Source organism: Nocardia sp. NPDC051911 (assembly GCF_040681035.1).
GTDB classification, from domain to species: domain Bacteria; phylum Actinomycetota; class Actinomycetes; order Mycobacteriales; family Mycobacteriaceae; genus Nocardia; species Nocardia sichangensis.
Map to the genome: position 1 here is coordinate 277544 of NZ_JBFAXY010000001.1, position 85669 is coordinate 363212.

An 85669-nucleotide genomic window follows, 5' to 3' on the forward strand; every position below is an offset into this window, starting at 1 on the left:
GCCGCGCACCTGCACGTCGGCCAGGTTGCGCTTGGCGGTCACGGCGGCGCGCACCGCCCGGTCGGCCGAGGGGAACACCGCCATGACCCCGTCGCCCATGCGCTTGACCACGTGGCCGCCCCGCTCGGCGATCGGCGGCTCGATGGCCTTGGCCACCTTGCGCAGCAGTTCCAGGGTGGCCTCGTCACCGGCCGACAGCGACCAGCGCGAGAAGGCCACCAGATCGGTGAACATGACAGTTACTTCTTGGCTACCTTTACCGCGTCCCATCCGCTCCAGGGCGGCCTGCCAGACCTGCAAGGCGCCGAAGCCGATCTCCCGCGCGGCGCTCGGTGCGTCGCCGACCAGTTTGTCCGCCGCGCGCGCGACCGCTCGCGCCCCGCCGGGCCCGGAAACCGACAGCGGGTCGCCGAAAGCGGGATCACCCGGCAGCTGCTGCCGCGCCTTGCGCAGCACGCCGATCAGGTCCGCCCGCTGATTCGCCGCGTTCACCAGCGCGGATATCTGGGCACGCCGTAACCCGCCGGAACGGCGGGGAGCATCGCCCGGATCGGACGGCTCCAACGGAATGACCACCTCGGGCGGTACCCCTCCCTCGGCCTCCGGCCCCGACCCCGGCTCGGCGCCGCCGGAAGGTGTTTCATGCACGCCCCGAGGGTATCTCAGCCGATCCGACGTCGGCAGGTTACCGATCATCACCATGTGCCACCTCCGCTGCGAACCTCAGCGAGCACACCGTCGGGCCCGGCATTGGATAACGAGCTGGTTGCCGCACCGAGGCTACTCGGGCGAGAAGGAGTCTCGGAACCGGCAAGGGGCATAGTTTCCTCGATGTTCACACGCACGATCGGCCCGGCGCGAGGGTTCGCACCGGGCCGATCAGGGCACCGTCCGCCGGGCAGTGACGGGCGGTGGGGGGAGCGCCGGACCTCCCGACAAGGTCGGCGCACCGTCAACCCGAGTGGCGAGGGAAGGCGACTCGGGTCGTCAAGGGAGCTCGTCTCAAGCGTCGCGCTGGTTCACCACGACCAGCGACGCGACGAAGACGATCGCGACGAAGACGGTGAAGTACAGCAGGCTGCCCCAGGGTCCCCAGTGCCAGTTGGCCGTGGACGGGGAGGCGCTCATGAAATGGTTCGCGTTCGCGAACGGCAGGAACGGGGTGACATTGCGTCCGAAGCTGCCGAACGCACCGAGCAATCCCTCGATGAGCAGCGGCCACAGCACGATCAGCGAGATCGCGGCGGCGGATTGCCGCACCAGCACGCCGACGCCGACCGCGAGGACGACGCACAGGAACGCGTAGATCGGGATGGAGTAGACCTCGCGCCAGTCGGCCGCGCTGGACAGCGTGAGCGCCGCACCCGCGTCCGGCCCGCTGATCGCTTTCGCCACCACGTAGGCGACGAACGCCAAGGCGATGGTCAGCAGCGCGCCGTACACGCTGACCAGCCCGGCCTTGGTCAGGATGACCTTGGCCCGGTGCGGCGTCGCCTGGAACGTCGTCCGGATGATGCCGAAGCGGTATTCGCTGGTCACGGTCAGGGTGGCCATGATCATCAGGACCATCACGCCGAAACCGCTGATCCCGGCCACCGCGGTGGAGACCGTCAGGTCGATCGCGCCTTCCGTGCCGTAGGACGCGCGCGCCACCGAGGCGAGCAAGGCGGCCATGCCCAGCGCGAGGGCGACGACGATCGCCGAGCACCACCAGGGCGACCTGGTCGAGGTGAGCTTGATTCGTTCCGCTGCCAGCACGCCCATCAGAGCGCACCTCCCATCACCTGATCGAAGCCTTCGCCGTGGTACTCCACCGCGCCGCCGGTCATCCGCATGAACGCCTCTTCCAGCGACGCGCGCTGCGGGGCCAGCTCGAACAGCGTGATGCTGTTCTCGCCCGCGAGCTTGCCCACCGCGTCACTGGAGACGCCCGCCACCATGAGCGCGGGGCCGTCGGCACTCGCGCCGTCCTCCCTGACGGTCATGCCGTTGGAGGTGAGCACGCTGCGCAGCTGGTCGAGCTGCGGGCTGCGCACCCGGACCGTCTGCTCCGAGGCGCGTTCGATGAACTCCTGGGTGGTGGAATCCGAGATCAGCTTGCCGCGCCCGATCACAACCAGGTGCTCGGCGGTCTGCGCCATCTCCGACAGCAGATGACTGGAGACCAGCACCGTGCGGCCCTCGGCGGCCAGCCGCTGCATGAAGCGGCGGATCCACAGGATGCCCTCCGGATCGAGGCCGTTCACCGGTTCGTCGAACAGCAGCACCTCCGGGTCGCCCAGCAGCGCGCCGGCCAGGCCGAGCCGCTGCGACATGCCGAGCGAGAAGCCGCCCGCCGACTTGCCCGCAACCTCGGACAGGCCGACCAGCCGCAGCACCTCCTCCACCCGGGACTTGGCGATGTCGTTGGAGGCGGCCATCCACTCCAGATGAGCCCGCGCCGACCGGTTCGGATGCACCCACTTGGCGTCCAGCAGCGCCCCGACGGTGCGCAGCGGATGGTCCAGCTCGTGGTACGGCCTGCCTTTGATCAAGGCGGTGCCCGCGGTGGGCTTGTCCAAGCCGAGGATCATGCGCATGGTGGTCGATTTACCCGCGCCGTTCGGTCCGAGGAACCCCGTTACCTGCCCGGGGCGAACGGTGAAGGTCAGATCCTGCACCGCTACGGTCTGCCCGTAGTGCTTGGTGAGGCCTTTCAGCTCGATCATGCCGCCCAGCATTCCGCAAATCGCGGGCGCGCGCGTCGGTAATTAGTGCCGAGTTGGATCATCCTCGAGGATGAGGACAGGAAACAGGATCCCTTAAGGGTCGAGGCCGAAGTCGCAACGGCCGAGTAGTTCGGCGGCGACGCGCAGCAGCGGAGCGATGTAACCGGGGATCGCACTCGGATCGCGCAGCGCCGCCGATGTTCGGAGCGGCAGGATCACAGGCGTTTACACCGCGAGGGCGAACACGGCGGCGAGCGCGGCGGCCGCGTCGAGCAGGGCGCGAGATCGAGCCGCGATGCTCGTGTCCCGGGCCGCCAGCGCCGCCTCGACATCATCGGATCGGTGGCCGCGCGGCAGGTCGGACATCAAGGTCTTCAGCGTGTCGACGCGGTATCCCGCTCTGCGGAGCTGATGGACGATCCGGGCATCCCGGACCTGGGTGGGAGAGTACTGCCGCGTGCGCTGCGTGGTCGCGCGATCCGGGACGACGAGTCCCTCCGCGTCCCAATGCCGCAGTGTCGACGGGCGCACGCCCAGCGCGGCGGCGAGTTCGGCAACGCTCATCGCATCGGAGGGGCGCACGTCGGCGATCGGCTCGGCGGAGATCACCTCCGCCGCCCGCTTGGCGAGTGCCAGATCGGTGCGTTCCCGGTCCAGCCGGGCATGTGCTGCGTCGAGCAGAGCCAGTACCTGAGGTACCGGTCCCTCGTGGACGGCGCGAACGATGCGCTTGGCTTCGACGGGGCCGACGCCCGCCGCCAGCGCTCGATAGGCGAGTGCGGAACGCACATGCACCTCGCCGTACCTGCGGTAGCCGGTCGCAGTGCGTATCGCCGTCGGCAGCACACCGTCGCGTTCGAGGTTGCGGATCTGCTGCACGGAGTACCCGACGCGCAGCGCCACATCGGCCGTGCGCATCGTGGAGTTGCGACTTGTCGCGCCATTTGCCATGCATCTCCTGCTCGAAGTCTCCACAAGCACCTTAATGAAACGCTGGAATACGTGACCATCGACGAGATCATCGGCTTCGTCTCCACCCTCGACGGAGTCCTCACCCTCAGCCCCGGCCCCGGCGACGGCTCACCGGAGATCAGCTGGGGCGATACCTTCTTCTACTACTCACCGGACGGGGTGATACCGAAGGCGACCCAGCCCTTCGCGACGATCGTGACGAAGAACTATCCCGGCGACGAAAGTTCGGACTTGGACCGCCCAGATGCGTTCCGCGTCAACATCGCCGCCGGAAAAGAAGCCTTCACCCACTGGACCGGCCACACTCCCCGCGAACGATCCACCCCCGACAATCCGAGCGCAACCGATACGGTGATCCCCCACCCGGTCTACGCATCCGCCGCCTGGCTGGCAGTCATCAACCCCGGCCCCCGGACCACCGCCCCCACCCGCACCCTCCTCCGCACCGCTTACGACCTCGCCCGCTCCCGCCACGAACGCCGCTGAGGCGCCGCGAGTGGCACATGGTTGCGGCGAAGTGCGAGAACATCTTCGACCATGTGCCACTCGCGGGAATCGCACCGCGCTGTTGACATGGAGCGCGCTCCAGCACCTAGCGTCGGGGCCGACGAATTCGAGTGCAGGAGGTAGCAGCATGAACGACATTTCGAGTCGGCGGCTCGGTGGGCTGACGGTTTCCGCGCAGGGCCTGGGGTGCATGGGTATGAGTCACGGCTACGGCGCTGCGGACGACGAGCAGTCGATCGCGACGCTGCACCATGCCCTCGACGTGGGGGTCACCTTGTTGGACACCGCCGACTTCTACGGCGCGGGGCACAACGAGGAGCTGATCGGACGGGCCGTCGCAGGGCGGCGAGACGAGGTGGTGCTCGCCACGAAATTCGGCTTCGCCAACCGCTTGGGCGAGCCCACTCATATCCGTGGCGACGCGGCCTACGTGCGACAGGCATGCGAGGCATCGCTGCGCAGGCTGGGCGTCGACCACATCGACCTCTACTACCTGCACCGGGTGGACCCGCAGGTGCCGATCGAGGAGACCGTCGGCGCGATGGCCGAGCTGGTACAGGCCGGGAAGGTCCGGCACCTCGGGCTGTCGGAGGCGGGCGCGGACACCATTCGCCGCGCACACGCGGTGCACCCGATCGCCGCGTTGCAGAGCGAGTGGTCATTGTGGACGCGTGATCTGGAGGCGGAGATTCTCCCGGTCTGCCGTGAACTCGGCATCGGCCTGGTCCCCTTCTCGCCGCTCGGGCGCGGATTCCTGACCGGACGGTACAACTCGGTGGAAGGCCTGGCGGACAACGACGTGCGGCGCAGCCAGCCTCGCTTCGCCGACGGCAACCTCGAACGGAACCTGGCGATCGTCGCCGAGCTGAACGAGCTGGCCGCGGCGAAAGGTGTCACCGCGGGCCAGCTCGCGTTGGCCTGGGTGCAGCACCGGGGCGAGGACGTGGTGCCGATTCCCGGCACCCGACGGCAGCGGTACCTGGAGGAGAACCTCGCAGCGCTGACCATCGAACTGTCCGTCGACGACATCGCCGCCATCGAGGCCGCCGCCCCGCCGGAGCAAGTGGCGGGCGACCGCTACGACGCGACGAACCTCACCTTCGTCAACGGCTGAGGCCCGAACCCAGCGCGCCCGGACTCGCCCCACCGAGTGATGGCAGGCACCTGCTCGACCCGCTTCCGTCAACGGCTGGATCCGGGGGCGACTGGGCCGCCATCGTTCGCCGACGGAGTGAGGGCCGAGCACGCGATTCCGAAAGCCGTCATCGACGTCCCGAGCCTCTGGACTCGAGCCCGACGCCTCACAGCCCCGGGGACGATGCCTGGGCCCAGAAGCGCTTCGGGATGCGCCCGGCCAAGCGCGCGGTGTATCCGGCGCGCACCGCGTCCGCCATCGCCGCGGCCATCAACTCGGGGCGCTTCGCCCTGGTGACGGCGGTGGCCAGCAACACCGCGGAGCAGCCGAGTTCCATGGCGAGGGCGGCGTCGCTCGCGGTGCCGATGCCCGCGTCGAGGATGACCGGCACCTTCGCGTCGGCGACGATCATCTCGATGTTGTGCGGGTTGCCGATGCCGAGGCCGGTGCCGATGGGCGCGCCCAGCGGCATCACCGCCACGCAACCCGTCTCCTCCAGACGGCGAGCCAGGACCGGGTCGTCGTTGGTGTAGGGCAACACGACGAAGCCGTCGTCGACGAGTTGTTCCGCGGCGGTGAGCAGTTCGACGGGGTCCGGCAGCAGGGTGCGCTCGTCGGCGACCACCTCGAGTTTCACCCAGTTGGTGTCAAGCGCCTCACGCGCCAGCTGCGCGGTGAGCACCGCCTCGGCCGCGGTGCGACAGCCCGCCGTGTTCGGCAGCGGCGCGATGTCCAGACGTTTCAGCAGGTCGAGCACACCAGTGCCGCCCGCGGCGTCGATGCGCCGCATGGCCACGGTGGTCAACTCGGTGCCGGAGGCGATCAGCGCTTCCTCCAGCACGGCGAGGTTCTCCGCGCCGCCGGTGCCCATGATCAGGCGGGAACCGAACTCCCGGTCCGCGATCCGCAGCGGGGCGTCGGCCCGCGCGGATGCCGTCGCAGCCTCAGCCACCTTGAACCGCCGTCAGCACCTCGATCTGCCAGCCGCGCCCGACCGGTTCGTCCCAGCGCGACTTGGGGAACACGGCTCCGTCCACCGCGAGCGCGACACCCCGGCACGGCAGTCCGAGGCGCTCCAGCAACTCGCGCACGGTGAGCGGCTCGGCGAACTCGTGCTCGTCGCCGTTCACCGTGACACCGATGGGGACGGATGACAGCGTCATCGAATTCCTCCTACAGTCGTCGAAAAGCGTTGCGGGTCGGCTACTTCCGCTTCGGGCAGCATTGCCCCGCCGAGCAGGCTCGCCACCGCGTCCACCGTGAGCGGCAGGGTCAGCATGCCGTTGCGGCCGTGCCCGGTGGCCGCGACGATGCGGTCGGTGAGCCGGCCGATCAGCGGCAGGTTGTCCGGGCTGCCCGGCCGGGAACCGGCGCTCGCTTCGGCGAGTTCGTATTCGCCGATGCCGGGGAAGACCGCCTCCGCGTCGGCGATCAGGTCGCGGACGCCGGCGACGGTGACCGCGGTGTCGAAACCCGCCTCGTACTGCGTGGCGCCGACGACGATTCCGTCGGCGCGCGGCACCAGGTAGACCGCGCGCCCGTGCACTCTGGCTCGGATCACCCGGCGCGGCGCGGGCGCGACGCCGGGCCGTTGCCGCAGGCGCAGGATCTCGCCCTTCACCGGGCGAACCGGCAGCTCCGGCCACAATGCCGCCGACGCGGCTCCCGCGGCGAGCACGACTTGGTCGTGCGGAAGTTCCGTCAGCGAGTCTACGGACTCGGCGCGAACCACGACGCCGGCCGCCTCGGCGGCTCGCCGCAGCGCGGCGACCAGCTTGCGGTTGTCGATCGCGGGTTCGGCGGGTGCGAGCAGCGCGGCGCGCACCGTCCTGGCCAGGCCGGGTTCCCGCTCACGCACTCCAGCGCGGTCCAGCAGGCGCAGCTCGTGCCCGCGTCCGCCGACCCAATCGGCCACGGTGCGCAGGTCGGCCGCGTCGGCCGCGTCCAGCGCGACGGTCATGGTCTCGTCCGCCACGAAAACCGAGACGCCGGTCGCGTCCGCCAGCCGGGCGGCGAATTCCGGCCAGCGGGCCAGCGACGCTGCGCCGAATTCGAGCACCCGATCCTCGCCGGGCCAGCCTTCCGACAGCGGTGCGAGCATGCCCCCGGCCACCCAGGAGGCCCCGGTGGCGACAGCCGGATCGAACAGGGTGGCCGACCAACCGGCCTCGGCGGCCCGCCAGGCCACGGCGAGCCCCACGGCGCCGCCACCGACGACGGCCAGAGTCCGCATCCGATCCACCTGCCTCCTGTTTCGCATCCCACGGTAGCGCGGCTACGGTCGAAGGCGTGCAACCCTCCCACCCCAATCGACCCGCCTCGCCGCGGGAGCGTCTGACGAACGCGCGGCTGTACCTGTGCACCGACGCTCGCCGGGAGAAGGGCGATCTGGCCAAGTTCGCCGAGGCCGCGTTCGCAGGCGGAGTCGACATCATCCAGCTCAGGGACAAAGGATCACCGGGCGAGGCCGAGTTCGGCCCGCTGGAGGCCAGGGCCGAGCTCGGCGCGCTGGCCGAACTGAAGGCCGCCGCGCGCAGGCACGGCGGGCTGGTCGCGGTGAACGACCGCGCCGACATCGCCCTCGCCGCCACCGCCGACGTGCTGCACCTCGGCCAAGGCGACCTGCCGCCCTGGTACGCGCGCCGAATCCTCGGGCCCGACGTGGTGATCGGACGATCCACGCACAATCGCGCGCAGGCCGGGCTCGCCGCGATCGATGAGCACATCGATTACTTCTGCACCGGCCCCATCTGGGCGACCCCGACCAAACCCGGCAGGCAGGCGGCGGGCCCCGAACTGGTTCGCTCCACCGCGGACGCCCATCCCACCCGGCCCTGGTTCGCGATCGGCGGGATCAACGCCGAGAACCTGGCGCAGGTGCTGGAAGCCGGGGCGAAGCGGGTCGTCGTGGTGCGCGCGATCACCGAGGCACGCGATCCGGAAGCCGCGGCGCGTGAGCTGAAAACGGCGCTACTGGCGAACGCGTGAGCGCCGCGGTCAGGAAAGCACCTGTCCGCGGGTGAACGAAAGCGCGGTCTCCACCGCCGTGTTCCCGTTCGACGCGGGCTCCGCGGCCTGCACGCCCGGCTCGTCGACGATCCTGGCGTAGTCGCCCGGACCGGCCGGATCCGAATGCAGCCAAACGAAACCGAGGTCGGCGAGGTCGAGCGTGCGCGGCAGGGCGGCGGCGACGGCTCGATCGTCGCCGAGTTCGGCGAGCAGCACCCGCGCCGGTGCGGCGCGCAGAGTGGGCCAGGACGCGGCGAAACCGGGATGCAGCGGGCGGGCGTCGACGTCGTCCTCGGGAACCCAGGCCAATTCGGTGCTCTCGCGGTTGCCGGTGGTCGGCAGCGTCATCACCGCGTCGGCGACGACCGTGGTGTAGGTCCAGCCGCTCAGGGCCGACGCTGTCACCCGCTCGCCGCGCACCCGGACGTCGGCCGGATCGATGCCCGCCTCTTCCCACGCCTCGCGGACCGCCGCGTGCACGGGCGTCTCGTGACTGTCCCGCGCGCCGCCGGGCAACGCCCAGGTCCCGCCTTGATGACTCCACGGCGCGCGGTGTTGCAGCAGCACCGCCGAACCGCCATCGGCCAGCGGAGCGCGCAGCAGCAGTCCGGCGGCGCCGAAGCGCCCCCAGTGCCGCAATCCGTCCGGGCCACGCGACCAACCGTCACCGTCACCACGCATGTCGTACCCATCCTCGTCCAGCCGCGGGCAGCGCCTCACCGCCGTCTCCTCCCAATCGGGGGTGTTTCACACGCCGCGGCGCCCGTACGACCACAATAAACTCCGCACCAACACGCACGGATCGATCGGATATCCGGTCCAGCCGTCGAGAAATCCGCGTACGCGGCCCAAACTGGGGAGGTGGACATGGCTAGCTCCGAGCCGACGACGGCCGAACTCCGGCCGTCGTCCGCGCCCGAGCCCGCCGGTCGGGACGATCCGGGCGGCCTGAGCGTCGCGGTGGTGCGCGAACGTCTCGACCTGACCAATCTGCGTTCGTTCGCCAATTCCTCACCGGGACGGCTGATCGCGCTCGGGCTGCTGCTCATCGGGTTGTGCCTGGCCGCGGGCTCGATGACCGCCGCGACGGTCGGTGACCGACAGCAGGGCCTGGATGTGTTGCTGCGCGACACCGAACCGGACGCGCATTCCGCGCTCCGGCTCTACACTTCGCTGTCGATCGCCGACGCAGCGGCGAGCACCGCCTTCATCTCCGGCGGGCTGGAGCCGCAGGCGGTGCGGGATCGCTACACGCAGGCACTGGGCGAAGCGTCGGCGGAATTGGTCACCCAATCCGACGCGGCGGCCGATCCGGATGCGCGGCTGCGCACCGGCATAGTCACCGGCCTGCCGGTGTACTCCGGTCTGGTGGAAACCGCACGGACGAACAATCGCAGCGGATATCCGGTCGGCGCCGCGTATTTGAGCGAGGCCTCCAACCAGATGCAGACGACGCTGCTACCTATGGCCGAGGAACTGCACAATCATCGCTCGGCGGCGGTGACCGCCGCGCAGCGCAACCACGTGCGCCCGCCGTGGTCCGCGATCGGCCTGCTGCTGCTCACCCTCGGCGTGCTGGTCTGGGTCCAGCGCGATCTGGCGCGACGCTGGCGGCGGGTGCTCAACCCGGGACTGGTGCTCGCGTCGGCGGCCATGCTGATCCTGCTCGCGTGGACGGTGATCGCGGGCTCGGTGTCGGCGGCGGCGATGATCAGCGCTCGCGACGACGGCGCGGTGCCCTCCTCCCGGTTGACCGAGAGCCGCATCCTGGTGCAGCAGGCCCGCGCCGCGGAGACCTTGAAATTGGTGCGCCGCGACGCGACCGGCGACTACGACCGCACCTACGACGCGGACATCGAACGGCTGGCCGATCTGATCGGCAAGTATCCCGGCTCCGCGCCCGCGGCGAACGAGATGCGCAATGCCGTGCCTGCCCTGGCGCGCTGGCGAGTGGCGCACCAGCGCATGAACGACGCGCTGGCGAAGGGCGATTTCAACAGCGCGGCCGTGGTGGCGACCGGACCCGGCTCGGCGGACGTCACCGTGCAGGTGGAGGCGCTGGACCGTTCGCTGGAGCAAGGCATCGCCGCCACCAGGGACACGCTGCGCGACAGGATCTCCCATGCGGCCCGCACCCTGGACTTCCTGGGCGCGGGCGCGATGGTGCTCGGCATACTGGCGGCAGGCTATGTCGGACTGGGCATCTGGCCCCGGCTTCGGGAGTACCGATGAGATCCGCGCGCGGCATTCTGGTGGCCGCCCTCGTCGTAGTGACGCTGGCGAGCGGCTGTGCGAGCGATTCCGGCGCGCCGGTGTCGGGCAAGACGCCGAAGTACACCGATCCCCCGTTGCCTGCCAAGGCCGTTCCGGTGCTCACCGATTCGCCGGTCCCGCCGTCGCCGGGCACGTCGCGGTGCGGAGACCCGACCGCGAGCCTGCGTCCGACCGGAGCGGGCGCTGCCGCGCGCGGCGCGGCGATCGACGCGATCCGGGCGCGCGGCAGGCTGCTCGTCGGATTGGACACCGGCAGCAATCTGTTCAGCTACCGTGACCCGATCTCCGGCGCCATCGTCGGTTTCGACGCCGACATCGCCAGGGAAGTGGCCCGCGATCTGCTCGGCAGCCCGGATCTGATCGAGTTCCGCAGCCTCGGCTCCGCCGAGCGGGAGACGGCGTTGCAGAACCGCACCGTCGACCTGGTCGCCAAGACCATGACGATCAACTGCGAGCGCCGCGAGAAGGTCACGTTCTCCACCGTCTATCTGCGCGCCAACCAGCGGGTGCTCGCGGTGAAGAACTCCGGGATCCGCAGCCTGGCCGATCTGGCGGGCCGGCGGGTGTGCATCGTCTCGGGCACCACGTCGCTGGAGCACATGCGCCGCGACCAGCCCGCCGCGACCATCCTCACCGTGCCGAGCTGGGCCGACTGTCTGGTCGTGCTGCAACAGCGCCAGGTCGACGCGGTGAGCACCGACGACGCCGTGCTCGCAGGCCTGGCCGCGCAGGACCCGTACACCGAGCTGGTCGGCGGCAGCATCAGCGAGGAGCCGTACGGCATCGGCATCACCAAGGGCAACGACGACCTTGTCCGCTTCGTCAACGGCACACTGGAACGCATCCGCAACGACGGCACCTGGGTCGGGCTTTACCAGAAATATCTCACCGTTCTCGGCCCCGTACCCGCTCCACCCGCCCCTACGTATCAGGACTGACGGGTCGATGAGCACACGGCAGGTCCCCGAGCCCGACCCGGACGAGAACGCCGCGGTAGGGCCCGGCCCGGCCGCTGTGTTCGAGGGTGGATCCAGCGCGGCCGGGCGGCAGCAGAACGCGGCGGTGGCGAAACCGTCGCGTGGAGACCACGCGGACCCGCGACAACTGGGGGCACACGCCACGGGAACGGGGCGGCGCGCGGGTGTGGGCGAGCCGGAAACGGTTGCGGCCGAAGAAATCGAGCACACCACGTATACGCCGATCGGTCGTGCGGCGACCTCGTTCGGCCCAGTCGCGTTGAACCGCGTCGAGGACATTGATCCCCCCGATGAGGCGCACACCCCACGGAACCCTGCCGTGCGCGACGCCGAGGAATCGGCCTCGTCCACCGACGACACACCGGACCGCACCGGTGCGGAGCGACATGGGCCGCCCACGCGGGACAACCCACCGGACACGGAACGCGAACCATCGCCCGCGGATGCGGAACAGTCGGCGGAAGAGGCGGATTCGGACGCGACCCGATTGCAGGTGAACCGCCCGGAAACGGCATCGAGCACGGCCGCGTGGCTACGCGACCCCGCCGAAAGGCAAGAGACACCGGAACCGGGCGGAACCCAGGGCACGGCGGCGTACGCGGCGACATCGGATCAGACGCGACGCACGGATTCCGAACCCGCGTCGGCTCCGCAGCGCACCTCCGGACGCAGCGTGCGCACCGCGCGCACCCGGCCTGCGGTGCGGCGGCTCGGCGCCGGGCTGGTGCCTATCCCGACGGTGACGCCCGCGGATCCCCGCGACGCCGTGCTCACCAACGCGGTCGTCTCCGAAGGCAGGCGATTCTGCTGGCGCTGCGGCAAACCGGTCGGCCGGGCGACGGCGACCCGGCCCGCGACCACGGCGGGCACCTGCGCGACCTGCGAGGCGCCCTTCGACTTCCGTCCTACGCTGTACCCGGGCGACATGGTGGCGGGACAGTACGAGATCCAGGGCTGCATCGCGCACGGCGGACTCGGCTGGATCTATCTGGCGATCGATCGCAATGTCAGCGACCGCTGGGTCGTGCTGAAGGGCCTGCTGCACGCCGGTGACGCCGAAGCGCAGGCGGTCGCCATGGCCGAACGCCAATTCCTCGCCGAGGTGGCGCACCCCAGCATCGTCAAGATCTACAACTTCGTCGAGCACACCGGCGCGGACGGCACACCCGTCGGCTACATCGTCATGGAGTACGTCGGCGGCCGGTCGCTGCGCGACATCCTCGACTCCTACGAACGCCCGAAGCGCATGCCGGTCACCGAGGCGATCGCCTACCTGCTCGAGATCCTGCCCGCGCTGGACTACCTGCACTCGACCGGCCTGACCTACAACGACCTCAAGCCCGACAACGTGATGGTCACCGACGACCAGGTCAAACTGATCGATCTCGGGGCCGTCGCCACCATCGAAGCGTACGGAAACCTTTACGGCACCAGAGGGTTCCAGGCGCCGGAGATCGCGCGTACGGGCCCGACCGTCGCCTCCGACGTCTACACCGTGGGGCGCACGCTGGCCGTGCTCACCTTGAACATGCCTTCGGAGCACGGACGGTACCTCGACGGCCTGCCCGACCCAGCCGACCAGCCGGTGCTGGCTCGCTACCAGTGTTTCCATCGTCTGCTGCTGTGCGCCACCGACCCGGACCCGCAACGCCGCCTTCCCTCCGCCCGTGCGATGTCCGCCCAGATGTCGGGCGTGCTGCGGGAGATCCTCGCGCTGGAGACCGAGACCGAACACCCGCAGTTGTCCACCGTCTTCACGCCGCCGCGGTCCAGTTTCGGCACCGAGGAATTGATCAGTCAAACCGACGCCTACACCGACGGCCGCCCCCGCAGCAGCCTGCTCGACGCCCCCGATGTGGTGGCGGCGTTGCCGATTCCGCTGCTGGATCCGGCCGACCCGGCCGCGCCCCTGCTCTCGGCAGCCGTGCATCCCGAGCCCGCCCACGCGCTGGAGGCGCTGCGGCACGCACGTGAGCGAGCCGAAGCCGATCCCGGCAACGCCCCGGAGACGCTCGAGCTGGAACTCACCCTCGCCGAGGCGCGCGTGCGGCTCGATCTGCGCGAATCCGCCACGGTGCTTGACTTGCTGGCGCGGCTGCCCGAACGGGAGTGGCGGGTGAGCTGGTTTCGGGGCATGGCCGAATTGCTCGACCGGGAGTACGAGCGCGCCTTCACCGACTTCGACGAGGTCTTCCGGGTGCTCCCCGGCGAACTCGCCCCCCAGCTGGCGCTCGCCGCAACGGCCGAACTCATACTCCAGCATTGGGATTCGCCGGACCCCGAACAGTGGCGCAGCTATGCCGAGCAGGCGTACGAGACCGTCTGGCGCACCGACCGCACCGTGGTGAGCGCCGCCTTCGGGCTGGCCAGGCAGCTGGCGGCGGACGAGCGGGTGGCCGAGGCCGTGCAGGCGCTGGACGCCGTGCCCGCCGCGTCACGGCATTTCACCACCGCGCGGATGACGGCGGTGCTGCTGATGCTCACCGCCGCGCCGATAGCCGATCTCGACGAGGCCACCCTGCACATCTCGGCGTCTCGGATGCTGAGCCTGCCCGCGGGCGAGAGTCGCGCGGTGCAGATGCGGGTGCTGGTGCTCGGCGCGGCCCTCGCGTGGCTCCAGGCGGGCAACACGCCGAAGCGTCCCGATGCCACACTGTTCGGCGCGCCGTTCACCGAACGCGAACTCCGCGCGGGCGCCGAGACGGGCCTGCGCTCGCTGGCTCGTGGAGCGCCCAACCGCAGGCATCGCTACGCGCTCGTCGACCTGGCCAACCTCATTCGCGCGAAGACCTGGATCTAGCCGTCGACCACGTGCCGCGCGGCGCGGGCGATGGCCAGTTCCTCGTTGGTCGGCACCACGAGCACCGCGACCGGTGCGCCGGGCGGGGAGATACGCCGCGCGGCACGGTTTTCCGCGGTGTTGGCCGCGGGATCCACCTCGATGCCGAACGCGCCGAGACCGGCCAGGGCGTCGGCCCGCACCTGTGGGCTGTTCTCGCCGACTCCTCCGGTGAAGGTGATCGCGTCGACGCCGCCCAGGTCGATCAGGTACGCGCCGAGGTAGCGCCGCAGCCGATGGATGTACACGTCGTAGGCCAGCCGCGCGGCCTCGTCCCCGCCGTCGATGAGACGGCGCAGTTCGCGGAAGTCGTTCACGCCGGACAGGCCCTTGATCCCGGAATCCCGGTTGAGCAGCGTGTCGATCGCATCGATGTCCAGGTGCGCCGACCGCGCCAGATGCGCCACGATGCCGGGATCGAGATCACCGGACCTGGTGCCCATCACCAGGCCTTCCAGCGGCGTGAGGCCCATGCTGGTATCGATCGGACGACCGCCACGGATGGCCGACGCCGACGCGCCGTTGCCGAGGTGGAAGACGATCTGGTTCAGCTCGGCGGGGTCACGCCCGAGGAAGTCGGCCGCGCAGCCGGACACGTATTCGTGCGAGGTGCCGTGGAAGCCGTACTTCCGAATGCCATGCGCGGCCGCTACTTTGGCGTCGATGGCGTAGGTCTTCGCGGCGGCGGGCAAGCCGTGGAAGAAAGCCGTGTCGAACACCGCGACCTGCGGCACGCCCGGCAACAGCGCCCGCGCGCTCTCGATCCCGGCGACGTTGGCCGGATTGTGCAGCGGCGCCAGCGCGGCTAGTTCGCTGATCGCGGCCACCACGTCGTCGTCGATCAGGGTGGGCCGGTAGAACACCTCGCCGCCGTGCACCACCCGGTGCCCGACCGCCCGCACGCCTTCGCGTACCAAGTCGTGGCCCGTCGCGGCGAACGTGTCGAAGATCAGTCGCAGCCCGGCGGCGTGGTCGGCGATCCGCTCGCGGCGCTCGGTGGTCGAGCCGTCGGCGCGATGCTCGATCCCACCTTCGTCCTCGCCGATCCGCTCGACCACGCCCGAGGCCGCGACCACGCCCGAATCCGGGTCCACCAGCTGGTATTTGATGGACGAGGAGCCGGAATTGATCACCAGCACCATGCCCTCGGCCGTCTTGCTCATCACGCCTCCCGTGTCCCGCAGTCGCGTCGCACTCGCTCGGCAACCACGATCACCACGCGCTTGTTCCGCGACGCGCCCGCGCCGCGACGGCGAACGCACCCATCAGCTGTCCTGCGCCTGGATGGCGGTGATCGCCACGGTGTTGACGATGTCGGCCACCAGCGCGCCGCGCGACAGGTCGTTGACCGGCTTGCGCAGACCTTGCAGCACCGGGCCGATCGCGATCGCGCCCGCGCTGCGCTGCACCGCCTTGTAGGTGTTGTTGCCGGTATTGAGGTCGGGAAACACGAACACCGTGGCGCGCCCGGCGACTTCCGAATCGGGCAGCTTGGCGTCGGCGACGGTCGGTTCGATCGCGGCGTCGTATTGGATCGGCCCCTCCACCGGCAACTTCGGTGCGCGCTCGCGCGCCAGCTTCGTCGCGACGCGCACCTTGTCCACGTCCGCCCCGCTACCGGATTCGCCGGTGGAGTACGACAGCATCGCGACCCGGGGCTCGATGCCGAAGCGGTCGGCGGTCGCCGCGGACGAGATCGCGATATCGGCCAGCTGCTCCGCGGTCGGATCCGGCACGACCGCGCAATCGCCGTACGCGAGCACCCGGTCGGCCAGGCACATCAGGAACACGCTGGAGACGGTGGAGACGCCTTCCACCGTTTTGATGATCTCCAGCGACGGGCGGATGGTGTGCGCCGTGGTGTGCGCCGCGCCGGAGACCATGCCGTCGGCGATCCCCTTGTACACCATCATGGTGCCGAAATACGAGATGTCGGCGACGGTTTCGCGGGCGCGCTCCAGCGTGATGCCCTTGTGTTTGCGCAGTTCGGCGTATTCGGCGGCGAACTCGTCCAGGTAGCCGGAGTTGCGTGGGTCGAGCACCTGCGCGGCGGAGATGTCCACCCCGAGTTCGGCGGCGCGGGCGCGCACCGCCGTCTCGTCGCCGAGGATGACCAGATCGGCGATCTTGCGCTGCAACACCCGTCCGGCCGCGCGCAGGATACGGTCGTCGTCGCCCTCCGGCAGCACGATGCGTTTGCGATCGGCTCGCGCGCGCTCGATGAGCTGGTATTCGAACATCTGCGGCGTGACCACCGGACTGTGCGGAACGTCGATGCGCCGCAACAGCTCCGCGGCGTCCACGTGTTCCTCCATCAGAGCCAGAGCGGTGTTCACCTTGCGTGGGTTGCCCGCGGACATGCGGCCCCGGCTGCGGTACGCGGCGCCCGCCGTGTCGTAGGTGCCGAGCTCGGTGGTGAGGATCGGCAACTTGGGTTTCAGGCCGGTCATGAGCCGCGCCACCGCGGGATGCGGCAGCAGGCCGCCGTTCATGATGATGCCCGACAGCGACGGAAAGCCCTCGGCCTCGTGCGCGTTCACGACGCTCAGCAGTACGTCGGACCGATCGCCCGGCGCGATCACCACCACGCCCTCGGTCAGCCGTTCCAGGATGTGCTCGGCGGTCATGCCGCCGACCATGACCTTCAGCGCCTCGCGGTGCAGCAATTCCGGGTCACCGCTGTACATCTCGCCGTCGATGGCGGCGCACAGCTCGGCCATGGTGGGGGCGATCAGCAAGGGGACCTCGGGCAGTGTCCAGGACGGGACGTCGAACCCGCCGAGCGCCGCGCTCACCTCGTCCAACCGCTGCGGGTCGCAGCGATTGGCGATGATGGCGACCAGCTGCGCGTGCTCGTGCGCCAGCTCCGACGCGCACAGTTCGGCCAGCTGCTTCACCTCGTCCGGAGTGCGCCCGGCGCCGCGGACCACCAGTAACACGGGTGCGCCCAGATTGACCGCGATCCTGGCGTTGAAGCGCAACTCGCTGGGGCTGGCCACGTCGGTGTAGTCGCTGCCGACCACCACCACCGCGTCGCACGCTTTGGCGACCTCGTGGAAGCGCAGCACGATCTCGCTGATCGCCGCGTCCGGATCGGCGTGCACCTGCTCGTAGGTGGTGCCGATCGCCTGCGCGTAGTCGATGTCCGCCGTGCTGTGCTCGAGCAGCAGTTCGAGGATGTAGTCGGGTTCGGTGGTCGAGCGTGTGATCGGCCGGAACACCCCGACCCGCGCGGTCGTCGCGCACAGCGTCTGCAGTACCCCGAGGGCCACCGTCGACTTACCGGTGTCGCCTTCGGGAGAGGCGATGTACACGGCGGATGGAGCGTTGTCGGCCATGTCCCAGAGCTTAGTGAACCAGCGGCAACCGGAACCCGCCGCGCGACGATCGTCACCCACCGGGGCCTGCTCGGCGAGGTTCGATACGTGCTGGCGCGAAGCCGCCGAAGCCGATATCCCGGGCCGCTATAGTCCGGGCATGGCTGAGCAATTTCCGGACCGGCAGTGGGGTTCGCGGACCAACCTATTCGCTCGCGCGGCAAGCAGATTCGCGGCCACCAAGCCCGGCTCCCGACTCGTCCGGGCCCTCACGCCACTGGACCGGGCGGTCCTGGAGCGCACCCATGCCAAGTACACCGTGCTCGGCCCGATGGGCGCGCCGGTCATCCTGCTGACGACGATCGGACGCAAGTCCGGCCAACCGCGCACCCAGCCGTTGCTGTACGTGCACGACGGCGACACGCTCTACGTGATCGGCAGCAACTTCGGCCAGGCGCACCACCCGGCCTGGACCGCGAACCTCCTGGCCCACCCCACCGCGACGGTGGCGATCGCGGGCGAACGCATCCGGGTAACCGCCACCCCCGTCGAGACTCCCGACAAAGACGCGATCTTCCAACGCTTCGTCGACATCACCGGCGCCTACGCCGCCTACCGCTCCCGCACCACCCGCGACCTGCGCATCTTCGCCCTCCGCCGGGCGTGACTTCGCGAGTGGCACACCAGTGCGGCATCGGCCGAGAAGACCTATCCGTGGTGTGCCACTCGTGGACGGTCAGGCCAGAGCGCGGAGGCGGGGGGCCAGGTCGCGCTGGAAGAGGTCGAGGAAGCGGCGCTGGTCGTGGCCGGGGGCGTGGAAGACCAGGTGGTTGAGGCCCGCGTCGATGTAGGGCTTGATCTGGGCGACAGCCTCGTCGGGGTCGCTGGCGACGATCCAGCGCTTGGCGATCTGCTCGATGGGCAGCGCGTCGGCGGCGGCCTCCATCTCGATCGGGTCGGTGATGCTGTGCTTCTGCTCCGGGGTGAGCGACAGCGGAGCCCAGAACCGGGTGTTCTCCCTGGCCAGTTCCGGATCGGTGTCGTAGGAGAGCTTGATCTCGATCATCCGATCGATGTCGTCGACGCTGCGGCCGGTCTTCGCCGCGCCCTCCGCGACGGCGGGCATCAACTTCTCGGTGTAGAGGTCCATCCCCTTGCCCGAGGTGCAGATGAAGCCATCGCCCGCGCGTCCGGCGTACCGCGCGACCAGGGGGCCGCCCGCGGCGACGTAGATCGGGACACCGCCCTTGGGCACGTCGTAGATGGAGGCGCCGACGGTCTTGTAGTACTCGCCGTCGAAGTCGACGCGGTCGCCGGTCCACAGGGCGCGCATCAGGTCGACCGCCTCGCGCAGGCGCGCGAAACGCTCCTTGAACTCCGGCCATTCGCCGGTGTAGCCGGTGGCGATCTCGTTGAGCGCCTCACCGGTGCCGACACCGAGCATCACGCGATCGGGGTACAGGCAACTCATGGTGGCGAATGCCTGCGCGATCACCGCTGGGTTGTAGCGGAACGTCGGGGTGAGCACCGACGTGCCGAGCTGGATGCGCTGGGTGCGCTCACCGACCGCGGCCAGCCAGGCCAGCGAGAAGGGCGCGTGTCCGCCCTTGTGCCGCCAGGGCTGGAAATGGTCGCTCACGGTGGCGCTGTCCAAGCCGTGTTGCTCGGCCAGCACCGCGATCTCGACGAGTTCACGGGGACCGAACTGCTCCGCCGATGCCTTGTATCCGAGCTTGAGTCCGCTCATCTGCACGCTCCTCGCGTTTCGTTTCGCCGCCATCGCGATCCGTCATCGACAGTAGTCAACGCTGCCGCCCTCCGCGCCGACGGCCCGACGCGGATGATCTTCACAGCGGAGAACACCGCGGCGGGGGCGAAATGTTTCTGCGGTGGCCGCCGCGGGGCGATAGCGGATAATGGCCCGCGTGAGCGCAGACGACGAGCCGATCCTGTCCTACTTGACCGATATGGACGGCGTGCTGGTGCACGAGGACCATCTGATTCCGGGCGCCGACAAGTTCCTCGCCGAACTGCGCGCCAACGAGACACCGTTCCTGGTGTTGACGAACAATTCGATCCGCACGCCGCGCGATCTGCAGGCGCGACTGCGGCACACCGGGCTCGACATCCCGGAAGAAGCGATCTGGACCTCCGCGCTGGCCACCGCCACCTTCCTGAACGAACAGCGCCCCAACGGCACCGCTTACGTGGTGGGCGAATCCGGCCTCACCACCGCACTGCACGAGATCGGCTACGTGCTGACCGACAGCGACCCGGACTACGTCGTCCTCGGCGAGACCCGCACGTACTCTTTCGAGGCCATCACCACCGCGATCCGGCTGGTCGAGCGAGGCGCCCGTTTCATCGCGACCAACCCCGACCCGACCGGCCCGTCCCGCGATGGCTCGCTGCCCGCGACCGGCTCGGTGGCCGCGCTGATCACGCGCGCCACCGGACGCGACCCGTACTACGTCGGCAAGCCGAACCCGCTGATGATGCGCTCCGCGCTGCGCCGCATCGGCGCACATTCTCAGTCGACGGTGATGATCGGCGACCGGATGGACACCGACGTGATCTCCGGCCTGGAAGCGGGCATGCGCACGATCCTGGTCACCTCGGGCATCTCCACCCGCGCGTCCTTCGAGGCCTACCCCTACCGCCCCACGATGGTGGTGGACTCCGTCGCCGACCTGATCGGGAAGACCGAGTCCCCGTTCGCCGACTGAGCGACACGTCCGGACCTGCGACGAACCACGCCGCCGCTGCCGCCTCCTCGGTCTCGGAAGCCCGCCGGGGACCAGGAACTCGGCGATCCGACAACAGCCGCTGCCCAGAGGCTCGGCGCGCGAAAAGCTTTCCGCGACCCGCACTTCCGCCTACGACGACGTACGCTGCGGTCGAACGCGATCGTCGTTGGTTGGCGCGGCTAGGCGCCGTCCGTGGTGATCGCGTCGATCGCGGCGGACAGCGTGGTGAGCACCTCGACGGTGCGCGCGAGCTGATCGCGGCCGAGTTCGTTTACGAGCCGTTCGGCCAGCACTTTGTGTTGCGGGTTGATGCGGTGCACCGCGGCCCGGCCCGCGTCGGTGACCGCGACGAGTTTCGCGCGCCGGTGGGCGGGATTGGGCTGGTATTCGGCGAGCCCTTTATCCACGAGCAGATCCGCGATGCGCTGGACGCTCTGGCGGGTGATGCCCATCTCGCGGGCGATGCCCGCGACGGGTAGCGGCGCACGCAGCACCGCACCGAGCACTTGCCACCAAGCGGCGGTCAGGCCCGCCGGTCGCGCCAGTTCCTCGGCCACGCCGAGGAACTGACCGTTCAAACGGAACGACGTGATCGCCGCCGCGGCGAACAATTCCTGTTCTGGGGTCATGCGTCGCCTCCCGATGCCGGCGATCCGGCCGGATCACCGACGATTCTCGCTCACGCGTGCTGCGCGTCGTATTCCGCCAGCACCGCCCATCCGGCCGGATCGGAGTGCGCGTACAACGCGTACCAGCCATCCAGCACATGCGGCTCGTACACGCAGAGCCTGCCGAGCACCTCGCGCGCGAACTCGAACGGCGCGCTCGCCCCGGCGGTGATGACGTCACCGTCGGTGACGGCCGGTTCGTCGACGTAGTGGTGCGCACCCGAATACCCGCTGTAGCGAAGGTATTCGGCGACGTTGCTGGTGTGCTCGCGAGTGTCGAGCAGACCCGCCTTGGCCAAGCCGAATGTCGCACCGCACATCGCGGCGACCGGAACACCGGCGTCCACGAACTCGCGTGCCTTGTGCGCGAACGGATCCAAGTGCGGCCCCTCCCAGGTGTCCGCGCCCGGCAGGATCAACATCGCGCTGTCCGCGGGGGTCAGCTCGGCGAGCACGACATCCGGCACGATGCGCATGCCGCCCATCGTCGTGATCGGCTCCACGGTCGGGCCGACCGTCTTCACCTGCCAGGTTCCCGGTTCCCGGTGCCAGCTCGGCTTGTTGATGTGCGCGGTCGCCGCGCCCACCTCCCAGTCGGCGAGTGTGTCGTAAACGGCCATGTGCACGGTCTTCATCATGACAGTATGCTGTCATATTTGACAGTATACTGTCAATGCGAACGATCGTCCGCACTGCCCGCGAACCGGCAACTACGCTGAACGCATGCGAATTTCGGTGGCGGCGGACGAGCGGGTCGGAGTGGCCGCGGAACTGGTCGACGAACTGGGCAAGCGCGGCCACCAACTCGTGTTGCACGGCGCGCTGTCCGACGAGGAACGCGACGACTGGGCCTGGGCCAGCGAAGCGGCCGCCCGCGATGTCGCCTCCGGCCACGCCGACCAAGCCGTCGTCTGCTGCTGGACCGGCACGGGCGCCTCGATCGCGGCCAACAAGGTCGCAGGTGTCCGCGCCGCACTCTGCGCGGACGCCTCGACCGCGGCGGGCGCCCGCACCTGGAACGACGCCAACGTCCTTGCCCTGAGCCTGCGTTCGACCTCGAGCGCCGAGCTACGGGAGATCCTCGACTCCTGGTTCACCACCGAACCGAGCTCGTCCCCGGACGACCGGGCCAACATCGCCCATCTCACCGACATCGAGCGCACCGCCGATGCCTGACGAAGCCTTCTCCGCGTAACGTGCGGCGTCGACAGCACGAAAGCGGACGCCCTCCCGCCCGCGATGGCGACGAAACCCGGCGATACGGTCGAGGCATGTCCGTGCAGAGCGCCGGTGGCACGTTCGGGAACTACTCGCTCGAACGCTTGCTGGGTAGTGGCGGCATGGGTGAGGTGTGGTTGGCACACGACCTTGAGGGCCGCGCCGTGGCGCTCAAGGTGCTGTCCGCGGCGTATACCGCGGATTCGCTCTATCGGCAGCGCTTCGAGCGGGAGGCGCGGCTGGGCGCTCGGGCGCGCGACCCGCACATCGTGCCCATCCACGCGTTCGGCGAGGTCGACGGCCATCTGTTCTTGGAGATGGCCTACATCGATGGCGTCGACTTGGGCACCCGGCTGCGATCGGGCGCGCTGCCGCCGGATCGGGCCGTCGACGTCATCGCCCAGGCCGCCGAGGCGCTGGACGCCGCGCACGCGGCCGGACTCGTGCACCGCGATGTGAAGCCGGGCAACATCCTTCTGCACACCAGCGGTTTCGTATATCTGATCGATTTCGGTATCGCCCGCGCCGCCGACGGCACCGCGCTCACCGCCACCGGGCTGGTGGTCGGCACGCTGGGGTACATGGCGCCGGAGCGATTCACCGGCACGGTCGATGCCAGGTCGGATGTCTATTCGCTGGCCTGCGTGCTCTACGAGACCCTCACCGGACAACCGCCCTACGGCGCGGGCGATCCGGCACAACAGATGCGGGCACATCTGATGGCCGAGCCGCCGCGCGCCTCGCGGGCGGCCCACGGCGTCCCGGCCGCACTCGACGACGTCATCGCCCGGGGAATGGCCAAAGAGCCGGACGCACGCTATGGCAGCGCGGGGGAACTCGCCGCGGCGGCGTCGGCCGCTCTGGGCCGGTCCACGGTTGGGCGACCAGCCCCGCCTCTCCCGGCACCGGCCGCCCGCCCGCAAACTCGCGTCATGACCGCCGCCACTGCGGCGCAGCCGACGCCCGAGGTACGTTCACCCGCTCCGACCGGCCAGCTCCATCGTCGGCGAAAGCGCCGATGGATACCCGTCGCCGCAGGGGCGGCGCTCGTCGCCGCGGCGGTGTTGTGGCTGCTGGTAGGCGGCATCGGGTCCGCGCCCGTCGCGGGTCCGACAACCCGCGAAACCGCTACGCCGACCGATACTCCGCTGCCCCAGACCGGCGGACAACCCGCGAATCCAGGTACTGCCGTGCGCGACGGAAACTTCGCTTTCACCGTGACCGATGTGGGCTCCGGCGGCGGTTCCCGAACCATCGTCACGCTGACGGTCACCAACGTGTCCGACCGCGACCAAGTCCTCGACGTCACCGGTCAACGGCTGGTCACCACCGCGGGCCGCTCCGTCGCACCCGACGCGGCGGCCACCGCCGGACTCAACCCGCCCGGCGACGACTTCGCACGCATCGCGCCCGGCCGCGCCGGCACGATCCGGCTGGCCTTCGACCTGCCGGGCAAGAACAAGAACGGCAAGAAGAACGACAAGAAAGACGACGTTCCGAGCCACTTGATCCTGCACGGTGCACCGTCTTCACCCGGCGTCACCATGCCGATGTGACCGATCCCTGCTCAGGCGAGGGCTTGGTCGAGATCCTGGAGCAGGTCTTCCACGTCCTCCAGGCCCACCGAGATGCGGACGACGCCGTCGGACAAACCGATGGTGGCCCGGCCTTCGGGACCCATGGCGCGGTGTGTCGTGGTCGCGGGGTGGGTGATCAGGGACTTGGCGTCACCGAGGTTGTTGGAGATGTCGACGATGCGCAACCGGTTCAGGACTTCGAACGCGCGCTTCTTCGCCTCGTTCTCGGGTGCGTTCAGCTCGAAGGTGACCACGGTGCCGCCGCCGCTCATCTGGCCCGTGGCCAGCGCGTACTGCGGATGCGAATCCAGGAACGGGTATCGCACCCAGCTGACGGCCGGGTTGCTCTCCAGGAAGCGGGCGATCCGCAGCGCGGACTCCGTCGAATGGCGCACCCGCAGCGGCATCGTCTCCAAGCCTTTGAGCAGCGTCCACGCGTTGAACGGGCTCAGCGCGGGGCCGGTGTGGCGCATCAGCGTCTTCACCGGGCCGTCGATGTAGTCCGTGGCGCCGAGGATGGCGCCGCCCAGCACGCGGCCTTGCCCATCGATGTGCTTGGTGCCGGAGTAGACCACCACGTCGGCGCCGAGTTCGAAGCCGCGTTGCAGCAGCGGAGTGGCGAACACGTTGTCCAGCACGACCTTCGCGCCTGCCGCGTGCGCCAGCTCGCTCACCCGCCGCACGTCGACCAACGTCTGCATCGGATTGGCGGGCGTCTCGAAGAAGACCGCCTGAGTGGGCACGGACAGCGCCTGTTCCCACTGGTCGAGATCCTCGCCGTCGACGAAGACGGTCTCAACGCCCCAGCGCGGCAGTATCTCGTTGCACACCACGAAGCACGAGCCGAACAGGCTGCGCGCGGCGACGAGCCGGTCGCCGGCGCCCAGCAGCGCGCCCAGCGCGGTGAACACCGCGGCCATGCCGCTCGCGGTCGCGAAGCACGCCTCGGCGCCGTCGAGCAGGCGCATCCGCTCCTCGAACATGGCCACCGTCGGGTTGCCGTAGCGGGAGTAGACGAAATGTTCGACCTCGCCGGTGAACGCGGCCTCGGCGGCCTCCGCGCTCTCGTAGACGAAGCCGGAGGTGAGGTAGAGCGCCTCGGCGGTCTCCTCGAAACCGGAGCGCCGCAGCCCGCCGCGCACGCCGAGCGTCGCGGGGCCGACGCTCTCGGGCAACGGCTTGTCGAACGCGCCGCCGGTGATCACGACTGCCGCCAGGGCAGTCCGAGGGCACGCCAGCCGGAGCCGCCGCGATGCCCGAATTCGTCGAGCGGGCCTTCGAAGCCCTCCAGCACGTTGTAGGAGGTGCGGTAGCCCGCCGAGGTGGCGGCGATCGCCGCGCCCACCGAACGCTGACCGGAGCGACAGAGGAAGACGACAGGAGCCTCGGGATCATGGCCGTCGAGGGCTTGCTTCAGCTGCTCGACGAACGTCTCGTTGCGCGCCCCCGTGGAATCGACCCACTCGATCAGCACGGTCGGCCGTTCGATCGGGCTCGTGTCGGGGACTCCGACGAATCTCCATTCCGCTTCCGTCCGCACGTCCACCAGGACGGCTTCCGGATTGTCCCGCAGCAACTCCCAAGCCTGCTGAGGGGTGATGTCACCGGCATAACTCATGTGCACCTCCTGCGAATCCGCACTTGCCGCGCCCGGGACCAGGGCGCCGCCAGGTCGTCACCCGGAGCACCCCACCGCGGAGGAGGGTTGCCGACCAGCAATGCCGGGGCTTGACACTGGTTCTCATGACCTTCGACTGAGATTGCACCGACCCGGGTCACCGTGTCAAACGGTGACGCACCCTGCGCGAACGCTCAGGTGCATACCAGCCACTTGTCGCCGGATCTGGCGAGAATCCAGGTCGTCGTCTTCTCCTGCCCGTCCACCTTCGTGGTGACGGTCGCCTTGCCCCGGTCGCCGTCCACCATGGGCGGGTCGATTTTCGTGATCTCGACGGGCTTTCCGGCGCCGTCCTGGCCCGCCAGCGGTGAGTGGGCGGCGTCGAAGCCCTGGCACGCGGTGCCGGGCGGCGGCACGGCGTCGCTGCGGTTGGCACCGTCGACGAAGTTTCGGACGGCCGCCGTGATGCGGTCGGCGTCTGTGACATTTTTCTCAGCGGGCGACAGCACACCGCCGAGCACGATCGCGATCAGCACGATCGCCGCGACCACCGCGGCGGCGACGAACGGGACCACCGAGCGTTTATCGGTCTGATCGACCCGGATGATCTCGTCCCCGCCCGCGGTCGGCTGCTGTTCGGTCATGGCTCGATGATCCCTGGTCGACGCCGGTATCGAGCGCTCGACCCCGGGCAAACACCGGCGCGGCGCCGACCAGGGGCGAGCGGCGGCGATAGACCGCGCGCGAGCGGGTAAGCGGCAATCGTGGCTGTCGATGGCATCCGTCGAGTTCACGCACCGACGCGGGGCGGCGTCGGCCATCCCGATAGAATCGCGGGACGGCGGCCTGCTGTCATAGCGAATCGGCAGCTCTACGCCGCGGCGAACGGAGCACCGTGCAGCCACGAGCCGGCGACGCCGGCGTCCGCACCGGACGGGTGCGACCGAGCCGGTGCGTCAACTTAGCCTAAGCTAAGCCCGACGTCATTAATTGTTTCGACCATAAAGGTGCGCGTAAAGAGATGACCGAACAGAGTGCAGTAGAGGATGGCGGTGTCCGCGAGCCCTCCGTGGTGACGCAGGCTTCCTCCTCCGGGCCTGACGCGCACACCGCGAAGACCCGCCCGCTCCGCATCGCGATCGTGGGCGCCGGACCGGCCGGGATCTACGCCGCCGACGCCTTGATGAAGTCCGATGCCGAGGTATCGATCGACCTCTACGAGCGCATGCCCGCGCCGTTCGGCCTGATCCGCTACGGCGTCGCGCCCGATCACCCCCGCATCAAGGGCATCATCACGGCCCTGCACAAGGTCCTCGACAAGCCGCAGGTGCGCCTGCTCGGCAACATCGACTACGGCACCGACATCACCCTCGACGACCTGCGGGCCTTCTACGACGCGGTGATCTTCTCCACCGGCGCCAACGCCGACCGCGCCCTGCCGATCCCCGGCATCGACCTCGACGGCTCCTACGGCGCCGCCGACTTCGTCTCCTGGTACGACGGCCACCCCGACGTCCCCCGCACCTGGCCGCTGGAGGCGGAGAAGGTCGCCGTCCTCGGCGTCGGCAACGTCGCCCTCGACGTCGCCCGCGTGCTGGCCAAGACCGGCGACGAACTGCTGCCGACCGAGATCCCGCCGAACGTCTACAAGGGCCTGGTGGCCAACAAGGCCGTCGAGGTGCACGTCTTCGGCCGCCGCGGTCCCGCGCAGGCCAAGTTCACCCCGCTGGAACTGCGCGAGCTCGACCATTCGCCCACGATCGAGGTCATCGTCGACCCCGAGGACATCGACTACGACGAAGGCTCCGAAGCCGCGCGCCGTCACTCCAAGCAGGTCGACATGGTCGCCAACACGCTCGAGCAGTGGGCCATCCGCGACGCGGGCGACCGGCCGCACAAGCTGTTCCTGCACTTCTTCGAATCCCCCGCCGAGATTCTCGGCGAGAACGGCAAGGTCGTCGGCCTGCGCACCGAGCGCACCGAGCTCGACGGCACCGGCAACGTCAAGGGCACCGGCGTGTTCAAGGACTGGGACGTGCAGGCGGTGTACCGCGCCGTCGGCTACCTGTCGCAGAACCTGACCAACCTGCCGTTCGACGACCAGGCCGGCACCGTGCCGAACGAAGCGGGCCGCGTGCTCATCGACGAGAACGCCGACGGCGCCGCGCGCTACCTGCCCGCCACATACGTCACCGGCTGGATCAAGCGCGGCCCGGTCGGCCTGATCGGCCACACCAAGGGCGACGCCAACGAGACCATCGCCTGCCTGCTGGACGACGCTCCCGGCTTCACCCCGGCCGAGCGGCCCGACCCCGAGGCCGTCATCGAGTTCCTCGAAGGCAAGGGCATCCCGTTCACCACCTGGGCCGGTTGGTACCGCCTCGACGCGCACGAACGCTCCCTCGGTGAGCCGGAGGGCCGCGAGCGCGTCAAGGTCGTCGAACGCGAGGACATGCTGCGCGCCAGCGAACCCCACAAGGTCTGATCACCCCGCAGTGACCCCCTCCGCCGCCATCGCGACACCCCTGCTGTGGCAGCGGAAAATCCGACCCTGAGGCATTCTGTACAAGTGTTCGATGCCCACCTGCACATTTTCGACCCGCGGTTTCCGCTGGCCGAGAACGAGGGCTACCTGCCCGACCCATTCACCATCGCCGATTACCGGAAGCGCATGGCGCGCTACGACGTCACCGGCGGCGCCGTGGTCAGCGGGTCGTTCCAGGGCACGGACCAGACCTACCTGAAGGCCGCCCTCGCCGAACTCGGCGAGGGCTGGGTCGGCGTCACCCGACTCGATCTCGACGCCTCCGACGAGGAGATCCTCGAACTGGACCGGATCGGTGTGCGCGCACTGCGTTTCAACCTCAAGCGCGCGGCCACCGACATCGCCGGAATGACGTTGCAGGCGCTGCGCGCGTACGAGCTGGCCGGCTGGCACGTCGAGGTCTACATCGACGGCACGATGCTGGCCTCGTTGCAACCGGTCATCTCCAAGCTGCCCGCGCTGTCGGTCGACCATCTGGGCATGTCCGCCGAAGGGCTGCCCTTCCTGCTGGACCTGGTCGACCGCGGAGCCAAGGTCAAGGCGACCGGTTTCGGCCGGGTCGCGATGAACGTCGCCGACACGCTGCGCCGCGTGCACGCGGTGAATCCGGAAGCCCTCATGTTCGGCACCGATCTGCCCGGTACCCGAGCCGGACGTCCGTTCCGGGACTCGGACGTGGATCTGCTCTGCGACGTGGTGGGCACCGACATGTACGCGGTGCTGGAGGACAACGCGCGCGCGTTCTATCGGCTCCCGGCCCGCGAGCGCGTCGTCCGCGAGGAGCCGGCCCCCACGCTGCCGCTGTACCGGCCCGAACCGCCGACCCTCCGGCTGCGCCGCGACGAACTCCCGGGAAGCCGCGCGGGCGACACGATCCCGTTCCCCGCCATCGATAGGTAGCGCTCAGACGGCGAACACACCGGCGAGCCACACACCGGTGGCAAGCAACGCGCCGAAGAGTTCGATCAGGATGGACAGTCCGACGCCCTTCAACGCGTGCACGGTCGCCTGCCACGCCTGCCGGTTGACGCGCAGCCGCTGGAGTTCCCAAAGATAAACGCCGAGAACGAAGCCCACGAACAGGCCGATCACCGGAATCACGAAGAAGCCGATGACGCCGAGTATCGCGCCGAGCAGGACCGCGCGGTTGGACACTCCCGCGTCCTTCATCCTGCGCCCCGGCCAGGTGTATTTGACGACGCCGGAGAGCACCAGCAGCACCGTGCTGATCGCGAAAACCGTCCAGGCCGTGGCGCCCCCGGTGAGAAAGGCCCAGACGGCGATGGCCGCGAAGATCAAGATGACGCCCGGCAGGATCGGCACGACGATGCCGACCAGACCGACCAGAATCGCGAGACCGGCGAGAAGGTTGTACCACCCCTGATCAGACAGCGCTTGCACACGTGCAGCCTAGGACCGGGCGACCGAACGGGCGACTCGTCGTCGAACCCGTCGTCCATCCGTCGTCCGGGTATGCCCCCGGCTCCGGCCCCGGCGTTATTGTCATACTGTCAATACAACCCTCCCGGCCGTGTTCGGGAGGACGCGCCGGACCGCCGGTGCGCTGGATCAACGACGAACCGAGGTAGGGCGTGAGCACTCCATCCACCGCCAAGCAGGGCCCGCTCGCGGGCATCAAGGTCATCGAGCTGGCCGGGATCGGTCCCGGTCCGCACGCCGCGCTGCTGCTCGCCGATCTGGGCGCCGACGTGGTGCGGGTGCAGCGTGCGGGCCAGCTGCCGGGCGGGTTCGACCGTCCGCAGCTGCGCGGCCGGACGATCGTCGAGGCCAACCTCAAGGACCCCGCCGACATCGAGAAGGTTCTCGGCCTCGTCGAGAAGGCGGACGTGCTGATCGAAGGCTTCCGCCCCGGCGTCACCGAGCGGCTCGGCATCGGCCCGGACGACGCGCTCGCCCGCAACCCGCGCCTGGTCTACGGACGGATGACCGGCTGGGGTCAGGAAGGCCCGCTGGCCGATCGCGCCGGACACGACATCAACTACATCTCCATCACCGGCGTGCTGCACGCCATCGGCCGCAAGGGCGAACGCCCGGTCCCGCCGCTGAACATGGTTGGCGATTTCGGCGGCGGCTCGATGTTCCTGGTGTTCGGCATCCTCGCCGCGCTGGTCGAGCGGCAGCAGTCCGGCAAGGGCCAGGTGATCGACGCGGCCATGGTCGATGGCGCCCTTGCCCTTTCGCACATGATCTGGGGCATGCGCGGCGCGGGCGCCTGGTCCGATGAGCGTGGCGTGAACCTGCTCGACACCGGAATGTCGTTCTACGACACCTACGAAACCTCCGACGGCAAGTACATGGCGGTCGGTGCGATCGAACCGCAGTTCTACGCCCAGTTGCTCGCCGGACTGGAGATCGAGGCGGACGGCCTGCCCTTCCAGCTCGACCCCGCCGGTCAGGAAACGCTGAAAAAGCTTTTCGCCGAGCGTTTCCGGACCAAGACCCGGGACGAATGGGCCGAGATCTTCGTCGGCACCGACGCGTGCGTCTCTCCCGTGCTGACATTCGACGAGGCGACGCGAAACGAGCACATCGCGGCCCGCGGCTCGCTGCTGGAGCTCGACGACATCACCCAGCACGCCCCCGCGCCGCGATTCTCCCGCACTCCGAACGGGATTCCGACCCCGCCGCCCACCACCGCCACCCCGATCGAGACGGTCTGGGCCGACTGAGCGCCGAGCGGGGTGGCATGGTGCCACTCCGCTTCGCGGCTGATAATTGAAACTTTTAACATACCAACCGGTTCGACAGTTCGGCACCGAGCCTGCCATACTGTCCGCGAGCAGGTGGCTTTCGAGAATCGCGAACCTCGTCCGGTCCGCTCCTTGACCGCTGCTCGAGCTGGAGGCCTCCGCGCCGTGCGAGCTTCTGCACACCGCCCGAGCACGACGAGGGCCAGCCCCGAGGGGTGGCCGGCCGATCGTGCTCGGCGGTGCTCGGAGGGGACATACCGCCTGCGGAGGCTCTCCCCAGCGACGAAATCGCCTCAGTAGCAGGTCAACGGCGTCAACGGGTCGGCGGCGCGTGGCGTGAGCGCCATATAGGCGGACGCGATGGCCTTGACCGCCAAACGCAATTCGGGTTCCTGGTGGGTGAACGGCAGCCGCAGGAACCGTTCGAACGCGCCTTGCACGCCGAATCGTGGCCCGGCGGCGAGTAATACGCCATGGTTGGGAGCCGTGGCCGCCAGCGCCGTGGAAACCGAGGTCGGCAGCTGTGCCCACACCGACATGCCGCCCGCGCCGACGGTGACGCGCCAGTCCGGCAGTTCCTCGGCGAGCGCGTCGAGCAGCGCGGCACGCTGCGAACGCAACTGGTCCCGGCGACGGTCGAGGATCACCTCCGCGTGCTCGAGCAGGTGCACGGTGGCCAACTGGTCCATGACGGGGGTGCCGAGGTCGACCGTGGAGCGGATGCCGAGCAGCTTGGTGATCAGCGCCTGGTTGGTCCGGATCCAGCCGACGCGCAGACCGCCCCAGAACGATTTCGAGGCCGACCCGATGGTCACGATCTCGGATCCTCTGGCGAAAGCGGCGACCGGCGGCGGCGGGTTGTCCGCACCGAGCCCGAGATCCGCCATGGACTCGTCGATCACGATGGTCATCCTGGTGTCCCTGGCGATGGCGGTCAGTTCGGCGCGGCCGTCGGCGTCGAGCAGCAGGCCGGTCGGGTTGTTGTAGTCCGGCACCAGATAGGCCAGGCTGGCCGCGGTCTGCCGCGCGGCACTGCGGACGCCGTCGAGATCCCAGCCGCCCGCCGGGTCCTCCGGGCGCAGCGGCACCGGCACCGGCCTGGCGCCGACGTCGCGGATCGCCTCGATGGCGTTCGGGTAGGTCGGGTGGTCGATGAGCACGCGGGCCGCGGGCGCGGTGAGCACGTTCAGCAGCAGGCGCAGGCCGTGCTGAGCGCCGAGGGTGACCAGGATCTGATCGGGCTCGGTCGGCAGCCCGCGCGCGGTGTAGCGGCGGGCGATCGCCTCACGGAGTGCCAGCACACCGACCGGGTCCATGCCGTGCGTGCCGAGGTAGGCGGGAATGCCCTCCAGGGCAGCCGAATACGCGTCCTGCATCTCCAGCGGGGCGGCCATGGCGGCATAGGTCATGTCGACGGTGGGCAGTTCGGGCGAGCCCATCATGGCCAGGATGCTCCGCGCCGGCTTGACGCCGTCGTGCTGCACGTCGCGGGGCAGGGCCACCGTGCTGCGCGAGCCCTGGCGGCTGATCAGGTAGCCGTGCTCGCGCAACAGCGCGTAGGTCGAGGTGATGGTGGTGCGACTGACCCCGAGGGTGCCGGCGAGATCCCGTTCGCTGGGCAAGGCGACACCCAGCGGCGCGCGCCCGTCGTGGATCAGCAGCCGGATTCCTTCGGCGAGCGCCAAGTAGGCCGGGCGGGTGGAGCGCCGCCCGGCCGAATCCGGATCGCCGTCGTGCGCGTGCCGCCAATGGCCCAGATCGCGAGCCAGGCTGCCCGCGCCGATCACTCTTGTCGCCATACGGTCCAGTATCGGCCGATTGGATATTTATTGGCAAGGCCAGTGGCGCGCACCCTGACGGACATGATGCTCGCCACCCTGCTCCTGACCGCCTTGCTCGGCTGCCTGATCTACCGATTCGCGCCGGAACGCGACACGCGCACCTTTCGCCTCGAACGCTTCCACCCCGCGACACCGATGTCGGACCAGCCCCTCTCGTACTACGACCACCAGCGCCGATACTCCGATCTCGCGGCGATCTACGGCCGTGGCGACGCACCGAATCAATGCCAGTTCCACTAAACTGGACTGCTAATTGCGAACTTGTCGGTCCCGCGATCCAGACTTGGCTCATGAGTGACGCCACTCGCCTCGCCGCCGATCCTCCGGCGAACGAAGCCACCGAGCCCGTGGCCTCCGGCCGTCCCACACCGTACGCGGTCGCGGCGACGCTGTTCGATACCGCGATCGGCTGCTGCGCGATCGCCTGGAGCAGCGCAGGGGTGATCCGATTCCAACTTCCGGAGGCGAGCCCCGCCGCCACCCGAGCGCGCATCACACGCGCTCGCGCGGGCGAGAAGCTTCACGAGCAGCCACCCACCGAAGCCATCGCCGAGGCGATCGCGGGCATCCGCGCGCACCTCTCGGGGGAACTCGACGACCTGCGTTGGATCGCCTTGGACACCAGTGGAATTCCGGAGTTCCACCGCGCCGTCTACACCGTCACACGCGCCATCGACCCAGGCCACACCCTCAGCTACGGCCAGGTCGCCCATCGCGTGGGCGCGCCAGGCGGCGCCCAGGCGGTCGGCCAGGCCCTGGGCCGTAACCCGATCCCGTTGATCATCCCGTGCCACCGTGTACTCGCCGCCGACCACGCCCTGCACGGCTTCTCCGCCCCCGGCGGCATCGACACCAAGCAGCGTCTACTGACCATCGAGCGCACACCGGGATTCGGCGAGCCCACCTTGTTCTGAGCTACCACGCCCGACCGGTGCGGCGCCCAGGTCCTGGTCTCGAAGTCATGGATACGCCAACGGACCGATGAATTCGCTCAGTTCGCATCGTCCTACGAGCGAGACATCGGCGACACCCGCCGATCCGGAACGAAAGTGAGCTGGCCATGGAGACTGTGACATCGACCGATGGCACCGTGATCGCGTTCGATCGGCAAGTCGGCGGCGACAACGGAGTCGTGATCTTGATCGGCGGCGCCTTCGGTTTCCGGAAATTCCCCAAGATGGTCGAGTTGGCCGCGGCACTCGCCGAGCAGCACCGATTGACGGTGATCAATTACGACCGACGCGGCCGCGGCGACAGCACGGATTCGCCCGGTGTCTACGACGTCGACCGCGAGATCGATGACATCGCCGCTTTGATCGAGGCCGCGGGCGGTACGGCGGCGTTGTTCGGGTGGTCCTCGGGCGCCGCGCTCGCGCTACGGGCCGCCGAGTCCGGCCGAGTGAAGGGCATCACGAAAGTCGTCGCGTTCGAGCCGCCATTCGTGGTCGACCGGGAAGGGTTCGTACCAGAGGCCGATCTGGAGGCGCGCCTGCACGAACTGATCGCCGCGGATTCTCGCGGGGACACCGTTCGGTTCTACATGACCAAAGCCATGGGACTCCCGCGTGTGATGGCCGCCGTCATGCGATTCACCCCCTTCTGGAAAGACTTGTGCTCCACCGCGCACGACTGGGCTGTGATGCGCGACTTCATGCGCGGCGAGCCGCTGCGGCCCGCGGACTGGTCCGGAGTCGGTGTTCCCACCCTGGTCATCGCCGGCGGCAAATCCGACGCGCTACTGCGGAAGGGAGCCCGCGCCATCGCCGCCGCACTTCCCGATGCCGTTTTCCGGGAGATTCCCCGGCTCAGCCACAATCCGAACATCGGGCTTCTCGCCCCCGTCGCGGGTTCGTTCCTTACCGGCGCCGAGCAGCCCGCCGGGTAGTACGCGGCGGCTCAGCGCAAGGGATGCGCGCGGAAGAATTCGCACGCGTCCCCGGTGATGTAGCCGTCCTCGCAGCCGAAGTACGTCTGGATGCAGGCGTTCGTCGAGCAGCCGAGTTCGATCAATTTCTGCCTGATCCGGGCGTTGCGCTCCTGCGTCGTCTCGGTCTTCGTCGCCACTGTCGCCGAGGGACGCGCGGAACTGGTGACCGGTTGCGGCTGTCCGTCCGAGCACCCGGCGGCCAAGACCAGACCCGCCGCCGTGGCAGCGATCACCGCGGCCGCTCGTAGCGTCATTTTCCGCTCCCGGACTCTCCGCGCATCAGCGCGCCCAGGGACTCGCGATCGGTGACGTCCATCTTGATGCAGGCCCGGTAGAGATGGCCTTCGACGGTGCGCACCGAGACGGTGAGCCGGTCGGCGATCTGCCGGTTGGACAGGCCCGCGGCGACGAGGTTGGCGATCTCCCGTTCCCGCGCGGTCAAGGGCAAGGGTTGTGCGGCCTGCCGCAGCGCGGGGGTGCTCGCTCCGCCGCAGGCGGCGGCGAGCCGGTTGGCGGTGGCGGCGGACTCCAGCAACTTGCGCCGATCCCCGGCTCGCTCGTGGGCCGAGGCGGCCTGCGCCGCGGCGTCGGCGGCCGACAACAGCGCGCCGATGCGCTCGAATTCGGCGGCGACCGAGTCCAGCCCGGGTCCGTCGTGGTCGGCGAGCGCCACCGCGTGCCGAGCCTGCGCCTGTACCAGCCGTCCTTCCACTCGCTCGGCCAGTTCCGCCAGTCGTCCGGAGACGGAATGGTCGCCGAAGCGGGCCGCGGTGTGCAGCGCCATGGCCTCGATGGCGTGCTGATGCGAGCGTGCGGCCGCGTCGGCGGCGCCCACCGCGATGCGGATGGCAGGCGTGACGGTTCCTTCGGCGGCGGCCAGCCAAGCGCGCGCCACTTCCAGCTGCGGTTCGTACACGGCACTGTGCCTGCCGCCCCGTGCGGTGGCGTGCGCGATCGACTCGGAGGCGTCGCCGGCCCGCCCGAGCGCCGAATACGCCTCCGCCAGACGGATTCGCGCGGGGAACATCCACGCGGCCGCGCCCTCCGCGGCCAATGCGGCCAGCGCCTGTTCCAGATTCTCGATGCCGTCCAGGAACCGGCCCTGCGCCACATCGACGGTCCCTTGCAGGATCTTCGACATGCCCCAGGCCAGATACTGGCCCGGCGAGGAGTAGCCGACGAATGCCCCGGCGCAGCGCCGCGCGGCCTCCAGATCGCCGGCGAAGGTCAGGGCGAGCACCTCGGCGTGCGTGGACATGAAGCGGTTGAGCCCGTCGATGTGCGCTTCCACCTCGTGCCCACGGGCCGCGTACTGCCTGGCCGCTTCCCCCTTGCCCATCAACGCCGACGCCAGGCCGCCGCCGAACGACGCCCACCACACCGCCCACGGCGGTGCGCCGTCGGCGGACATCACCGTCTCCGCCTCGGCGATCGCGTCGTCGACCCGGTTCTCGTTGACCAGACTCGCCGACGCCAGGCCGGTGAAGATGGCCGCGATCTTCGGATGCCGCACCTTCGCGCGCACCAGCTTCAGCACCTCGTCGGCGCGATCGGCATCGCCCATGGCCCACAACAGGTTCGCCACCCTGGTGCTGCCCCAGCGCGCCAGCTGCACCTCGTCGAGTTGGTCGGGGTCGAAGCTGGCGAGGGTGCGCTCGGCCTCGATCCGGTGCCCCTGCCACAGCAGGGCGCGCGCCAGCAGGTCGGCGGCCTCCACGCCGCCGCGCCGCTCCACCGCTGCGCGGGCGAAGCGCTCGCCCAGCGGCAGATTCGCCAATCCGATCGCGTCGGCCGCCGCCGCCTCGAACAATTCCAGATCCGCGGATTTATCACTGTCCAGCGCCAATTCGGCCAGGCGGATGCGGTCGGCGGCGGAGTTTATCCGGCGGTCCTTCAGCGACGAATACAACCTGCCGCGCAAACGCCGCGCCGAGGCGATGCCGAGCCTGCGGCGGATCACCTCACCGAACAGCGGGTGGTTGTAGCGCACGATCAGATCTTGGGAATTCTCCACCACCCGGATCACCCCGCGCGTTTCGGCGGCTTCCACCGCGTCCTCGCCCGCCAATTCGGCGAGGACGTCGAGATCGATCGGTTCGCAGAAAGTCAGCAGTTCCAGCACCCGCAGCACCGGCTCGGGCAACTGCTCGACGCGGTCCTCCAGCAGCGCGGCCAGCTCCGAGGTCACCGCCGCGCGCCCACGCAGTTGCCACACGCCGTTGACCTGACGCAGCGTGCCCGCCTCCAGCGCACCCTCCACCAAATGCCGCAGGAACAACGCGTTTCCGGCGGAGGACTCCCACATCAGATTGGCGGTGAACCCCTCGAGTTGCCCACCGAGCATCGATTCCACCAGTTCGACGCTCTGGCGCTGGGTGAACGGGCGCAGGTCGATGCGCGTCAGATGGCCGTCTTTCCACAACGAGGTGACCGCGTCCGGCACCGGGACTCCGCTGCGCACGGTGACGACGATGTGGGCGGCTTTGTCGATGGCCAGTTGCAGCAACAGCGTGGCGGAGAGCTGATCCAGCAGATGCGCGTCGTCGACCCCGATCACCGTGTCCCCGTCGGCGAGCAACGCCTCGCGCGCCGCCGACATGAACGTGACCGGATCGTGCGCCGTATAGACGCCGACCATATGTGCGAACACCCCCAGCGGAATGCTGCGCGCCGACTCGGTGCCCGCCACCCAGCGGACATTGCCGCCGATCGCGGAGGTGGCATGCCGGGCCAGGGTGGTCTTGCCCACCCCCGCGTCACCGGTCAGTACCACGCCGACGTGCCCCGGACCGGTCAGCGCCGCACGGATCGCCTCGAATTCGCTCTCGCGCTCGATCATCGGCCAGTTCCGAGCCATGCTCTAACTGTAGTTCTTCACCGATCATGATCGAAGCCGAGCGAGCACGATAGATGTGGCGAATTTCTGGTGATCTTGCCGAATTTCCGCTGGCCCACGCGGAATTCGAACAGGTTCTAGTCGAGTACGTCGTGCCGGACGATGGTCTGATCCCGGCCGGGACCCACGCCGATGCAAGAAATCCTGGCGCCGGACAGCTCCTCCAAACGCAACACGTACGCCTGGGCGTTGGCGGGCAGCTCCTCGAAGGTGCGCGCGCCGGAAATATCCTCCCACCAACCGGGCATTTGCTCGAAAATCGGCTTCGCGTGATGGAATTCGGTCTGCGTGGTCGGCATCTGCTCGACTCGCTCGCCGTCGATCTCATAGGCGACGCAGATCGGCACCGTCTCGAGACTGGATAGAACGTCCAGTTTGGTGAGGAAGTAGTCGGTGATGCCGTTGACCCGGGTGGCGTAGCGCGCGATCACCGCGTCGAACCAGCCGCAGCGGCGGGCGCGCCCGGTGGTGACACCGACCTCGCCGCCGGTCTTGGCCAGGTAGGCGCCGAACTCGTCGAACAGCTCGGTCGGGAACGGTCCGGAACCGACCCGGGTGGTGTAGGACTTCAGGATGCCGAGCACCGTGTTGATCTTGTTCGGTCCGATGCCCGCGCCGACCGCCGCGCCGCCCGAGGTCGGGTTCGACGACGTGACGTACGGGTAGGTGCCGTGGTCGACGTCGAGCAGGGTGCCCTGCGAACCCTCCAGCAGCACCGTCTCACCACGCTCGAGCGCGAGGTTCAGCTTCAGCCTGGTGTCGGCGATCCGGTGCTTGAAACTGTCCGCCTGGGTCAGCACCTCGTCCACCACCTGCTGCGGATCCAGCGCGCGGCGGTTGTAGATCTTGACAAGCACCTGGTTCTTGAACTCGAGCGCCGCCTCGACCTTCTGGGTGAGGATCTTCTCGTCCAGCACGTCCGCGACGCGCACGCCGACGCGCGCCACCTTGTCCTGGTAGCACGGCCCGATCCCGCGGCCGGTGGTGCCGATCTTCTTGTTGCCGAGGAAACGTTCGGTGACCTTATCGATGGCCACGTGGTACGGCATGATCAAGTGCGCGTCGGCCGAGAGCAGCAGCCCGGAGGTGTCGACGCCCCGCTGCTCCAGCCCCGCCAGCTCGTCCAGCAGCACGCCGGGATCCACGACGACACCATTGCCGATGACATTCGTCACGCCCGGGGTCAGGATGCCGGAGGGGATCAGGTGCAGGGCGAAGTTGTCGCCGTTGGGCAGCACCACGGTGTGACCCGCGTTGTTGCCGCCCTGGTACCGGACCACCCAGTTCACCCGACCACCGAGCAGATCGGTTGCTTTGCCCTTCCCCTCGTCGCCCCACTGGGCGCCGATCAGGACGATTGCCGGCATGGTCGTGTCTCCTACGGTTCGACAGGCAACACTGGTGTGTTGCAGCTACCTGCCGTACTGAGGCGGTGGCCGGAAGCACAGTCTAGCCGACCCGTCCCCGGCGGCATCGCAGCGCATCTCGTCGTAGGCTCGACAACCGTGTGGTCGCGGCCGGGCAGGGCTAAGGTTGCACGGCACGCCGAGCGGCAGCGCGGCGGGCACGGGCGAGCCGCGGCTCGGGTTCGCCCGCCAATGGCGAGGGGCCCGACGGTGTCGGCTCGAACCGAGGAGGGTGTACGGCAGCTTGAGTACCCATGTTCTCCGCTGCGACGGCGCCCCCGTACCTATCGCGCTCGCGGCGCTGCCGACCACCCAGACGGCCGCCATCCCCGATCCCGCCGTGATCGACGAGTTGCTTCCCGTGCTGGCCGCCGACAGCCTGCCGCGCCTGATCGTGCTGGGTGAGGACGCCGCGCTGGCCGCGGTGCTCACCCATCTGATGCGCACCGAGCGCCTGCACGTGGAGATCGGGTACGTGCCGGTCGAGAAGACCTACGCCGCACGCGCCTACCAGACCGGCACCGGCAACGCCGCCGCCAAGCGCGCCATCGGAGGCAGCGCCGTCGAGACGCCACTGGTTCGCGACGACACCGGCAAGGTGCTCGCGGGCCGGGCGGTGATCACCGGCATCGGCGGCGAGCGGCTCGAGGGTGAGGCTTATGTCGACGACACCCTGCTGTTCTCCGGTGACGTGACGGCCATGCTCGTCTCGCCGTGCCTCGAACCGCCCGGGGTGCGGGCGGCCGTGCGGCGAAGGTTCCGCAAACGGCGCTGGGTCGAGGGGCGAGCGGCGCAGCTCGGCACGCCAGGCGCCATCGTGACCAGGGACGGCGTCCGCACCGATCGCCCGGTGCCGCGCTCGAGTTTCTACCGCCATCACGAACCCTGGCTGCTGGTGCGATGAGTTTCCCGACCAACCGCAGAGCGCGTGCGGTCCGGCCGAGCCCGGTGTTCCTGCTCGTGGTGGTCGTGACCGCGGTCGGCGGCGCGCTGGCCTGGGACGCCCCGCTGGACTCCACCAGAGCCAAGGCCGGTGTGTTCGTCCTCGTGGTCTTCGGTTGGGTGGTCTCGCTGTGCCTGCACGAGTTCGCGCACGCGTACTCGGCGTGGCGCGCGGGTGATCGCGAAGTGGAATTGCGCGGCTATCTGACGCTCAACCCACTGAAGTACAGCCATCCGCTGCTGTCGATCGTGTTGCCGATGGTGTTCATCGCGCTCGGCGGGATCGGCTTGCCCGGCGGCGCGGTCTACGTGCACACGCACAATGTCGCGCCGCGCACGCAGCGGATCATCAGCGGCGCGGGGCCCGCCGTGAACGCGTTGTGCGCGGTGTTGCTGCTGGCGACCGTCCGGATCTGGGGCAGCTCGGCCACTCATCCCGCGTTCTGGTTCGGCGTCAGTTTCCTTGCCTTCCTGCAGATCACGGCGACTCTGCTGAATCTGATCCCGCTGCCGGGACTGGACGGCTACGGCATCGTCGAGCCGTCACTGAGCTACCAGACCCGGCGCTCGCTCGACCAGTTCAAGCCGTTCGGCATGTTGATCCTGTTCGCGCTGCTGTTCACGCCCGCGATCAATCAGGTGTTCTTCGACGCGGTGTACGCGCTGTTCGAACTGTCCGGTGTTCCGTCGAATTGGTCGCGCTACGGCGGCTACCTGACTCGGTTCTGGACCTGATCTCCGGCGACTCGCCGTACACGTGGGCGCGGGACCGCCCGGTCGGGTTGCCGGGCGGCCCCGCTTCTTCGCCGCTTCCGATCCGCCCCCCTTCCGGCTGCCACACCCCTTGGCCGGAAGGTCCTTTCGTCCACGTGCGAAGTGGTCGACCGCGATACCCCGCGACTCGCGGTCACATCGCAAAACTACGGCGGGATGACGCGCGGAACCCGAGTAGCGGACTACCCGAAGATCGAACTTCGGGCGCGCCGCACCGGAATCGGACCACGGTGGCAGGCAAGAATGTCCGAATACCGCTGAGTAGTAGGGCTTCAGACCTCGGGCCGCACGTAGGGGTTCTTGACCGTCGGCGGCAGCAGGGCAATCGCCGAGATACGTTGCACGCCGCACACCTGCATCAGGTCTACCAGCGTCGAACGTACCTGCGCGAAGACGACGTGCGCCGAAAGGCCCGCGCCAGTTACCAGTTCCGGGCGCGCGCCCTTCGCGACCGAGCGCAGTACGCGGGCCGCCTCGGCGCGGTCGGGTTGGTCGCCGGGGTCGGCCAGCATCATCCGGCGCACCACGTCGACGGCCTGGCCCAGGCGCTCCACCTCGTCGATCAAACCGGGGTGGAGGATTTCGTCGTCGCGCACCAGAGTCAGCGAGCGCCGCAACAGGACTCGGGTGTTGCGGATGGCGTTGTCCAGCGGATCCGCCGTGGCTCTGATGCGTTCGAGCCGGGGACGGGAGTTCCAGTACAACGGCGAGATCCGGCTGATCTCGCGGCCGCCTTCCAGGGTGGCGCGCAAGGAGTCGATCTGCGGCTGAGTGGCGCGCATCGCGGTGAGCGCGCGGTGCACCTTCTCCGGATCCTGTTCGAGCAGTCCGTCGGCGCATTCGGTGATCGATCTGCCCATCACGGCGAGGATGTCCCCGGCGAGCGTCCGCGCCCTGCGCACTGGATGCAGGGGGATCGCGGCGACCACCACCACGCCGACCAGTCCGCCGACCAAGGCGTCGATCATGCGGGAGAGACCGCCGCCCGCCGAGGGCGGCAGCAACGTGGCGACCAGCACGGCGGAGCCCGCCGCCTGCACGGTGATGACCGGACCGCCGTCCAGGAACACCGCCGCGGCCATGGCAACCGCGACCACCAGCGCGATCTGCCATATGCCGGTGCCCGCGTGGGAGATGAACAGATCGCCGATGCCGATGCCGACCGCGACCCCGACCACCAGTTCCACCGAGCGACGCAGCCGCGCGCCGAAGGAGATGCCCATCGACACCACGGCGGCCGTCGGCGCGAAGAACGGCAGCGCGTGGCCGATGACGTGATGCGCGAGGAACCAGGCCAGCGCGGCGCCGACCGAACACTGGATGATCGGCAGCGCCGACCGGCGCAGCCGCGCCCACGAGGTGCGTAGCCTCGCCATGCCGCTCGCGCGGGCCACGCCGAACCGGGACATCGGGTCGAACGCACCCGTCACCCGGCCGCTACCTACCATCGAATCGCTACGCGGTGCTCCGATCACTACGACTCAGTCGAGGCCCAGCTCCGCGGCCGCCTGAGGGTCGCAGTCTTCCAGCAAGTCGAGGCAGCGAGCGTACTCGTCGGTCTCGCCGATCACCTTGGCGGCGCGGGCCAGCGCGCCGACGCTGCGCAGGAAGCCGCGATTGGGTTCGTGGCTCCACGGCACGGGACCGAAGCCCTTCCAGCCGTTGCGGCGCAGTAGATCGAGGCCGCGGTGGTAGCCGGTGCGGGCGAACGCGTACGCGGCCACGATGTCGTGGTTGACCGCCTCGTCCTGGGCTTCGCCACGAGACAGCGCCGCCTCGGCGAGGTGCGCCCAGGCGATCGAGGCGGCCGGGTGCTCGGCCGCCACCCGCACCGGATCGGCGCCGTCGAGGAGCGCGTCCTCGGCGTCGGAGAGTTCTGGTAGCAATACCGGTTGCGGTCCGAGCAGGTCACCGAACGAGGTCATGCGGTTCATTGTGCACCGCAGGACGGTTTGCTCGACAGGCGACCGCCTCGCCTCCTCGTCACGGCGTAGGCCGAACACGGAGGCCAGGTGACGGGCCGGCATTCGTTCGGCTCGACGTGGGCTGATGCCGGACCTCGCCGGGCCGCGCCCATTAGGCTGGCCGTCGAGTTCAAACAGTTCCGCTTAGCGAGGGGTGTGCGTGTCCGACCCGAACGACGAGAAGAGCACGGCGCGAGACAGCGCCGGACCGGCCGACGCCGCCGGGGCCGACGCACGCCCCGAGGCCGCCACCGAACGTATCCCCGCCTCGGGCAAAAGCGGTTCCGCTTCGTCGGCTGCCCCCACCGAGCGCATCGCCAAGGCGCAGCGACCGGGTGCGACGCCGTCCGGCGGCGCCGCAGCAGCCGCCTCGGATGCTGCCGCGGCGAGATCGAAGGCCGGCGCGGGCGCCAGTAGTCCAGCCCCTGGCGGCCAACCGAAACAGGCTCCCGGTGGCGGTCCGGTCCCCGGGAAGGACGCGAACACGGCCAAGGCGGGCACGAAACCGGCCAACGGTCCAGCGAGCGGTACGAACTCACCGGCTACGAATCCATCGGCTTCCAATGCGAGCGGCTCCGCACCCGCGGGTCCCGCGCCACAGGTTTCGACGCAGTCCGGAGCGTCCGGCGGTCCGAAGACCCCCGGCAACCAGGCGAATGCCACCAACCGGCCCGCAGCCGCGAGCCCCCGAGCGGCCGGGACCCCGGCTGGGTCCAACGCGACCAGTGGGACCAGCGCCGAAAGCACACCTGCCGCCGGTCCCTCGAGCGCGGCGAAGGCCGCTGGGGCGGCGTCAGCAGGCGGTACCGGTAAGCCGAACCCTCCTGCTTCTGCCGCGCCGTCCCCGGCGGGGCAACCAGCCGCGAAACCACCTGCGGGGCAAGTCGCAGCCAGCCGTAACACACCGCCGCCCTCCGGCCCGGCCGCATCGAACGCACCCGGCGCCAAAGGCACAGCCCCTTCCGGTCCAGCGAACACCCCGGCAGGGAAACTCGGCGGCGCAGCAGCACCCAATGGCCCGGCCGCATCGAACCCGCCCGGCACCAAAGGCACAGCGCCTTCTGGACCGGCGAACACCCCAGGGAAACTCGGCAGCACACCAACGCCGTCCGCCCCGGCCGCATCGAACACGCCCAGCACCAAAGGCACAGCTCCATCTGGACCGGCGAACACCCCAGGGAAACTCGGCAGCACACCAACGCCCTCCGCCCCGGCCGCATCGAACACGCCCAGCACCAGAGACACAGCTCGTCCCGGACCGGCGAACAGCCCGGCAGGGAAGGTGGGCGGCGCACTGGCACCCTCCGGGCCAGGCACATCCAGCTCACGCCCAGCATCGGGCACCGATGCGGAAACGGCCGCGCCCGAGCGCGAGTCCGCGCCGGAGACCGGCGGTAGCGCCTCGAAGCCTGGTTCCGCTCCGGACCAGTCGCGCACCGTGGTGATCAAACGGGATCAGCTTCCGTCCGGTGCGGCCCCCGCGAGTGGGTCCGCTTCGAAAGACGCACCGGCGCAGCCGGATCGACCAGCGACGGACAAGGCACCCGACTCGGGCGCGAAGGCAGGACCGGCGGCCGCCTCGAAGAACGCGGCGACGGCCGAGACGACCCCGGGTACGCCGCCCGAGACCGCCGGTGCCTCTACTCCGCCCGGTGGCAAGCCTGAGGCCGAGACCGCCGCGATCCCGGGGGGCGGCGAATCCGCGACCGTCGTGATACGCAAGCCGTCGGCCGGACCGGCTCCCGCGCCGGAGCGGACCGGCGAATCCACCCCGGCCGAGGCGCAGAACCCGCCCGGTTCGGATGACGTGACGATGGCGATGCCGGTGGTCGGCCTGGACGACGCGAAGACCGTCGCGTTGCCCATCCAGCGCCCCGGCGACGGCGGCAGGCCGGGCACCGATCGCGTGGTCACTCCACCGGCGGGTCCGGTACCGGTCACCAAGCCGCCGAGCACGCCGCGTCCGGCTCCCGGTCCCAAACAGCCCGGCCCGCACGGCCCTGCCGCGCCGCCGCAGCACGGACCCGGCGTCGAGGACACCCGCCCGTCGCCGCAGCGTCCCGGCGGCAGACCGCGACAGGTGGCGACCGCGCCGTCCCCCGCGGACGTCCAGCAGACCGTGCCCGCGCAGTCGATGGGGGGTCCGCGTGCGCCGCAGACCCGGCCCGTCGCGCCGCCGCAACGGATCCCCCCTGCTTCGCAGGCCGCCGGTGCGACCGCCACCGGTCCCACTCGGCCCGATCGACGGCTGATCGTGCTCGGAGCGGCGGCCGTGGCGGTGATCGCGCTCATCGCGGTGATCGTGTCGCTGGTCACGATGTCCGGCGACGACTCCCCCGAGGCTCAGGTGCGCAGCGCCATCACCAGCTACACCGACGCGCTGAAGAGCGGCGATCTGGACGCGCTCCGCTCCACCACCTGCGGTCCGCTGCACGACTTCTATCAGGGCATTCCGAGCGACCAGTTCGCCGGCGTGCACAAGTTGTCGATGGAACGCAAGAACATCCCGGTGGTGGACAGCATCGACGCCATCCGCATCACCGACGCCACCGCCATCGCCCAGGCCACGGTGTACACCGAGGCCGACCCGGCGAAGCGGTCCGCACGCACCTTCGACCTGCAGCGCACCGACGACGGATGGAAGGTCTGCGATCCGCCCTCCAGCAGCCAGTAACCACCTGGCGGCGTGATAGCCGCCACGCATCGATGCCGGTCACACACGTCACACTCACCTGGTCAATGGTCCGGTCCGGCAGTAGCATGGCCGGGATCATGAGCAGGGAGCAGACGATGGCGCGGCCGGATATCGATGTCGTCCCGGTGACGCCGATCGGACAGCGATTCCGGGTGCGTGACCACTACGAGGTCGGCCGGGAGAAGGTCCGGGAATTCGCCCGCGCGGTACAGAACCACCACGCGGCGCACCAGCACGAAGCCGACGCACGCGCGCTCGGGTATCCCGGGCTCATCGCGCCGCCGACCTTCGCCTCGGTGATCGGGATGACCGGGACCAGGGCGCTGCTCGACACGGTGCTCACCGAGTACGACCTCTCCCAGTTCCTGCAGACCGATCAGGTCTTCGAGATCTACCGGCCGATCCTGGCCGGCGACCGGATGCGCAGCGAGATCGTCATCGAATCGATCCGCCAGTTCGGCGACAACGACTTCATCTTGGTGCGCTTCACGCTGAGCAACCAGCACGGCGAGGTCGCCATCGTCGGGTCGACCACGATCGTCGCGCGCCGCGGAGCCGAGGTCGACGACACGCTCGACGACATCGTCGAGAACGTCATGATGCACGGGCGCCCGGTCGAATCCCGGAGTACCGACCCCGCGCACAACGATGTGCTGGTGTCGCTCGGCGTCAGCCCGTTGGTGGAGCCGGTCGAGCACGAGTCCACGCCCGTGCACACGCTGCCCGCCTTCGACGAGCTCGCTCCTGGCGATCAGCTACCGGACCGTGCGTTCCAGCTGACCCGCGGCGACCTGGCGAACTACGCGGGCGTGTCCGGCGACGCCAATCCGATCCACTTCAGCGACCACGCCGCACAGCTGGCCGGGCTGCCGACGGTGGTCGCGCACGGCATGCTGACCATGGGCTTGGCGGGTGACTATCTCACCTCGTGGCTGGGCGATCCCACCGCGATCCAGAAGTTCAGCGTGCGCTTCTCCGGCTTCGTTCCGGTCGCCGCCGACGCGGCGGGCACGGTGGAGTTCACCGGCCGGATCAAGTCGCTGGACGCCGCCGCGCGCACCGCGACCATCCTGCTCGGCGGCTCGTCCGAGGGTCGCAAGCTGTTCGGTCGCGCGCTGGCCGAGGTCCGGCTCCGCTGACCCGAGCGGCTCACTCGCCGACGACCGAGTGCATCAGGTACACGTTGTAGTCACTCCAGGTCGACATGGTGAAGTACAGATCCGTACCCGAAGACCACGGGTGGATGAAGCCTCCGTACAGCTCCGGATAGCTCAGCGCCGACACCGTCGGCGTGCTCTCCGACCACACGCCCTGCGGTGTGTCCGCCTCGCGTACGACCAGCGCCGCCTTCGTCGTGTCCAGATAGCTCATCTGCCAGACCTCGCGGGCGGCGTCGTAGCGGACCGACAGTTCACCGACAGGACCGTCCACGATCGGCGTGGCCGAGCCGAAGCCACCGACGGGGGTCCAGGCGCCATCCCGCCAATACTGGTAGGCGGTGGTGTTGAGCAGCTGGTCCTCGGGCACTCGAGCCAGGCCCACCGCGCCCAGGCGGGTGTTGGGCGTGCCGAACATGTAGACGTAACCCCCGTGCGGCACCATCGCGCTCACCTGGAAATTCGCCAGCCCGAAGATGTTGTCCCAGCGCGCGTGCGGGTCCTTCGTCCAGGTCTGGCCGTGATCGTCGGAGTAGGCGATGCCGCCGTAGTTGGTGAAGAAGGTGCCGGGCAGGCTGTTCCAGGTCCGAATGGACATGTAGCTCAGATACTGTCGCTCGCCCAGCGCGAAACCCGAGGTGGGAATGGTGGTGACCTCGACATTGTCGAGTTTGCGGCTGGAGAGCACCTCGGCCGCGTGGCAGCGGTCGTCGGTCACCATGCGGTCGAAGGTCACCCCGTCGGCGAGATCCCGGTCGGTGCTGAAGGCGAGGACGTTGCTGCGCCAATCCAGCCCCATGCCACCCGGCGGATGGAAGCCGCGCCCGACGGTGTCGCCGAACGCGGTCGCGATCTCGCCCGGTGCGCTCTCCCACATGATGCCGAGGTCGGTGCCGTCCACCTGCCAGCGTTTGTCGGTGCGGTTCACCGAGTTCGCGCCGGTCAGCTTCGCCACCTCGCGAGCTGGGCCGAGCCGCGGCGCGGGGCGAGCCGGTGACTGCGCCGCGGGCTCGATCGGCGGCCGCACCGGCGCGGGTGGTGGGGGCACCTGACCGGGGTCCGGGCCGGGGCCGGGGATCGCGAAGTGGAACGGTTTGGGATTGAGCAGGATTTCGGGGATCCCGAGCTGTCCGGCGAGACTCGGTGGCGCGCCGGGCAGATCGGTGAGATCCGGGCACGGATTCGCGCAGGGATCCGGCGGGAGCTCCATCCGCGTTCGCTTCGGCGCGGATTCCGGCAGCTGTGGCGGGAGCACGGTGATCACCGGATAGGGAATCGGCACCTCCAGCGTTTTCGGCACCAAAGGCTCGTGGGTCGCCACCGGGTCGGTCGCGCACGGACCCACTCCCGCGAGAGGGCTCGCCGCTTCGGGCGCGGCGGCGGCAGGCCCGTCGGCGTAGACGAGCATTCCCGCGCCGACCACGATCGCACCGACCGCGGCGAGCATTCGCATCGCCATAGCAAACCCCTCGAAATCCATTGCGGACACGAATCTTGCGAAGACGAACCAGCGGAACGACCCTACCCCGTTCGCCTTTCGAAGGCTGTCAGAACGACACGCCCAATAAATAGGACGAAATTGCTTCATTTGCAAGGTGAAACGCCCCGGATTTGCTAGCGTCCATTTCGCGACGACTCCAGTCGGGGAGAGTGGCCGCACGGAGCAGACTCCGCGCCATAGTTCGAAACCTTTGCCGCCGTGCATGTTCCATCATGCCCGGCCTTGACCAAGAACGGATCACATGAAGAACCCACTCCTGCGCGCCGTGCTCGGCATCGGCTCCGCCGGTGTGCTCGCCACCGCCGTTGTCACCCTCGGCTCGCCCGTCGCGGCGGCAGATCCACTCACCGACCTGCTCTGCGGTTCCGGATCCGCACAGTTCTGCCCACCGCAGGCGGCACCGCCGCAAACTCCGCCGCAGCCGAGCAATCCGCCGGCCCCGAGCAATCCGCCGGCCCCGAACAATCCACCGGCCCCGAACAATCCGCCGCCGAACAACCTGCCACCGCAAGCGCCCCCGGGTCCCTACTACAAGAACTGCACGGAGGTCCGCAACGCCGGTAAGGCCCCGCTGCGGCGTGGACAGCCGGGTTACGCCCCCCACCTGGACCGGGACAACGACGGAATCGCTTGCGAGTGAGGCGCGCCGGACGATCCGGGAGCAGGATGGAGACGTGACCAAGTCAGTTCTCCGCGTCGCACCCGTGATCGGGGCGGCGCTGCTGGCGGCCGGAGCGTGCGCGCTCGTGCCGTCGGCGGCGTCCGCCGTCCCGCCCCCGGCCGTCGCGATCGCCGGACCGCACGACGACCATCCGATCCCGCACAACCGATCCGGGCCGAAGGGGGACAGCGAGCGACCCGAAGAACCCGCCGAGCGGTCGCCGAAGATCTACACCGACTGCGACCAGGTGCGCGCCGAGGGCGCCGGGCCGCTGTACCGTGGGCAGCCCGGCTTCAACGCCCAGCTGGACCGGGACGGCGACGGGATCGCCTGCGACTAGTGCAGCGCCTGGAAGGTCAGGATCGTCGCGCCGATCCGGATCAGGTCGCCGTCGGCGAGCAGCACGCCGCTGTCGATCGCGTCGTCGTTGACGTAGACGCCGTTGGCCGAATGCAGATCCTTGATGAGCAGACCGGAGCGACTCGGCATGATGTGCGCGTGATAGCGGCTGGCCCGCGGGTCCTCCAGCACCAAGTCGTTGTCGGTCATCCGCCCGATACGCAGGCCGCCCTGCGCGATCGCCACCACGCGACCGTCCGGCATCCGCAGCTGACCGCTGCGCACCGCACGCGGCACCTCGGTGACCGTCTCGGTCATCGCCGCGGCCAGGCGCTCGACCTGCCGGAGTTCGACCGTGCTCAGCGGCTCCTGCCGCAGCACGCGCTGCTCCAGGTCGATCAGCGCCGGCCCCGGGTCGATGCCGAGCTCGTCGGCGAGCACGCCGCGCACCTTCCGGCACGCCTCCAGCGCGTCCGCCTGCCGTCCGGACAGATACAGCGCGGTGATCAACTGGCCCCACAGCGGTTCACGCAACGGGTGCTCGTTGGTCATCGCCACCAGCTCGCCGATCACCGAGGACGCTCGCCCGCAAGCGATCTCGGCGTCGATCCGGGCCGCCGCGGCCAGTAACCGCTCCTCGTCCATGGCGGTGGCGAACCCGTCGGCGAACTGCAATCCGGCCAGATCGGCCAGCGCCCGGCCGCTCCACTCGCGCAGCGCGGAGCCGAACAGCTGCGCCGCCCCGGCGTGATCACCCGCCTCGGCGGCACGGGCGCCCGCCTCCCGCGCCGCTTCGAAACGTCCCAGATCGCACGCGGTCTCGTCGATCTCCAACCGATAGCCCGACGACTCGGTGCGCAGCACCGTCGCCGGGTCCACCCCGGAATTACGCAGCGCCTTGCGGATGTTGGAGACGAAGACCTGCAGGCTGGCGGCATAGGCGTCGGGCGGTTCCTCGTTCCACACCAGATCGGCGAGCGCGGCCGACGACACCGCGCGCCGCCGATTCACCGTGAGCGCGGCGAGCAGAGCTCGCGGTTTGGGCCCGCCGACGGCCACCGGTTCACCACCGACGAGCAGCCGCACGGGCCCGAGCACGCGCACATCCAAACTCATGTGCACCAAGCCCCTGACGGGTGTATCAGGGTCAGGCGCTGATCGAGCGTCCGGCCGAGTGCAGGTCGTTGCACGCCTCCACCACACGCGCCGACATCGACGCCTCGGCCTTCTTCAGGTAGCTGCGCGGGTCGTAGGCCTTCTTGTTGCCCACTTCGCCGTCGATCTTCAGCACCCCGTCGTAGTTGGCGAACATGTGCCCGGCGACCGGCCGGGTGAACGCGTACTGGGTGTCGGTGTCGACGTTCATCTTCACCACGCCGAAGCGCAGCGAGTCCTCGATCTCGGACTTCAGCGAGCCCGAACCGCCGTGGAAGACGAAGTCGAACGGCTGCGCGTCGGCGCCGAGGCCGAGCTTGGCCGCCGCGACGCGCTGGCCCTCGGCGAGCACCTCGGGCTTGAGCACCACGTTGCCCGGCTTGTACACGCCGTGCACGTTGCCGAAGGTGGCCGCGAGCAGGTACTTGCCGTTCTCGCCCGCGCCGAGGGCGTCGATGGTCTTCTGGAAGTCCTCCGGCGAGGTGTAGAGCTTCTCGTTGATCTCGGCCTCGACGCCGTCCTCCTCACCGCCGACGACACCGATCTCGACCTCGAGAATGATGTTCGCGGCGTGGGTGGCCTTCAACAGCTCCTTGGCGATCTCGAGGTTCTCGTCGATCGGAATCGCGGAACCGTCCCACATGTGCGACTGGAACAGCGGGTTCTGGCCGGCGTTGACCCGCTCCTGGGAGATCGCCAGCAGTGGACGGACGAAAGTGTCCAGTTTGTCCTTCGGGCAGTGGTCGGTGTGCAGCGCGATGGTCACGTCGTACCTGGCCGCGACCACGTGCGCGAACTCGGCCAGCGCCACCGCGCCCGTGACCATGTCCTTCACACCCTGGCCGGAGCCGAATTCCGCGCCGCCGGTGGAGAACTGGATGATGCCGTCGCTGCCCGCGTCCGCGAAACCCTTGATGGCCGCGTTGATCGTCTCCGACGACGTGCAGTTGATGGCCGGGAATGCGAAGGAATTGGCTTTGGCCCGACCGAGCATCTCGGCGTAGACCTCCGGAGTCGCGATGGGCACTGTAAGACCTCCGTGTTGTGCGGCAAAGACCTATTTTGTCAGCCTTCACCCTAAGGCAGCGGTGTTTCGCCTGGTATGCAGGGAGGGAGTGCGCAGTTGACCCGCCGGTAATTTTGCGCACAGCACGAGCTTTTTCAGGTGGAGCCGGTACTGTGGGGCCGGTAATTTGCGCTGGCAGCTTCCGACGCGGTGGCAAGCGATGCAGGCCAGCCGTATCGGGACAGGAGGCCACGTGATTCTGCAGGCAGCGACAGAATCGGTGACGAGTAACCTCGCGTTGACCGAGTTGCTCGATCCGATGCACCTGCTCACGGAGACGTGGCTGAAGGACGCGGTGCTGCCGGCCATCCTGGTCATCGTCTTCATCGAGACCGGCTTGCTGTTCCCGATCCTGCCCGGCGACTCGCTGCTGTTCACCGGCGGCCTGCTCGCCGCGCAGCCGAATCCGCCGGTGTCGATCTGGGTGCTGGTGCCCGCCGTCGTCCTGGTCGCGTTCGCGGGAGACCAGTGCGCGTATTGGATCGGCCGGGCGATCGGGCCCGCGCTGTTCCACAAAGAGGACACCCGTTTCTTCAAGAAGCACTACGTGACGCAAACGCACGAGTTCTTCGAAAAGCACGGGCCGAAGACGATCATCCTGGCCCGCTTCGTGCCGATCGTGCGCACCTTCATGCCGGTGCTGGCAGGTGTCTCCAAGATGGACTACCGCAAGTTCGTCGCGTTCGACATCGTCGGCGCGCTGCTGTGGGGCGGCGGTGTCACGGTGCTCGGCTACTTCCTGGGCAACGTCGCGTTCATCCGGGACCACGTCGAGGCGATCTTCTTGCTCATCGTGTTCGTGTCGATCCTGCCCGGCATCAGCGCGGTGGCGAAGAAGCTGCTCGGCCGCAATGCGCAGGCGCAAGAGCAGGCCGAGGCGAAGCTGCCCGCCTCGACCAGCGAGTCCACCCGCTGAAGCCGGTGACGACGGAATCGTCGCCCCTAGCCGTGGGCAGTTTCGATCCGCTACTGTCGGCGGGCCCCGCGCTCGTCTGGACGGTGGTGCTGACCTTCGTTTTCCTCGAGTGCGCGGTGATCCTCGGGCTGTTCTTGCCCGGTGACTCGATGCTGATCACCGCGGGCATCGTGATGGCGTCGCACGCCTCGGGTGAAACGCACGTCTGGGCGCTGTCGGTGGGCGCGATGGTCGCGGCCATCGCGGGCAATCAGGTCGGCTACGTCATCGGGCACCGCACCGGACGACACCTGGTGGCCAGGAAGAACGGCAGATACATCAACGTCCGCAACCTGCAACGCGTCGCGGAGCTGCTGCATCGGCACGGCTTCGTCGCGGTGCTGATCGCCCGGTGGATCCCGTGGGTGCGCACCCTGTGCCCCTCGGTAGCAGGCGCCGCGCGGATGGACCACCGCAAGTTCACAGTCGCCAGCACGATCGGTGCGATCGTCTGGGCGCCGGTGCTGTTGCTCATCGGGTACTACGCGGGCAGCTTCCTGCAGCGCGTGCAATGGCTGATGCCGATCGTGATCGGCACGCTGGTGGTGGGCCTGATCATCGGGACGGCGCTCGGCGTGCGGCACTACCGGCAGGAGATGTCGCAACCCGCCGAGGACTTCGCGCTGGAAACGGCTCCGAGCGCCGTGCTGGAGCCCGAGGGCTGATACTCGGTCACAGCCCAGCGGCGCTGACCTGGTAGGCCGCCTCCATGAGCAGCCAGCCGGACAACTGCACCGACATGTCGCGTCCCGGCACTTTCGACGAGGTGACCGAGCCGCCGGAGGTGAGGTAACCAGCTCCCGCGCTGCCGCCGGGCAGTCGCGCGGGCTTGCTCCAGTCGTGCCCGAACAGTGGCTCGCCCTCGACTTGCAGCCGGTTCGCCCACGCCGCCTCGGCGGACGCGGTGACGATAGCGGCGGCCGCGCGGCGGTCGGCGATTTGCTGGGCGTCCTCGCCCGGCAGCATCACCGCGACCAGCGCCAGGTATCGGGCCAGGATGCCGTTGAACAGGCCGCCGTCGCCGCCGCCACCACCGTCGACCACACCGTCGGTGGTCATGTGTTCCTCGACGGCCGCGAGCAGCCGGTGCACGCGTTCGGTATGCCTGGGTTCGCCGGTCTGCACGGCGAGCTCGGTCTCCAGGCCGAGCGCCACACCCTGGCAGTAGCTGAACACGGGACGCTCGATCTCGCCGGAGGGTAGGTGAATGCCATCCAGGATCAACCCGGTCTCCGGATCGCGCAGGGTCGCGTCCAGCCAGTCGGACATCTCCTGAGCGCGTTGGACGCGCCCGAGGCGCAACAGCGCGATCGCGGCAGGACCGTTCGCGGGCGCGTTGAAGTAGTCCGAGCCGATGCGCCAGGGCAGGCCGCCGCCGACCTGCGGCTGCCAGCCGTCGTACAGCTGCTTCTCCAGCGCGACCAGCGCACTGCGCACGTCGGTGCCCTGGGTGCGCTCGGCGCGTTCCAGCGCGATGGCGAGCCAGGCCATGTCGTCGTAGTAACGGTTGGTCCAGCCGGTGATGTTGCGGATGCGGTGTGAGCGCGCCAGCGCGGCGATTCGCCTGCGGCGCAGCGGAGTCGGCGCCCGATTCGCGGCGTCGGTCGCGCACTCGATCAGATGCGCCTGCCACCAGTAGTGCCACGCGCCGAAGATTCGCTCCCGCTTGGTCGCCGGCCAGCCGACCACACCGAGTTCGGTGCCAGGGAGCGCCCACAGCGCGCGCAGATGCCGGGAGATGATCGACGATTCGGCCATATCGGCCCGCTCGGACCACAGCGTCGCCGGCGCGACGGCCTCCCGGCCCGCCGGTGCCCGGCCGGTCGGCGGACGCGGTGCCGCGGAGCCCGTCTCGGCGTGCTCCACGCTCGGCACCTCGATATCGTCGCTCCGCGAGGTCATGGGTCAATGGTGCCAGGCCAGAACGCATTTATGCGCCCGATTTGTTACGAAAGCGATGTGGAATCGTGCCGGTGGGCTTCCGGGGGCGAAGATCGCCAGCTCAGACGATCGTGCGCGGGTCCGGCGCTCACCATGCGGTCGCCGGATCGGCGTGTTGCCGGATCCAGGCGTGCATGGCGATCCCGGCGGCCACGCCCGCGTTGATGCTGCGGGTCGAGCCGAACTGCGCGATCGACACCGTCATCACGGCGGCCTGCTTGGCATGGTCGGTGACACCGGGGCCTTCCTGGCCGAACAGCAGCAGGCACGCGCGCGGCAGCGTGACCGTCTCCAGCGGCACCGAACCCGGCACGTTGTCGACGGCGACCACGGTCAGGCCCGCGCGCTCGCTGAACGCCAGCAGTTCGCCGATGTCGGCGTGGTGGCGGATGTGCTGGTAGCGATCGGTCACCATGGCGCCCCGGCGATTCCAGCGCCGACGCCCGACGATGTGCACGGCCGCGGCGGCGAAGGCGTTCGCCGTGCGGACCACCGTGCCGATGTTCGCGTCGTGCCCGAAATTCTCGATCGCGACGTGGAACGGGTGCCTACGCCGGTCGATATCGGCCACGATGGCCTCGCGGCTCCAGTAGCGGTAGGCGTCGACCACGTTGCGGCGGTCGCCACCGGCCAGCAGTTCGGGATCGAGGCGCGGATCATCCGGCGGCGGCTCGGCGTGCTCGCTCGCCCACGGACCGACGCCGTTGGGGTGCTCGCCCCACTCGGTCGGGCCGGGTAGATCCTGCTCCGCCGCGTCCGGCGCTGGGTGACTCACCTTCATGATGCTAATTCCGGGCACCGCGCCCGCGACGCGTGGCTCAGTAGCCAGACGAGCTTCCCGCGAACACGCCGACCAGGGCGAGCACCAACATCAACAGCAGGAACAGCAGGCTCACGCACAGCAGCCCGGTCGCGATGATGCCGCAGATGTATCCCGCGTTGACATTCCCCCGGCCACCGATGGTTCCACCGGACGCGTCGATCTCGTTGAGCGCCCGCTTGCCCATCACCCACGCGAAAGGTCCGATGAACTGACACAGCACGAGACTCAGGATGCCCAGGATCAAGATCGTGGTGGATTGCGGGTGGTCCGGTGCTCCGTAGGCCCCATAGGCTGGATAGCCGTACGGCGGCGGCTGCGGCGGGTAGCTCATCAGCAGGATCGTAGTAGGTGTGGCTGCCTACACCACTTTTTCGGCGGTCGGCTCCATCGACCCCCGGAATCGCCGCGACCACCATGGATTCCATGACCGAGACACACACCGAACCGACCCTCGTGGTCGACGCGCCGGCCAGTGCGCCGGAACCGGAAGAGCATGTCCTTCGATCGGTCCTGCTCGCACCCGTGCGCGCCCGGTTCTGGAAGGAACTCGTCTACGTTCTCACCGTTTTCGTGCTTGGCTGCCTGGCCGTCGCCTACCTGTTCCTCGGCTTCGGCGGCGGGCTGTATCTCGCGATCACCGTCATCGGCCTGCCGGTGCTGGCAGGCGTGCTGCTCGGCGGACGGCTGTGGGGCCGGATCTACCGCGCCCTGGCCAAAGATCTGCTCGGCATCGTCGTCGCGCCGCCCCCGCCGTTCGCACCCGCGTCCGGCCTGATCGGATTCTTCCGCAGCGCCTTCACCGATCGGGCGGCATGGCGAGCGGCATTGTTCCTGCTCGCGCAGGCGGTGCTCGGCGTCGCGGTGGGTTACCTGGTGCTCGTCGGGGTGGCGATGACCATGTTCACCGCGCTCTCCCCGATCCCATGGGCACTGATCCGCCCGACGAATGTCGACGAGAACGGTGTCGAGCACCAGTCGATGGTCCAGTTCGGCGGTCTCTACCTCGACAGCTGGCCGAAAGTGCTGGCGTTCGCACTGGTGGGAGCGCTCGGCTGCCTGGCGCTGCCCTGGCTGCTGCGCGGCGTCTGCTGGTTGCACGGGCTGTTGACGATCGCGCTGCTCGGCGCGACGACCCGCGATCGCCGAGTGACCGAGTTGCAGGAGAGCAGGCGCACCGCCGTCGAGGACTCCGCGGCCACGCTGCGCAGACTGGAACGCGACCTGCACGACGGTACTCAGGCCAGACTGGTCACCATCGCGATGGCGCTGGGCCGTGCGGAGGATCGGCTGGCCGCGGGCGGCGATCCCAGCGACCTCATCGCCGAGGCGCGCGCGGGTTCCAAGGAGGCGCTGACCGAACTGCGCGAACTGGTGCGCGGAATCCACCCGCCCGCATTGGAATTGGGGCTCGGACCGGCGCTGGAGACGCTGGCAGCGCGCTGCTCGGTGCCGGTGCGGCTGCGGGTGCATCTGCCCGAACGGCCCACTCCGGCCATCGAAGCGATCGCGTATTTCTCGGTGGCCGAATTGCTGACGAACGTGGTGCGGCACGCGCGGGCCACCAGCGCGTGGGTCTCGGCGCTGCCAGGTGACGGGCGGACGATCGCGGTAACAGTGCGGGACAACGGTATCGGCGGCGTGATGACGCCCGTCGACGGCGCGCTCGGCGCGGGCAGCGGGTTGTCCGGCCTCGTGGCGCGGGCCCGCACCGTGGACGGGACGCTGACCGTGCACAGCCCGGCCGGTGGGCCGACGGTGGTGACGATTCTGCTGCCGCTGGCGGGGTCACGATGAGTGACGGACTACGCCTCGTGATCGCCGAGGACAGCGCCATCCTGCGCGACGGGCTCGCCGGGCTGCTGACCGAACGCGGCCACGAGGTGGTCGCCATGGTCGGCGACGCGACCACTCTCGCCGACGTGGTCGGCACACATAACCCCGATGTCGTCGTGGTGGACGTGCGGATGCCGCCCAGCTACACCGACGAGGGGCTTCTGGCCGCCATCGAATTGCGCCGCAAATACCCGATGACCGGCGTACTGGTGTTCTCCCAGTGGGTCGAGACCCGCTATGCCACGGAATTGCTGGCCGGTGGCGCGAGCGGCGTGGGCTACCTGCTCAAGGACCGGGTCGCCGACGTCCGTGACTTCGTGGACGCGCTGCACCGCGTGGCCACCGGAGGGACCGCGCTCGACCCGGAGGTGGTGAGTCAATTGATGGGCGCCTCACGTCAGCAGGATGCGCTGGCCCGCCTCACCCCGCGCGAACGCGAGGTGCTCGAGCTGATGGCCCAAGGCCTGTCCAACAGCGCCATCGCCGCCGCCCTGACCGTCACCGAGCGGGCGGTGGAAAAGCACATCGGCAATATCTTCCTCAAGCTCGACCTACCGCCCTCCGACACTCACCACCGCCGCGTCCTGGCGGTATTGCGACTCAAGGGCTGACGACGCTGTGGTTTGTCGGCACGTTATGCCAGACTGGCCCCAACGCGGTATCCGTGCGGGGAGGGGAGGAAGCGATGACCGTCGACGTGAACTGGCCTGATCATCTGCTGACCCTGGAGGACTGGATTGCGCTGCCGGAGGACAGCAGCCGAAATTACGAGCTTGTCGAGGGGGTTCTGGTCGTGTCACCGAGGCCGGTCTTGCGCCATCAATTCGCGGTCTGGCAACTCGCGGCGCAAATCCACCCTCAACTACCGAAAGAGCTTGCTGCGGTAGGCGAGGCGGAGTTGGTAGTCGATCCGGTGCAACCCCCTACGGTGCGCGTGCCGGACGTCTTGGTCATCCGCCGCAAAGCGCTCACGGACGATCTCGCACGCGTTCATCCCGAGGATGTGAAACTCGCCGTCGAAATACTGTCGGCCGGTTCCCGGCGAACCGATCGTGTCACCAAGTTCTTCGAGTACGCCGACGTCGGCATCGAGCACTATTGGCTCATCGACCTCGACGAGCCGGCCAGCCTCAGCGCCTACCGACTGATCGACAGCGACTACGAACTCGTCGCCGAGCGATCGGGCTCGGTAACAGTCGAGCTGGCCGGAACTCCGGTCACGATCGACCTTATCGCCCTGTCCAGCGATTATCCGGGCGAATAGCGCCGCACCGCCGAAGGCGCCGGGCCTATCCTGGAGGTCTGGCACTCGGGGTGGAGGCTGGTATGGATCACGAGCGGATACTGCGCACGGTGCTCGGGGTGACCGCCGGGTATCTGATCCTGCTGGCGCTGTGGTTGGGGTGGGTGGTGCATCGGACGCCGCCGGGGACGGTGCCGTATCAGATCGTGGCGTTGGTCGGGTTGTTCGGTTCGTGCGTCGGCATCGGGATGATGCTCGCCGGACGGCCGTCCAAGGCGGATCGCCGCTTGTGGCGGCACGGGCTGGAAGGCTGGGCGACCGTCGAGGGCGTGCACCCACTCGAGCGCACCGACCATTACACGGAGCTCACCGAGCTGGATCTGGAACTGACCGTACCGGGCTCCGAGAGTTACCGCGGCACTGTGGTTTTCGACGCCACCCCGGCCGACAAACCCCGGCTCGCGGTCGGCGAGATCCTCTCCATCCGCGTCGACCCGGCGAACCGGGATCGCATCATTCTGGTGCTGTGAGCACCGGCTTCACGTGCGCTTTCGGATCGGCGAGCAGGTACTGCGCGGCCGCATAGGTCGCCAGGATCACGCCTTCGGCCACCCGCCGGGTCCGCTCGCCGCGCGCGAACAACCGCCGCAGCACGATCAGCCCGTCCGAGACGGTGAACAGCAGCGCTCCGACGCCGAGGCGGCTGCGCGGATCGGTACCGGGAATGTTCACTCCCGCAACGTTTTTCGTGGCGGGCGCCAGCGCAGGGTCCGACGCGAGCACGGCCGCGGTACCCAAGGTGACGCCGTACGCGGTCAGCGGCGCGGCCACCGAAGGGGCCTTCTTCCGCAGCAACCCGGCCGCACCCAGCCAGGCGGCCACCCGGGGTACGGCCACCCCGACGGCGGGCCTGCCACCCATCCGCCACCACAGCGTGGAGTATCCGGCCTGCATCACCGCGAACGACGAGGCGCCCGCGATCAGCCTGCGATCGTCGTCCGGATCGATGAGCAGGATGTCGCCGACCGTGGCCGCGCCCAGCGACCCGATCAGCACCGTGCGCTCGGTGGACGGCAGCTCTCGGCCTTCGGTGGCCACGTCCGCCGCGAGCAGCGGCATCAGCAGCGGCTTCGCGATCCACTGCGCCTTCTCCCGCCCGGTGACGGCGCCGAAGACGGTGAGCGCCGCCGCCGCGAGATATCCGGCTCGGAACGGCCGCATGGTCAGAAGCTCGGCTCGGTGGGCGCGGGCGGCAGCGTGACGACTTGTCCCGCGTAACTCAGCCCCGCGCCGAAGCCGAGCAGCAACGCCGTCTGCCCGCCCTTGGCCTTGCCGGTGACCAGCATTTCCTCGATCGCGAGCGGAATGGACGCGGCGGAGGTGTTTCCGGTGTTCTCGATGTCGTTGGCCATCGGGATCTCGTCGGCCAGCCCGAGATTCTTCTTCATCAGCTCGTTGATCCGGGCATTGGCCTGATGCGGGACGAAGACCTCGATGTCCTCCTTGGCCACGCCGGAGACCTCGAGCGCGGTGGACAGCGCGCGCGGCAGGGTGACCGCGGCCCAGCGGAAGACGCGGGGGCCCTCCATCCGCAGCGACATCCGGCCGACCGGATCCACCGCCGGGTCGAGCCCCTGCATGGCCTGAGCGCGCTGCATGTACTCGAGGAAATCGATGTCCTGCATGATCGCTGCGGCGTTCTCGCCGTCGCTGCCCCACACGGTCGGCGAGATGCCGTTCTCGTCGCTCGGGCCGACCACGACCGCGCCCGCGCCGTCACCGAAGATCATCGCGGTGCCGCGGTCGGTGGGGTCGAGTCCGACGGTCATCGTCTCGGCGCCGATGAGCAGGACGTACTCGGCGGAACCGGATCGGATCATGTCGGCGGCCACGCCGAGGCCGTATCCGAAGCCGCCGCAGCCGGAGGTCAGGTCGAAAGCGGGGACGCCGTTCATGCCGATGTCATAGGCCACCTGCGGCGCGCCGTGCGGGGTGAGGGTCAGCCAGCTGGAGGTGGCCAGGATCACGGCGCCGATCTTCGACCGGTCGACGCCGCTGTTGACGATCGCGCGCTCGCCCGCCGCCGCCGCGATCGACCGGAGCGTCTCGTCACCGCTGATCCAGCGCCGGTTGCGGACGCCGGTGCGCTCGAAGATCCACTCGTCGGTGGAATCCAGGACCTCGCAGACCTCCGCGTTGCTGACCAGGCGTTCGGGTCGGTAAGCGCCGATTCCGAGCATCGCGACGTTCTCGCGGCTCCTGTTGACTGCAATGCTCACCACTGGAGACTCACACGACCCTTCACCTTCGAAGACTTACACCTCGTCCAGGCTATCCCAGGGCGAGATCCTTCAAGCCGAGGATCGACCGGTACTCCAGACCTTCCGCGGCAATCACCTGGTCGGCGCCGGTTTCCCGGTCGACGACGGTGGCGACGCCGACCACGGTAGCGCCCGCAGCGCGCAACGCGCGCACCGCGGTCAGGGGCGAATTGCCGGTCGTCGTGGTGTCCTCCACGACCAGCACCCGCTTGCCCACGACATCGGGGCCTTCGATCTGGCGCTGCATGCCGTGCGACTTCGCGGCCTTGCGCACCACGAAGGCGTCGATCGGGCGGCCGGGCGCGTGCAGCACGGCCAGCGCCACCGGGTCCGCGCCCATGGTCAGGCCGCCGACGGCGTCGAAGTCCCAGTCCGCGACGAGTTCGCGCAGCAGCTTGCCGATCAGCGGGCCCGCGCCGTGGTGCAGCGTCGCGCGGCGCAGGTCGACGTAGTAGTCGGCCTCTTTGCCCGAGGACAGGGTCACCCGGCCGTGCACGACGGCGAGCTCGCGTACCAGCGCGGCCAGCCGGTCCCTGTCGTTGGTAATCACGTCGATCATGTCAAGTCCTTCCGCGTGCGTTGAACAGCCCGCGATTGAGCCGGGCCCCCAGGGTTCGCGGGATCATTCCGGCGACGGTGGTGAGCGCTTTGTACTGCACACCGGGCACGCTGAGCACCCGGCCCTTCTCCAGATCACGCAGTGAGCCGGCGACTACCTGGTCGACGCTCAGCCACAACGCTTTCGGCAGCGAGGACATCTCGATGCCTGCTCGCTGGTGGAATTCCGTGCGGACGAATCCCGGGCACAGGGCTTGGACCCGGACTCCGGTCCCGGCCAATCCGCCTGCCAACCCTTCCGTGAAGGATACGACGTATGCCTTGGACGCCGAGTACGTCGACCCTCGTCCGGGAATCAGGCCTGCCACGCTGGCCACGTTGACGACGCAGCCGTTGGCCGCCGCGATCATCGGCGGCAGCGCGGCCCTGGTGAGCCGCACCACGGAGGTGACGTTGACGTCCAGTTGCGCCTGCAACTGCTCGGGCGGCAATGTCCAGAACTCCCCTGACCGCGCGAAACCGGCGTTGTTCACCAGGAATTCGACGCCGTCGGCCAGCCGCGCCGCGACCCGCTCGCGATCCTCGGCCCCGGCCAGGTCGGCGACGAGCAGCTCCGAGCGGGTACCGAAGCGGTGTTCCATCTCGGTCGCGAGGGCGGTGAGGCGCTGCTCGTCCCTGGCGGCCAGCACCAAGTCGTAGCCGAGGGAGGCCAGCCGGGTCGCGTAACCGCGGCCGATACCCGAGGTCGGTCCGGTGATCAAAGCCACCGGGCGGGTGGCGCCGGGCAGCCGGGGATGCTCGGTCATGACGGCGCGATCGATGGCAGTCGCTCGGGTCCGACCGCGGTGGGCGCGCGGCCGGTCACTTCGGCACGGGTCCCTGGTAGGGGCGGAAGCCGGGATGGAACGGTCCACCGGGCGGGTCGGCGGGCCGCTGCCGCGACTCGGAGTCGGCCCGGCCCTCGGCGCGCTCGTCGCGTTCCTCATGTGACCGAGGCCCGTCGTCCTCGCGCACGCGGGCGCGGGTGTTCGGCACGACGGCCAGCGACGGGCGGCGCGCCGGTTCCGACCCTCGCTCCTCGGCTCGCTCGCCGGCGTGGGAGTCGTCATCGGACCGCTCGTCGCCTTCGGCCTCCGGGCGCGCACGGTCGCCCGCGTCGTCCTCGGGGCCCCGGACGTTCTCGCCCCGCTGACGCTCGCGAGGCCGGGAGCGGCCCGGCTCGGGTCCGCCGTCGTCGAAGTGCGGCTCGCTGACCGGTGGCAGCACGTGCAGCAGGCCGGACAGGCGCAGCACCGCGTCGATCGCGCCTTCCCAGTCCTTCGGGGTGGTGCCGACCAGCAGCATGCCCAGCGTCCAGTTGCCCTCGCTCCAGAGCATCTGTACGGAGTCCGGAAGATTCTCGATGAACGCGACCATGCGCTGATCGACCGCGTGCCTGGCGATTTCGGGATTGGTCGCGAACACCACGCGATCACCGATGGCGCCGAGCAGTTCCAGATCGTGGTCCTTGGGCGGCGCGGCCGTCTTCAGCCGCATGTCCACGTCGATGTCCGAACCGATCTGGCGGCGGACCGCGACCAGCGTCGCGGAGTCCTCCAAGTCGAACAGCACGAACTTCTCGCCCTTGCGGATGCCGGAGACCACGTCGACCGCGGAGAGATAGCCCAGTTTGGTCAGCGCGCCCCGCCGCCACGTGGACGGCAGCGCGGGTTCCACGGACACATAGGTATAGCCCTGCGACTTCGCCCACACCTGTCGCGCGTGACCGGTCCGCTGACGCTGGAGCCGATCGAAATACAGCAGCACGATCGCACCCACGAGCGCGATCGCCGCCAACCCGAACCACATTGCCGTCATCGACGCCTAGCCTAATGGTCCCGGCCGGACATGGTCCGTCATTACCCCCGGCGCTTCGCGCGGGCCGCGCCCGGCGCGGCTCATCGTCCGCCGCCGGGCAGCGAGGTACCGATGATGACCTTCGCCTGGATCGATCCGTCCGCGGCCTTGTCGCCCTGGATCAGCACCAGCTCACCGGTGGCGAGATCGGATACTTTCGTGCCCGACAAGGCGATCACCTGCGTCTTGGCGTCCGTGCGCACCGTGATGGTGTTGCCCATCACCGAACTCACCGTCAGGGTGCCCCCGTCGTTCGCGGTGATGGTGCCCATGGTCGCGCCGAGCCCGTCGGCATCGCCGAGGCCGGGCACGCTGGGCAACCCGCTCGGTGGGGTCGGCTGGGCGTTCCTGGTTCCCGGCGCCGGTCTCGTGGTGACGCGCGTCGTCGGTGCCGCCGCGGTGTCGGCCGAGCCGGAATCGCTTGCGCCCAGCAGCACGCCCGAGACCACCCCGATCGCACCGATGAGCAACACGACGCCGATGCCGAGGGCGATCCACAGACCGGTGTTGCGGCGCGGCGGCTGCGGTGGTGGTCCCTGCGGCACTCCCCCGGCAGGCGGCATCGCGCCGCCGGGCGGCCCCGCCGCACCCGGAGCGGTGTCCGGATAGGCGGCCCACTGGGAGTCGTAGGACGGGAACGCGCGCGTCGCGTTCGTCGGGGGTGGGCCCCAGGATCCGTACTGCTCCGTCGGGGGATATTCCGACGGAGCGCCGGCGCCGTACGCGTCGGGATACGCCGTGGTGTGCGCCGGGCCCCCGTAGCCGGACTTGCCCGGCGGACCCAGGTGCTCGGTCGGTGCATCCTCCGGCCGCTGTCCCCAGGGATCGTTCGGGTTGGTCATGGCTTCCAGGGTAAGCGGCCCCGCACGCGCGGGGCCGCTTGCTCACTCATCACCTTCCGACGATCAGACCGTCCCCGTCGGGGCTGACGGCCACCTTGACGCTGTCGCCGTCGGTGACCTCGCCCGCCAGCAACTCCTTGGCGAGGGAGTCGCCGATGGCCTGCTGGATCAGCCTGCGCAACGGACGAGCGCCATAGGAGGGGTCGTAACCGCGCACGGCGAGCCAGAACCGAGCCGAATCGCTGACCTCCAGCTTCAGCCTGCGTTGCGCCAGGCGCTTCTGCAGCTGATCGAGCTGTATGTCGACGATCTGCTCCAACTGCTCCTCGTCGAGCGCGTGGAACATGACCACGTCGTCGAGGCGGTTGAGGAACTCCGGCTTGAAGGCCGAACGCACCGCGTTCATGACGAACTCCTGGTCACCACCCGCACCGAGGTTCGAGGTGAGGATGAGGATGGTGTTGCGGAAGTCCACCGTGCGGCCTTGGCCGTCGGTGAGCCTGCCCTCGTCGAGTACCTGGAGCAGGATGTCGAACACGTCCGGGTGTGCCTTCTCGATCTCGTCGAACAGCACCACCGTGTAGGGCCTGCGCCGCACCGCCTCGGTGAGCTGACCGCCCTGGTCGTAACCGACGTAGCCGGGCGGGGCGCCGACCAGCCGGGCCACCGAGTGCTTCTCGCTGTACTCGCTCATGTCGATGCGGACCATGGCGCGCTCGTCGTCGAACAGGAAGTCCGCCAACGCTTTCGCCAGCTCCGTCTTGCCGACGCCGGTCGGGCCGACGAACATGAACGAGCCGGTGGGGCGATTCGGATCGGCGACACCCGCGCGCGCCCGGCGCACCGCGTCGGACACCGCCTGCACCGCCTCGGTCTGACCGACCACGCGGCGACCCAGCTCCTCCTCCATGCGCAGCAGCTTCTGGGTCTCGCCTTCCAGCATCCGGCCCACCGGAATGCCGGTCCACGAGGACACCACCTCGGCGATGTCGTCCGGGCCGACTTCTTCCTTGAGCATCACCTCGCCGTCGCCCGCGGTGGCCGAGGACTGCTCGGCCTGAGCGAGCTGCTTCTCCAGCGCGGGGATCCGGCCGTAGCGCAGTTCGGCCGCCTTGCCCAGATCACCGTCGCGCTCGGCGCGTTCGGATTCGCCGCGCAGCGCTTCCAGTTGCTCCTTGAGCGTGCGCACCTGGTCGATCGCGCTCTTCTCGTTCTGCCAACGGGTGGTCAGCTGATTGAGCTTCTCCCGGTCGTCGGCGAGTTCGGCGCGCAGCTTCTCCAGCCGCTGCTTGGAGGCCTCGTCGGTCTCCTTGGCGAGGGCGACCTCCTCGATCTCCAGGCGGCGCACCGCGCGCTCCACCTCGTCGATCTCCACCGGGCGGGAGTCGATCTCCATGCGCAACCGCGAGGCCGACTCGTCTACCAGGTCGATCGCCTTGTCCGGCAGGAACCGGGAGGTGATGTAGCGGTCCGACAGCGTTGCCGCGGCGACCAGCGCGGAGTCGGTGATGCGCACACCGTGGTGCACCTCGTAGCGATCCTTGATGCCGCGCAGGATGCCGATGGTGTCCTCCACCGACGGCTCGCCGACCAGCACCTGCTGGAAGCGCCGCTCCAGGGCGGCGTCCTTCTCGATGTGCTGGCGGTATTCCTCCAGCGTGGTCGCGCCGACCAGGCGCAGCTCGCCGCGGGCCAGCATCGGCTTGATCATGTTGCCCGCGTCCATCGCCGATTCACCGGTGGCGCCCGCGCCGACGATGGTGTGCAGCTCGTCGATGAACGTGATGATCTGGCCCGCGCTGTTCTTGATGTCCTCGAGCACGGCCTTGAGCCGCTCCTCGAACTCGCCGCGGTACTTCGCGCCCGCGACCATCGCGCCGAGGTCGAGCGCCACGACGGACTTGCCGCGCAGCGACTCCGGGACGTCGCCCGCCACGATGCGCTGGGCGAGCCCCTCGACGATGGCCGTCTTGCCGACACCCGGCTCGCCGATCAGCACCGGGTTGTTCTTGGTGCGACGGCTCAAAACCTGCACCACCCGGCGGATCTCGGTGTCCCGGCCGATGACCGGGTCGAGTTTGCCGTTGCGGGCGGCGTCGGTGAGGTCGGTGGAGTACTTCTCCAGCGCCTGGTAGCTGCCCTCCGGATCGGGGCTGGTCACCCGGGCGCTGCCACGCACCGCGGTGAACGCCGCACGCAGCGCGTCGGCGGTGGCGCCGTACTTGGTGAGCAGCATCGTCACGTCGGAGTCGCCTTGGGCGAGACCGACCATCACGTGCTCGGTGGAGACGTATTCGTCACCGAGTTCGGTGGCCAGGCGCTGCGCCGCGGTGATCGCGGCGAGCGCCTCGCGGCCCAGCTGCGGTGTGGTGGTGGCGCCGGTCGCCTGCGGCAGCCGGTCCACGATGGCCTGTGCCTCGTTGCGCACGACCGCCGGATCCGTTCCGACGGCCTTCAGCAAGGGCGCGGCGATGCCGTCGGTCTGGTCCAGCAACGCCACCAGCAAGTGCGCCGGACGAATCTCCGGGTTGCCCGCGGCGGAGGCCGCCTGCAGGGCGGCGGTCAGTGCGGCCTGGGTCTTGGTGGTGGGATTGAACGAGTCCACGAGTCACCTTCCTACTAGTCGAGTCGATTCGTACGGCGCCGAGCGTGTTCGCCCGGCCGAAGCCGTCGCTTCGTCCCGCTCCGCCTTCGGCTCGGCGCCGTTCCTACCCGTCCAACGTCCGAAAGGTTGAGTCTGTTCCGCTCAAGTTTCGAATTCTTCGCCACGCCGCTCCGATGCCGCCGGATCGTGTCGAACGCTACGCCCCGGCATCGGCGAAAGCGACGCCCCGCGACACCGCCGATGCGATGATTCCGCACGTCGGCGACCTTCGGATGCCTACGATGACCTCGGCCGTCAGTTGTTGCAGCACTCTTCACCCCGACTCGAGGAGCGAATGGATGCGCGCGATCGTGGTACGGAAGTTCGGAGCGACGCCGGAACTGGCCGAGATGCCGATGCCCGAGCCGGGCCCCGGATCCGTACGGGTCCAACTCCAGGCGGCCGGGGTGAATCCCTTCGACCGAAAGGTGGCCTCCGGCCTCCTGGAAGGCAAACTGCCGCACGACTTTCCGCTGATCCTCGGAGTCGACGGGGCGGGCACGGTCGCCACGATCGGCGCGGGCGTCAGCCGGTTCGCCATCGGCGACCGGGTGGTCGGCAAGTTCCTCACACCGCCGGTGGGCCACGGCAGTTTCGCCGAGTACGCGGTGCTCCCTGAGGGCGGCACGCTGGTGCCGATCCCGCCGGGCGTGACCACCGTCGCCGCCGCCGCGCTGCCGACGGCCGGGGTGACCGCGCAGGACCTCGTGGACGCCACCCACATCCACCCGGGCCAGACCGTGCTGATCGTGGGCGCGACCGGCGGCGTCGGCTCCTTCTTGGTGCAGCTGGCCAATATCGCCGGCGCGCACGTCATCGCCACGGCACGCGGCGACTCCGCCGATCAGATGACCCGCTTGGGCGCGGCCGAGACGGTGGACTACACCGCGGGACCGGTGCGCGACCAGGTCGCCGCCGCGCATCCGGACGGCATCGACGTGCTGTTCGATCTGGTGAGCCCGCCCGAGGCGCTGGCGGAGCTGACCACGCTGGTCCGCGACGGCGGCACCGTCTACTCCACCACCTTCGCGGCCGACGAGGACGCGCTGCGCGCACGGTCGCTGAAAGGGGGCAACATCGAATCCAAGGGGAAAGCGCCGGAGCTGGCCCGGCTGATCCAGCGCGTCGCCGCCGGTGACGTGGTCGTGCCGATCGACGCGACCGTCCCGCTCGCGGAGGGACCGGCGGTCATCGGAGCGCCCGGCGCACGCGGCAAGACCGTGCTCGCCATCTGAGCGACACCGGCCCGCCACGCCGGGGTCGGGCGTCCCGCGAGACCACCAGGAGGTGTGTGACGAGCACTCGACCGCCCCAATTCGGTCTGTTCCTGATCCCGGAGGCCGACGACTTCCGCAGGCTCGCCGAGCTGAGCGTGTACGCCGACGTGTCCGGGCTCGACCTGATCGGGATCCAGGACCATCCCTACCAGCGCCGTTTCCTGGACACCTGGACGCTGATCACCGCTCTCGTCGCGCGCACCGAGCGGATCACCTTCTTCCCCGACGTGGCGAACCTGCCGCTGCGCAACCCCGCGTTGCTCGCGAAGGCGGTGGCCTCGCTCGACATCATCAGCGACGGCCGGATCCAGCTCGGTCTCGGCGCCGGCGCGTTCTGGGACGCCGTCGCCGGGATGGGCGGACCGCGCCGAACCGGCGGCGAGGCGGTACGCGCCCTGGCCGAGGCGATCGCGGTGATCCGCGCCTTGTGGAGCGACGAGCGTTCGGTCCGGGTGCCCGGCGCCTTCTACTCCCTGGCGGGCGCGCATCCAGGCCCCCGGCCGCGGCACGAGCCCGGCATCTGGCTCGGTGCGCGCGGGCCGCGCATGCTCGAGCTCACCGGACGCGCCGCCGACGGCTGGGTGCCGTCCGCCGCGTGGGCGCCGCCGGAGTTCCTCGCCGAAGCGGGCGAGCGGATCGATGCCGCCGCCGCGGCGGCGGGCCGGGATCCGCTGACGGTGCGGCGGGTGCTGAACGTATCGGGCACCATCACCGCGGACGGGGCTGATCGCGGCTTCCTGGAGGGCCCGCCCCAGCGCTGGGTCGACGACCTGCTCGCCCTGCACCGTGACCAGCGGATCGACGGTTTCGTCTTCTGGCCGACCGAGGGGGAACCGGTCGAGCAGATCCGTCGTTATACCGAGCAGGTCGTGCCTGCGGTGCGTACCGGCGCCGGAACCTGACCGGCCGGAAACGGCATCCTCCGGTCCCGCATCGACGCGGAAATCCGGCCCGGCCCGCCCACGACGGCGGTACCCGACGGGTCAGCGGCATCCGCCGTTTGCCCACCGATTACCGTTTGCCCGGGTCGCACGGCACCAACGGGCGCAGCCGGACGTAGTCCGTCTCCAGCACGGGCGTGGCCGCAGCGAAGGCGAAGGTTCGCTTTATACCCACACGACCACGGCATTTTCGGGGATACTTGTCGGCGGGAGACCGCCGGTAACGGGTATGTCCCCGGGCAGAACTGAGGGAAAGGAAGCTCCACGTCGTGGATGCGCGTTCGGCTGCGCTGGTCCGCGCCAATTTTCGTTCGGTGATCGAGTCGCCGAATGGACCCGAGCGGTTGGTCAGTGCGTTCTACGGACATTTGTTCGCCGAGAACCCACGGTTGCGCGAATTGTTCCCACCCGCCATGGAGATGCAGGCCAAACGGATCGCCACGGCCATCCAGTACGTCCTCGATCACCTGGAGGACTGGGACCGCGCGCAGAAGTTCCTGGAGCAACTCGCTCGCGACCATCGCAAGTACGGCGTGGAGGCCGCGCACTACGACATAGCGGGCCGTGCGCTGCTGGCGGCGTTCCGCGTCTACAACGGCGCGGCGTGGAATCGGAGCCTGGAGGAGGGCTGGCGCGACATCACCATCCTGATCTCCGCGTCCATGGCCATCGGCGCCAACTCCGACAAGTCGCAGCCGGTGTGGGAGGCCACCGTGGTCGGCCATCGCCGCGTGCTGGAGGACCTGGCCATCGTGCGCCTGCAGTCCGATGGGCCGGTGCCCTACCAGGCCGGGCAGTACGTGCCGGTCACCATTCCGCAGCGGCCCAAGATGTGGCGCTATTTCTCTCCCGCCATCCCGTCCAACCCGTACGGCGAGATCGAGTTCCACGTGCGCAAGATCCGCGGCGGCTGGGTGAGCCCCGCGATCGTCAACGAGACCAGGGTCGGCGACCGATGGCGGATCGCGGGCCCGCTCGGCGGACTGCACGTCGACCGGGACAGCGGCCGCGACGTGCTCATGATCGGCGCGGGCACCGGCATCGCCCCGCTGCGCGCCCAGCTGATCGAAATGGGCCAGCGCGGCATCAACCCGCGAGTGCACTTCTTCATCGGCGGCCGCTATCCCTGCGACCTGTACGACGTGGAGAACATGTGGCAGCTCTCGCAGAGCAACCCGTGGCTGACCATCGTTCCGGTGTGCGAGCAGAAGACCAACCCGTGGTGGTACCCGCATCCGCCGCAGGACGCACCGTACGGCATGCACCGGCGCCTGATCGGTAACCTTGGCGCCGTGGTCGCGAGCTTCGGCGCGTGGGAAGACCGGCAGATCCAGATCGCCGGCTCGGCCCGGATGATCGCGGACACCCGGCGCGCGCTCATCGCGGTCGGCACGCCGGAGCAGAACATCAGCTGCGACCCTGTGTAAGAAGGAGGCCCCGTTGGGGGATCCGAGCATGCTCGGCAATGGTCATCAGGCGCCGGAGTGGACTTCGACCGTGGTCGGCCATCATCGCCTGCGACACGATCTCGCGGTGATCCGCCTGATCGGAGAGTTCGTGCCGTTCGCCGCCGGACAGTCGGTCGAAGTCCGGGTGCCGCAGCATCCCGGCGTGCGCCGCAGGCTGTCCCCCGCGCTGCCGCCGTCCCTGGACGGCAAACTGGAGTTCCACGTGCGCACGGTGCCCGGCGGCTGGTGCAGCGCCGCGATCGTCGCCGACACCCAGCCGGGCGACGAGTGGCGGATCGGCGCTCCGGCAGGCGGGTTCTGGGTCGACCCCGACGGCGACGAGGTGGTGATGATCGCGGGCGGTACGGGATTGGCGCCCATGCGCGCTCAGATCCTCGAGCTGGCGCGCAAGCCGTCGCCGCCGCCCACCTACCTCTTCGTCGGGGGGCGTTCCCCCCGCGACCTGTACGCCTCGGACATGCTCTACCTGCTGGCCGCCGAATTGCCTTGGCTCACGGTGATTCCGGTGGTGGAGAACCCGGAGGATCCGAGCTGGGTCGACGACTGGTACGAGCAGTCCCGCGTCGACATCGGCTTCGCACCCGACGACCTGCTCTACGGCACCCTCGCCGAAGTCCTCGGCTCCCACGGCGCTTTCCTCGAACACCAAGTACTCGTCTGCGGCTCCCCGGCCATGGTCCAAACCACGGTCGACCGCCTCCTCGAAACCGGAACTCCGCCGGAGCGAATCCAGTTCGAGGGGCTCTGACCGATCAGCAGATCGATCAGCAGCCGTAGTATTGCCACCATCGGATATCCCGAGGCTGCAACAACGGCGAGCCCCTGGGAGCGCGGTCGTCACCTGACGCCCGGCGCACCGCAACCACGTCTTTCGAGCGAAGCGAGACCGAGCATCCGCCGTTCGCGCCGAAGGCGCGGCCGAACAACACAGCCCGCGAACACCCGGCGCCGCAGGCGCCGGACTAATACAACGGGTCGTGGCGGATGTTCTTCGCCAGGGTTCCGGCTGCCATGAGTCGGAACTTGGTGGTCTGCACCATCGAGGGTGAGCCGACGATCTGCACGTCGCGGTCGGACCATGCGCCGAAACTGGCGACGACCTTGCCGATCTGGCCGGTGACGCGGGGTTCCAGGCCCGGCCAGGTGGTGCGCGGCTCCTCCGGTTCCGGGTACCACCAGGGGTTTTCGTCGTGCTCGCTCACCGGCGTGACCGTGAGCCAGCGGTTGGCCATCGCCAGCTTGCTCAGGGTCTCCAGGTCGTAGAGGTCGCAGGGGTGGTGGCCGCCGACGAACAGATGCACCTTCGGATTGGTCCGCCGCATCGCCATCGACATCAGCTGCGCGCGCAGCGGCGCGATTCCGGTGCCGCAGCCGACCATCAGCATCTTGCGTTTGGCGTTGCGCGGAACGCCGAGGCCGCCGAGTGGCGAGCCGAGCAGCCATTGGTCGCCGACGACAGTCTGGCCGACGATGGCCGAGCTGACCCAGCCGCCGAGCACGCTGCGGACGTGGAACTCGATCTCACCGTTGGCATTCGCCGGCACGGCGGGCGAGAGATAGCGCCACATGCGCGGCCGCGACGGAACCTGCACGCTCAAGTACTGGCCCGCGGCATAGCGCATCGGCTGATCCAGTTGCAGCCGGACGACGACCAGGTTGCGCAGCACCTCGCGGCGCTCGATCACCGTGCCGGTCCACACCGACGGCGTGGTCTCCTTCTCCGCCGCGCCGATCATGGTGTCGGAGATGATCTGCAGGCCCTCGTCCCAGGCGCGGTCCACCTCGTCGGTCCACATCTCGGTGCCCGCGAACACTTTCACGGCGTTCTTCAGCGCGGTGGCGACGGCGGCGTAGTGCGCGGGCTGCACGCCGTACTTGCGGTGGTCCCTGCCGAGCTGGGCCAGGAAGGGCAGCAGCTTGTCGGGCTCCTCCAACCGGTCCAGTGCATAGGAGATCGCCTTGACCAGCCGGTCGCGCTGGGAGTCCATCGCGGCGGGAAAGAAATCGCGGACGTGCGGGTAGTCGGTGAACAAGATCGCGTAGAACGATCTCGCCAGTTTCTCCGGCCCCCCATCCTCCGCAGCAACCGCCTTGAACGTAGTTCTGATCAAAGCGACAGTGCGTGAATCCATTGGTCTCACAACCCCATTTCGCACTCGTTCACGAACCATGCCGGCGAGTGAGGTGCTGCGGGGCCACTCGACAGCAGCCGATGGCAAGGAGTGTAGGCGAGGTTTGCCAGCAACGGAATCTTTCGAAGGAACATACCGCGCTCAATTTCGTCGAAACGAGGATGCCCAGGGCGACACGCCAGAGAAACCGACTGTAAGACCGGGGATTCGGCACAAAATCAGTCGTGTGCATACCGAATTGGTAAGGCTCTCTTGTGGAATTACGTCCCGATTGGTCTGTTCTAGCGACTTCAGGGCAACATGGCGTCCATCCGAGGTGGATCGAATCGGGTAGGCCGAACCGGTTACGTAAACTGATCTATGGTGAAAATGTCCAGTTGATTCGACAACGAAATAGATGATGCCGCACCACTTCCGCCGAACATGTTCTGGTTTATCTTCAGCAAATCTTTGTGACAATGCCCGCGCACGACGACGGCCCCGGCGCCGGATCGCGATGTGCGACCGAGGCCGGGGCCGTCGTCGTGCCGGTTATCGTCTGCGCTGACCGTCCTCACGACGATGCCGCGGCTGCCAGACGACCAGCGCGGTACTGCGCTGCTGCGGAGCGAGATCCGGACGGTACGCCGCCCGCGTCCGCTCCAGCTCGGCCGACAGTTCCGCGACCTGCTGGCGCAGTTCCTCCACCTGATTGGTCAGTTCGATGATGCGCTTGATGCCCGCCAGGTTGACGCCCTCGTCCTGGGACAGCCGCTGCACCTCGCGCAGCAGCTCCACGTCCCGGGCCGAGTAGCGCCGACCACCGCCCGAAGTACGTTGCGGCGTGACCAGTCCCAGACGGTCATACGTGCGCAGCGTCTGCGCGTGCATGCCGGCCAGCTGGGCCGCGACCGAGATCATGAAGAACTCGGCCCGCGACCCGCCGGACGCGTTCTTCGGTTCGGAGGACATCACGCACCTGCCCATCCCGCACGTGGGTCGAAGCCGCCGGCCCGTTCCGCCTCCTGGTAGCGCTTCAGCGCCTCGACGGCGTCGTTGTCCAGCTTCTGCGGAATCGCGACCTTCACCGTCACCAGTAGGTCGCCCGCGCCGCCGCCGCGCTTGGGCACGCCACGGCCGCGCACCCGCAAGGTGCGGCCGTCGGCGGTACCCGGAGGCACCTTGACGCCGACCCGGCCGTCCAGAGTGGGCACCGAAACCGTTGTACCGAGGACCAATTCACTGTAACTGACCGGCAGAACCAGGGTCAGGTCGTCGCCGTTGCGGCCGAAGACCTTGTCCTGGCTGACGTGGACGGTGACATACAGGTCGCCCGAGGGCGCCCCGCGCAGCCCCGCCTCGCCCTGACCGGCCAGCCGGATCCGTTGACCGTCACCGACTCCGGGAGGAATCCGCACCGTGATGGTGCGCGTGCGGTTCTGGATGCCGCTGCCCTGGCAGTCGAGGCACGGGTCGTCGATGATCGACCCGCTGCCCCGGCACTCGTCGCACGGCTCGCTGAAGCCGAACGCGCCCTGGTTGCGGCTGACGATGCCGGTCCCGTTGCAGATCGGGCAGACTCGCGGACTCGTGCCCGGTTTGGCGCCGCTGCCGTGACACGTCGTGCACGGCGAGGGGCTGGTCATCCGCAGCGGGACCGTGACGCCCTGGGCCGCTTCCCGGAAACCGAGCGTCGTCTCGGTCTCCACGTCGGCCCCGCGCCTGGGGCGGCTCGACGACCGCGTGCCGCCCCGGTTGAACAGACCGCCGAGCAGGTCGCCGAGGCCACCGTCGGCGGCACCGGCGGCGCCGCCGAAGATGTCCCCGAGGTTGAACTCCTGCGAGAAGCCGCCACCGGTACCGCCGCCGAAGCCACCGCGACCGTAGCCGCCACCCGCGAAGAGCTTGCGGGTGTCGTCGTACTCCTTGCGCTTGGCCGGATCCGACAGCACGGCGTGCGCCTCGCTGACGGCCTTGAACCGCTCCTCGGCTTTGGTGTCACCGGGGTTGGCGTCCGGATGCAAGTCCCTGGCGAGCTTGCGATAGGCCTTCTTGATCTCGTCCTGCGAGGCGCCGGAGGAAATACCCAGCTCCTTGTAGAAGTCCTTTTCGATCCACTCCCGTTGGCTCACCGAGCATCTCCTCCTCTCGCGTCCTTATTGATCGTTCGCGCCGGCATCAACATCCGATGCCTCTTCAGTAGGTTGAACAGCGTTTTCCGTCAGATCGGCTACGCCGTCGGTTACCCCGACGAGCGCGTGCCGAAGCACCCTATCGCCGAAGCGATAGCCTTTGCGCATCACAATGCCGATCACCGGGTCGTGGCCGGAGCCCTCGTGCTGTACGGCCTCGTGCAGGGTCGGGTCGAAAGGCTCACCCTCCGAACCGAACTCCTCTAGACCCTGCTTGAGCAGCGCGGCCGACAACTTGTCGGCCACCGACCGCAGCGGACCCGATTCCAGGTCGCCGTGCGCCCGCGCGCGGTCGAGATCGTCGAGCACACCGAGCAACTCGGTGACCACCGACGCCTTGGCGTTGTCGATGACGGCCTTGCGGTCGCGCTCGACCCGGCGCCGGTAGTTGGCGTACTCGGCGGTCAGCCGCTGCAGGTCGGCGGTGCGCTCGGCGAGCTCGCCGCTGATGGTGTCGGCGAGGGCGTCGTCGTTGTCGATGTCCACGCCCTCGTCCACCTGCGGGGCCTGCGCGGCCGCGGCGCCGTTGTCCGCGGCCTGCTGCCTGACGTCACCGGTCTCCGGATCGATCTTCCGGTTGTCGACGAAGGTGATCGGCTCCTTCTCGAAGTTGTCCTCGGTCACTTCTTCTCCGTGTCGACCGGCTCGTCCACGACCTCGGCGTCCACGACCTGGTCATCCGACGCGGCGCTGGTCGCGCCGTCGCCCTGTGCGGCGGCGTCCGCGGCGGAGGCCTCGTAGATGGCCTGGCCGAGCGCCTGCGACTCGGTGGCCAGCTTCTCGACGGCCGCCTTGACCGCGGCGATGTCGGTGCCCTTCAGAGCCTCGTTCGCCTCGGCGATGGCCGCCTCGACCTTGGTCTTGACGTCCGCGGGGACCTTGTCCTCGTTCTCCTTGATGAACTTCTCGGTCTGGTGGACCAGCGACTCGGCCTGGTTGCGGGTCTCCGCCTCCTCGCGACGCGCCTTGTCCTCGGCCGCGTGGGCCTCGGCGTCCTTGACCATCCGATCGATCTCCTCCTTGGACAAGCCGGAGCCGTCCTGGATCTTGATCGTGTTCTCCTTGCCGGTGCCCTTGTCCTTCGCGGTGACGTGCACGATGCCGTTGGCGTCGATGTCGAAGGTGACCTCGATCTGCGGCACGCCGCGCGGGGCGGGCGGGATGCCGGTCAGCTCGAAGGAGCCGAGCAGCTTGTTGTGCGAGGCGATCTCGCGCTCACCCTGGAACACCTGGATCTGCACCGACGGCTGGTTGTCGTCGGCCGTGGTGAAGGTCTCCGAGCGCTTGGTCGGGATGGTGGTGTTGCGCTCGATGAGCTTGGTCATCACGCCGCCCTTGGTCTCGATGCCCAGCGACAGCGGGGTCACGTCGAGCAGCAGGACGTCCTTGACCTCACCCTTGAGCACACCGGCCTGCAGGGCGGCGCCGACGGCGACGACCTCGTCCGGGTTCACGCCCTTGTTGGGCTCCTTGCCACCGGTCAGCTCGCGCACCAGGTCGGTGACGGCCGGCATACGGGTGGAACCGCCGACGAGCACCACGTGGTCGATGTCGGACACCTTGATGCCCGCGTCCTTGATCACGGACTGGAACGGCGCGCGGGTGCGGTCGAGCAGGTCCGAGGTGATCTTCTGGAACTCGGCGCGAGTCAGCTGCTCGTCGAGGAACAGCGGGTTCTTCTCCGCGTCGACGGTGATGTAGGGCAGGTTGATCGAGGTGCTCTGCGAGGAGCTCAGCTCGATCTTGGCCTTCTCGGCGGCCTCACGCAGCCGCTGCATGGCCATCTTGTCCTTGGTGAGGTCGATGCCCGAGCTGGCCTTGAACTTGTCGACCAGCCACTGCACGACCCGCTCGTCCCAGTCGTCACCACCGAGGTGGTTGTCGCCGGAGGTGGCGCGGACCTCGACGACGCCCTCGCCGATTTCCAGCAGCGAGACGTCGAAGGTGCCGCCACCGAGGTCGAAGACCAGGATGGTCTGTTCCTTGTCGCCCTTGTCCAGGCCGTAGGCGAGCGCCGCGGCGGTGGGCTCGTTGACGATGCGCAGGACGTTCAGGCCCGCGATCTGGCCTGCTTCCTTCGTGGCCTGCCGCTGGGCGTCCTCGAAGTAGGCGGGCACGGTGATGACCGCGTCGGTGATCTCCTCACCGAGGTAGGACTCCGCGTCGCGCTTGAGCTTCATCAGCACGCGCGCGCTGATCTCCTGCGGCGTGTACTTCTTGTCGTCGATGTCCACCGACCAGTCGGTGCCGATGTGCCGCTTGACGGAGCGAATGGTGCGGTCGACGTTGGTGACGGCCTGGTTCTTCGCCGGCTGGCCGACCAGTACCTCGCCGTTCTTCGCGAACGCGACGATCGACGGGGTGGTGCGCGATCCTTCCGAGTTGGCGACGACGACCGGTTCACCGCCTTCGAGAACGGCGACGACCGAGTTCGTGGTCCCGAGGTCGATTCCGACCGCACGAGCCATAGTGGTTCCTCCTAATTGACGTACCGATATGTGTAGGTGCCGGGCGAAACCGCCCTCGGCGTCCGCTGCGGGACGCCGCGAGACCTCGCCCCTAGCACCTCACGGAGCACGGCCCCAGCAACACTGAGCGTGGTCGGCTCAATCCTGCCTCGCAGGAGTCTCGGAGTCAACCGAAACTTGAGTCGTACACACTCAATCTTGTCGACAGGCTCAACGGGCGACTCGCGCGTTTAATTCCCGGACAGCGACGCACATGCGTGACCTGCCACACACTTCCGGCGCGGCGAGGAAGCCATGGAGGGCAGGAATCAGCGGGAGAGTCCGGGATGAATGCCCGGTTCCAGCCCGTTCGTCGCCGCGAGCCGCTGCAACAGCCGCAACAAGGTGGCGCGGTCGGCCGCCTCGAATTCGCGCAGCAGGTCGGACTCGAGTCCGTCGACGACACGTTGAGCCCGGGCCAGCAGATCATGCGCGGCGGGCAGCAGGTAGACGGCGTGCGCCCGGCGGTCGGCCGGATGCTTGCGGCGCTCGACCAGGCCGCGCTTCTCCAGCTCGTCGACCAACCCGACCATCACGTTGCGATGGATGCCCAGCGTCTCGCACAGCTGCTGCTGCGACTGGCCGTCGTGCTCGCGCAGCACGCGCAACGTGCCGAAATGCCTGGGACCGATGCCGAGCGGGGCCAACCCGTCACTGAAGCGGTACGCGGTGTGGAACCCGAGCTGCCCGAGCAGAAAGGCGACGTGGTCGGACAGCGGCGTCGGATCGGCTTCGGGCACGCCCCGATCATAGCATTAACGCACCTTTCATGATTGCCATATTGATTGATAATCACTCGAGGTGCATAGTTTGGGGAGTCGGTACTTCCCTCCCATCCGAAAGAGGCCCTCATGGAACCCGACCTCACTACTCGTCCCCCTACCGATTCCCGCCGCTGGATCGCGTTCGCGGTCGTGCTCGCCGCGGGATTCATGGACTTGCTCGACGTCACGATCGTCAATGTCGCCGTGCCGAGCATCCAGGCCGATCTGCACGCCGCGTACTCGCAGATCGAATGGATCGTCGCGGCCTACGTGCTCGCCTTCGCCGCCGTGCTGATCACCGGCGGCAGGCTCGGCGACATCTTCGGCCGCAAACGGATCTTCCTGATCGGCATGGCCGGCTTCACGCTCGCCTCGGCGGCCTGCGGCCTGAGCACCGATCCGGCCATGTTGATCGCCGCACGCTTCGTGCAGGGCGCGATGGCCGGGCTCATGGTGCCGCAGATCCTGGCGATCATCCGCGTCACCTTCGCCGACCACGAGCGCGGGCGGGCCATCGCGCTCTACAGCGGCGTCGGCGGGTCCGCCTCCGCGGTCGGTCTCTCGCTCGGCGGCCTGCTGGTGCAGTGGGACCTGTTCGACCTGGTGTGGCGGCCGATCTTCCTGGTCAACGTCCCGGTGGGCATTCTCGCGCTCGGCGCGGCCGCGGCGGTGATGAAGGAGTCCCGCTCGCCCGCCGCGCCGCGCCTGGACGTGGTCGGCATGATCCTGGCCATCGGCGCGGTGCTCCTGCTCGTCTACCCGCTGGCCGAGGGGCGCAGACTCGACTGGCCCGCTTGGACATTCGTCATGATGGCCGCCTCCGCCGCGACCTTCGCGGTGTTCGTCGCGTATGAGCGGTACCGGGCGCGGACGGTCGGCTCACCCCTGGTCGACTTGACGCTGTTCCGGTCCCGGCCGTTCGCGATCGGGCTGGGCAGCTGGCTGCTTTTCTGGATCGGACTCGGCGGGTTCTTCCTGGTGTGGACGCTGTTCATGCAGGCGGGACTGGGCTGGACGCCGATGCGAGCCGGGCTGACCGCCGTGTTCTTCGCGGTCGGCGCGGGGATCGGCGCCGGAGTCTCGGTGAGCGTGCTCGCGCCGCGGTTCGGCAGGCGGGTGCTGATCGTCGGCGGCCTGGTCAACGCCGCGGGCTTCGGCCTCTACGGCTGGCTGGCCACGCACTACGGCGCGGAGATCGCCTCGTGGCAGATGGTCTTCCCGCTGATCGTCACCGGTGCCGGATTCGGCATGGTGGTCGCGCCGACCATCGACTTACTGCTCGGCCAGGTGCCCGCGCGGGAAGCGGGCTCGGCGTCCGGTCTGCTCAATACCGGGCAGCAACTCGGCACGGCTCTGGGCGTCGCGCTCGTGGGCGTGGTGTTCTTCACCCAGCTCGACCACGATTCGGCACGCGGGGTCGACACGGTCGCGCCGGAGGTTCGCGCCGAACTCGCCGCGGTAGGCGTGCCCGAGCAGGCGCGGGACGAGATCCTCGCGAACTTCCGCGCCTGCGTGCTGGATCGATCCGCGCAGGTCGATCCGACCGTGGTGCCGGACAGCTGCCGGGCCGGCGCGGAGCGGGGCTCCAGCGGCGTCGGTCAGGTGCTCACGACGGCGGGCATGCGGGCGAACGCGGTGAACTTCGCGAATACTTTCGAGCGCACCCTCTGGTACGGCATCGGCGTCCTGGCGCTGGTCTGCCTGGGCTTCCTCGCGCTGCCGCGCAGTGCCAGACTCGAACACCACGAGATCGATATCGATGCGACGGACCCGCAACCGGTAGGGGTGTGAGCGAGATGGACCTTCTGATCATCGGCCGCAGCGGGAACACCGTGGACGCCGCCGTCGAGCGGGTTCGGGCCGCCGGGTTCTCCGCGCGCGGTGTCACCACCGACGACGAGGCGCTCGCGGCACTCGACACCGGAGAGTTCGCCCATCTGCTGATCGGCGGCGGGGTGGGGAAGAGGTCGCGGCCCGCGCTGAAGGAGGTTGCCGGACGGCACGGTGTCGCCGTGCACGAAGCTCGTCGCCATGGCCGCGACGTCGCCGACTACCTCGAGCAGGAGGTGTACCCGCGGCTGCGCGGCGCTTGACGAAAGCCGCAACCGAAAGCGCCTCGGCCCGTTGAGTCTACGGCCGAGGCAGCCACAGGGGGCGCCCTGCCGCAGTAGTGTGGCGGCGGGGCGCCCCGGCCGAGGCGCCCACCGTGCGCCGTCGATCCGAGGAGTCGTCATGAGGGCCGCCGTCGTCACCGCCGCCGAATTCGAGGTCACGGAACTGCCCACGCCCCGGCCCGGTGCGGGTCAACTGCTGATCGACGTGTCACGCTGCGGTATCTGCGGCTCGGACCTGCATGCCCGCACCCACGCCGACGAACTGGCCGACCTGGCCGTGGCCACGGGCTACGAGCACTTCATGCGTTCGGATCAGAGCGTGGTGCTCGGCCACGAATTCAGCGGCACGGTGGTCGATTACGGGCCGGACTGCCGGAAGAGGTGGAAGACGGGAACGCCGGTGGTATCGCTGCCGATCGTCCGGCACGGCAGGCAACCCCACTTGGTGGGACTGTCGACGGCGGCGCCCGGCGGCTACGCCGAACAGGTGGTGGTCCAGGAATCGATGACCATGCCGGTGCCCAACGGCTTGTCCGCCGAACACGCCGCGTTGACCGAGCCCATGGCCGTGGCCTGGCACGCCGTGCGCCGGGGCCGGGTGGGCAAGGGACAGACCGCGTTCGTCATCGGCTGTGGGCCGATCGGGCTCGCGGTGATCAGCATGCTGAAAGCCGCGGGCGTGCGCACCGTGGTGGCCAGCGACTTCTCGCCGCGCCGACGAGAACTGGCGACGGCGTGCGGCGCCGACGTCGTGGTCGATCCGGCGACCGAATCGCCCTGGACGGCCGCCCCGAAGAAGGGGCGGATCAACGGCGTCACCGACATCCTCGGACTCGGATTCGACGCCATGGATCGCCTGCGGCGGGTACCGAACCTGCCGTGGTGGTATGTCTTCCGGCTGGCTCACACGTTGAACGCGGGACCGGCCGGTCCGGTCATCTTCGAATGTGTCGGCGTACCGGGAATCATCGACCAGATCCTCACGGCCGCGCCGCCCCTCTCGCGTGTGGTGGTGGTCGGGGTCTGTATGGAGACCGACCGCTTCCATCCCGCCATGGCGATCAACAAGGAGATCGAACTGCGGTTCGTCCTCGGCTACGACCCCGGCGAGTTCCGCGACACCTTGCACATGCTCGCCGAGGGAAAGGTCGACCCGAGCCCCTTGATCACCGGGACCGTCGGTCTGGACGGCGTCGCGGACGCCTTCACCGCCCTCGGCAACCCGGAGCGGCACGCGAAGATCCTGATCGACCCGCGCGGTGCGGGCACCGCGCTGATCTGAGCGCGCTCGGTCAGGGCGCGGCGGCGAGAACCTCGTCGGCGATCTTCTCGTCCAGTGTCACCCGCACCAGGGCCGCGGCGAGATCCGCGGTGTGGTGGTCCGGCGCAAGGCGGGCCAGCCGGTCGGGATCTTCCGGCAACTGGACGCGCTTGGCGCCGCGCAGGGCTCGCTCGTCGAAATGGGGCTGGACCCAGGGCCAGGTGTCCTGGACCTCGCGTAGGAAGATGTCGGCGCCGGTGGGGCCGATGCCGTCGAACTCCTGGAGCAGTTCGGCCGCGCGCCGCGGGTCGTTGTCCGCCTTCTTCGCCAGCTCGCGCAGATCACCGTGGTAGCGGTCGAGCACGCGCGTGGCGTTGTGGCCCAGCCTCGTCGCGGTGCTCTCGTCGTAGCGGCGATAGTTTCCCCGCCCCAGCGCGTCGACCAGCTCCTGCCAGTCGGCGTCCGCCACCCGGTGCGGCGTCCGATAGCCGCTGCCGATCAGCTCCCGGGTGGCCCCGATCGCGATCTCGGCGGAGATGCGGGCACTGAGCAGCTGGGAAAGCATGAGCAGCTGGAACAGTGCGGCCGGTTTGTCGTCGAGCGTGATACCCGCTTCCTCGGCATATCCCGTGCCCGCACGGACGAGCAATTCGTGTACGACGTCCTCTTGGCTCATCGTTACCTCCTCTCGCTACCAGGGCGCATACCCGGGCCCACGTCGACTACACCGCCCTACATGGCGTGGATACGACGTCCCCGCAGGTCACCGCGCCGCCGGGGCGATCATTCCGGCAGCACGCTCAGGGTGCCCTCCGCGCTGCGAGCGGCGGTCAGGCAGGCCGTGGCGGTGAACTGGTCGGCGAGCGGGTGACGTGCCCGCGCGCGCCATTTCCGGACCGCGGCCATCGCTTGGGCCCGCTGTGCGGGGAGCGGTGCGTCGATCGGGAGGCCGAGGCGCAGATGGGGTGCGATCCCGGAGCCGCCGATGAGGCGGTGCAGTTCGGCGAGATCGTCCGCGGGCAGCGCCAGCTCGTCGGTGCGCAGGCGGCCGAGCAGGCGCAGCTCGGCGAAACCGTGCACATCCGCGAGCAGGGTGCGCACCCTGGGCAGCAGGCGATCGGCCGGGGTGCCTCGATAGGCGGTCAGCACCCGGGCCAGCGCGGTCAGCGCGGAATGCGCTTTGAGCTGATCGGCGCGCTGACCGAACTGCACGTCGAGCACCGAGCGCAGTTCGTCCACGCCGCTGCGGCTGGTCAATTCGGCGGCCAGCGTGGCCGAATCGCGCACGCCGAGCCGGATCAGCGTGACCGCCATCCGGATGCCGAACAACCCGAACCGCTCGGCCAGCTGCGCGCGCAGTTCCGGCGGCACCGGAAGCGGCACGTCGGCGCGCGCGAAACGGTCCGCCGAGAGCAACGCGGCGCTCAGTTCGTCGACCGGGACCCGCGCCAGCGCCTCGAAAGCCGCGAACTCCTGCTGACGCAGCGTCGCCGCGGCGAACGCGAGCAGGCCGGCGACCGGGATCACCGCCTGGCACAGACCCGTCCGTTCCAATTCCCCGGCGAAACGCGTGGCGACGTCACGCGCCGAGTGCAGCGCATCGATCCGGCCCGCCCCGATCTCGTCGGCCCGCGAGACCACGCCGACGACGCCGAGCGGGCCGGGCGCCCCCGGTCCACCGTTGGCCACGGCGGTTCCGGCGCCCACGCGCTCGAGAAACTGCACGTCTGTCGCGTCCAGCCGGCGCAGCAGGTAGACCACCGCGTCGGCGCCCGGGATGGCGACGCTCTGCTCGGACCGCTCGTCGTCCGCGCCGGGCGTCAGCAGACGCGCGGTGCGCCGCGACACCTCGCGCGACAGCGACGACGTGCCGGGGGTGTCGATGATGGTGGTGTGCGCGAGCGTCGCGGCGGGCCACTCGACTTCGAGATGATCGACCTCGCGCGGAGCCGGGGCGTTCCAGTTGAGCCGCTCCAGGTCGAAGGTCAGCCCGTGCGTCCCGCTGCCACGGCGGACCACGACATGCGCGCGGGCCCCGTCGGGGGCGTACGCCGTCACGCTGGGTGTGGAGCCGTACCGATACCAGGTGACGACCCTGGTGCACTCGGTCGCGTCGGTCGGGGCGATGTCCTGTCCGACAAGCGAATTCAGCAGTGTGGACTTGCCCGCCTTGATCGAACCGGCGAGCGCCACCCGCAGCGGCTGATCCAATCGGCGGGCGCAGTCGGCCAGCAGGGCACGAGGCCGCGGCTCGCCCGCGAGCGCCGCTTGCGCCGCCCCGACCAGCCGATGCGCCTCGGCGACGATTCCCGGCACCGGGCCACCATCACGTCTCACGGGGTTACCGTACCGGCGGGTCCCATCGGTAGTGCGTTCTGCATGGCATCGGCGTATCGGCGCAGTTCGGCGACCACGCGCAGCTGCTGTTCCAGTTGCGCACCGCGTTCGGCGCGGCGGGTGGCGACCATGGACGCCGCTTCCTGCGCGGCCCGCAGCGACTCATCGATCGAGCGCAGGCTGCGTTCGGCGACGCCGGCGTAGTGGTCGCGCAACGCGCGGTGGATCCGGTGCAGTCGATCCTTCGACTCCTTGCCCGCCTGGAACGCCACATCGTCGACGAACCGGCGCACCGCCGCCTTCGCCTCGTTGCGCCGCTTGGCCAGCCTGGCCTGCTTGTCGTCCCGGAAAGCCTTGCCGCCCACGATCAAACCGGCGCCGATCGAGATCGGGTTGAGCATGGCGAGCCCGGCGAAGGTGGTGGCCAGCCCGACCATGAGCACGCCGCCGTAGGAGCCGCGCATGCCGACGAGCAGTTTGCTGCCGAGACCGATGTCGGGTTCCAGATCGGCGAGCGTGCCGGTGATGGCACGGCCGGTGTCGGCGCCTGCGCCGGGGCGCACGTCCGGCAGGTCGACGGCGCCGAGTTCGGAGAAGTGCTCGGCGACGCGCTCGGCGAGTTGAATCGCTCGCGCGTGGGTCCACAGCAGATTGTCGCCGAGCGCGGTATCGACGGTGCCGGTGAGGTGTTCGGCGATACGGTCCCAGTGCCTGCCCGGATCGTGCTCGTCGATCCATTCCTCGGTGCTGCGCGCGAGATTGCGCAGACGGTCGCGCAGGTCGTGGTCGACGTCTCCGGCGAGGTCGGTGATGCCGTCGGCGAGCGTCTGCTGCCAGGCGGCGGTCCTGCGGTGCAGTTCCTCCGCCGCGGAACGGGCGGATTGCAGCTCGCGCACCGCCGCCGCGCCCTGGGCGGGATCGCGGACCGCGACCAGCTCGCTGCCCAGAGCCAGCGCGAGATGCTCTGCCGCGGAGCGGATGTCGCGGGCCACGGCGGTGCGGGTGGCGAGCTGATCGCGCGCAACCACCTGGTCGCGCAGGAAGGTGTACAGCACGCCGAAGCCGGATTCGACGCCCAGCTGCGCGTCCTGCAACCGCATCGCGTGACTGCGCAGCAGTGACGACACCGGGATCATCGGCACGTCGAGGCCGGCCCGCGCGAGATGGCCCAGATCGGCCTCGTGCACCTGGCGCCAGTGCGGGTACAGGTCGGTCTTGGTGAGCAGCAGCGCCACCGTCGGGCACAGTTCCCGCACCTGCCGCAGGAACGCCAGCTCGGGCTCGGTCAGTTCGGTCGACGCGTCCGACAGCACCAGGACCGCGTCCGCGGCGGGCACCAGTCCGAGCACGCCCGCCGCGTGAGCGTTGCCGTGCCCGCCGACGCCGGGAGTATCGATCAGCACGATGCCATCGGCCAACAACGCGTTGGGGATCTGGACCTCGAGCCGCACGATCCGACGTCCCTGCGCGAGCGGGGCGCGCTGATCGATCGCACCGATCTCGGCGATCGGCACCGTCACCCTGGTCTCCGCGCCGCTGGAGTCGCCGTGCGCCGCGAGGACCAGCTCCGCGCGCGGCTCCGGACCGTGCGCGAGCAGCATCGGCACCGCGGTTGTGGCGTCGTCGCCCACCGGGCAGATGTCCAGGTTCAGCAGCGCGTTGACGAAACGGCTCTTGCCCTGGTCCAGCTGCCCGGCGACGACGATGCGCCGCCGCGGGTCGCGGACCCGGTCGGCCGCCACTTCGAGGCGGCCGACCAGATCGTTGCGGCCCGCGGCACGGGCCGCCGCGATGGTTTCACCGAGTACCGACAGCAGCGGTACCGCCGGTGGAGTGGCGTTCGGCGCGGGTGTCCCCATCGCGGTATGGACCTCTTTCCGTATTACCGGGCAACTGTCAGTGCAGGAATGTATCGCCACCCAGCTCGGCGCCCGCCGAACCGCTCAACTCCGTGCCCGCATGGGTGTCGCCGAACAGGCCTGCGTCGGCATGGCCGCCCGCGGTGCTGTCCAAGCCCGAACCGAAGGCGCTCGACACATCCAGCGAGGACCAGGTGTGCGCGGTCGAGCCGACGCTGCCGCCGAGACCCGCACCCGTGTCAACGGCACCGTGCGCCGCGCCGCCGGCGGAGCCCGCCAGTCCGGCGCCCGCGTCCGCCGCGCCGCTCACGGTCGAGTGCGCCGCACCGCTGAGGCCGCCCGTCGCGTCAAGACCCGTGGAGAGACCGGAAGCCGCGTGCGAACCGGCGCCGATGCCGCTGTCCAGACTCGAACCGAGATGCGCTCCCGCGCTGGACGCGCCTTCCAGACCACTCGACAGACCCGCACCCGCGCTGCCCGCAGCGCCGAGACCGGTCGACAAGCCGGTCTCCAAGCCCGAACCAGCCGCACCCTCGATCCCCGTGGAGAGACCGGAAGCCGCGTGCGAACCGGCGCCGATGCCGCTGTCCAGACTCGAACCGAGATGCGCTCCCGCGCTGGACGCGCCTTCCAGA

Annotated in this window: 81 protein-coding genes, 1 pseudogene and 1 riboswitch (1 of these 83 only partly in view); of the genes and pseudogenes, 35 read left to right on the top strand and 47 right to left on the bottom strand. The window is 69.2% G+C overall.

The window, feature by feature from the left end; genetic code table 11:
- The 5 genes from AB0L97_RS01530 to AB0L97_RS01550 all read right to left on the bottom strand — a co-directional run.
- Positions 1-504, bottom strand: partial view of an adenylate/guanylate cyclase domain-containing protein gene (locus AB0L97_RS01530; RefSeq protein ID WP_355072121.1) — the 5' portion only. The gene continues 273 nt to the left of window position 1, outside the view; 504 of the gene's 777 nt are visible here — the first part of the coding sequence; its start codon is at positions 502-504; its stop codon lies off the left edge, out of view.
- Between the two features lie 498 nt (positions 505-1002).
- A complete protein-coding gene (locus AB0L97_RS01535; protein ID WP_364424615.1) occupies positions 1003-1764 on the bottom strand; it encodes an ABC transporter permease in 762 nt (253 codons plus the stop codon).
- Positions 1764-2708, bottom strand: a complete 945-nt coding sequence (locus AB0L97_RS01540; protein WP_364424617.1) for an ATP-binding cassette domain-containing protein — start codon at positions 2706-2708, stop codon at positions 1764-1766. The genes AB0L97_RS01535 and AB0L97_RS01540 overlap by 1 nt, the downstream gene beginning before the upstream one ends.
- A gap of 93 nt (positions 2709-2801) precedes the next feature.
- The gene (locus tag AB0L97_RS01545) at positions 2802-2927 is read right to left on the bottom strand and encodes a hypothetical protein (protein WP_364424619.1); all 126 of its coding nucleotides are present in this window, start codon (positions 2925-2927) and stop codon (positions 2802-2804) included.
- Positions 2928-2933: 6 nt separating this feature from the next.
- Complete coding sequence (locus AB0L97_RS01550; RefSeq protein WP_364424864.1) at positions 2934-3626, bottom strand: MerR family transcriptional regulator; 693 nt, start codon at positions 3624-3626, stop codon at positions 2934-2936.
- A gap of 84 nt (positions 3627-3710) precedes the next feature.
- Between AB0L97_RS01550 and AB0L97_RS01555 the strand changes: the two genes are divergently transcribed.
- Together AB0L97_RS01555 and AB0L97_RS01560 are read left to right on the top strand one after the other, a co-directional pair.
- A complete protein-coding gene (locus AB0L97_RS01555; RefSeq protein ID WP_364424621.1) occupies positions 3711-4166 on the top strand; it encodes a DUF6194 family protein in 456 nt (151 codons plus the stop codon).
- A gap of 148 nt (positions 4167-4314) precedes the next feature.
- Positions 4315-5301 carry an aldo/keto reductase gene (locus AB0L97_RS01560; RefSeq protein WP_364424623.1) on the top strand — a complete coding sequence of 329 codons (987 nt, stop codon included), beginning with the start codon at positions 4315-4317 and terminating at the stop codon, positions 5299-5301.
- A gap of 187 nt (positions 5302-5488) precedes the next feature.
- On the opposite strand, the gene AB0L97_RS01565 is transcribed toward AB0L97_RS01560, so the two are convergent.
- Genes AB0L97_RS01565 through thiO form a run of 3 tightly spaced genes read right to left on the bottom strand, consistent with a single transcriptional unit; the run spans position 5489 to position 7555 of the window.
- Entirely contained in the window at positions 5489-6274 is a 786-nt protein-coding gene (locus AB0L97_RS01565) for a thiazole synthase (RefSeq protein ID WP_355071586.1), read from the bottom strand.
- Complete coding sequence (gene thiS, locus AB0L97_RS01570; RefSeq protein WP_355071584.1) at positions 6267-6485, bottom strand: sulfur carrier protein ThiS; 219 nt, start codon at positions 6483-6485, stop codon at positions 6267-6269. Before thiS ends, AB0L97_RS01565 begins: the two co-directional genes overlap by 8 nt.
- Positions 6482-7555, bottom strand: coding sequence for a glycine oxidase ThiO (gene thiO / locus AB0L97_RS01575; protein ID WP_355071582.1), 1074 nt, complete (start codon positions 7553-7555; stop codon positions 6482-6484). The genes thiS and thiO overlap by 4 nt, the downstream gene beginning before the upstream one ends.
- Positions 7556-7611: 56 nt before the next feature.
- Here thiO and thiE point away from each other — a divergent pair, with 56 nt between their 5' ends.
- Complete coding sequence (thiE, locus tag AB0L97_RS01580) at positions 7612-8310, top strand: thiamine phosphate synthase (RefSeq protein ID WP_355071580.1); 699 nt, start codon at positions 7612-7614, stop codon at positions 8308-8310.
- Positions 8311-8319: 9 nt separating this feature from the next.
- On the opposite strand, the gene AB0L97_RS01585 is transcribed toward thiE, so the two are convergent.
- Positions 8320-9012 (bottom strand): NUDIX hydrolase, encoded by a 693-nt coding sequence (locus AB0L97_RS01585; RefSeq protein ID WP_356963475.1) that lies wholly within the window; start codon positions 9010-9012, stop codon positions 8320-8322.
- A 186-nt stretch (positions 9013-9198) separates the two neighbouring features.
- Here AB0L97_RS01585 and AB0L97_RS01590 point away from each other — a divergent pair, with 186 nt between their 5' ends.
- Genes AB0L97_RS01590 through AB0L97_RS01600 form a run of 3 tightly spaced genes read left to right on the top strand, consistent with a single transcriptional unit; the run spans position 9199 to position 14382 of the window.
- Entirely contained in the window at positions 9199-10563 is a 1365-nt protein-coding gene (locus AB0L97_RS01590; protein ID WP_355071578.1) for a hypothetical protein, read from the top strand.
- Positions 10560-11543, top strand: a complete 984-nt coding sequence (locus tag AB0L97_RS01595; RefSeq protein WP_364424625.1) for a glutamate ABC transporter substrate-binding protein — start codon at positions 10560-10562, stop codon at positions 11541-11543. The genes AB0L97_RS01590 and AB0L97_RS01595 overlap by 4 nt, the downstream gene beginning before the upstream one ends.
- Positions 11544-11550: 7 nt before the next feature.
- Positions 11551-14382: a tetratricopeptide repeat protein gene (locus AB0L97_RS01600; RefSeq protein WP_364424627.1), complete on the top strand. Its 2832-nt coding sequence runs from the start codon at positions 11551-11553 to the stop codon at positions 14380-14382.
- On the opposite strand, the gene AB0L97_RS01605 is transcribed toward AB0L97_RS01600, so the two are convergent.
- Complete coding sequence (locus tag AB0L97_RS01605; protein WP_356962812.1) at positions 14379-15584, bottom strand: acetate kinase; 1206 nt, start codon at positions 15582-15584, stop codon at positions 14379-14381. The genes AB0L97_RS01600 and AB0L97_RS01605 overlap by 4 nt on opposite strands.
- Before the next feature lie 102 nt (positions 15585-15686).
- Positions 15687-17759, bottom strand: a complete 2073-nt coding sequence (pta, locus tag AB0L97_RS01610) for a phosphate acetyltransferase (protein ID WP_364424630.1) — start codon at positions 17757-17759, stop codon at positions 15687-15689.
- A 139-nt stretch (positions 17760-17898) separates the two neighbouring features.
- Between pta and AB0L97_RS01615 the strand changes: the two genes are divergently transcribed.
- Positions 17899-18405 (top strand): nitroreductase/quinone reductase family protein, encoded by a 507-nt coding sequence (locus AB0L97_RS01615; protein WP_364424632.1) that lies wholly within the window; start codon positions 17899-17901, stop codon positions 18403-18405.
- A gap of 69 nt (positions 18406-18474) precedes the next feature.
- Here the strand turns inward: AB0L97_RS01615 and fgd are convergent, their stop codons facing one another.
- The gene (gene fgd / locus AB0L97_RS01620; RefSeq protein WP_355071568.1) at positions 18475-19485 is read right to left on the bottom strand and encodes a glucose-6-phosphate dehydrogenase (coenzyme-F420); all 1011 of its coding nucleotides are present in this window, start codon (positions 19483-19485) and stop codon (positions 18475-18477) included.
- Between the two features lie 169 nt (positions 19486-19654).
- Here fgd and AB0L97_RS01625 point away from each other — a divergent pair, with 169 nt between their 5' ends.
- Positions 19655-20464 carry an HAD-IIA family hydrolase gene (locus AB0L97_RS01625; RefSeq protein ID WP_364424635.1) on the top strand — a complete coding sequence of 270 codons (810 nt, stop codon included), beginning with the start codon at positions 19655-19657 and terminating at the stop codon, positions 20462-20464.
- A gap of 200 nt (positions 20465-20664) precedes the next feature.
- Here AB0L97_RS01625 and AB0L97_RS01630 read toward each other — a convergent pair whose 3' ends face one another.
- Both AB0L97_RS01630 and AB0L97_RS01635 read right to left on the bottom strand, forming a co-directional pair.
- Positions 20665-21114, bottom strand: coding sequence for a helix-turn-helix domain-containing protein (locus AB0L97_RS01630; protein ID WP_364424637.1), 450 nt, complete (start codon positions 21112-21114; stop codon positions 20665-20667).
- A 50-nt stretch (positions 21115-21164) separates the two neighbouring features.
- A complete protein-coding gene (locus AB0L97_RS01635) occupies positions 21165-21788 on the bottom strand; it encodes a type 1 glutamine amidotransferase family protein (RefSeq protein WP_364424865.1) in 624 nt (207 codons plus the stop codon).
- 88 nt (positions 21789-21876) lie between these two features.
- On the opposite strand from AB0L97_RS01635, the gene AB0L97_RS01640 reads away from it, so the two are divergent.
- Positions 21877-22329 carry an RpiB/LacA/LacB family sugar-phosphate isomerase gene (locus AB0L97_RS01640; RefSeq protein WP_355071565.1) on the top strand — a complete coding sequence of 151 codons (453 nt, stop codon included), beginning with the start codon at positions 21877-21879 and terminating at the stop codon, positions 22327-22329.
- Between the two features lie 95 nt (positions 22330-22424).
- Complete coding sequence (locus AB0L97_RS01645) at positions 22425-23927, top strand: serine/threonine-protein kinase (RefSeq protein ID WP_364424640.1); 1503 nt, start codon at positions 22425-22427, stop codon at positions 23925-23927.
- An 11-nt stretch (positions 23928-23938) separates the two neighbouring features.
- Here AB0L97_RS01645 and AB0L97_RS01650 read toward each other — a convergent pair whose 3' ends face one another.
- The 3 genes from AB0L97_RS01650 to AB0L97_RS01660 form a co-directional block, all read right to left on the bottom strand.
- The gene (locus tag AB0L97_RS01650; protein WP_355071562.1) at positions 23939-25153 is read right to left on the bottom strand and encodes an O-succinylhomoserine sulfhydrylase; all 1215 of its coding nucleotides are present in this window, start codon (positions 25151-25153) and stop codon (positions 23939-23941) included.
- Positions 25150-25566: a rhodanese-like domain-containing protein gene (locus tag AB0L97_RS01655; protein ID WP_355071560.1), complete on the bottom strand. Its 417-nt coding sequence runs from the start codon at positions 25564-25566 to the stop codon at positions 25150-25152. Before AB0L97_RS01655 ends, AB0L97_RS01650 begins: the two co-directional genes overlap by 4 nt.
- A gap of 14 nt (positions 25567-25580) precedes the next feature.
- Positions 25581-25697: riboswitch (SAM riboswitch) on the bottom strand.
- A gap of 63 nt (positions 25698-25760) precedes the next feature.
- Positions 25761-26210 (bottom strand): hypothetical protein, encoded by a 450-nt coding sequence (locus AB0L97_RS01660; protein WP_364424643.1) that lies wholly within the window; start codon positions 26208-26210, stop codon positions 25761-25763.
- Positions 26211-26587: 377 nt separating this feature from the next.
- Here AB0L97_RS01660 and AB0L97_RS01665 point away from each other — a divergent pair, with 377 nt between their 5' ends.
- A complete protein-coding gene (locus tag AB0L97_RS01665) occupies positions 26588-28051 on the top strand; it encodes an FAD-dependent oxidoreductase (RefSeq protein WP_364424645.1) in 1464 nt (487 codons plus the stop codon).
- Positions 28052-28135: 84 nt separating this feature from the next.
- Positions 28136-29011 (top strand): amidohydrolase family protein, encoded by an 876-nt coding sequence (locus AB0L97_RS01670; RefSeq protein ID WP_364424647.1) that lies wholly within the window; start codon positions 28136-28138, stop codon positions 29009-29011.
- A gap of 3 nt (positions 29012-29014) precedes the next feature.
- Here the strand turns inward: AB0L97_RS01670 and AB0L97_RS01675 are convergent, their stop codons facing one another.
- Positions 29015-29512, bottom strand: coding sequence for a DUF456 domain-containing protein (locus tag AB0L97_RS01675; RefSeq protein ID WP_355071554.1), 498 nt, complete (start codon positions 29510-29512; stop codon positions 29015-29017).
- Between the two features lie 191 nt (positions 29513-29703).
- Here AB0L97_RS01675 and AB0L97_RS01680 point away from each other — a divergent pair, with 191 nt between their 5' ends.
- Positions 29704-30801: a CaiB/BaiF CoA-transferase family protein gene (locus AB0L97_RS01680; protein ID WP_355071553.1), complete on the top strand. Its 1098-nt coding sequence runs from the start codon at positions 29704-29706 to the stop codon at positions 30799-30801.
- Positions 30802-31115: 314 nt separating this feature from the next.
- Here AB0L97_RS01680 and AB0L97_RS01685 read toward each other — a convergent pair whose 3' ends face one another.
- Positions 31116-32621 (bottom strand): PLP-dependent aminotransferase family protein, encoded by a 1506-nt coding sequence (locus tag AB0L97_RS01685; RefSeq protein WP_355071551.1) that lies wholly within the window; start codon positions 32619-32621, stop codon positions 31116-31118.
- A gap of 63 nt (positions 32622-32684) precedes the next feature.
- On the opposite strand from AB0L97_RS01685, the gene AB0L97_RS01690 reads away from it, so the two are divergent.
- From AB0L97_RS01690 to AB0L97_RS01700, 3 genes are all read left to right on the top strand, one after another.
- Positions 32685-32903 carry a hypothetical protein gene (locus tag AB0L97_RS01690; protein WP_364424651.1) on the top strand — a complete coding sequence of 73 codons (219 nt, stop codon included), beginning with the start codon at positions 32685-32687 and terminating at the stop codon, positions 32901-32903.
- Positions 32904-32953: 50 nt separating this feature from the next.
- Positions 32954-33577, top strand: coding sequence for a methylated-DNA--[protein]-cysteine S-methyltransferase (locus AB0L97_RS01695; RefSeq protein WP_355071548.1), 624 nt, complete (start codon positions 32954-32956; stop codon positions 33575-33577).
- A gap of 146 nt (positions 33578-33723) precedes the next feature.
- On the top strand, positions 33724-34548 hold the full coding sequence (locus AB0L97_RS01700; RefSeq protein WP_364424653.1) for an alpha/beta hydrolase: 825 nt from the start codon (positions 33724-33726) through the stop codon (positions 34546-34548).
- Positions 34549-34559: 11 nt separating this feature from the next.
- Here the strand turns inward: AB0L97_RS01700 and AB0L97_RS01705 are convergent, their stop codons facing one another.
- From AB0L97_RS01705 to AB0L97_RS01715, 3 genes are all read right to left on the bottom strand, one after another.
- Entirely contained in the window at positions 34560-34844 is a 285-nt protein-coding gene (locus tag AB0L97_RS01705) for a hypothetical protein (RefSeq protein WP_355071546.1), read from the bottom strand.
- Complete coding sequence (locus AB0L97_RS01710; protein WP_355071544.1) at positions 34841-37447, bottom strand: LuxR C-terminal-related transcriptional regulator; 2607 nt, start codon at positions 37445-37447, stop codon at positions 34841-34843. The genes AB0L97_RS01705 and AB0L97_RS01710 overlap by 4 nt, the downstream gene beginning before the upstream one ends.
- Before the next feature lie 116 nt (positions 37448-37563).
- Positions 37564-38853, bottom strand: coding sequence for an adenylosuccinate synthase (locus AB0L97_RS01715; protein WP_355071542.1), 1290 nt, complete (start codon positions 38851-38853; stop codon positions 37564-37566).
- A 283-nt stretch (positions 38854-39136) separates the two neighbouring features.
- Between AB0L97_RS01715 and AB0L97_RS01720 the strand changes: the two genes are divergently transcribed.
- Together AB0L97_RS01720 and AB0L97_RS01725 are read left to right on the top strand one after the other, a co-directional pair.
- Entirely contained in the window at positions 39137-39796 is a 660-nt protein-coding gene (locus tag AB0L97_RS01720) for a hypothetical protein (RefSeq protein ID WP_355071541.1), read from the top strand.
- Entirely contained in the window at positions 39793-40569 is a 777-nt protein-coding gene (locus AB0L97_RS01725; protein ID WP_355071539.1) for a site-2 protease family protein, read from the top strand. Before AB0L97_RS01720 ends, AB0L97_RS01725 begins: the two co-directional genes overlap by 4 nt.
- 311 nt (positions 40570-40880) lie before the next feature.
- Here AB0L97_RS01725 and AB0L97_RS01730 read toward each other — a convergent pair whose 3' ends face one another.
- Complete coding sequence (locus AB0L97_RS01730; protein ID WP_355072111.1) at positions 40881-42017, bottom strand: FUSC family protein; 1137 nt, start codon at positions 42015-42017, stop codon at positions 40881-40883.
- Positions 42018-42089: 72 nt separating this feature from the next.
- Entirely contained in the window at positions 42090-42533 is a 444-nt protein-coding gene (locus AB0L97_RS01735; RefSeq protein ID WP_355071537.1) for a DUF3151 domain-containing protein, read from the bottom strand.
- Positions 42534-44010: 1477 nt separating this feature from the next.
- Here AB0L97_RS01735 and AB0L97_RS01740 point away from each other — a divergent pair.
- Positions 44011-45246, top strand: coding sequence for a hypothetical protein (locus tag AB0L97_RS01740; protein WP_364424658.1), 1236 nt, complete (start codon positions 44011-44013; stop codon positions 45244-45246).
- A gap of 98 nt (positions 45247-45344) precedes the next feature.
- Entirely contained in the window at positions 45345-46406 is a 1062-nt protein-coding gene (locus AB0L97_RS01745) for a fused (3R)-hydroxyacyl-ACP dehydratase subunits HadA/HadB (RefSeq protein WP_356962832.1), read from the top strand.
- A 10-nt stretch (positions 46407-46416) separates the two neighbouring features.
- On the opposite strand, the gene AB0L97_RS01750 is transcribed toward AB0L97_RS01745, so the two are convergent.
- Complete coding sequence (locus AB0L97_RS01750) at positions 46417-47883, bottom strand: DUF4185 domain-containing protein (RefSeq protein WP_364424661.1); 1467 nt, start codon at positions 47881-47883, stop codon at positions 46417-46419.
- Positions 47884-48166: 283 nt separating this feature from the next.
- Here AB0L97_RS01750 and AB0L97_RS01755 point away from each other — a divergent pair, with 283 nt between their 5' ends.
- Together AB0L97_RS01755 and AB0L97_RS01760 are read left to right on the top strand one after the other, a co-directional pair.
- On the top strand, positions 48167-48565 hold the full coding sequence (locus tag AB0L97_RS01755) for an excalibur calcium-binding domain-containing protein (protein WP_364424663.1): 399 nt from the start codon (positions 48167-48169) through the stop codon (positions 48563-48565).
- 34 nt (positions 48566-48599) lie between these two features.
- Entirely contained in the window at positions 48600-48926 is a 327-nt protein-coding gene (locus AB0L97_RS01760; protein WP_364424665.1) for an excalibur calcium-binding domain-containing protein, read from the top strand.
- Here AB0L97_RS01760 and AB0L97_RS01765 read toward each other — a convergent pair.
- The gene (locus AB0L97_RS01765) at positions 48923-50041 is read right to left on the bottom strand and encodes a BTAD domain-containing putative transcriptional regulator (RefSeq protein ID WP_355071526.1); all 1119 of its coding nucleotides are present in this window, start codon (positions 50039-50041) and stop codon (positions 48923-48925) included. The two genes, AB0L97_RS01760 and AB0L97_RS01765, sit on opposite strands and share 4 nt — an antisense overlap.
- 31 nt (positions 50042-50072) lie before the next feature.
- Positions 50073-51107: a class II fructose-bisphosphate aldolase gene (gene fbaA, locus AB0L97_RS01770; protein WP_364424668.1), complete on the bottom strand. Its 1035-nt coding sequence runs from the start codon at positions 51105-51107 to the stop codon at positions 50073-50075.
- A gap of 298 nt (positions 51108-51405) precedes the next feature.
- Here fbaA and AB0L97_RS01775 point away from each other — a divergent pair, with 298 nt between their 5' ends.
- Positions 51406-52062, top strand: coding sequence for a VTT domain-containing protein (locus AB0L97_RS01775; RefSeq protein ID WP_355072109.1), 657 nt, complete (start codon positions 51406-51408; stop codon positions 52060-52062).
- A gap of 5 nt (positions 52063-52067) precedes the next feature.
- A complete protein-coding gene (locus tag AB0L97_RS01780) occupies positions 52068-52766 on the top strand; it encodes a DedA family protein (protein ID WP_355071523.1) in 699 nt (232 codons plus the stop codon).
- Positions 52767-52773: 7 nt separating this feature from the next.
- Here the strand turns inward: AB0L97_RS01780 and AB0L97_RS01785 are convergent, their stop codons facing one another.
- From AB0L97_RS01785 to AB0L97_RS01795, 3 genes are all read right to left on the bottom strand, one after another.
- Positions 52774-53859: a glycoside hydrolase family 76 protein gene (locus tag AB0L97_RS01785; protein WP_364424866.1), complete on the bottom strand. Its 1086-nt coding sequence runs from the start codon at positions 53857-53859 to the stop codon at positions 52774-52776.
- A 271-nt stretch (positions 53860-54130) separates the two neighbouring features.
- On the bottom strand, positions 54131-54823 hold the full coding sequence (locus tag AB0L97_RS01790; RefSeq protein ID WP_355071522.1) for a TrmH family RNA methyltransferase: 693 nt from the start codon (positions 54821-54823) through the stop codon (positions 54131-54133).
- A gap of 37 nt (positions 54824-54860) precedes the next feature.
- Positions 54861-55196: a DUF4190 domain-containing protein gene (locus AB0L97_RS01795; protein ID WP_356962841.1), complete on the bottom strand. Its 336-nt coding sequence runs from the start codon at positions 55194-55196 to the stop codon at positions 54861-54863.
- 92 nt (positions 55197-55288) lie between these two features.
- Between AB0L97_RS01795 and AB0L97_RS01800 the strand changes: the two genes are divergently transcribed.
- From AB0L97_RS01800 to AB0L97_RS01815, 4 genes are all read left to right on the top strand, one after another.
- Entirely contained in the window at positions 55289-56659 is a 1371-nt protein-coding gene (locus tag AB0L97_RS01800; RefSeq protein WP_364424672.1) for a sensor domain-containing protein, read from the top strand.
- Positions 56656-57309, top strand: a complete 654-nt coding sequence (locus AB0L97_RS01805) for a response regulator transcription factor (protein WP_355071518.1) — start codon at positions 56656-56658, stop codon at positions 57307-57309. The genes AB0L97_RS01800 and AB0L97_RS01805 overlap by 4 nt, the downstream gene beginning before the upstream one ends.
- A gap of 74 nt (positions 57310-57383) precedes the next feature.
- The gene (locus tag AB0L97_RS01810; RefSeq protein ID WP_364424675.1) at positions 57384-57962 is read left to right on the top strand and encodes a Uma2 family endonuclease; all 579 of its coding nucleotides are present in this window, start codon (positions 57384-57386) and stop codon (positions 57960-57962) included.
- 62 nt (positions 57963-58024) lie between these two features.
- Positions 58025-58471, top strand: a complete 447-nt coding sequence (locus tag AB0L97_RS01815; protein WP_355071515.1) for a hypothetical protein — start codon at positions 58025-58027, stop codon at positions 58469-58471.
- Here the strand turns inward: AB0L97_RS01815 and AB0L97_RS01820 are convergent.
- The 7 genes from AB0L97_RS01820 to clpB form a co-directional block, all read right to left on the bottom strand.
- Positions 58455-59162, bottom strand: coding sequence for a lysoplasmalogenase (locus tag AB0L97_RS01820; protein WP_364424677.1), 708 nt, complete (start codon positions 59160-59162; stop codon positions 58455-58457). The genes AB0L97_RS01815 and AB0L97_RS01820 overlap by 17 nt on opposite strands.
- Positions 59163-59164: 2 nt before the next feature.
- On the bottom strand, positions 59165-60223 hold the full coding sequence (locus AB0L97_RS01825; protein WP_364424680.1) for a beta-ketoacyl-ACP synthase 3: 1059 nt from the start codon (positions 60221-60223) through the stop codon (positions 59165-59167).
- A gap of 49 nt (positions 60224-60272) precedes the next feature.
- Positions 60273-60821: an orotate phosphoribosyltransferase gene (pyrE, locus tag AB0L97_RS01830; protein WP_355071509.1), complete on the bottom strand. Its 549-nt coding sequence runs from the start codon at positions 60819-60821 to the stop codon at positions 60273-60275.
- A 1-nt stretch (position 60822) separates the two neighbouring features.
- Positions 60823-61626, bottom strand: coding sequence for an SDR family NAD(P)-dependent oxidoreductase (locus tag AB0L97_RS01835; RefSeq protein ID WP_356962847.1), 804 nt, complete (start codon positions 61624-61626; stop codon positions 60823-60825).
- A gap of 55 nt (positions 61627-61681) precedes the next feature.
- Positions 61682-62668, bottom strand: coding sequence for a hypothetical protein (locus AB0L97_RS01840; protein ID WP_364424867.1), 987 nt, complete (start codon positions 62666-62668; stop codon positions 61682-61684).
- Positions 62669-62757: 89 nt separating this feature from the next.
- A complete protein-coding gene (locus AB0L97_RS01845; protein WP_355071506.1) occupies positions 62758-63558 on the bottom strand; it encodes a DUF5666 domain-containing protein in 801 nt (266 codons plus the stop codon).
- Between the two features lie 49 nt (positions 63559-63607).
- A complete protein-coding gene (gene clpB, locus AB0L97_RS01850; RefSeq protein WP_356962850.1) occupies positions 63608-66163 on the bottom strand; it encodes an ATP-dependent chaperone ClpB in 2556 nt (851 codons plus the stop codon).
- 338 nt (positions 66164-66501) lie between these two features.
- On the opposite strand from clpB, the gene AB0L97_RS01855 reads away from it, so the two are divergent.
- The 4 genes from AB0L97_RS01855 to AB0L97_RS01870 all read left to right on the top strand — a co-directional run bounded on the left by AB0L97_RS01855 (position 66502) and on the right by AB0L97_RS01870 (position 70637).
- On the top strand, positions 66502-67437 hold the full coding sequence (locus tag AB0L97_RS01855) for an NADP-dependent oxidoreductase (protein WP_355071503.1): 936 nt from the start codon (positions 66502-66504) through the stop codon (positions 67435-67437).
- Between the two features lie 56 nt (positions 67438-67493).
- Complete coding sequence (locus AB0L97_RS01860; protein ID WP_364424684.1) at positions 67494-68381, top strand: LLM class flavin-dependent oxidoreductase; 888 nt, start codon at positions 67494-67496, stop codon at positions 68379-68381.
- Between the two features lie 308 nt (positions 68382-68689).
- The gene (locus tag AB0L97_RS01865) at positions 68690-69847 is read left to right on the top strand and encodes an FAD-binding oxidoreductase (RefSeq protein WP_039802769.1); all 1158 of its coding nucleotides are present in this window, start codon (positions 68690-68692) and stop codon (positions 69845-69847) included.
- 28 nt (positions 69848-69875) lie between these two features.
- On the top strand, positions 69876-70637 hold the full coding sequence (locus tag AB0L97_RS01870) for an FAD-binding oxidoreductase (protein ID WP_355072103.1): 762 nt from the start codon (positions 69876-69878) through the stop codon (positions 70635-70637).
- A gap of 214 nt (positions 70638-70851) precedes the next feature.
- Here AB0L97_RS01870 and AB0L97_RS01875 read toward each other — a convergent pair whose 3' ends face one another.
- The 6 genes from AB0L97_RS01875 to AB0L97_RS01900 form a co-directional block, all read right to left on the bottom strand.
- Positions 70852-72021 carry an FAD-binding oxidoreductase gene (locus AB0L97_RS01875; protein WP_355071500.1) on the bottom strand — a complete coding sequence of 390 codons (1170 nt, stop codon included), beginning with the start codon at positions 72019-72021 and terminating at the stop codon, positions 70852-70854.
- A 531-nt stretch (positions 72022-72552) separates the two neighbouring features.
- On the bottom strand, positions 72553-72972 hold the full coding sequence (locus tag AB0L97_RS01880; protein WP_355071498.1) for a helix-turn-helix transcriptional regulator: 420 nt from the start codon (positions 72970-72972) through the stop codon (positions 72553-72555).
- Positions 72972-74132 (bottom strand): molecular chaperone DnaJ, encoded by a 1161-nt coding sequence (gene dnaJ, locus AB0L97_RS01885; protein ID WP_355071496.1) that lies wholly within the window; start codon positions 74130-74132, stop codon positions 72972-72974. Before dnaJ ends, AB0L97_RS01880 begins: the two co-directional genes overlap by 1 nt.
- Before the next feature lie 24 nt (positions 74133-74156).
- Positions 74157-74816 (bottom strand): nucleotide exchange factor GrpE, encoded by a 660-nt coding sequence (grpE, locus tag AB0L97_RS01890; RefSeq protein ID WP_356962856.1) that lies wholly within the window; start codon positions 74814-74816, stop codon positions 74157-74159.
- Positions 74813-76660, bottom strand: coding sequence for a molecular chaperone DnaK (dnaK, locus tag AB0L97_RS01895; protein ID WP_355071493.1), 1848 nt, complete (start codon positions 76658-76660; stop codon positions 74813-74815). The genes grpE and dnaK overlap by 4 nt, the downstream gene beginning before the upstream one ends.
- 308 nt (positions 76661-76968) lie before the next feature.
- Positions 76969-77439, bottom strand: coding sequence for a MarR family transcriptional regulator (locus AB0L97_RS01900; protein WP_355071491.1), 471 nt, complete (start codon positions 77437-77439; stop codon positions 76969-76971).
- Between the two features lie 111 nt (positions 77440-77550).
- Here AB0L97_RS01900 and AB0L97_RS01905 point away from each other — a divergent pair, with 111 nt between their 5' ends.
- From AB0L97_RS01905 to AB0L97_RS01915, 3 genes are all read left to right on the top strand, one after another.
- Positions 77551-79254 (top strand): MFS transporter, encoded by a 1704-nt coding sequence (locus AB0L97_RS01905; RefSeq protein WP_364424689.1) that lies wholly within the window; start codon positions 77551-77553, stop codon positions 79252-79254.
- A 5-nt stretch (positions 79255-79259) separates the two neighbouring features.
- Entirely contained in the window at positions 79260-79556 is a 297-nt protein-coding gene (locus AB0L97_RS01910; RefSeq protein WP_364424690.1) for a hypothetical protein, read from the top strand.
- A 139-nt stretch (positions 79557-79695) separates the two neighbouring features.
- A complete protein-coding gene (locus AB0L97_RS01915; protein WP_364424692.1) occupies positions 79696-80859 on the top strand; it encodes a zinc-binding dehydrogenase in 1164 nt (387 codons plus the stop codon).
- 10 nt (positions 80860-80869) lie between these two features.
- On the opposite strand, the gene AB0L97_RS01920 is transcribed toward AB0L97_RS01915, so the two are convergent.
- The 4 genes and pseudogenes from AB0L97_RS01920 to AB0L97_RS01935 form a co-directional block, all read right to left on the bottom strand.
- On the bottom strand, positions 80870-81514 hold the full coding sequence (locus tag AB0L97_RS01920) for an endonuclease (protein ID WP_364424694.1): 645 nt from the start codon (positions 81512-81514) through the stop codon (positions 80870-80872).
- 107 nt (positions 81515-81621) lie between these two features.
- Positions 81622-83175, bottom strand: coding sequence for a dynamin family protein (locus AB0L97_RS01925; protein WP_364424696.1), 1554 nt, complete (start codon positions 83173-83175; stop codon positions 81622-81624).
- Positions 83172-85034 carry a dynamin family protein gene (locus AB0L97_RS01930; protein WP_364424698.1) on the bottom strand — a complete coding sequence of 621 codons (1863 nt, stop codon included), beginning with the start codon at positions 85032-85034 and terminating at the stop codon, positions 83172-83174. The genes AB0L97_RS01925 and AB0L97_RS01930 overlap by 4 nt, the downstream gene beginning before the upstream one ends.
- Before the next feature lie 37 nt (positions 85035-85071).
- A pseudogene (locus AB0L97_RS01935) lies at positions 85072-85669 on the bottom strand (hypothetical protein); the annotation flags it as partial.

Coding starts and splice junctions, on each gene's coding strand:
- AB0L97_RS01805 (WP_355071518.1), top strand. CDS start 56,656: ATGAGTGACGGACTACGCCTCGTGATCGCCGAGGACAGCGCCATCCTG.
- thiS (WP_355071584.1), bottom strand. CDS start 6,485: ATGACGCTGTCATCCGTCCCCATCGGTGTCACGGTGAACGGCGACGAG.
- AB0L97_RS01690 (WP_364424651.1), top strand. CDS start 32,685: ATGATGCTCGCCACCCTGCTCCTGACCGCCTTGCTCGGCTGCCTGATC.
- AB0L97_RS01705 (WP_355071546.1), bottom strand. CDS start 34,844: ATGACGCTACGAGCGGCCGCGGTGATCGCTGCCACGGCGGCGGGTCTG.
- AB0L97_RS01700 (WP_364424653.1), top strand. CDS start 33,724: ATGGAGACTGTGACATCGACCGATGGCACCGTGATCGCGTTCGATCGG.
- AB0L97_RS01755 (WP_364424663.1), top strand. CDS start 48,167: ATGAAGAACCCACTCCTGCGCGCCGTGCTCGGCATCGGCTCCGCCGGT.
- AB0L97_RS01870 (WP_355072103.1), top strand. CDS start 69,876: ATGCTCGGCAATGGTCATCAGGCGCCGGAGTGGACTTCGACCGTGGTC.
- AB0L97_RS01880 (WP_355071498.1), bottom strand. CDS start 72,972: ATGTCCTCCGAACCGAAGAACGCGTCCGGCGGGTCGCGGGCCGAGTTC.
- dnaK (WP_355071493.1), bottom strand. CDS start 76,660: ATGGCTCGTGCGGTCGGAATCGACCTCGGGACCACGAACTCGGTCGTC.
- AB0L97_RS01630 (WP_364424637.1), bottom strand. CDS start 21,114: ATGACCCCAGAACAGGAATTGTTCGCCGCGGCGGCGATCACGTCGTTC.
- AB0L97_RS01540 (WP_364424617.1), bottom strand. CDS start 2,708: ATGATCGAGCTGAAAGGCCTCACCAAGCACTACGGGCAGACCGTAGCG.
- AB0L97_RS01905 (WP_364424689.1), top strand. CDS start 77,551: ATGGAACCCGACCTCACTACTCGTCCCCCTACCGATTCCCGCCGCTGG.
- AB0L97_RS01600 (WP_364424627.1), top strand. CDS start 11,551: ATGAGCACACGGCAGGTCCCCGAGCCCGACCCGGACGAGAACGCCGCG.
- AB0L97_RS01595 (WP_364424625.1), top strand. CDS start 10,560: ATGAGATCCGCGCGCGGCATTCTGGTGGCCGCCCTCGTCGTAGTGACG.
- fgd (WP_355071568.1), bottom strand. CDS start 19,485: ATGAGCGGACTCAAGCTCGGATACAAGGCATCGGCGGAGCAGTTCGGT.
- AB0L97_RS01660 (WP_364424643.1), bottom strand. CDS start 26,210: ATGACCGAACAGCAGCCGACCGCGGGCGGGGACGAGATCATCCGGGTC.
- AB0L97_RS01795 (WP_356962841.1), bottom strand. CDS start 55,196: ATGAGCTACCCGCCGCAGCCGCCGCCGTACGGCTATCCAGCCTATGGG.
- AB0L97_RS01725 (WP_355071539.1), top strand. CDS start 39,793: ATGAGTTTCCCGACCAACCGCAGAGCGCGTGCGGTCCGGCCGAGCCCG.
- AB0L97_RS01930 (WP_364424698.1), bottom strand. CDS start 85,034: ATGGGGACACCCGCGCCGAACGCCACTCCACCGGCGGTACCGCTGCTG.
- AB0L97_RS01855 (WP_355071503.1), top strand. CDS start 66,502: ATGCGCGCGATCGTGGTACGGAAGTTCGGAGCGACGCCGGAACTGGCC.
- AB0L97_RS01875 (WP_355071500.1), bottom strand. CDS start 72,021: ATGGATTCACGCACTGTCGCTTTGATCAGAACTACGTTCAAGGCGGTT.
- AB0L97_RS01640 (WP_355071565.1), top strand. CDS start 21,877: ATGCGAATTTCGGTGGCGGCGGACGAGCGGGTCGGAGTGGCCGCGGAA.
- AB0L97_RS01815 (WP_355071515.1), top strand. CDS start 58,025: ATGGATCACGAGCGGATACTGCGCACGGTGCTCGGGGTGACCGCCGGG.
- AB0L97_RS01710 (WP_355071544.1), bottom strand. CDS start 37,447: ATGGCTCGGAACTGGCCGATGATCGAGCGCGAGAGCGAATTCGAGGCG.
- AB0L97_RS01800 (WP_364424672.1), top strand. CDS start 55,289: ATGACCGAGACACACACCGAACCGACCCTCGTGGTCGACGCGCCGGCC.
- pta (WP_364424630.1), bottom strand. CDS start 17,759: ATGGCCGACAACGCTCCATCCGCCGTGTACATCGCCTCTCCCGAAGGC.
- AB0L97_RS01645 (WP_364424640.1), top strand. CDS start 22,425: ATGTCCGTGCAGAGCGCCGGTGGCACGTTCGGGAACTACTCGCTCGAA.
- AB0L97_RS01820 (WP_364424677.1), bottom strand. CDS start 59,162: ATGCGGCCGTTCCGAGCCGGATATCTCGCGGCGGCGGCGCTCACCGTC.
- AB0L97_RS01835 (WP_356962847.1), bottom strand. CDS start 61,626: ATGACCGAGCATCCCCGGCTGCCCGGCGCCACCCGCCCGGTGGCTTTG.
- AB0L97_RS01915 (WP_364424692.1), top strand. CDS start 79,696: ATGAGGGCCGCCGTCGTCACCGCCGCCGAATTCGAGGTCACGGAACTG.
- AB0L97_RS01910 (WP_364424690.1), top strand. CDS start 79,260: ATGGACCTTCTGATCATCGGCCGCAGCGGGAACACCGTGGACGCCGCC.
- AB0L97_RS01810 (WP_364424675.1), top strand. CDS start 57,384: ATGACCGTCGACGTGAACTGGCCTGATCATCTGCTGACCCTGGAGGAC.
- AB0L97_RS01735 (WP_355071537.1), bottom strand. CDS start 42,533: ATGACCTCGTTCGGTGACCTGCTCGGACCGCAACCGGTATTGCTACCA.
- AB0L97_RS01635 (WP_364424865.1), bottom strand. CDS start 21,788: ATGAAGACCGTGCACATGGCCGTTTACGACACACTCGCCGACTGGGAG.
- pyrE (WP_355071509.1), bottom strand. CDS start 60,821: ATGATCGACGTGATTACCAACGACAGGGACCGGCTGGCCGCGCTGGTA.
- AB0L97_RS01585 (WP_356963475.1), bottom strand. CDS start 9,012: ATGCGTGGTGACGGTGACGGTTGGTCGCGTGGCCCGGACGGATTGCGG.
- AB0L97_RS01560 (WP_364424623.1), top strand. CDS start 4,315: ATGAACGACATTTCGAGTCGGCGGCTCGGTGGGCTGACGGTTTCCGCG.
- AB0L97_RS01615 (WP_364424632.1), top strand. CDS start 17,899: ATGGCTGAGCAATTTCCGGACCGGCAGTGGGGTTCGCGGACCAACCTA.
- AB0L97_RS01665 (WP_364424645.1), top strand. CDS start 26,588: ATGACCGAACAGAGTGCAGTAGAGGATGGCGGTGTCCGCGAGCCCTCC.
- AB0L97_RS01535 (WP_364424615.1), bottom strand. CDS start 1,764: ATGGGCGTGCTGGCAGCGGAACGAATCAAGCTCACCTCGACCAGGTCG.
- AB0L97_RS01695 (WP_355071548.1), top strand. CDS start 32,954: ATGAGTGACGCCACTCGCCTCGCCGCCGATCCTCCGGCGAACGAAGCC.
- AB0L97_RS01775 (WP_355072109.1), top strand. CDS start 51,406: ATGCACCTGCTCACGGAGACGTGGCTGAAGGACGCGGTGCTGCCGGCC.
- AB0L97_RS01920 (WP_364424694.1), bottom strand. CDS start 81,514: ATGAGCCAAGAGGACGTCGTACACGAATTGCTCGTCCGTGCGGGCACG.
- AB0L97_RS01845 (WP_355071506.1), bottom strand. CDS start 63,558: ATGACCAACCCGAACGATCCCTGGGGACAGCGGCCGGAGGATGCACCG.
- AB0L97_RS01685 (WP_355071551.1), bottom strand. CDS start 32,621: ATGGCGACAAGAGTGATCGGCGCGGGCAGCCTGGCTCGCGATCTGGGC.
- thiO (WP_355071582.1), bottom strand. CDS start 7,555: ATGCGGACTCTGGCCGTCGTCGGTGGCGGCGCCGTGGGGCTCGCCGTG.
- AB0L97_RS01625 (WP_364424635.1), top strand. CDS start 19,655: ATGGCCCGCGTGAGCGCAGACGACGAGCCGATCCTGTCCTACTTGACC.
- AB0L97_RS01750 (WP_364424661.1), bottom strand. CDS start 47,883: ATGGCGATGCGAATGCTCGCCGCGGTCGGTGCGATCGTGGTCGGCGCG.
- AB0L97_RS01790 (WP_355071522.1), bottom strand. CDS start 54,823: ATGAAGGTGAGTCACCCAGCGCCGGACGCGGCGGAGCAGGATCTACCC.
- AB0L97_RS01605 (WP_356962812.1), bottom strand. CDS start 15,584: ATGAGCAAGACGGCCGAGGGCATGGTGCTGGTGATCAATTCCGGCTCC.
- AB0L97_RS01745 (WP_356962832.1), top strand. CDS start 45,345: ATGAGCAGGGAGCAGACGATGGCGCGGCCGGATATCGATGTCGTCCCG.
- AB0L97_RS01840 (WP_364424867.1), bottom strand. CDS start 62,668: ATGTGGTTCGGGTTGGCGGCGATCGCGCTCGTGGGTGCGATCGTGCTG.
- AB0L97_RS01765 (WP_355071526.1), bottom strand. CDS start 50,041: ATGAGTTTGGATGTGCGCGTGCTCGGGCCCGTGCGGCTGCTCGTCGGT.
- AB0L97_RS01715 (WP_355071542.1), bottom strand. CDS start 38,853: ATGCCGGCAATCGTCCTGATCGGCGCCCAGTGGGGCGACGAGGGGAAG.
- AB0L97_RS01550 (WP_364424864.1), bottom strand. CDS start 3,626: ATGCGCACGGCCGATGTGGCGCTGCGCGTCGGGTACTCCGTGCAGCAG.
- AB0L97_RS01730 (WP_355072111.1), bottom strand. CDS start 42,017: ATGTCCCGGTTCGGCGTGGCCCGCGCGAGCGGCATGGCGAGGCTACGC.
- AB0L97_RS01655 (WP_355071560.1), bottom strand. CDS start 25,566: ATGAGTTATGCCGGTGACATCACCCCTCAGCAGGCTTGGGAGTTGCTG.
- AB0L97_RS01785 (WP_364424866.1), bottom strand. CDS start 53,859: ATGGCCGAATCGTCGATCATCTCCCGGCATCTGCGCGCGCTGTGGGCG.
- AB0L97_RS01590 (WP_355071578.1), top strand. CDS start 9,199: ATGGCTAGCTCCGAGCCGACGACGGCCGAACTCCGGCCGTCGTCCGCG.